The organism is Fimbriimonadaceae bacterium (assembly GCA_019638795.1).
GTDB lineage: Bacteria > Armatimonadota > Fimbriimonadia > Fimbriimonadales > Fimbriimonadaceae > JAHBTB01.
The window spans coordinates 56079-171421 of sequence record JAHBTB010000004.1; the positions used below are offsets into that span (position 1 = coordinate 56079).

Consider the following 115343-nt stretch of genomic DNA (forward strand, 5'->3'; position numbering starts at 1 on the left):
GAGCGTCAGCCTGCTCGGCCCGAAGCGGCTGAGGGCACGCCTCGGCATCACCGTCCCGCCGGGTGTCAAGAGCGTCGCCTATGACGCCCTCAGTTCAATCACGAACGCGGGTTCAAAGTCGTGGACCAAGGCGACCGGTGCCCCTAGTATCTGGGTGCTCTCCATGCTGAAGCCCGGCGACGAGACCAACGTGGTGGTCCCCTACAACACCAAAGCCACGGGCACGGTGCTCGTCGACAACTACTTTGGCAAGGTGCCCGCCGACCGGCTGAAGATCGGCAAGTCGGCCGCGTACTTCCGCTGTGACGGCACGATGCGGACCAAGATCGGCCTTCCGCCGGCCCGGGTCAAGCCTTATCGGGACGGCGCGGCGATCGGAAGCTTTGACGCCGCCCATAACGTCCTCACCATCCTTCATTTCAGCTTTGAGCCTGGAGTCAAGGACTACGTGAACTCCCTCTGGGAACTCCAAAAGGAGCCCTTCCGTGGCGACGTGGCGAACAGCTACAACGACGGTCCGCCCGCCCCTGGCGTCAAGCCGATGGGCCCGTTCTATGAGCTCGAGTCCTCGTCTCCGGCCCTGTTCTTGAAACCTGGGGCCAGCCGTTCGCACAGCCACATGATCGCCCACTTCGAAGGGCCGCGAGAAAAGCTCGATCCGATCGCCCGGAAGATCCTGGGCGTTGGCCTTGACGAGATCTCTGGGGCCTTTAAGGGCTAATCGACCGGGGGGCTGGTGGTCTCGCACGCTGACCGCCGGCCCCCACAAATCAGGGAACAGCCAAACATGTTCGTCGTCGTGTCAAAGTGGGAGTTCGACCCGATGGTCGAGGAAGCCACCCTCGCCACGGCCGGCCAGATGATGGCCGTGATCGGAAGCTGGGACGGTGTGGAAGAGGCCTACAACATCCGCACCGGGCCAGGTCATGTGCTTGCCGTCATCAAGTACCGTGACGAGGCGACGTACGACCGCTTGGTCCGCGCCGCCGACAACCCGTTCGACAAACTGGCCGCTGAGCACGGCTTCGACAACGGCGCCACCTGGCTCTGGTCGGAGCGCGGGCATGTCGTGCGCTGAATAGGACGCGCCGGGGTCATGTGACCCCGGCGTCTCGTTTGTCAGGCGGCCTTCCGTCGGCGGGACACCAGCCAGACGACCAGGGCGACCGGAGCCCACACCGGGCTGAGGATCGCGACGTACAGCGCTCCGCTGACGACGGTCTTTCCGACGTCGAGAAGCGTCTGGGTCGCGCCCGTGGTGGCCTCGCCGAACCAGTCGCCCGGCTTGAACGCAGGGTCAGACTTGGGTTGGGTGAGCTGGACATTAAGACTGGACATTGCGGCGACGTTGGCCAGGGCCTTCCGTTGGGCTTCAATACTTTCAATCTCTTCCCGCACGTTGGTCAGCCGGTCGCGCAAGTCAAGGGTGTCCTGGAGCCGACGGCTTTGCCGCAGCATCTGGACGTAGGATTCCTCTTCGCCGCGGAGCACCCTCAGGCGGGCACCCATGTCGGCGAGGGGGGCCGTGACGTCCTGGCCGCCCAACGACTCGCTCATCAACTCGCCCATGCGCCTGACGTTGCTCACCAAGGTCTCAAAGCTGGCGGCGGGGACTCGGAGCGCCATATGGCCAACGGTGTCGTGGTCGGTGACGTTGACGCTGCTGGACTCCACGTAGCCGCCCATCGCCTTGACCGTGTCGGTCATCTCTTGCATGGCCTGCTTGGCGTCCTTGACCTTCACCCCCAGCGAGCCGGTCTTGACCACGTCGCGCTGGGTCACATTGGGCATGGACAGGGGCGGTGGGCTGGCGTCCGGGGTCCGGGCCGGGGCGGCCGCCTTTTGTTCGACGGCGGAGTGCGCGGGCGCCCGTTCCTCCATCGGTGTGGCGTCCAGCGCCTCCTTTGACTTCTCCGGCATGGCCCGGCCCGTCGCCCGGTCGGCGGACACCTCTGCCGCGACGACATTTCCCCTAGACCCGAGCTTCGGGACGATCTTGGACCCGACGACCCCGATGACGAAGAAGGCGGCGACGCACTGGACGACCAGCGCAGGGGGTTTGAGGAACCACGGCTTGCACTTTACGGCCGCCCGGGCGCCGTCAACACCCTTGACCTCCGGTTCCTTGATGGTGCTTTGGATCTCTTTCGTGAGCAGTTTCATGAACGTGTACTCCTCGCGAAGGTCATGGTCGCGTTCCAGGGCCAGGCGGACTTCTTCCGCGCGTGACTCTGACAACTCTCCGTCCAGATACGCCTTCAGGTCTTCACGTTCGTTCACACTGCACCTCCTGACAAATCCTTGCGCAGGTTCAAGAAGGCATGGTGAAGGCGAGACTTCACCGTCCCTTCCGGCACGTCGAGGATCTCGGCGATCTCGGCGTACCGGAGCCCTTCGACCTCGTGCATCACCAGCACTTCACGATGTTCGGTGCTCAGGTTGCGGAGGGCTTTGCCCAAGGCCAAGCGGTCGATGACGGCGGACTCCGTGTCAGTCCCGCCGTCGTGCCAGGCCTCAAGGGGCATCGGCTCCAGCCGCCGTTTGCGGGCCAGGGCCATACAGGTGCGGTGGGCGACGCCGAGCAGCCACGTCGGGAACGCTGACCGTCCCGCGTAACTGCCGATCGACTTCACCATGGTCACGAACGTCTCCTGTGCGGCGTCCTGTCCGGCGGTCTCGCCGAGCCTTCGGGCGCAGAAGCGGTAGACCCGGGCGTAGTGTTCGCACACCAGCCGGTCCATCGCGCCGCGGTCGCCCCTTTGGGCCCGGATGACGAGGCCGTCCATTTCAGTTCGCTCGCCCATGGGTGTCCGCCTTCGGCCCGACCGTTCAAAGATATTGACGGCCTGGGACAAAAAAGTGGACGTGGTCAGGGGTAGAGCACGCTCTCGACCCGGCGGTCCTGGAGCAGCTTGGACCTGACGCGGAACGCGTCTTGGGCCTTCAGCCATTCCCAACCCGAGACGCAAAAGAGCCCCAAGTAGACGGTGGCGCCGATGGCACCCATCGTGTTGGAGAAGTCGGACGGTCGCGTGCCGAGCCGCATCATGGGGACCATGATCATGTTGAGCATGTAGAGGGCCCAAGTCGCCCAGCGCAGCTCCCGCCGCGTCCTGTCGCTCATTTCCAGCGATGGGTGTAAGTCTGAGGGCGGCAGAAGAGACTCGATATGTCCGTTGGGAGGCGACTTCAACCAGTCGTCCAGTCCGGCAAAGAACGCGGCGAACTTGCGACGGGTCGCGTAGTCCTCGAACGGGTCGATGGGGGTCAGGCGGATCTCGCCTCGGGAGCCTGCATGGGGCATGGGTAGCCAGAGCGGGGCTCGGCCTTCCGACAGGCGTGGGCGGCGCCTACGGGGCCACATCGGCAATGGAGGCATGTCGTCCCGGTTCAGGCGCCAGACTGACTGCAGGCCCTTGAAATACAGGGTCCCTTCGTGAAGCCAGAGGTAACCCTCGTCAGCGCCGGTGACGACGCCGTCGCGTCGGATAGTGTAGCGCACGGGCACGGCCTGCTCGTCGGGCACCCGGGCCCGGATGCGCTTCAGGCCGTGGCCCATCCAGATGTGGTCACGGACCCGACGGTACAGCACGATGAGGGCGGTTTCTGCCGCGACGACCACCATCAGCGTCTTGAGTTGGATGACGAAGACGGACATCTCGTCTTTGGCGTCCCGGACAAACGAGCCGATGAACATGGCGGCCAGGACGAGGGCCCAGAGGGCGATCCGAAAGCCCAGGGTCTCCCGCCGGTCGTTGACAATACGTTCGGACTCACTGGCAGGCAACCGCCAACCGGCGACAGGTTTGAGGTCACCCCTGCCGTCGACGTCCCGCGTGCCAAACATCCGCACGGTTCAAGTATAGACGGAGCGTCAACGGGGAAGGGTGAGGAGGTGGCTGGTCCAGAGGATGGCGTAAAGGGAGGCGGCCAACCACATGCCCACCTCTGCCGTCCAAAACCGCTTGGTCCTTACCCACTCCAAGACGCCCACGGGCCCGAGGAGGAATGCGGTCTTGGCGATGATGAACACCCCCGGGCCGACCGACCAGAGGGCCGCGAACAGGCGGTTACCTTCGGCGTGCCCCATTTGAAGCCAGGCGAGGGTCGCGACCAAGTCGGTGAGCCCCAGCGTCAGGAGCACGGCAGTGCTCAAGTAGACGCGGCTTCTGCCAAGGGAAGCTTTGGCCTGGCTCATACCCTAAGAAGCGAACGGTGGGTTTAGAGCGTTCCGAACAGACGGTCGCCATAGTCCCCAAGACCTGGGACGATGTACTTCCGTTCGTCCAAGTGGTGGTCCAGGGCGGCGGCCACGACCGGGACGTCGGGATGGTCGGCTTGGAGGACGGCGAGGCCTTCGGGCGCGGCGACGACACACACCATGACGAGGTCTTTGGCTCCGTTTCGCTTGAGCACACTGAGCGCCTGACTCGCCGAGCCCCCGGTCGCCAGCATCGGGTCACAGCACAGGGTCAGGCGACCGGCGAGGTCGGGAAGCTTGCAGTAATAGCTGCTGGCGATGGCGGACTCGTGGTCCCGCTCCAGGCCGATGTATCCCACAGCGACGTCGGGGAAGCAGTCGAGGGCCGCCTCCATAAGCCCCAGCCCGGCCCTGAGGACGGGGACCACGGCCAGACCCTGGGCGAGGACGGCCTGGTCCACCGTCGCTAACGGGGTCTGGACGGGCACAACCTTGGTCTTCAAAGTCCTGGTCGCCTCCAGGACCAGGAGCGTCGCGAGGGTGCGGCTGAGCCGGCGGAACACCGCCGGCTCGGTGTCGGCGTCGCGTAGGCCCGCCAAGAGGTGGGCGGCCAATGGGTGGTCTACGGTCCTCAAGCTCATCTGGGGCCATTGTGGCCGGTCCCCAAGGGGTATCGTTAATGCCCTGTCATGACCCCTTCCGGCTCCCCCGTGGGCGTCGTCTTGGCCGCGGGCCAAGGCACGCGGATGAAGAGCGCCAAGCCGAAGGTGCTCCATCCCGTGTGCGGCCTGTCCATGGTCGAATGGGTCGTGCGCGTCTTGCGCCAAGCCGGGATCGACCGGGTGGTCGTGGTCGTGGGCTTTGGCGGAGACCAGGTCCGGGAGGCCTTGGCGGGACAGAGGGTCGAGTTTGTCGAGCAGAAGGAGCGGCTCGGCACCGGTCATGCGGTCATGCAAGCCGCACCCTTGCTCGCCGGGCACGACGGCGTGACCGTCGTGAGCGCCGGCGACACACCGCTCCTGTTGCCGGAGACGGTCAAGTTTCTGATCGACTCGTGCAATTCAGGGGCGACCGCGGCCCTTTCGACCGCACATCTGCCCGAACCGGGTTCATACGGGAGGATCGTCCGCGACGACGCAGGGCGGTTTCAGGCCATCGTCGAGGCAAAAGACTGCACACCCGAGCAATTGCGTCTGACCGAGTGGAACCCGGCCCTCTACGCCTTTCACAACCCGGCGTTGCTGGCCGCCTTGCCTAGGCTCACCCAGGCGAACGCCCAGGGTGAGTACTACCTCACCGACGTGTTGGGTTTGGTCGCGACGGACGGACACCGGGTGGACGCGGTCCCTGCCGAAGACGCCGACCAATTTGACGGGGTCAACGACCGCTGGCAACTCGCCGAGGCGGGCACCAAGATGCGGAGGCGCATTCTGCGAAGGCACGCCGAGGCCGGCGTCACCGTCCTGGACCCGGAGAGCACGACGGTCGGGCCGGACGTCGTCATCGGGCCAGAGACGGTCGTCCATCCCAACACGATCATTGACGGGGCGACGACAATCGGGGCGAATTGCGAGCTCGGGCCAAACACCTGGATCAAGGACTGCGTCCTAGGTGACGGTGTCCGTGCCTACATGAGCCATCTGGAGCGCGCCGAGATGGGTGACGGATGCCGGTGCGGGCCGTTCGCCAACATGCGCCCGGGAGCCCGGCTGGCCCCCAATGTCAAGATCGGCAACTTCGTCGAGGTCAAGAACTCGACCCTTGGGGCGGACACAAGCGTCTCCCATCTGACCTACATCGGGGACGCGGAGGTGGGGGAACGGACCAACATCGGTGCCGGGACGATCACCTGCAACTACGACGGGTTTGCCAAGCACAAGACAACGATCGGGAGCGACGTCTTTGTGGGTTCAAACAGTACTCTTGTCGCTCCCGTCAATGTCGGTGACGACAGCATGGTCGCGGCGGGTAGCGTCGTGACCAAAGACGTTCCCGAGGGGGACATGGCGATCGGTAGGGGCAAGCAGGAGAACAAAGACGGATGGTACAGGCGATGGCGAACCACGAAACAGAGCAACGGCCAGTGAACGGGGACTTGAGCGGCATGAAGCTCTTTGCGGGCAACGCGAACCGAGACCTCGGGCACCGTGTCGCCGAGTATCTGGGTGTCGAACTGGGCAAGATCACGAGCACCAAGTTCAGCGACGGCGAAATCCGCCTCATGGTGGACGAGAGTGCCCGTGGCAACGACATCTTCATCATCCAACCGACGTGCCAGCCCGTCAACGACAGCCTGATGGAACTGCTCATCATGCTCGACGCCTTCCGCCGGGCGAGTGCGCGGCGTTTGACCGTCGTCATGCCCTATTACGGCTATGCCCGCCAGGACAAGAAGGTCAAGCCTCGCGAGCCCATCACCGCCCGGCTCGTCGCGGACTTGATCATCGAGAGTGGGGCCAACCGAGTCGTCGCCGTCGACCTCCACGCCGAGCAGATCCAGGGGTTCTTTGACGTCCCGGTCGACCACCTGTATGGTGGCCCGATCCTGGGCCGCTACCTTGTGGAAGAGGGTTTTGCGGGCCAAGACGACGTGATCGTCGTCAGCCCCGACGTCGCCGGGGTCTCTCGGGCCAGGTCCCTTGCCGAGATGCTCAAGTGCCCGATCGGCATCGTCGCCAAGCGCCGACCCGAGCCGAACAAGGTGGACATAGTCGAGATCATCGGTGACGTGGCGGGCAAGCGGTGCGTGATGATCGACGACATGATCGACACCGGCGGATCCATCATCCAGGGGGCCGAGGCCCTGCTGAAGCGAGGGGCCAAGGAAGTGATGGCTTGCTGCACGCACGCGGTGTTCAGCGGCAACGCCAGCCAGAGGCTCCAGGACAGCGTGGTCAGCCGGATCATCTCGATGGACACGATCCCCATCGAGAGTTCAAAGCTGTTCCCGAAGCTCACCGTCCTCCCCATCGCGCCGCTCCTGGGCGAGGCGATCAGGCGTATCCACGTGAACGAGTCGGTCAGCACGCTCTTCCATGACTGGCGCTGAGCCAGACCCGGCGGAGAGCCTCGAGTGGGCCGTCCAATTTGGAGACGGCCAGGACGGGAAGAGGGTCGTCGTGGTCGCGGTGGCCGTCTTGGCCGGCCTGTTCGCGTTTGCTTTCTTGAGAAATATCTTGGCGTCACTCCTCGGTGTCGGAGCGGTATTGGTCTCCACAGCCGAACTGTTTCTTCCGATCAGGTTCACCCTTGACGAGCAGGGGGCGCGACGGAAGTGCGGTTTGAGCGTCGTGGAGGTGAAGTGGGCGGACGTTCTCCAAGTTGTGGAGTCAGAGGACGGGGTGAGGCTGTCGACCGTCGCACCAGGGTCGAAGCTGGAACCCTTCCGAGGCGTGTTTTTGCGCTTTTCTGGCAACCGGGACGCCGTATTGGGCAAAATACGCGCACTTCAAACAAGCCATGCAGACTCTGTGGGACAGCGAACTGACGCCTGACGAACGGGACGCCTTGGTCGACAAACTGGTGTTTGAGATCAAGAAGCGCCGAATGGAAGCTCCAGCGATCTTCTTCCTGGAGTCGCACAAGCCAGTCGCCGCCTTGGCTGGCCACGCGATGGTCGCGTTCGCGCCTTTTCTGGTACCGTTTGTGGGCATGGAGGCGGTCAACGACTACAGCCGCCTTCTTCTGAAGCGTGAAAACGTCGAGCTGGTCATCCAGGCCCTGGAGCAAGACGACGCCCCCCGTGGACACGAGGCCACCCCGACATGCAATACCTAGACACCGGATGGTTCGGCGTCCTCATCACCCTGCTGATGGTGGCGTTCGTGCTTTTGAACATTGCCCGTGCGAAGGGAAAGAAGGAACTCTTTATCCGGCGGATCGCCGGCCTGAACGCCCTTGACGACGCCATTGGACGCGCCACCGAAATGGGCCGGCCGATCCTGATGGTTCCGGGCATCGGTGCGCTTAACGCCATCTCAGTCCAGGCGATCAATATCTTCAAGCAGGTCGCCAAAACGGCAGCGCAGTTCGGCACCCCGATCCGGATCTGCTGTGCCGACGCGGCGGTCTACACCGTCGCCCAGGAACTGATCCGCGACGTCTATCAGGAGCAGGGGATGATCGAGCGGTTTGACGCCCAGACCGTCCAGTTCATCAGCGACCGCCAATTTGCCTTCGCTGCCGGCGTCAGCGGTATGGTCCTCCGCGACCAAGCGGCGGCGTCGTTCCTGCTTGGCGAGTTCTACGCCGAGTCGTTGATCTTTGCCGAGACGGCCAACGCCATCGGTGCGATCCAAATCGCGGGTTCGACTAAGACGGCTCAGACGCCGTTCTTCATCGCGGCATGCGACTATGTCCTGATCGGCGACGAGTACTACGCCGCCAGCGCCTATCTCACCCGGGAGCCCGTGCTCGTCGGGAGCCTGATTGGTCAAGACTGGGGCAAGATTCTGATCGCCCTTCTCGTGACGGTCGGGTTCCTGTTCAACTCGATCGAGCGGGTCCAGCCGGCCACCCAGCACCGCGACGAGGACGACAAAGGCAACGCGGTCTGGAACCAAGTCGATCCGGCCACGGTGAAGGAGAATGACAAGCTCAAGAAAGCCTCCGACACCTTCATGTACCAAGTCTTCAACCCCTTCATCACCGAAGACATGAAGAAAGTCGAACGACAAAAGGACCCCAACGCGCCGGTGGAGGAAGGCAAGTGACCGAACTTCTTGCCCAAGCCCGCCTGACGTTCTTCGGCATGACGCCGAACAGCCCTGAGCTTTGGGTGAAGATCGCCGTCACCTTCTTTCTCGGCGTGGTCGTCATGGTCAGCCTGACCAAGGTGCCGCCCCGGTTTCGCCGCTATGTCACGTTGGCGTTCACCTTCGTCTCCGGGCTTTTCTATGTGCTGCTGTGGCTGTGGCCGGTGCCCATCGCCCGGGAGCCGGGGCAGTTACCCAACAACGGAGTCGAGGCGTTCGGCTTCTGGCTCGACGACGCGGTCCCTCGCGTCGCCGACGTCGCCCAGATCCTTACCGCGTTCTTGCTGGGGCTCGGCATCATGAGTCTTCTCACCGTCCACAGCCAGCGGATCCGGCGCAAGGCACCCGACTGGAAGTTCAGCGTGGTGCTGATGGTGTCGTTGCTGACGATGGTCTCGTTTGGCTACGTGGACTGGATCCAAAGGAAGTTCCAAGACCCCAAGGGCCAATTGCTGGAAATGGCGAACTGGGGGCCGGTCCAGTATGGGCAAGACCTCCTCTTCGACGGCGCGTACCAGCAGATGGAGGCGGCGATGTTTTCGACGATCGCGTTCTTCATCCTTTCCGCGGCCTACCGGGCGTTCCGGATCAGGTCGATCGAATCGACCGTGCTCATGGGGAGCGCGCTGATCTTGATGCTCAGTCTGATGGGAGCCCTCGACTTTGTCTGGACATCAGGGGTGGATCACATGATCGCCCAGACGCACATCGTGTTCTTGGAGAACCTGAAGATCAGCGAGATAGCCAGTTGGGTCAAGACGGCGCTACAGACTCCGAGTATCCGGGCCATCGAGTTCGGTGTCGGCTTGGGGTCGGTCGCCATGGGCCTGCGCATATGGCTCGGCCTTGAGCGTGGTGGGGTGAGCGCCTGATGAACGCGGCATTTTGGGAGCGGTTGCAAAAGATCGACCGCCGCATCCTCTATGTGATCCTTGTCGCCTTGACTTCGGTCGGGCTCTTTATCAAGGCGGAGATACCCGTCACCGTCGACGACTCGTCGGCCGACCTCTACGCCAAGTTGATGAAGATGGACCCCAACAAACCGGTGATCGTCCAGACCGACTGGACCATCTCGACGCGGGGTGAGAACATGGCCCATCTGGAGTGCCTCTTGCGCATCCTGATGGCGCGAAAAATCAAGTTCGTCTACTACTCGGCGACGCCGGACGCCCCTGCGTTCCAGGTTGCCACCGACGTCATCCGCAACATCAACGAAGAGCGGAAGAAGATGAACCTTCCGACGTACTCAAGGGGCACCGACTACATCGGGCTCGGCCTCTTCCCGAACGCGGAGGGCGCCAACGAGTCGATGCGGAACGACATCAAGAAAGCTTGGGGCGGTCGTCGCGTGCGGATGCCGGACGGCAAGGAGCAGGAGATCTTCGACACGCCGGTCTTGAAGGGCGTGAACACGATCGGCGACTTCAGCCTGATGGTCGTCATCACCGCGTCGGACACGATCGACTACGCCGTCCAGCGGCTCAACGACAAGGTGGACCTCGCGAGCATGGTCACCGGGGTCGTCGCGCCGGGGAACCTGCCGTACTACCAAGCCAAGCAGCTCAAGGGGTTCGCAGGTGGATTGAAGGGGTGCTACGACATGGAGTACATGATGAAGCACGGCATCAACCACCCCGAAGAGGGCGGCAAGATCTACGTGAAGGCAGGAAAGATCGTCGGGGAAGTCCCGCCGCTGGGCCAGGGTAAGGACATGGCCCGGGCCACCCAGTACTACGCCGACCTCCACATCGCCTTGACCTTGTTGATCTTGGCCGTGGTCGTCGGCAACGTCGCGATGTTCGCCCAGAAGGCGGGCAAGAAGGGAGGCGCCTAAGTTGGACCAGTACCTCTTGATCAAGCTCACCGTCGGCGTCGTCTTGACGGTCGGTCTGTACAGCGTCCTCTACAAAGAGAACAAGTTCTACCGGTTCTGCGAGCACGTCTTCCTTGGCCTCGCCGCGGGGTACTCGCTCGTTGCGATTTGGACGTCGATCCTCTACGACCAGTGGTGGTTGAAGATGACCGGCGTGCCAGCCGAGGGGGCGACCAAAATGGTGCCCGGCTACTTCATGTACGCCATCCTCGTCCCCATCGGGTTGTGTGGCTACACCGTCCTGAGTAAGAAACACAACTGGATGAGCCGTATCCCGATCGGTGTCATCCTCGGGCTATGGTCGGGCCAGCAGATCAAGAACTGGTGGACCACCTATGGAGCCCAGATCTATGGCTCGATGCAGCCGGTGATCCCGACGACGTGGACTTCGTTGACAAGGCCGGCGACATACACCTTTGACGCCACGGGGGCCAAGGTGCCCCTTTCGCCGGAGGCCGTCGCCGTCATCCGGTCGAACATCTATGCCAGCCAGGCCCTGTCCAACCTGATCTTCGTCATCACGATCGTCACCGCGCTGAGCTACTTCCTCTTTAATTTCGAGCTGAAGGGCAAGTTCTTGCGGAGCTTCAACACGGTCGGGCGCTGGCTGCTGATGATCGGTTTCGGCGCCTTGTTCGGCAGCACCGTCATGGCCCGGTTCGCCCTCGTCATCGACCGCATGTCGTTTATCTGGAACGAATGGTTGCGGTTGGGTAGGTGACCTTCTGTCCGGCGAGCGCACGGCCCAAGCCTTGGTCTTGCGCCGCCAAGACAGCGGCGAGTCTGACCGACGGCTGACCCTCCTCACCGAGGAGTTTGGCAAGTTGGACGTTGTCGCCAAGGGGGCACGGAAATCTGGCTCACGGCTCGCGGGAAGTAGCGAGCCGTTTGTCTTGGCCGAGTTCACGTGGCACGAGGGCCGGGCAAGACGGTTCGTCGTCCAGGCGCGGCCGCAGACATCGTTCCCCCGCGTCCGTTCTGACTATGCGCGGCTCACAGGGGCGTTGGCCTGGTGTGAACTCCTTGCCGTCGCTCTGCCGTGGGAGAGCCCTGCCGAGGGCTACTTGGCCGAGGCCTTGACGGTCGCCCACGCCCTTGAGTCCGCCTCAGACCCGGGGGCGGTCGTCGCCTGGGGATTGGTCCGACTCCTTGAGGTCGAAGGGATCGAGCCCTCTTGGACACGGTGCGTCCTGACCGGCGAGTCGTTGCAGTCGCAGGTCGTCGCGGTGTCTCCGATGGCCGGCGGCTATGTCTCCCTTGACCAGGCATCATATCCCGACGCGGTCTGGACCGACGCGGAGGTGGCGATCACGGCTGCTCGACTGGCCGAACTGACCGAGCCGCCAATTCGCATGAAGAAGTCAGCGGAAACGGTCCGTGCCTTGGTGCAGTACTGGCAGCAGGTCGTCGAACGGCCCTTGCCCGCGGGCGTGTCGTTCGCCTCCGGGCTCGACGACGGCCAGGGAGTACAATCAGAGGGATGAACAAGCTGGGCATCTTGTCGGCCGTCCTCGTGGCCGCCCTGTTGACGGTCGGTTGCGGTGGCCCGGGAAAGTTCTCGGAGCGGCGGAAGGAAGGCGAGGAGAATGTCCTGCGCTATCCGATCAAGAGCAACCCGACAAGCCTTGACCCCGCCATTGTCCAGGACGGCGACACGATCGACATCCTTCAGAACGTGTACGAGGGCCTCGTCGGTTGGGACGAGAACAACCAGCCGGTCGGCTACCTCGCCGAGAACTGGGAAGCCAAGGAAAACGGCAAGGTCTGGGTCTTCCACCTCAGAAAGGGCGTGAAGTTCTCCAACGGGAAGGAAGTCACCGCCGAAGACGTCAAGTGGAGCATTGAACGCGCCACCGACCCCCAACTCAAGTCGCAGACCGCCGACGCCTATATGAACGACATTGTCGGCGTCACCGAGCGGGTCAAGGCCTATGACAAAATTAAGGACGGCCAACCGAAGCCGCCCCTGCCCGAGTTGACCGGAGTCAAGGTCATCGATCCCTTGACCGTCGAGATCGACCTGAAGCAACCGACGCCCTACTTCCTCGGTCGGCTCACCTACATCGCCAGCGCGGTCTTGCCCAAGGGGGCGGTGCCTCCGACCGAGATCACTGACATCAAGGACTGCATCGGTACCGGCCCGTACAAGATCAAGGAGTTCTATCCGAACCAGCTCCTTGTCCTTGAGGCCAACCCCGAATACCACGGCGGCAAGGTCAAGCTAGCCAAGATCGAGCGTCCGGTCATCATCGACTCGCAGACTCGCCTCAACAAGTACCGCAACGGCGAGTTGGACATGTTGCTGCTCGACCGTCAGGACGTCAACGCCCTCAAGCAGGACGCTGTCCTCTCGAAAGAGATCGTCGCCTATCCTCGCCCGTCAATCTATTACGTCGCGTTGAACCAGCTTGTCTATAAGGAGTTCAAGGACCTCCGCGTCCGACAGGCGTTTGCCATGGCGATCGACCGCGACAAGATCGTCAACGAGCTGCTGGAAGGACTCAGCAAGAAAGCGGACAGCATTGTCCCGCCCGGTGTCAAAGGGCACCGCGACGTGGCGGCGGTCTACCCGTATGACGTGACCAAGGCCAAGGCCCTGCTCGCCCAAGCGGGTTTCCCCGACGGAAAGGGTCTGCCTGAGTTCGAACTCACCTTCCGTGACGGCCAGCCCGACGTCCAAGTCGTCGCCGAGGCGGTGGCCAGTCAGCTGATCGCGAACCTGGGCATCAAGGTCAAACTCCACAAGATGGAATGGAGGGCCTATCTGGAGCGGTTCAACAAGAAGGAACAGGGGTTCTATCACATGCGGTGGGCGGCCGATTACCTTGACCCACAGAACTTCTTGAGCCAGATGCTCGCGACTTGGGGCCCCGAGAACAAGCTCGGATATGCGAACGCCGAGTTCGACCGGCTCTGCAAGCTCGGGGACACGACGCTTGACTACGACGCCCGCGTGCCCTTCTATCAGAAGGCGGAAGACGTGGCGTTGCAAGACGTCGCTTGGATCCCCATCTACTTCCAGAAGGACTACGAACTGCACAAACCTGGTGTCACCGGGCTCAGAGAGTCGCTCTTTGGGCACTTGCAGCACACTACGACCAGTATTTCTCGGTGAATGGGGAGCGTCGTCCGCCGACTTGAGTTCCGTCGGCCATATCTCGGGCCGGTCTGGACGCCGCCTAGCGGGCTAGACCTGCCGGTGGTCGGTGGCACGGGCTGGCAGAGCAACGGCGGGGTGAGCAAGCGTCACCCCGCCCGGGCCCTGCCGCTTTCGATGGAAGTCCCCGTCCCGGTGCTTGAGGGGCCCGCGACCCAGATCCACCTTGTCGGCGTCTTCGCCTTGCATAGCGGCGAGAAGGCCGAGGTGCCGGGAACGTTGGGGGGCCTGTTCGAGGCGGTCGACGCCAATGGGAAGTCGGTGCGCGTGAACCTGGTCAACGGCAGGCACTACAACGACGCCACCGAAGTGGCGGCCATCGAACGGGTCGCCGGTGACGGCACCAGCCTGCTGACCATTTCGACTGCCCTCGTCGACGATGTCAAGGTGAGGGTCGACCGGCTGACGGTGGACATGCCCGGCGGCTTCACGCCGCGCAAGATCATCTTCCGTGACCTCGGCTCGCCCGCCAGCTTCATCATCTTTGACGTCTTCATCGAGTGCCAGGAGGCCAAGAGTTGCCCGATGCACGGCCGGGGCAGTGACATCGGTCTTGGTGAGATCGGGAGCATGCTGAGGCTCCGCGACCGGCCAAGGTTCGAGGCGTCCCTCAGCCAGGTCATCGAGGCCCTCAGGGCGGCGCCCGACCTTGACACGGCGAAGGGCTTGGCGGTCACATTCCTCGGAGTCGTCCTGTCGGCCCTCTTCGAACTGGGTTCCAGCCATGAGCGACACGGGTTCCTGCTCGATGCCGTGCGGACGGTCGACGCTCTGGCCGAGCAGGAGGCCGTCGTCCACCGTACTCTGGAACTGGTCGACAAACTGGTGGACGAGGTCTTCGAGGACGTCGGGGACGCCTTGGTCGACCGGGCGGTGGCCCTGGTCGAACGCAACTTCGCCCGAGAAATCTTGGACGACGAGATGGCAAGGCTTCTGGGGGTCAGCACGTCGCATTTCCGGTACCTGTTCCGACGGCGCACGGGACGCCCCTTCCACAAGTATCTCGTCGCCGTCCGCTTGGAGAAGGCCCACGAGTCGATCCTCCAGACCGACGCGACGATCTTATCGGTCGCCGAGTCGGTGGGGTTCAGTAGCCCCGCCCACTTCAGCCGCGCGTTTCTCAAGCGGTTCGGCTACCCACCGTCCGCCCTCCGGAACGGCGCTCGCCGCACATTCCGTTGAAGCTACCGGTGGAGAGGCTGGCCGGCTCCGCCGACAATCAAGGGCGTATGGTCGTCCTTGGTGTCGTCCTGTATCTGGCAGCCGCCGCCGCGTTCTACGTCTATGCGGTCAAGACTGCCCTTGTCGGAGAGTCCAACGCTCCGACACTGTTGCTGCTGGTGAACAACGAAGCCGAGCAGCAAGACCGCCGTGCGGCCTGAGGCCCAGCGAACCTGCGGATCAGGGCAAGACCTGGCTATAATCGCTGGAGAGCTGCCCGCTCGTCTAACGGCAGGACGACAGGTTCTGGCCCTGTTAATCGTGGTTCGAATCCATGGCGGGCAGCCATTTTTGTGTCCGGCTTTTTGAGTAGTGCCGCCGGGACATAATGTCTCGACATGACGAAGGGCAGGCTGGAAGCGTTCACCGACGGCGTCGTCGCGATCCTCATCACGATCATGGTGTTGGAACTGAAGGTTCCCCATGGGAGCGACCTTTCGGCCCTTCGGGAGATCTATCCCACGCTCCTCGCCTATTTGATGAGCTTTGTGCTTGTCGGAATCTACTGGAACAACCACCACCACATGATGCATGCGGCCAAGCACGTCGATGGAGGGGTCATGTGGTCAAACTTGAACCTGCTCTTTTGGCTTTCGCTTGTCCCTTTCACGACGAACTGGATGGACGAGACGATGTTCGCGCCGACGACGGTCGGCGTGTACGGCGTCAACCTGCTTCTGTGCGCCATTGCTTACGCCATCCTGGTCCGGGCCTTGGTGCGCCTGCATGGACGCCAGTCTGACCTGGCCCAAAGGATCGGCAGAGACTACAAGGGGAACCTCTCGGTCGTGTTCTATGTTGTCGGTGTCGCCGTGTCGTACTGGCTGCCGGCGGTGGCCCTTGCTTGTTACGTCGCCGTCACCCTCACGTGGCTCGTGCCCGACCGGCGGTTCGCCCATCACGGAAGTGGTGGGAATGAAAGTGGCTGATCTCCGGTATCTTGGGCCATGTTTGCCCGAACCGGATCCGTTGTAGCTGTGGTCGTGGCCATGTCGGCCCTGATTGGCTGGGCACCGGCCCAGAACGCGGCCAGAACCAAGCCGTCGGCCAAGGGTGAGGCGATCATGCAGGTGATCACCAAACTCCGGACGATGCCGGATGACGAGCGTGCGGCCAAGACGAAGGAACTCGCCCTCGATATTCGGACGTTGACGGATCCGAGCGAGCGGCTCTCCCTGGCTGCCGTCCTTTCGAACCTGGCCACCGAAGGCGACTTTGGCCGTGACACTCTGCAAACCGTCACGACGACGCTCGACCAGGCCCTGGAAAAGTCGACCGGCCCGGTCGACGACTTTGTCTGCGACCAACTTGCCGCCCTTGAACGCTACGAGGGAATGACCGTCCATTACGCGGGGAAACCGCTTGCCGCAGCCCGAAAGAGGCTCGCCGACCTCGACGCCAAGCGGGCGACCGTCGACTTCACCCTCAAGGACCTCGACGGGAAAGAATGGACCTTGTCCAAACTCAAGGGGAAAGTCGTGCTGGTCAATTTTTGGGCGACATGGTGTCCACCGTGCCGGAAGGAGATGCCCGACATCGAACAACTGAGCAAGGAGTTCAAGGACCAGGGACTCGTCGTGCTCGCCATCTCCGATGAGAAGCAGGACGTCGTCGAGAAGTTCATCAAAGAAAAGGGCTACACCTACCCGGTCTTGCTTGATCCAGGCAGGGAAGTGGCCGGCAAGCGGTATGAAGTCTCGGGCATTCCCAAGAACTTCATCTACGACCGCGAGGGGCGGCTGGTCGCCCAGTCCATTGACATGAGGACACGCCGACAGTTCCTCGCGTTGCTCGCCAAGGCAGGACTGAAGGAAAGGAAGGGGTGACGCGCCGCGCGTTTCTCGCGACGGCCGCCACGGCGGCCTTCACCGACCGGGCGCTCTCCGTCGTCGAGTCGGCGGCGGCCCGGGCTCCTGTCCACGCCCTAGAAGCGGCCGAGGACGAGGGGTTCTGGTCACAGGTCCAGCAAGCGTTCACCCTGGACCGAGCAGTTGTCAATTTCAACAACGGCGGCGTTTGTCCGTCGCCGAGGGTGGTGCACGAAGCCCTGAAACGGACGCTTGACTACAGCAACCAGGCGCCGAGTTACTACATGTGGCGGCACGCCGAACCCGAAGTGGAGAACGTCCGCCGACGCCTCGCCCGGATGTTCGGGGCTGACGCCGAAGAAGTCGCCATCACCCGCAACGCGAGCGAAGCCTTGGAGACCTGTCTCATGGGCTTAGACCTCGAGCCAGGCGACGAGATACTCACCAGCGACCAAGACTATCCTCGGATGATCACGACGATCAAGCAGCGGGAGCTCCGGGAGAAGGTGAAGCTGGTGCAGGTCGTCGCCCCGTCTCCACCACGGTCGGTCGAGCAGGTCGTCAAGGCGTTCGAGGCGGGCATCACGGACAAGACCAAACTGATCCTCGTCAGTCACGTGGTGTTCCTCAATGGGACGATCAACCCGGTCAGGCAGGTCTGCGACCTGGGCCGGTCGAGGGGCGTCCCGGTCATCGTCGACGGGGCCCACGCCTTCGCCCAGTTCCCCATGCGGCGTGACGACTTGGGTTGCGACTACTACGGTGTCTCTCTGCACAAGTGGCTCCTTGCCCCGGTGGGGACCGGCATGCTCTGCGTCAGGCGGGAGAAGGTCAAAGGCTTGTGGCCCTTGATGGCGGCGACCGAAGAGCAGGCCGACAACATCCGCAAATTTGAGGAGATCGGTACCCACCCGGCCGCCAACCATAACGCGATCGCCGAGGCGCTCACGTTCACGGAGATGATCGGACTTGAGAGAAAGGCGGCCAGACTACGCTATCTGCGTTCCCGATGGGCCGACGCCCTGAAAGGCGAGAAGAAGGTCGTCTTCCACACCAACCTCTCCCCTCAATTTTCCTGTGGGTTGACCACGGTGGAGATCAAGGGCACGACCCCGGCCGCGTTGAGTGCTTGGCTCATGGACAAGAAGGGCATATTCACGGTGGGGATCACGCACCCCCGCTTCCAGGGTATCCGGGTGACACCTAACGTCTACACGACCCTGGACGAGATCGACCGGTTCCGTGAGGCCATGCTCGAGGCGGCGACCAAGGGCATCGACTAAGGCCGGTCAGTCCAGGCCAGCGAGGGCCCGCAGGCGGCGGTACACCACGACCATTGCCCAGGTGTCCTTTTGGCAGTAGTCGAGCAGATCTTGCCGGGCGCGGTCTCGCTCTGGGCCGGGCGGCATCGCCAAGAGCCGCAGGTATGCCGCCACCGCCTCGTCACCGTTCTTTACCGCCAAGTCGTCGTATCCTTCCTCTGGGGCGAGGGCAGGGAGGACGTACTTGATCGAGAACGAGCCCTTGAACTCCCGGACGTAGACCATGCTCCTGATCACCTTGAGAAGGTCCCATTCCTTGGCCAAGAAGTCCTCAAGGAGCCCTGACGACCCTGGCACACCTCGATCGGCCAGTCGTTTGAGAGTCTGTTGCTCGTAATTCGAATACACCGCGACGGTCGACGCCTCGGCCACTAGCGGGGCGAGTGAGGCGACAAAGGCTTCCGAAGGGTCGCCGGCGGTGTCCCAGAGGAACTCGGCGTGGTCGACTTGTCCGCCTGGCTCCGTCAGCTGGTGGGCCGACCACTGGAACGGCAACCGTTGATAGGGTCTGTTACCCGGAATTCGTGGGACGGGCGGTTCAATACCTTCAAAGTCGATGAAGAGGACAGGATGCTGCACGGAATCCAGTTCAGGGCCCAGATCTGGGTCAAGGACGGGCCGTCCAGTGCGTGCCGCCTCGCGCACCTTGAAGACGACGGCCGGAACCTTTTCGCCATCCTCAATCTGGGTGACCAAGTCGATGCCTCTGGCCCTCAAGGCGACGCGGTCCTTTTCATGAAGGCTCGGCGCGAAATAGATGTCGTCGGGGTCAAGCCGGTCGAGGCAATGACTGAGGAACGGGCACTCGTAAGGCTCGGTGCAGTGCCGTCCGGGGGCTACCTCGGGCCTCAGGCCGCTGTCCAGCCTAAGGAGCAGGGTCGTGTCGACGGCGGCGAACTGGGCCTGCACGTCCTTGGTCACGTCGACCTCGGTCAAGAGTCCTTGGGGGTCGAGTTCGCCGTCGAACACGTACTTCGTGTCGATGTGGACCACACTGGCTTCCTGGACGGGAACACCTGCCAGAGCGGCCACCCGCCATTGAAACGCGAGGTCGAGACAGTGGGTGTCTTTGGGCTTGGTGGACGACTTGACTTCAGTGACGCGCCAGACGCCGTCGACCAGTCGAAGGACGTCCAGCCGGGCGACAAGTCCGTCGGCCGCCAGAGTCGGCTGAAGGAACCCGGTCGCACCGTCCTTGACGGCCTGCAGCACGGCGGCGGTGGCAGCCCGTGGGTCGTCGTGCCGGGGTGCCAACTGGGCACCAGGAAACAGGGCCTGGGCGATCTCGTCGACCTCGCGGCCGGTCTCGGCCCGCAGCTTGACCCCGACGCCGACAGGTTCCGCCTCCTCCGGCTCGTTGGCGGCAAGCCAGTGCCGCAGGCGGCATTGGTGCAGGGCCAGGAACTGGCTCTTGGAAAAGAGGTCAGCCAACGGGCACCGTCTCGGGAGTGCTGTCCTCGTCCCTGAACTGTTCTTCGTAAAGCCGCCGGTAGAGACCACCTTTGGCGAGCAGTTCTTGATGTTTGCCCGCTTCGACGATCTGGCCAGCCTCGACGACGAGGATCAGGTCGGCTCGCAAGATGGTGGACAGGCGGTGGGCGATCGCGAACGTGGTGCGGTTGTCCATCAGGTTGTTCAGGGAGTTCTGGACGATCCTCTCGCTCTGGGTGTCCAGGGCTGAGGTGGCTTCGTCCAGGATCAAGATGCGCGGGTTCTTGAGCACCGCCCGGGCAATGCCGATGCGTTGCTTCTCGCCGCCACTGAACTTGTAGCCCCGTTCACCGACGACGGTGTCCAGACCCTCCGGCAAGGAGTTGACGTGGTCCCAGATAGACGCCGCCTTGCATGCCGCCACGAGTTCCTCGTCAGTAGCGTTCGGCTTGGCGACCTTGAGGTTCTCACGCACGGTGGTGTGCATGAGGTACGTCTCCTGGGTGACCGCGCCAATGATCTGGCCGAGCGACTCAAGGGAGAGGTCCTTGATGTCGCGGCCGTCCAGGGTGACCTTGCCCTCGACCGCGTCATAGAGCCGGGGGATCAAGTAGGTGATCGTCGTCTTGCCCGCGCCGCTCGGCCCGACGAGTGCGACCAGTTGCCCCGGCTCGGCCTTGAAAGTGATGTCACTGAGCGTCCAGTTCTCTTGGTCGTCCTCGTACTTGAAGAAGACGTTTTCGAAGGCGACTTCGCCATAGAACGACTTGGCGTCAACCTTAAGCGCGTCGGGCTTCTCTTGAATGTCACGGGGCATGTCCATGTATTCAAAGATCCGCTGGAACAACGCGAAGGAACTCATGATTTGCACCTGGGCGCCGACCAGTCCGGTCATGGGGAAGAACATGCGGATCTGCAGGCCGTTCAGGGCAAAAATCTTGCCGAGCGTCATCGACGTGTCGCCCTGCTTGATCATGAAGTACCCGCCGACGACATAGAGGAGGGCAGGGGCCGCCTGGGTGATGAGACGGATGAGCCCGAAGAAAATGTATTGGACGGAGTAGAGCTTGATCTGCCAGTCGGCCAGTTTGCGGTTTTCGCCAGAAAACCGGCTGATGAGCACGTCTTGGTTGCCCGCCGTCTTGCTCAGCAAGACACCGCTCACGCTCAGCGTCTCTTGCATCATCGAGTTCAGTTCGCTGGTCTGCTCCTGCGCGCCGTTCCGCACCTTCCGGGCGAAGTCGCCGACGTACTTGCCGGCGACACCAAAGAAGGGCAGAAGGAGGATCGAGACGAGGGTCAGACGCCAGTCGAGCCAAAACATCGCGACGATGGCCCCGATGAAGATGGCGATGTTGCTGAGTTGGTCCGTCAGGGTGTTGCTCAGCACCTCTTGCACCCCGCCGACGTCGCTGATCAGGCGGGTTTGGATGTCTCCGGTCCTCGCATTGGTGAAGAACTTCAGCGACATGCCCTGGAGGTGCTGGTACAGCTTGTCGCGCAGCTCCATCATCACGGCCTGGCCCATGACGACGCCCAGGTAGCCGTAGGCGGCGGTCGTGGCGGACGCGGCGACGACGGTGACGAAGATCAGGACGAAATCAATGGTGATGCGGTTGAAGTCGCCCTTCTGGAAGCCGTTGTCGATGATGTCTTGGGTCAGGAAGGCGGGGATGATGCCCACCACGACCGAGACCAACACCGTCCCGACGACCGCCCACACCTTGCCCAGATGGGGCTTGAACAGTGCGACGACCCTTCGGACGATCTCCTTGTCAGGCTTGGGCATCGAGGGGGCTTTGTCGCCAGAAGGTCGCATAACTCCCTAGGATACGTTGACAAAGGGCAACCTGTTAGGCCCAGTCAGAACCTATGGCCGCGTTCCCTTGATATCTTCTTGACGGGCGGTCAGGGCCTGACCGTGCCCGTGACGACGATCGAACCCTTGTCGACCGTCACGCTGTCGAGGTCGACCCGCATGGGGAACTCACTGGCGTCCAAGATCGGGTTGATCTTGGCCAGTTGCGCCTCGATCAGCTTCTTCGCGGGGCCGCCCATCACGTCCACGCTCTCGACGTCGACATAGACCTGGCGACCGCCCTCGATGCGGAGGGTGCATGTCGCCTTGGCGCTGATTTCCACCACCATCTTGACCGACGCCTCGCAGACCACCTTTCCGCCGGTGCACTTCACCTTGAACGCCTGCAGGGAGGCGGGTGTCTTGGCGTCCAAAAACTTGGCCACCGACCCTTCGGACACCTCCACTCTGGCCCGGGCCGCGCCGTCGGCCGTGAGGGCGAACGGGGGCCAAGAGACCGTCGCGGCGTCCGAGGACAACGTGAAAGAGTCGACGCGGAGGCCGACATGCAGCAGGATGCCGTCGAACCGGGCCTCCATGCGTTCGAACTCAAGCTTTTCCATACGTGCGTCCGACAGTCTACGCGGAACAGAGGGCCGTGGGTTTCGGGTAGCTTTGGACGATGGTCACCGCCCTGGTGTCCGCCTTGCTCATGGCGACGACGACTACTCCCGAGCCCTTGCGTGAGTTCCGCGGCGTGTGGGTCGCATCAGTCGCCAATATCGACTGGCCCAGCCGGAAGGGTCTGTCCAACGCCGAGTTGAAGGCGGAACTCGACAACATCTTCACCACTTGTGACCGCGTCCATCTGAACGCCGTCATCCTCCAAGTCCGGCCCAGCGCCGACGCCCTGTACGCGAGCCGCTACGAGCCTTGGTCGGCGTATCTGTCCGGGACACAGGGCGTCGCCCCTGCCGACGGGTTCGACCCCTTGGCCTATGCGGTGAAAGGCGCCCACAAGCATGGCCTTGAGTTGCACGTATGGTTGAACCCCTACCGGGCCAAGCACCCCAACGACAAGGGGCCGGCCAGCAAGGACTTCATCGGGGTGACCCATCCCGAGGTCGTGAAGCAGTATGGCGACTACCTTTGGATGGACCCTGGCGAGAAGTATGTCCAAGACCACTCGTTCAACGTCTTTATGGACCTGGTCGAGCGCTACGACATCGACGGCGTCCACATCGACGACTACTTCTATCCCTATCCCGTCAAGGGGCCCGACGGCAAGCCCGTCGACTTTCCCGACGGCCCTTCGTACGCTAAGTACCTGGCGACCGGCGGCCGGCTCAACAAGGACGACTGGCGACGGAAGAACGTCGACGACTTCATCAAACGCGTCTACGAGGGGATCAAGAAGAAGAAGCGCAAAGTCAAGTTCGGCATCTCGCCGTTCGGCATCTACCGTCCTGGAGTGCCGGAAGGGATCAAGTCCGGAGTCGACCAGTATGCCGAACTCTACGCGGACTGCAAGAAGTGGTTCCGTGAGGGATGGTGCGACTACATGACGCCTCAGCTTTATTGGCCGATCAAGCAGACCGCCCAGAGCTTTCCCACGCTCCTGAACTGGTGGAAAGGACAAAACGTCAAGGGCCGTCACCTTTGGCCTGGGCAATACACGAGCCGGACGAACCCCAAGGAAGGCAATTGGGGCGCGGTCGAGGTCACCGACCAGATCGACATCACGCGCAAGACCCTTGGTAAGGACGCGGGGACGGTGCACTTCAGCATGAAGGCGCTGATGGAGAACTGGAACGGGATCACCGACGCCTTGCTGGCCGGCCCCTACAAAGAGCGGGCCGTCGTTCCCGACTCTCCCTGGCTGGACTAGGTTAAACGAGGGGGAGGTAGACGCGGAACGTCGAGCCGTGGCCCAAGCGGCTCGACACCGTCACCTTCCCACCGTGGCCCTCGACAATGTTCCGGACGATGGAGAGGCCAAGGCCGGTGCCACCCGTCTCCCGAGACCGGCCGCGGTCGACGCGGTAGAACCGTTCGAAGATTCGAGGTTGATGGTCCACCGCCACGCCGATACCGGTGTCCTTGACCTCGAGGACGGCATGGTCACCCTCGAGCGACAAGTCCACGTCGACCGACCCTTCCTGGGTGTAGTTGACGGCATTGTCAATCAGGTTCAGGGCGACCTGGTTCATCTGGTGCTCGTTAGCCCGGACCGGCAGACTTTGCGGCGCGTGGATGGTCAGGTTCAGGCCCTTCTTCGCCGCCTTGGCCTGAGTTTGGTTGACGACATTGCGCACGATTTCAGCCAGGTCGACGTCGGATTTGACGGCCTGTCCAGCTTCTAGGGCGCTCAAGGTCAGCAAGTCCTCGGCCACCCGCGTCAACCGGTCGACCTCGGCGACGATCCGCGCCTCATATTTGTGACGCAGTTCGGCGTCGTCGGGGTCGTCGATCAGCGTCTCCGCCATTGCGCGGATCGTGGTCAGCGGCGTCCGCAGCTCGTGGGAGACATTGGCGACAAAGTCGCGCCTCACGCGCTCCAAACGCCTCAGGTGGGTGATGTCGTAGAGCGACACAAAGATCCGCTTGACGGCAGTCGACTCCTGCCATGCGACCACCGCCATGATCCGCTCGGAGGGGTGCTCGAAGACGATCTCGTCCTTGGCCGCTTCACCAGAGGAAGCCACCCTTTCCACCAACTCGACGACGGTCGAGGAGAGGGTGACGGCCAGGAGGGTCTGACCCTCCGGCTCGTCGAACTCGAAGAGGGAGACCGCCTTGGGGTTGGCATATTCGATCTTTGTCTTGGGGTCGACGAGGAAAATGCCGACGTCAAGTCCCTCGGCCAAGTCGTCGAGGGCGTCCTTGTGACCCTGGAGTTCCACGGCCAAGGCGTCGGCCACCTCCACGGCCTTGTCACGCTGCGTCTCGGTCACCGCAGAACGCTGGGACATCATCACCATGGCCAGCGACATCCCGACGCCGACGAGTCCGAGGGCGGTGATGGCGACCGTTTGCATGCCGGCCGTGTGCGCGGTGGCCAGGGCGACCACGGAAACGACGACGCCCGCCCATGGGAGGGCGAGCACCCGGAACGGCGTTGGCGGGCGCGTCATCTCAATGCTATTGTGGCGCGGCACGCCGGTATTCTTACGGGCGCGTGAAGAAGATCGACGCCATCGTCCGGACGAACAAACTGGAAGACGTGAAGGAGGCGCTGGAGAACATCGGCGTCCCCGGCATGAGCGTCGAGCAGGTGCGCGGCTATGGTCGACAGCAAGGCCAGACCGAGCACTTCAGGGGCAGCACCTACGCCCTGAACCTTGTGCCGAAGGTCAGGATCGTCGTCGTCGTGAACGACGAAGACTTGGACGCGGCCCTCGAGGCCATCGTTGAGGCGGCACGGTCGGGCGAAGTCGGCGACGGCAAAGTCTTTGTCAGCGACATTCTTGACGTGGTCCGGGTGCGGACCGGCGAGCGCGGAAGCGACGCGGTTTGAGAATGAATAGAGGGACAAATGATGAGTCCTTGACAAAGCATGAAAAGGACATGCAATATTGAGATCGATGGAACTTTGCGGTGGATTGCCTGACCTCAGCGGTGAGCGGGTGGTCGATGATGCAATGGTCGAAGCCTTTCGTCGCGACGGACACATTTGCGTGAGGGGCCTGTGCGACCCTGCCGAAGTCGCCGCATACCGCGACGTCATTGTCGAAGTCGCGATGAAGAACAACCGCGAGACGCGGCCGATGGAAGAACGCGACACCTATGGCAAGGCGTTCTTGCAGGTCATGAACCTGTGGCAGGCGGACGATCGGCTCAAGTGCTTTGTGCTTGCCAAGCGGTTCGCCAATGTGGCGGCGCGGTTGCTTGGGGTGGAAAAGGTGCGGCTGTATCACGACCAAGCCCTTTTCAAAGAGCCGGGTGGCGGCCATACCCCTTGGCACCAGGATCAGTTTTACTGGCCGCTGGACGCTCCCCAAACGATCACGTTGTGGATGCCCCTGGTCGACGTCGACGCGGTCATGGGCACGATGAGTTTTGCCAGCGGCAGCCACGAGCTGGGTTACGTCCCCCTCTCCCAGCAGATCAGCGACGCCAGCGAGACATTTTTTGAACGGTTTGTCAATGCCAAGGGCTTCAAGGTCGAGTCTGCCGGCGCTATGAAGGCGGGAGACGCCACCTTCCATACGGGATGGACCCTCCACAAGGCTCCGGGCAACGTCACCGACCGGGTCAGGGAAGTGTTGACGATCATCTACTATCCCGACGGCACCAGAGTGACGGAACCGAAGAACCAGTTCCAGAGCGCTGACCGCGCCGCTTGGTTGGACAACATCGAGCCAGGACTTCTGGCCGACGGGCCGTTGAACCCGATTCTCAACTGACTCAGCAGGGCAAGACGCGACGAGACGGTCTCGCACGTCAGAATCAACGGTTATGAGGACCGGCAGATTTCCTTGGTTGGCCGTGGCGGTCGCGACGGCGGCCTTGGCCCATGGTCAGCTTGACCCCAACAAGACGATGGTCGTCGTCAACGGGGTCACCGTCACCGCCGACAACTACTACCGGCGGATGGAACGCCTCGCTGACGTTGGCAAGCTCGTCGGAGGGAAGTTCGCCCCGGCCACCCCTGGTTACCTGACCCTTGAGCAGATCATCAACGAGACCCTCATGGTCCAGCTGGCCGTGGAGAAGGGCGTGGCCCCGACCGAGGCTGAGATCGACGCCGAAGTCAAGAACCTCACCACCGACGAGCCGCAAAAGGTCGAGGGCCTGAGAAAAATGGGGATCACCGACGCGGAGATCCGCTATCAGGTCAGGGTCACGCTCAGCGAGTACAAGGTGCAGACCATGGGCATCAACATCGCCGAGCAACAGGTCGAGGACTACTACAAGTCCAACCCCAAGAAGTTCAACACGCCGCAGATGTACCGGCTCAGGGTCATCGTGGTGGACAGTTCGGCTTTGGCCGACGAAGTGGACAAGCAACTCTCTGCGGGAACGGCGTTCACCCAAGTCGCCCGCAAGAACAGTAAGGACGAGTCGGCCTTGCTCGACGGCTTCTTTGGCGAGTATTCGGCCGAAGACCTCGGTGACAAGCTCCGTCCGGCGGTAGAGGCCTTGAAGAAAGGACAGACCACGGGATGGATCGACTCCCAGAAGGTCAAACTCAAGTTCTTGCTGGAAGACGTGATCCCGGCCAAGACCGTCCCGTTCGACGCCAAGACCAAGGCGGCGATCCGACAGCAACTGATGGTCGACCGGGGCCGGGTGAAGAACGACATCCCCGCCCTCATGGCCGAGATGCGCAAGAAGGCCAAGATCACGTACCAGGGCACCCCGTTTGACAGTCAGTTGAAGTCGACGTTTGGTGGCTAGGGTGGAGGCGCCCGCGCGCCACGGCTTGGTCGGCCCGTCCCAACACCATGTAGCCCCCGTGGCGATGGCGGTCGACGCCCGGGCCCACCAGGTCTTCACCGGCTTCGTCGGTCATTGGCCTCTGGTCCAGAATGCCCTGTCGATCCTCCCGGGCACCGCACCGGTCTGGGCCGACGGGGTGGGCATGCCTTGGGCAGACTGCCCACCCTGTGACGATCTTCTTGTTCCGGCCTGGAACAACGAAAGGCCGACTGGCCTGGCGGGCTTGGTCTGGGTCGTGGACCGGCTGCTTGGTCCGGGCGGCTGCCCATGGGACATGGAGCAGACCCACGAGTCCCTGAAGAAGTACTTGGTCGAAGAGTGTTACGAGTTGGTCGACGCCATCGACCATCGGGACGACGAGGGGCTTGTCGAAGAGTTGGGCGACGTTCTCCTTCAACCCCTCATGCATTCCCAAATGGAAGCGCGGGACGGACGCTGGGACGTCCACCACGTTGCCGAGACAGAGGCCCAGAAGCTGGTCCGCCGGCACCCCCACGTATTTGGGGACAAGGCGGTGCATGACTCAGCCGACGTCCTCAAGCAATGGGACGAGATCAAGAAGACGGAGAAGGGCGAGTCGCGGGCCTCGGTCCTTGCCGGCGTCCCCCAAGCGGCTCCGGCCCTGCTGAGGGCCCTTGAGGTCAGTAAGCGTGCCGCCCGGGCTGGGTTCGAGTGGCCGGACATGAACGCGGTCTGGGACAAGTTCGACGAAGAGACTGTCGAAGTCCGTGAGGCCCTCGTTTCGGGCGACCAGGCCCAGGTCTCCGCTGAGATTGGGGACCTGCTCTTCACCGTCGTGAACCTGGCCCGGTGGGCCAAGGTCGATCCCGAAGACGCCTTGCGCACCATGGTCGACCGCTTCGTCGGGCGGTTCCGTCACATGGAGGCCATGGCGGGCCGAGGCCTGGAGGAACTTTCACCCGACGAGTGGGAACGTCTCTGGTCCAGGGCCAAGAGCCTCTGATTCTGAAAAACCGGCGCAAGACAAACTGAATCATCAAAAACGTCAAGTGCGTCCCATCTCCCGGGCAAATGGACGGCCATCTGGACACTTTCGTCAAAAAGATCAAGTAGGACCATCGCAGAGGCTCGTCAGACTGAGGTCATGAGGACTCGCGCCTTCACATTGATCGAACTCCTGGTCGTCATTGCGATCATCGCTATTCTCGCCGCAATCCTGTTCCCGGTCTTTGCCCAAGCGAAGACAGCGGCGAAGAAAACCAGCAGTTTGAGCAACGTCCGCCAGATCGGCACGGCCAGCATGCTCTACATGGGCGACTATGACGACACCGTCATGCCGCTGTACTTCTTCGACCCGAACAACCTGAGCTATCCCAGCACGTTCGGCTTCTACTACTATCCGATGACCATGCTGCCGTACACGAAGAGTGAGAAGATCTTCCTGTGCCCGGCGGACACCGCGGACGACGCGCTCTTGAGCGACGGGCAGGGTCACGGCCGGTTTGACCCCGACAACCTCTACCACTATTACATCGTTGGCGCGAACCCCAGCTACGGCTACAACTACCGCTACCTCAACACCGTCAAGCTCAACTTTGACTACGGTTCACAGCCGGTCTCGATGTTCACCGGTGTCTCGGTGTCGAGCCTGAACGCCCCCGCGCAGACCCTCATGTTCGCTGAGGCGACGATGAAGGACAAGTCGGCCCCTGGGTTCGACGGTGCGGGCTATGGCCAGGTGACCAACACGATCGGATACGCCCGGGTCGAGCCTCCGTTCGCCGTCACCGTCCCCGCTGGCCTGCCTCCCTACAACGGGTGGTCAGGCTCGTTCCCCGACGCCCGGTCGCAAGGCCAACTGTGGGGACGCTTCGACCCCAAGAAGGTGATCGTCACCTGGGCCGACGGCCACGCCAAGTACACGTCGATCCAAGCCCTGAAAGGACAAGGCACCACCGAGCTCGAAGTGAACCGCTACTGGAACGGTCAGGGCGACTGACCAAGCGGGCCCCATGCAGGACCACGCCGGCCCGTCTGGGCCGGCGATTTCCTCTCAAACCGCTTGCTTAAGCGAATCGAGGAAGCCTTCAAGGAGGTCGTCGATCTCAGCCATCGTCTCGGCGACCGTCAACCGTCCGCGCAGGGCGGCCGCGCCCGGTTCGCCCTTGACATAGAGCGGTAGTTGTGAGCGCAGGGCCCGGAGCGCGGCCAGTTCGTCGACAGGGTCTATCCGGTCCGGAGTCTGGGTCACGTCGTCGAGTCCAAGTTGGTAGCCGACCATCATCCGCATGTGCCGGCGGGCCATGGCCACCCGGTCGTCGATCGTCGGGGGCGGAGGCGCTTCGCGGCCGGCGACCGCAGCGACGATCCGGGCCATGCGCCACGGGTCGCTGATCGCGGCCCGGCCCACCATCACCCCGTCCACTCCCGTTTCTTGGACCATCCGGAGGGCGTCTTCGGGTTCCTTCACGTCGCCGTTGCCGATGAAAGGCACGGTCACCGCGTCTCTCATGCGCTTGAGCAGGTCCCAGTCGGCCTGGCCTTCGAACCCCTGCTTGGCGAACCGGGCGTGCAGGGTGATCATTTGGGCCCCCGCTCCGACAAACCGCTTGGCAAGCTCGGGGGCGGCGAACACGGAGTAGTCCCAGCCGGCCCGGACTTTGACGGTGACCGGCACCTTGACTGCCGACACCACGGCGGCGACGATCCGTTCGGCAAGGTCAGGGTCTTTGAGCAGCGAAGCGCCTGACCCTGTGCGGCACACTTTGGGCACCCAGCAACCCATGTTGATGTCGACGATGTCGGCCCCCGCCTCTTCCGCGACGCGGGCTGTCTCGGCCATGACTTCGGGGTCTGCCCCAAAGATTTGGATTCCCAGCGGGCGTTCCCTCTCGTCCACCCTAAGCTTTCGAAACGTCTTGGCCGCCTTGTAGTGGACCGCCATCGCGGAGACGAACTCGGTGAACATGAGTCCGGGCCGCGCGACTTCCTTGGTGATCAGTCGGAAGGGCAGGTTGCTGACGTCCTCCATCGGGGCGAGGAGGACGGGCGGGTCGACCCGGACGGGCCCGACTGAGAAGGGCGGGGCGGGCATGGGGATGCGAGAATTGTGGCGTGCGGCACGTTGGGGCCACGGGAAACCGCCGACTTGACCATGAATTTGACTTGAAATCTGCTTGGGACCCGCTAAACTAGGTCATGTGCGCATGGCGCAACTGCTTTTGAAATGAGGAGACTTAGTGTGATGAAGTTGAAATCGACCCTTGTCATCAGTGCCTTGGCCACGGCGGCGCTGTCCCACGCCGTCATCGCGACCACATCGACAACCGCGACGGGCCCCGAGGATTTCACTTGGGTTTACGTGGGTAGGGTCGGCAGTGCCAGCGGTGTCGCGGTCGGACCCCATTCGGTACTGACCGTCCAACACATCAGCGCGACCGATTTCGTTTTGGGTGGCGTCACCTATCACAAGACCGGCGCGGTGGACGCGCCCAACCTGAACGGCACCCACACCGACCTGCGCATGATCACGGTTGCCGAGACCTTGCCCGGCTGGTATGAACTGGGCCAGTCACCGGTGGCGGGCTCCGGGGTGACGATGGTGGGCTACGGCGCCACCGGCAAAGTGGCCGCGTCGGGCGACTACTACACCGACATCACCGGGATGGGCACCCGTCGGGCGGGCGACAACAAGATCGACGGGACGGTCAAGATCGACGGCTGGGGCGTGGCGAACTATGCCTACCTGCACTCGGTCGGCGAGGCGTCCCTGGCGGCCGGTGATTCGGGCGGAGGTTGGTTTGACAGCACGGGCCGGCTGATCGGGATCAACTCGTTCATCTTCAACGACACGGATTGGACGGGCGGGACTCCGACGCCGCCGGACAAGTTGAACGACTTTGGCTTTGCCTCGTTCAACAAGAACGGTTGGACTTGGAGCGGCGAGTACGGGGGCCAGCACTACGACATCGACATCGCTCCGGGCACGGCCTACTTCGGCAGCGGGGCGATCGACGTCACCAACGACGAAGTGCGACGGTGGGCGTTCCAAAACGGCGCGGTGCCCGAACCGGCGTCGTTGTCTGTCCTTGGACTCGGTGCCTTGGCGCTGATGCGTCGCCGAAAGAGCTGAGTCGGACCCCGTGCGCGGGCAGTCGTCGTCTCGCTAAACTGGGACACGATGTCTAAACCCACGCTGACCGTCGGACTGATCGGCTATCAGTTCATGGGCAAAGCCCATAGCAACGCCTACCGCCAGGCGGGCCGGTTCTTTGACTTGCCCATGGACCTGCGCATGAAAACCGTGTGCGGGCGCAACGAGGCGGCGGTGGCAAAGGCGGCCGGTCAGCTGGGCTGGGAGGGCTACGAGACGGACTATCGGAAAGTGCTGGACGACCCGGAGATCGACGTCGTCGATGTGAGCACACCGGGTGACAGCCACCGAGAGATCGCGGTCGCAGCGGCCAAGGCGGGGAAGATCGTCTTCTGCGAGAAGCCGATCGGCAACACACTGGCCGACGCCCAAGAGATTTATGACGCGGTGAAGGCCAGCGGCAAACCCAGTGCGGTCTTCCACAACTACCGCAAAGCTCCGGCCGTCGCGCTGGCGAAGCAAATGGTCGCGAGCGGTCAGCTCGGCCGCATCTATCACATCCGGGCCGTTTACCTGCAGGACTGGATCGCCGACCCCAAGTTCCCGCTGGTGTGGCGTTTGCAGAAGGAGAAGGCCGGTTCGGGGGCGCACGGCGACATCGCCAGCCACATCATCGACCTTGGCCGACACTTGCTGGGCGAGTTCGAGTCTGTCACCGGGCTACTTCACACCTTTATCAAGGAGCGTCCCCTGGCCGGGGCGGTCGACGACCGCCTCGGTGCGGCGGCCAGCACCGAGACCGGCGAGGTGACGGTCGATGACGCCAGCCTCTTCCTCGCCAAGTTCAAGAGCGGGGCAGTAGGCACGTTCGAGGCCACTCGGTTCGCGGTCGGGCGGAAGAACCACAACCGGTTTGAGATCAACGGAGAGAAGGGGTCGGTTGTCTTCAACCTGGAGCGCATGAACGAACTGGAGTATTACGACAACACCGACGCGGCGGCGAACCACGGGTTTAGGCTCATCCAGGCAACCGACGGGGTGCACCCCTACGCGGGTCACTATTGGCCGGTCGGGCACATCATCGGCTACGAGCACACCTTCATCAACCTCGTCGCCGACGCCGTGAACGCGATCGCCGAAGGAAAGAACCCGAGCCCGGACATTGAGGACGGGCTCCGGAACCAGGTCGTCCTTGACGCGGTGGAACGCAGTCACGCGTCGGGGAACTGGGTCACGGTTTAGGCGGCCCGCAGTACCTCGAGCCGGACGGGATGCTCGGCGGCTTTGGCGATGCGGCGGATCGCCGAGAGGAAGACGGGGTTGTCTTCTTCCTGGCTTTGCAGGCATCGGCTCAGGATCTCGTACGCTTCCTCCTGCGTCATCTTGACTGAAACATACGTGTCGCGAGTTTCCATCCCACCACGGATCATCGGCGACTCTCCAGACTCAAAAAGGGCACAAAGGATGAAACTGGAATGACTGTCAGCCGTCAGCAATACAGGGACTAGGTTCAAAAGGATTGAAAACCTAGTGGGTTTTGAGGGCCATGGGACTCTGTAAGGATGCGAAATGGGCGATAATAGAGCCTGGGCAGGTCACGACCATGAGGGTCACGAGGCAGACACGGCGGTTAGGGCTAGCGGTACTCGCGTTAGCCTCGGTCGTGGCGCATGGCCAAGCGGCCGACCAAAACCCCGCTGAGACGTCCCCACCGCCGGTCGGCGGCAAGGCCTCGATGGACTTGGTCCGGTTGAGCCCGGGCACCATGGTGGTCCCGCTTCGGCAAGGCCATCTGGTCCTGCACTCCGAGTCTGTCGACTTGGACGGGCGGAACCTCGTCCGTGACCGTGACTACAGCATCGACTACGAGGCGGGCAGCATCGTCTTGCGCGTGCCGTTCACCCCGGGGCAGGGCCTGCGGGTCAACTACCGGTACGACGACAAGCAGGACAGCAAAGGGGTTTACGCCCACGGTGCCGGCTCCAGTAAGTTTTCTGGATTCAGTTTCGACTTCGCCGGGGGTGCCAAGGCCGTCTTCGGTCTAGGTCTCGCGGAAAGGACGGCAGGCGGGACCCTGTTGTCATCAAACGTCTACGGCTTGGCGAACAGTTTCAGCCTGTCTGGAGGCGGCTCACTCAAAGGCCTCTTCATGGTCGGGGACCGGCACAAGGCCGACGTCACCAACCTCTTCGACGGCTCCAAGAACACGGAGAAGGTCGAGGAGGGCCAGGGCACCGCGATCGTGCAGAGCCTCGCGACGAAGGTGCTGGGCGGCAATTTCACCGCCAACTACCAGGACATTGACGACCGGTTTGGCGGATTCCAATCGTTTGCTTCGGCAGGTATGTCAGCGGCCGACATCGACACCTTGGCCAAAGAGAAGGGCCTGAAGCGAAGTTCATTCCGGCTGACCGATCTGAAAGCCGGCGGGCTTAAGCTCAGCGGCGGTGTCCAATCGGTCGGCGACGACACGGGCGGCGTCTCGTGGCGTGACTACGGCATGTCGTTGGGCGGCTTCAGCTTCACTTGGGACTCCCGCTCTGTCGACCCGACGTTCAACCGGTTTGCCAACTTGCGGGAGCAAGACCGCAACCAACTCGCACAGGAACGCGGCCTCACGTTTGACAACATCGGGGCCAAACAGCAGTTCAAGAACGGTGCGATCGAGTTCAAGGACGCCCAAACCCGCGACCAGAACGGGACGGGATTGTTCCGCCGCGCCCTTTCCTTCAACATGGGCCCCAGCAAGGGCTACTTCACCGACCAGAAGGTGACCGCCGGTTTTTCGCGGATCGGCAGTCTGCGCGACCCGGACAAGGGTCAGTTGGCCAAGGAAATCGGCCTGTCCCGTCAGTCTTTCGGCTTCGAGAGTCCGCTGGCCAAGGGCTGGAACCTCAAGTACGACAACAACCGCCTGATGAGCGACACGGGCGATGTCAAGGCCATTGAGTTCGCCCTGACCAGCCCGAAATGGAGCTTTGAGCATGGTCGCTTTGAGGCCGACTCCGGTTTCACCTCGTTCAACGCCTTTGCCGGCGGCGAGGTGCAAAACCACGTCAAGTCAGTGCTCGGTGCCGCGGGCGGACACGCTCAAGGGAACGACTATGGTGCCTTGGGCAATTCGGCCGGACTGGACCGGTCGTGGTGGAAGTTTGGCCTTGACCTTGGCAAGTCGACGAAGCTGAACTACAGCAACTACAGCGTCGCCGCCGAGGCTGGTGGCGCCCGGCTCGATTCGATCGGGATTGATTCGGCCAAGTACAAGGTCAACTTCGCCCAACAAGACGTCGGTGCGCAGTTCGGGGCCACCTCACGGCTATTGCCCACCGAACAACGCTCACTCGGTATCGCCGACGGCCTGAAGAGGACGATGCTGAATGTCTTTGCCGACCTCGGCAAGAACCGGTCGCTCAGCCTGGACACGATGCACGCCGACGACTTGACCGGTGAAGCGGCCCGCACGAATTTCAAGTATGCCGACAAGGGCTTCGCCGCCACCTACGCCCGGCGCAACGTCTCGTCGGCGTTCAGTGGCCTGGCGACCTTGGTCGACACCGAGCGGGACGTGATGCGCCAACTGATGGGCTATGACCAATCGGCATGGTCGGTCACCTGGCAACTGATGCCTTCGCTGAAGCTTGACCTCCGGCACAACGACGACCAGAACACTGAACTCGGCCTCTTTCGGGAGAACGACAGCAAGCTCATCGAGTACCGCCTCGACAAGCTGACATCCTTCTCCTACCAGACCTTGGCCAGCCGGGTCAACGACATTGACCATGTCAACCTGGAGCAGTCCGCCCAGCGCTTCTTTGTCGCCCGAGACTTTGGCAAACTGGGCAAGCTGACATTGACCAATGAGCGGGCGACCTTCGGTGGGGTCGACGACAACCAGCCGGATTCCAACCGTCAAGCCGTCAACTACCAGGCAGACCTGAGCAAGACGACCTCGCTCTCGACGACCCAGAGCCAGACCAGGTACAGCAACGGCGAACGCGAGACGACGACCTCAAACACCATCGCCCAGCAACTGAACCCGCGGGTCAAGGTGAGCCTGACCGACGAACGGACCCTGCGGGACGGCGAGAAACCCGACGAGGCGAAGAAGAACCTCGGCGTGTCCATCGACTTTGGCAAGGGGATCAAACTCGACGTCAACCAGGCCCGACAGTTTGCCGACGGTGCCACCGGCACGACGAAGGAGTCCGTTTCACTGACCCCGGGTCAGATCCAGGGGGTCGCGGTCGAAGGTGCTTCCTACACCCACAACGGCTGGGACGACCTCCGCGACCAGAGCGTCGGTGTCTTCAGCTTCAAGAATGTCAAGCCGTTTGAACTCGGGTCTATCAAGGACATCCGGTTCAGCTATTCGGCCGACACCGCGCGTGACAACTACGCCTGGCAGAAGGAGAACCGCCGGATCGGTTTTGGCGCCTCCTACGGCAACATCGGCTTTGGATTTGACTACTTCAGCCAGGTTGCAGGTGACGGCTTCCGCGCGATCGACCGCGTCTTCAATCTGACCACGGACAAGACTGGGAAGGCCGCCGTCCGTGGCGAACTGAAGTACGGCGTCCGCACCTTGCCGACCGACGACCAGGTGATGATCCGCGACTACGCGGTGTCCATCCAGTTCAACGACCATGCCCAATTAGTGCACCAACTGGTCACCAACCCGCTCCAACAGCGGAACGACGTGATCTTGGGCTCGGTGCCCGTCGACGAGCGCAAGAACATCTGGTCGTTCAAGTACTTTAAGGACAAGAACTTCAAGTTCGACATGAGCTTCAACGAGGTCCAGAGGGACGCCGTCGCGCAGTCTCTGTACCGGGAGGCAAAGGTGGACACGACGTTCTTCGCCAGCAACCCGTCGCCTCTCAACCTCAGCTACAGCCTCTTGCAATGGGACCGGAACGGCGAGCGCCAGACCGCCCATAAGTTCGGCCTTCGGTTCGACCAGCGGCCAGGAAAGAACCAGTCCCTGTCGTTCTGGCTGGAGAACCTCAACTGGGGCAACAGCCGCCCCGTGGGGTCCAACCTGCAGAACTGGGGTATGCGGCTGGACTACTCTGTCCGGTTCTGAATCTGGGCAGGTGTCGTCGGCCCTCCGTACCGGCTAGACTGGTCGGGTCATGTTCGCCAGGCTACGACTGCTTCTTGCCGTGCCGGTCCTCGCATGGGCCGGGACTGCGCTCGCCCAACAACCGCCCGAAGACCAAGTCATCGACAGTCTCATTAAGGAGACCCGTGACAACTCGCACACAGTCGAGATCCTCCGTGAACTGTGCGGTAAGTTCGGTCCCCGGGTCACGGCCTCGGACGCCCTTCTCGCTGCCCAGCATTGGGCCGTGCGCAAGTTCACCGACTTTGGCGTCGACAAGGTGTGGCTGGAGCAGTACCAGGAGGCACCAGTCCGGTTCCAGAGGAACGCGGCAGCTTCCTGGGGCGGCTTGACCGCTCCCTACCGCTATAAGATGGCGTTCAGCACGCCGGCATACACGGTCGGCACCAAGGGCCCGGTGGCCGGACCACCGGTCAAGATGCCGGCGACGATGGACGAGGCCAAGAATGCCGCGGCCCAACTCAAGGGCGCATGGGTGCTCATGCCTCGGATGGTCGGTATGGGCAGCGCAAACTTGTCTCGTCCGACTGACCTGGACAAGTTTGTGGACTCGTGCGGCATCGCCGGCCGGGTGTACAGCACCAACGCCGACTCCTACGTGTGGACGCACGGCAGCTGGGTCGCCTACAACAAGCAGACCCGGCCGAAGACACCGTTGGTCACGATCAGCAAGAACGATTACGGTCTGGTCGAATACAACATGGCCAAGGGGCGGGCCCCCATTCTAGAGTTCAACATTGACCAGAAGCTGGAAGACCGGCCGACACCGCTCTACAACGTCGTGGCCGAGATCAAGGGTTCGGTCCGTCCGTCCGAGTACGTCATCATCAGCGGCCACTTTGACAGTTGGGACGGCCCGGGGTCGCAGGGGGCGATGGACAACGGGACAGGCAGCTCGATGGTCCTCGAACTGGCGCGGACGTTTGCCAAGCTGAAGCTCCGTCCGATGCGCACGGTCCGGTTTGTCCTCTGGAGCGGGGAAGAGCAGGGCCTTCTCGGGTCGCGAGGCTACACCGAGAAGCACAAGGACGAGCTGGCCAATATCCAGGCCGTCTTCGTCGAGGACCACGGTCAAAACCCGTACCAAGCCATCGTCGTCCAGGAGGACATGAAGCCGTTCTTCGAGTCGGTCGTCGCTAAGCTGGCCGGGGCGTATCCTGAGTTCCCCTTCACTCTGCAAACGACACAGCGGCTTCCGGCCGGTGGCAGTGACCACGGTAGCTTCATCGCCCGGGGAGTGCCAGGGTTCCAGTTGCAAAAGGCGCCTGGCCCCGTCTCTTACACGGAGATTTGGCACACTCAAAACGACCAGGTCAGGTACGTCCAGTCGCGATGCGTCGCCCAAAACGCGACGTATGTCGGCGTCTTGGCCTATCACTTAGCCAATATTCCGGAGAGGCTCCCCAAAGCGCAAGCGGGTAACAACCGGCGGGCCGGTGGCGGGTAGTGGGGACACCGGTGCTTTTGGATAGCCAAAGCACGAGGACGGCCTGACCCCAGCAGATAACCCACCTAGTCACCTCGCGGTCAGCAACGGTGCCTGAGTTCAAACGAACTCAGGTAACCACGCTGGTTTCAGCATGGTAGACCGCATGGTGAGTGCGGCATACAGAGGGTGTTGGAGGCTGTAACTCATGTATGAAGTCGTGGTCATGGCGATTGCCCTCGCCTCTCTGGTCGGCGGGTGGGGTCTCGTCAAAGAGGCTCTGAACCAGTCGCAACGCAAAGCTTAGTCAACTGCTCCGTACCCTCTCCTATCCCTCAAGCCCCTAAAATGGCCCTCGGCGAAAGCCGGGGGTCTTTGATCGTTTTTGGGACAAACTTGAGCGGCTTATGCGCTCCTTCCGGCGCACACTCGAGTTCCTCCGGCCCTACCGCCGGCACTTGGCGTTGGCGATCTTGCTTACCGTCGTCGTGACGACGCTCAACATCGTCCCACCCCGGCTCTTTGAGTTCGCGATTGACAACGGCATCAAGCCGGCGCTGGCCGCGTTCCAGAGTTGGCAGTCCGCGGAAGGAGCGGCCAAGGCAGCCGCCGAAGCGAACTGGGTGAACCTGCGCGACCACACGGGCCCGCAGCTCTTACTCATGTTCAGCCTGCTCTTGGTCGGGGCCATCGCCCTCCGGGCCTATCTGAACTACCTTCTCGCCCTGTTGGTCAACTTTGTCGGCCATCGCTTTTGTTTTGACCTACGGTTCGCCACGTGGCGGCACCTCCAACGCCTGAGCCTGGCCTTCCACAAGCAGATCCAAACCGGCAAGATCATGGCCCGGGCGACCGCCGACGTCGAGCTCATCCAGGGGGTGGTCTCGGGGCAACTCGTCGCCTTTCTCAGCGACCTCATCACCTTGGTCGTCGTCACGTCCATCCTTTTCACGATGGAGTGGCGGATCGCCGCCGTGATCCTTGCTTTGGTGCCGCTCTACGTCGTCAGCTACTTGTTCTTCCTGAAGCACATCCGCAGCATCCGGGAAGAACAGCGCCGTCTCTACGACGAGCAGGTCGGCCAGCTGACCGAAAAGATCGCCAACATCGCCGTGGTCAAGGCGTTTGTGCGGGAGAACGACGAGACCAAGCAGTTTGTCAAGCTGGCCAACGAGCGGTTTGCCGTCGACGTCCGTCAAATGCACCTGAACCGTCGGCTGGGCCTGATCTCGGGGGTCATATCCGCCGTCGGCCGGGGCATTGTCTACGCCTATGGGGGCTTCCTCGTCCAGCAGGGCCAACTCACGGTCGGGTCCCTCGTAGCCGTCGCCTTCTACGTGGGGTATGTCTTCGACCCCGCCGTTCGCGTCGTCGATTTCAACAACCAACTCCAGTGGGCGGTGGCGGCGATGGACCGCGTCTTCGAGACCCTAGACACCCGACCCGACATAGAGGACAGGGAAGGCGCGCTGGCCCTCCCTCGCTTGAGCAGGGAGATCAGGTTCGACCATGTCAGCTTCAAGTATGAGCAGGGGGAGGAGATTGTCCATGACATCGACCTCACCGTGGCCTGTGGCGAGGTTGTCGGCATCGTGGGCCACAGCGGAAGCGGCAAAACGACGCTGATGAACCTCTTGATGCGGTTCTATGACCCGACGAAGGGTCGGGTCAGTATTGACGGTGTCGACTTGCGTGAAGTCCGGCTCGACTCCGTCCGTGCCCAAATCAGCATGGTCGCCCAAGAGAACATGGCGTTCAGCGTCAGCATCAAGGAGAACATCAAGTACGGGTGCCACGACGCGACGGACGAGCAGATGGTCGCCGCGGCCAAGGCCGCCGACCTCCATGAGTTTGTCGAGACTCTCGACGACGGATACGAGACCATGATCGGCGAGCACGGCGTGCGCTTCAGTGGTGGACAGCGCCAGCGCCTGGCCCTTGCCCGGGCACTTGTCACCGACCCCGCCGTCCTCATCCTTGACGACGTGACCAGCGCCCTTGACGGCGAGACCGAGGCCCGCGTCCAGGAGGCCCTCCGTCGTGTCATGAAGGGGCGCACGACCTTCATCATCGCGCACCGGCTCGCCAGTGTCGTCGATGCAGACCGCATCCTTGTCGTGGAAGACGGAAGGATCGTCGACCAAGGCCCCCACGCCGAGTTGGTCGCCCGCCCCGGCATCTATCAAGACATGTTCCGGGAGCAGTTCAAAGGGGCCCTGGAGATCGCCTGAGCACAGGTACCTTGGGGGTGTGGCCGATAACATCAACCCTTACGCCGCGCTCTTCGTGGACTTTGAAAACCTCTACTACTTCATTAAAAACCGTACAGACCAGAAGACTGACCCAGGCGACACATCACTGAAAGTCATTCGCAGCCTTAAGACAACCCTACACGAAGGCCAGCAAAAGAACTGCATCATCCAACACGCCTACGCTGACTTCGAACGGGTCGGTGGAGGCACCCAAGGAGACTTCTATCTCATGGGGATCGAAACCCACAATGTCTTGGGTACCGAGCACAAGAACGCCGCCGACATGCGCCTCTGCATTGACGCGTTGGACACGCTTTATACAAGGCCGGAAATCGACACATTCGTCTTCGTCGCCGGCGACCGAGACTACATTCCTGTCATCCAGCACCTTCGGGCCCGGGCCCGCAGCGTCATCGTCGTGGCGTTCAAGGACAACTTGTCGGGCGACCTCCTTCAAGTCGCCGAAGAACGCAATTTCATCGACGCGACGACAATGCTGCCGACTGATGTCAAGCTGACCAGCCCTCGAGTCGCCCCAGCCCCTCCGGCCCCTGCCGCCCCGGTCGCCCAGCCTCAGCGACCTGCCCCCAAGCCCAGCACATTTGCGACTCCCAAGAGGATCCACGACCCGCGGGCCCTTGAAACGCTCCGCATCATGCTGCATCACTTTAGCGACAAGCCAGAGATTTGGATGATTCCCTTTCTGCACCGCCAGCGGTCCGAGATGTCCCAACTCGAGGAGTTTGAGCGCAAGGCGCTCCTTTCCGACTTGGTCCAACTGGGGGCTATCGCGATCGAGCAACGGCTAGGTGACGTACGGGACTACTCCGTCATCGTCGTCAACTGGAACCACCCCGATGTAGTGGCGGAGAACCCGGGCTGACTCAAGGTCGAGGGTGGCCTCCGGTATCCTCAGGGCCCGTGCCGACCCTCGCACACACCTTCGACGCGCTCCGGACCAAGGGAGAAAAGGCCCTCGTCCTCTACGTCACTGCGGGAGACCCGTCACTCGACGACCTCCCGGCGATCTGTGACGCCTTGGTCGAAGGCGGTGCGGACGTCATCGAAATCGGCGTCCCGTTTAGCGACCCGATCGCCGACGGTCCGACGATCCAAGCCAGCAGTCAGCGGGCTCTCGACCGGGGCACGCGCCCGGGCGCCGTCCTTGACTCCTTGTCAAGGGGAGGGTGTGGCGTGCCCGTCGTCCTCATGGGCTACTACAACACGATGTTGAGGCCGGGGCTTGCGAACTTCGCGGGCCGGGCCAAGTCCTCTGGTGTCTCCGGCGCCATCGTCTGCGACATCATCCCAGAAGAGGCGGGCGACTGGGTCGCCGAAGCCAGGCGGGCAGGCTTGGACACCGTGTTCCTCGCGTCTCCGACTTCGACGGCAGAAAGGTTGCAGGCGGTTGCGGCGCATTCAACCGGCTTCGTTTACGCGGTGAGCCGCACCGGTGTCACGGGAGCCACCCAGCAGGCAGGGGCCGAGGTCGCTCGGCTGGTCGGTGACCTCAAGGGGATGACCAGCGTGCCCGTCTGTGTGGGGTTCGGCATCAGCACTCCTCAGCATGTCGCCGATGTGTGCAGGGTCGCCGACGGGGCTGTGATCGGCTCGTGGTTGGTTGACTACTTGGCCACGAATTGGGATGGCGGAAGGGGCCGTGCCGCTCTCGTGGACGCGGTGAAGTCGCTCAAGTCGGCCACGAGATAGGGCGCGGGCCCGACCCCCGCCATGCATGGGGGGCCGGGCCTCGCAAGACGGTCACGGACGGCCCGCGTCGTCCCTCTTGGGCGGGGTCAGGTCGATGACCTTGCCCGTCATCGCCTTCCATTTCGTCTTCTGGCTGTCCGTCAAGACGTCGAGAGCCCGCTTGACCAACTCGGCCCGCTTGGTCGGGTCGACCATCATCGGGGGGCCGCCCGGTCGCCGTTGTCGGCCAGGGCCGCCAAACCCACCCTCAGGCGGTGGGCCTCCCGGGCCACCCTGCCCGCCGCCAAACCCGCCCGGTTGACGCGGCTTCGGCATGCCGTCCCGGACGATCTCGTCCAGCTTGGTCCTTTGGTCGTCGCTGAGGCCGAGCTTCTCGGCGACTTCGGGGCGCAACATCGACATGGGGGCTGTGGCCTGCAACTGGATCTCCTTGTACCGGGCCAGTTGCTTGCTCGTCAGGATCTCCGCGATCTTCTTTTCCATGTCTTGGCGCGGCATCGGTCCACGTCCGCCGTCCTGCGGGGGCGGTCCACCTTGGCCACCGCCAAATCCGCCCTGAGGCGGCGGTCCGCCAGGGCCGCCGTCGAAGCCTCCCTGCGGTGGGGGGCCGCCAGGGCCGCCGTCAAAGCCACCCTGAGGAGGAGGACCGCCAAATCCACCCCGCGGTCCCCGCGGCACTAGCTCGTCGATCTGCTTCTTCTGCTCATCAGTCAGGGCCAGTTCCTTCTGCACGTTCGGGTGCTTCAGGAGCATCGGGCCGTTGAGCCCCATGCCCATCATCGGTCGGCGCGGGCCGCCAGGTCCGAATTGGCCCGGTTGGCCAGGCCCGCCAGGCCCGGCCGCTTGGGCGCAAACGGTGCCAGACACTGCCAGCATGGCCAAAGCCGCGACCGAAACGATCAGTGTGTGTTTCATTTCATGTCCTCCAGAAACGCGGCCCACACCAACGGGGCCCGCTTCCTTGTTATCACTTTACGAGGCTCCTATGAGGGATTTATGAGGGTCGGACACCAGGGGCAAAAGGACCCGGACCACTGTCCCCTGGCCCTCTTGACTGGCGATGTCGACGCGTCCCTTGTGAGCCTCGACAAGGCCCTTGGTGATCGCCAGACCGAGCCCGGTACCCCCGTCTCGCCTTGACCTCGCCTCACCAGCCCGATAGAAGCGGTCAAAGACGTGGGGAATGTCTTCTTCCGGGATGCCGTCGCCCGTGTCTTGCACCGTGACCCTCGCCCAGCCTCCTTCGGAGTCGACCGTGACATGCACCGTCCCGTCTTGCGGCGTATGCCGACGGGCGTTACCGACAAGGTTGACGACCACCCGACTGAGGAGCGCCTCGTCCCCTTGCACAGGGACCGGTTCGTCGGGGAAGCAGGCAGTGGGGACGGGGCCCGGTCCGGCCACGGCCTCGATCCCTTCGGAAACGGGCACGCGGAGGTCGACCGTGCGGGCGTCGATCGTCAGGACACCGGCGTCCGTGCGGGCCAGCGTCAGCAGGTCTTCGACCAACCGGGCCATTTCTGCGGCGGTCGCGTCGGCCCGTTCTGCCGCTCTCTGGAGTTCACTGAGGTTGCCGGGGGCGTTCAGGGCGTTACCCAGGGTCAGCCTGATGCGGGTCAACGGAGTCCGGAGCTCATGGCTGGCGTCGGCGGTAAAGCGTTGCTGGGCGTCGTATGCCTCCTGTAGCCGGGAATACGCCGACTTTTCCTCCGCAAACGCGGTGTCGAGCCGCCCGAGGAGGTCGTTGAATGTCCCGGCTATGCGAGCCAGTTCATCGTCACCAGTGACAGGAAGCCGTTGGGAGAGGTCTTCGGCGCTAATCGCCGCGGCGGCCCGCGTCAAGCGGTCGACAGGCCGGAGCGCCCGGTCGATCAAGACCCTGGCCCCGAGGACGACAAACACCAGGGCGACCGGCAGGAGGACGGCGAACGTCGCCGTCTGGGCCTGGCTCAGGGAGAGCAAGAGGTCGGTTTCCTGGGCGACCTGGACAGTGCCAATCTGGACGCCGTTCCGAAACGCGGGCATGGAGAGGACCCGCAACCGGCCTAGATCGGTGAACGTGGGGGCCGTCACGAGGGCCGTCGCGCCCTCGAAGCTCTTGTCTGACCATGCCGGGTCCGAACCGGAGCCGGCCGCCACGAACCGAGGCCGGCGGATGTCGGCCAGGCGCGAAGCGTCTTGGTAGACCTGGGGTATCGGCCCCAGCCCGGGTGTCCGGGGGCGGGGGCGTTGCCCCGGCGGTGGGCCGGGTGCTCCGGGCTCAGGGCCCGGCCCTGGCACACCGCCGTCGAGACGGAACATCCGCTGTTGCTCCGGCGGAGGGGGGCCAAGCTGGACCGCCTCGTCGCCTCGGTGGCGCAGGTCGCGGTCGATCATAGAGGTCAGCCGGGCACGGGTGACCCCGGTCATTGCTGCGGCGAAGCCGACGAGAAGGAGCACGATGACCGCGGTGTTCCACAGGAGGAGGCGGGTGCGCAGAGAATGGGCGACCAAGGTTCAGTCCTCCGCCCGGAGCGTGTAGCCAAAGCCGTGCACCGTGTGGATCAGCTTCACCGGATGCCAACTGTCCACCTTCCGCCGGAGCGACGTCACGTGGAAATTGACCGCGTTCTCCGTGTTTTCGTCGGCACCCCATACGTTGTTGAGGATGACTTCGCGTGTCAGCGTCCGACCCCGGTTGCGGACGAGTGCCTCCAAGAGTTCGAATTCCCGGGGTGTCAGGTTGATCTCCCTGCCGGCACGCACGACCCGTTTCGTCTGAGAGTCCAGCTCGAGGTCGGCAAATTGGACGACCCCGGACTTGACGGCCTTGTCGCGCCGCACCAGGGCCCGCACACGGGCGGTGAGTTCCCGGACGTCGAAGGGTTTGACCAAGTAGTCGTCTGCCCCAGCTTCAAGCCCTTCGACCCGGTCAGAGACTTGGTCCCGTGCGGTCAACATGAGCACAGGCACCGACACTTGGGCACGTCGGGCGGCCTGGCACACGGCGAGGCCGTCCATCCCCGGCAGCATCCAATCCAAGACGACCACCGCGTAAGGGTTGATGAGGATGGAGTCTAGGCCGGCGGGGCCGTCATGGACGACATCGACCGCCAAGCCTTCGCGCCGAAGCGCAAGGGCCACTTCGTCGGCGATGGCGACGTCGTCCTCAACGACCAAGATCCTCATACCCGTCTTACGTACCCAGAGAGTATGAGGAATCCGTGAGGGTCAGAGGCCAATCAAGACCGCGATGATCGCTTTACTGTCCATTCGGTCGAAGCTCTTCAAGCCACCAGGCTTGACGCTGCCGTCGCAGAAAACCTGGATGCTGGAACCGATCGGGCCGCGCGAGACTCCGTCACCGTCCACGCCCTCGACGAACACAAAGTTGAGTTGGCCCGACTGGGGTGCGCGTCCCTTGTAGATCGGGTTCCTCACGCCCCGTTCATAGATGCGGAGCTCCATGCCTGAGTTGACCCGGACCAGTCCGGCCCGGAAGTAGTGCGGAGACGGCTTGACGCTTCCGTCTCCCATGGCTACCGTCCGGGCGACGAGCACCGAACCGTCTCCGTCCATGACGATGAGCTTGGCTTCGGTCCGCACCTTTTGGACGGCAGGCAAGAGCAAGCCGATCAGGACAGAGTCGGTGCCTCCGTCTATGGCGATCGGGCCCGAGGAATGGCCGACCGGCCCCGGGTTGTCTTGAGCCCGAGCGGTGGTCGGAGCTACTAAGCCAAGGGCCAATGTTGACGATACGGCTAGATTAACGAGCAATCTGTTCATAACTGTCCCCTGCCCGCAAAGTTCCGGGCACACCTCATTCTATATCTCTTGATCTCGGCGCAGGCATCAAGACTCGCTGCTTCGGTAGCATCGCCGCATGACCTTTTCGCTTGTGCTGGCGACGATTGTCACCGGTGCCGTCGTGGCCGTGCCCCTCGTCCCCGCAAAGCTCCGTTGTGATTGGAAGGTCAACCCCTTGGCGGTCGACGACGTGTCACCGCGTCTCACTTGGGTCGCCGAGGGAAAGGGCAGTGACCGCTTGGTGACCGCCCACCAGGTGCTGGTCTCCAGCACCCGTGCTGCTCTAGACCAGGACAGGGGCGACTTGTGGGACACCGGCAAGCAGTCAGGTGACTCGTTCAGCGCGAGCTACCAGGGCCGGGATCTGGCCCCGGGGCAGGAAGTGTTCTGGAAGGTCCGGGTGTGGGACGAAAATGACAAACCCGGTAGTTGGAGTGCGGTGTCCACCTGGCGCAACGGCATCGCCCGGGACTGGCGGGCCGGATGGGTGCAAGACCCGAAGGCCGCGCTACCGCCTGAGCCCCCGTCGATGGACGGCGCCAGCTGGTATGGCCATCCGGACGACTCGGCAGAATCGACGGCAAAAGGCTACGTCCGCCACTACCGCGTCCCGTTCTCCGACCGGGCCGTCACCCTTCTCATCGCCGCCGACGACCACTTCAAGGCGACGGTTGATGGCAACGCCGTGGTCTCGGGCGGATTCACCCGTTTCGAGGTCATCCGGCTGCCGGAGCGCCCCACGAGTCGAGTCCTCGATGTGACGGTCACGAACGACCAGGGCATGAGCGGTCTCCTGGTGAAGTTCCTTGACAAGGATGGAGATTCGGTTGAGCCTGGGCAGATCCAAGTCGCCCAAGACCAGGCCGGGCCTTGGACGCCGGCAAAGAAGCTCGTGGACTATGGCGGGGCCCCTTGGGGCCGGGTGAAAGCCCACGTCGAATACCCGATGGGCCCCGCGGCGATGTTCCGTCGTGCGTTCCAAATTGAAAAACCCGTCCGCAGCGCCCTGCTCTACGCCACCGCGCTCGGTGCCTACCAGGTATCGGTCAACGGCCGGGCCGTGGCCGGGACGGGACTGGCCCCGGGCTGGACCGAGTTCACGAAGCGTGCCTACTACCACACCCACGACGTGACCAAGTCCCTGAAGCAAGGGGAGAACGTCCTCGGTTCCTGGCTGGGCGACGGTTGGTACGCTGGCTATCTGGCCTTCACGGGCCGGAGATTCTATTACGGCGGCGCTCCCGCCCTGAGCCTCGAACTCCGGATCACCTATGCCGACGGCGCCACCGACAGGATCGTGACGGGGCCCGACTGGCAGGTCGCCCACGGTGAAAACCTGCACAACGACCTCCTGATGGGTTGTGCCACCGATTATCGGCTCGCCCGACCGGGCTGGGACAGGCCGGGCTTCCGAGCCGACGGCTGGTCGTCGGTCAAAGTCGTCGACCCGCCGAAAATCAGCCTGTCCGCCCACCCGAACAGTGAAGTCGACCCTCAGATGTCGATCACAGCCAAGACGCGGACGGAGAGCGCGCCCGGGGTCTGGGTGTACGACTTTGGCCAGAACTTTAGCGGGGTCGTGCGGTTCAAGGTGAAGGGGAAGGCAGGTGACGTGGTCACCGTCCGCCATGGTGAGCGGCTTGACAAGGGAAAGCTCTACACCGCCAACCTCCGGGCGGCCAAGGCGACTGACACATACGTTTTGGCCAAGGACGGGGTCACGGTCTGCGAGCCGAAGTTCACATTCCACGGGTTCCAGTACTGCGAGATCAGTGGTGTCGCCACGCCGCCGGGGCCGGGCGACGTCGAAGGGATCGTCCTGCATAGCGACCTGCCCCTCGCGGGGACGTTCAAGTCCAGCGAGCCTTTGCTCGACCGACTCGTCCTGAACTCAGACTGGAGCCAATTGGGCAACTACCTGGACGTGCCGACGGACTGCCCCCAGCGTGACGAACGGGCGGGTTGGACGGGAGACGCCCAGGTGTACATCAAGAGCGCCTACTTCAACCGGGACATCGCCGCCTTCGCGGACAAGTGGCTCGTCGACCTCTGTGAGGACTCCCCCTCGCCCGTCGACGGCGCGTTTCCCGACGTCGCCCCCTATCTGAACATGGTCGGCCGCGGCAACGCCGGGTGGGACGACGCCGGTGTGGTCTGTGTCTACCAGACATGGCGCATGACCGGTGACACCAGGCCGGTCGTCGCCCATTGGGCGGCCCTGGACAAGTGCTGCGACTATTGGGCGGCCAAGGCGAAGGACTACATCCGCCCGCCAGGGGCATATGGGGACTGGCTCCTGCTTGACGGACTTCAGCACAGCGAGAGTATCGCCACCGCCCTTTGGGTGCGCGACCTGCGATACATGGAGGAGATGGCCGAAGCGGTCGGCAAGGACTCTGCCAAGTACGCAGAGCAGCGCGCCAAGGTCCGTGCCGCGTGGCGGGCCGCCTTCTGGAAGGACGGCAAGATCAACGACAAGGGCCCTGGGGACCAGTCCATGTACGCTGTCGCGGTCATGACGGGGGTCTTGGACGACAAGGAGGCCCAAGAAGCCGCCGACGTCCTTGCGGACATGGTCCGGGCCCGCGGAGGCCATCTGTCCACCGGGTTCCTCGGCACTCCAGAGGTTCTCAAGGCCTTGGCCGACCACGGTCATGCCGACGTCGCCTATGGTGCGGTGCTCAAGAAGGACTATCCCTCCTGGCTCTACCAAATCAAGCTTGGCGCGACCTCGATGTGGGAACGTTGGGACGGGTGGACGCCGGAGAAGGGATTCCAGGACGCGGGGATGAACAGCTTCAACCACTACTGGCTCGGGTGTGTCAACGAGTGGCTCTACACCTACGCGGCTGGGATCGACCTCCTGCAACCTGGTTGGGCCGCCGTCTCGTACAAGCCGTACTTCACGGACCAGCTCGGCCACGTCGACGCCTCGTACGAATCAGTGCGCGGCACGGTCAAGTCGTCGTGGAGGCGAATGCCCGACGGCTCCTATGAGGCCCGTTTGCACCTGCCCGTCGGGGTACGTGCGGTGGTCGAACTCCCCGCGGGAACCCGACCGGCTTCGTCGAGAACGGTCCTGTCGCACGGCGTGGGGACGGTCGGATCGGGTGACCACTTGTTCTTGGTGCCAAAGCCCTGACCTGACTAGACGAAGCCCGCGGCATCGGATCGTGCCGCCGCCCGGCGCACTGCCGTCATGACTTCCGCGTCACCCCGGCCGATCTGGACCACCAGGTTACCGAGGGCGGTAGCCTCGACCGGCCCGGCCACGACGGGGACGCCGAGGCACTCGGCGGTCAGCTGGTTGAGGAAACGGTTCTGAGAACCGCCTCCCATCACTCGGAGTCGCCGGCACGGGATCCCGCTTGCCTTCTCCAGAGCACCGACGACCCATCGGTACCGATGGGCCAGGGATTCGAGCACCGCCCGGACCAGGGTGTCGTCGTCGACGCCAGGCAGGAGCGACCGTAAGGCGGCAGGCATGTCGTCGGGGGCGAGTAGCGAGGGGTGGTCGACGTCGATCTGGGTGCCGGGTGACGCGGCCGCCTCGGCCCGGGCGAGCAGGTCTGACAGGGGTTCCGGTCGATGCCGCAACCATTCCTGGACGATCCAGAGTCCCATCACGTTCTTCCCGAGGCGAAAGGTGCCGTCCACGCCGCCTTCGTTGGTAAGGTTCAGGAGCCGGGCCTCTTCCGTCAGCACCGGGGCGGCGACATTGACTCCGACGATGGACCAAGTGCCCGAACTCAGCCAGTAGTCTCCGGGCTCGAGGTCGAGAGACGCGACCGCAGAACCGGTGTCGTGGCAGGCGGGAAGCACGACGCCTGGAGCGACTTCTGTCCCCGGGGGGACGACGGGTGGGAAGAGGGACGGGGCGACGCCGATCTTCTCCAGGAGTCCGGTCGCCCAAGTCATCGTGGAGGGGCAGAAGCACTGCGTCGTCATCGCGTTGGTGAACTCACACGCCTTGACTCCGGTCCTCCGCCAGTGCAGATAGTCAGGGACGGTCAAGAAGGTCTTTGCCAGAGCGAGCACCTCGGGTTCCTGCCGTGCGAGGGCGTAGAGTTGGACCAACGTGTTGATCGGCATCGCCTGGATTCCGGTCGCCTGGTAGACGGCCTCGGCCCCGAGAAGGGCCAAGACCTCCGGAAGGAGCCCGTCGGTCCGGTGGTCGCGGTAGTGGACGGGCTGTCCGACCAGCTTGTCTTCCGCGTCAAGCAGGCAGAAGTCCACTCCCCAAGTGTCGATGCCATAGGAGTCGACCGGGCCGGCCATGGCGAGACATCTCCCCACCTCCCGGTCAAGGGCGCCAATGTCCCAGCGGAGGTGGCCGTCGACCTTCCTAGGGTGATTGTCGAAGCGACGGACTACCTGGACCTGGAGGTTGCTTCCGTCCCATATCCCGAGAAGCGACTTTCCCCCGCTCGCCCCGATGTCGACGGCCAAGTGCCTAGTCGACAATGAGGTCCTCCAGGAGCACCACCCAGAGTTCGCCCGGCCCATGCACCCCGTTGACAAGGACGCCCTCGATATCGGCTGTCCGGCTGGGGCCTGTCACGAGGACGCTGGTGGACCGGGGCGCCAGGTCGACCGCGTCAGCGAGAGTCGCCACGACCTTTCTTACCAAGGCGATGTGGACCGGAGGGGCAAGGCTGACCAACCGTCGGCGACCCGGTCCGGCGGCGAGAAGGACCGAGCCAGTCTGGGCGACGGCGCAGATCGTCGAGGTCACCCCAGCCGAGGCTTCCCAAATATCCCGTGGCGTCGGTGGGCTCCCCCAGGTGCCGGCGACATCGCCATCGACCCAGGCGGGCGCCGGGCAAAGTCTCCTGGCCTCGTCAAGGTCCATGACCCGGCCCCCGACCGCGGCGACACGATCCTTGAACAGGGAAACGAGGTCACCGTTGAAGGGGACATAGTCGGGGACGGCCTCCCGGTGGACCTCCCCCTCTCCGTCGGGCAATAGTGAAAGCACCTGCTCACGGGCGTCCATGCCACCACCTCCGGAAGTCACCGTGCTTGGCCGGCGCTGACCTAAACTGTGCCCATCCCGACATCCAGGCTCCCGCTCCCGACACCCACGGGGCCAGGGCCAAGGCGGTGCGCCACTGGGCGGGGTGGGTCGCTCCGTGGGCGAAGACTCCCCAAGAGCCTTGGACGGTGGCCTGACGACGCAATCCAACAAGCTGGTCTGGAATGGGAATCATGACCGGGCACACCTCCTCGCAGGCTCCGCAGAGCGAACTGGCGAAGGGGACGTCCCGATTGGTGTCAAAGGAAAGGGAGGGGGCCAGAACGGCTCCCACCGGCCCGCAGTACACGTTCTGGTAACCGTGACCGCTGGCGGCGCGGTACACCGGACAGACGTTGAGGCACGCCCCGCAACGGATGCATCGGAGGATGTCCCGTCGTTCGCTGGCAAGGACGGAACTCCGTCCATTGTCGAGCAGGACGACATGCACCTCCCGGGGTCCGTCAGACTCCGCGCCGCGACGGGGGCCCGTGATCATGTGCACGTAAGTCGTGATCTGCTGTCCGGTCGCCGATCCGGCAAGTAAGGGGAGGAACACCGCCAGGTCCCTCTCGTCGGGCAAGAGCTTTTCAATCCCCATGACCGCGACGTGGACGTCCGGCGCGGTCGTCGAGAGACGGTTGTTGCCCTCGTTCTCGACGATCACGAGACGGCCGGTCGATGCGATACCAAAGTTGACCCCGCTGACGCCGACCCTGGCCGTCCGAAACGCCGCCCGCAACCGTAACCGGGCCTGACGGGTCAGTTCCGACGGGTCGCTCGTGTAGGGACCAAGCCCCTCCGCGTGGAAAGACTCGGCGACCTGGTACCGGTCCTTGTGGATGATCGGCGTGACGATGTGGCTCGGTGTGTCCCCGTCCAATTGGACCACATACTCGCCGAGGTCGGTCTCAAGCGTAGGGAAGCCAGCCCGCTCAAGGGCGTCGTTGAGGTGGATTTCCTCAGTCACCATTGACTTTCCCTTGACGACGGTGCATCCCTCGGGGGCCGTCCGGCGACAGACGCCGACGATGACGTCGCGGGCTTCTTGGGCGTCCCTCGCCCAATGGACCGACACGCCATTGGCCACCAAGTTGGCCTCGAACTGGAGCAGGAGGGGTTTCAGGTTGTCGAGGACGGCGGCCTTGACCCTGGCGGCGTAGGTCCGCGCCGCCTCCGGGTCGAGGAATGTCTGAGGCAGGGCATGGAGACGTTGGCGGACCTTTGCCGACGATGCGGCCCGGACACTGGCGGCGGTCCGGGGCGCTAGTCCCGCGGCAAAGGCGTCGACGCGGGAACTCATGCCGACACCTCCGCCAGAATCTCCGCATAGTGGCGCGTCCTCACGGGACGCCCCTGACGACCGGCCAAGCCGGTCAGGTGCATCAGGCACCCCATGTCTCCACTGACCACCTCGTCGGCGCCAGTGGACCGCAGACATTCGAGCTTGGCGGTCCCGATGTGCTGGGACAGGTGGGGTTCCTTGACGGCAAAGGCACCGCCAAACCCACAGCACTGTTCGGGCTCGGGCACGGGGGCCAAGGCGATCCCGGGCACGGTGGAAAGAAGCCGCTCTGCCTTGTCTCCGAGTCCGATCAGCCGTCCGTGACAGGCACGGTGGAACGCGACCGTCTTCGCATACTCCCGGCCGGACCAAGTGGTGATGTGGAGCACGTCGACGAGGAACTCAGCCAACTCGTAGACGGGCCCTGGTGGGGTGAGGTCGAGCCGAGGGTATCCGTGCCGGACCATGGCGGCACAGGAGCCGCTCGGCGTGACCACCGGGGTGTCGCCCGCGAAGACACCGCACGTGTGGGCCGCGACACGGCGGGCAGACTCCCAGTCGCCAGAATTAAACGGCGGTTGGCCGCAGCACGTCTGCCCTTCGGGGAACTCGACGGTGCAGCCCGCATGTTCCAGGACGCGGACGGTCGCCTGCCCGACGTCGCCGTAGAAGGCGTCGCACAGGCACGTCAGCATCAGCCGGACGCGCATCCTCAGCCTCAGAAGTCGAAATTGGCGATGTTCGCTTTGTCGAACGTCACCAGCGGGCCGGCGTAGACGACCCCCTTGGCGCTAAAGGTCTTCGACCCCAGGCCGGGGACATCGAACGACTTGCCTTCCTCGGGAAGGAACTTCTTGGCATGAAGCGCAGCGCCCAGGTGGGCGGCGATTTCACCCATGTCAGCCGGCGACCACAGTTGGAACTTCTTCACGACGCCCTTTTCCACGGCGGCCCGCAATTGGTTAGGCGTCGCCAAGCCCGTGAGCTCAATGCCGGGGCCCTTGGCTTTGGGGCCGCCCGGATACTGGCCACTGGTCTCCAAGACCTGCGCGGCGGCACCGAGCCCGACCGACGTCGGCGAGACGACGGCACGAAGGTCGGGGTACTTGGTCAAGAGGGCTTGCATTTCAGTCGCGCTCTTCTCGGGTTCGTCGTTGCCGTACACCGTGTCGACCAGCTTCAGTCCCGCGTATTTGGGGTCTTTCAACGCTTCTTTCATGCCCGCGATCCAAGCGTTTTGGTTGGGGGCGTCGGTCGCCGCACTGAGAATAGCGAAATCACCTTGGCCACCGGTCAGCGAGGCGAGGTTCTCGACCAACGCGGGCCCGACCTTGGCGAAGTCGGTGGGCAAGACCGATGCGTCGCGGTGCTCCTCGTTCCCGGTGATGTCGGAATCAACGGTCAGGACAATGACGCCCTTCTTTCTCGCGTCGTCAAAGACGTCGTTCAGGGTGTCGGGGGCGTTGGCCGAGACGACGAGCACGTCGACGCCACGCTGGAGCGCGTCCTTGATCGTGCCTACTTGGCTTGTCGCATCGGCCGAGGTGGGGGCTTGGGTCTCGATCGTCGCCCCGAGTTCCTTGGCACCCTTCTGCAGACCCTTCTCGACTTCGGCAAAGTAGGGGTTGCCCGCGCTCTTGGGCACGAAGACAAAGTGAAGGGCCCCGGATTTGGCCTGCGTGCCCCCCGTAGTGGCCGCGTCATTGGAACTGGTCCCACAGCCGGCGACGAAGATACCGGCGACCAGAACGGTGGCAAGGAGCGTGCGTATCATGGTTGTCTCCATTGGTCAGGCCCGGGCCGGGCGTCGGCGGACCAGCGCGGACATGTTACCGGCCAAAACCGCACCGACAAGCAAGACACCGACGACGGTGACCTGCACTTCGGGTTTGACGCCCGCCACACCCATCGCCGTCTTGGCCGCGGCGACAAGGAGCAGGGCGGTCACGGTGCCCAGCATCGTGCCTTGGCCCCCGAGGATGCTCGTCCCCCCGACGACGACCGCGGTGATCGCCTCCAGTTCGAGCCCCCGCACCAGGTCATGCCTGACCACGCCGAGACGGGATCCAAGGAACAAGGCGGCGAGTCCGGCGAGGGCACCGGTCATGGTGAAGGCGATGAGCTTGGTCCTCTCGACGGGGAGCCCGCTGAACCGGGCCGCCACGGGGCTTGTGCCGACCGCTGCCACCCAGCGGCCATAGACGGTGCGGTGGAGTAGAAGTCCGGCCAGCGCGGCGACGACAAGCCACACCACCGGGGGCCATGGCACCGCCGACCCGACGACGTGGGCCCGGTCGAGGCCCTTGAGCACCGGCCACTTGGCCGAATAGGGCCCCATCCATGCCTGCGCCACGCCTCGGAACGCGGCCATGGTGGCCAAGGTCGCCAAGAACGACGGCACCCGGGCCCAGGCGACGAGCGCGCCGTTGACCAAGCCCAGCAGCGCGCCTGCGCCGACGCAGACGAGTACCAGCAGACTGGGCGGGCAGCCCGGCGGGCACCACTTTGCCGCGACGCAGGCACACAAGACGGTCGTCGAAGCGACGGAAAGGTCGATCTCCCCGCACATGATGACGAACGTCATGCCGACGGCCAGCAGGCCGGTCTCGACATAGAGGTTCATCGAGTCAAGAAGGTACGGGGCGTCAAGGAACCGGGGGGAGACCCGCGAGCCCCAGAACAGGACGAGGAGCAGGAGCCCCAGGGGGACCATCTCACGCCAGCGCATGGCCACCGTCCCGGGCGCGACCGCCCAGCGCGTCGACGACAAGGGCGACCAGCACCACCACGCCATAGGCAAGCAGTTGCCAGTCGGCGGCCACCCCCAAGACGCTCAGCCCGACGTTGACGATAGCAAGGAGCACGCATCCCGCGACGACCCCCGTCATCGAGCCTGCTCCACCGGAGACGGGTACTCCACCGACGACGACCGCCGCGATGGCGTTCAGCTCCAGGTTGACCCCCGCACTGGCCGCGTTGACAAACCCAAACCGGCTGAGATAGACGACGCCGCCCAGACCGGCGCAGACCCCCGACCAAACGTAAACGGTCGCGAGAGTCCGGTTGACGTTCAGACCACGTAATCTGGCCGCGACCGGGTTGCTCCCGACGGCGAAGACGGTCCGCCCTAGCCTGGTCTGGGCGAGAGCCCAGGCCAAGAGGACGCAGGGTACAGCCGCCAGAACCAGGTGCCAGGTTGCGGTCACGCCACTAAGATGGACGCCTTCGCGGCCGAGGGCGGTGAGGGCACTGGGGACGTCGTCGGTGTTGATTTGTTTGCCCTGGGCGAGGAGGAACGCCAGGCCGCGGAACGCGGTCATCGTCCCGATCGTGGTGACCACCGGCGGGACCCGGCCCCAGACGACCAGCCCAGCGTTGACACATCCCAACAATGCTCCGGCGAGGAGCCCGATGGCAAAAAGGGCAGCCACGGGCAAGCCAGGGTTGTCCCTGGCGACCATACCGACCGCAAAGGCGGTCAGGCCGACGGTCGAGCCAACCGACACGTCGATCCCCTTGGTGACGATGACGGGCATTTGTCCTGCCGCGACCACCAACAAGACGGGCAGCCACAAGAGCACGCTGTCCAAAGACGCGGCAGAAAAGAACCTTGGTTCTTTGACCGCCGCCGCGGCGCAGACCAAGGCCACCATCGCCAGGGCGGTGCCTTCACGAGGCCAGCGCACCGGCACCTCCGGAAGCCAGGGCGATGATCCGCTCGGGACTGGCGTCGGCATGGTCGAATTGACCTGCGACCCGTCCCTGGCGCATGACGATCACACGGTGGGCCAGGGCCATCACCTCCGGGAGGTCTGACGAAACGACAAGCACAGCGACCCCTGAACCTGCCAATTGCCGGATCAGGCGGTGGATGTCGTACTTTGCCCCGATGTCCACCCCGCGTGTCGGTTCGTCCAAGACGAGCAACTTCGGTCTGGCCAGGAGGGCCTTGGCCAAGACGACCTTCTGCTGGTTTCCCCCGCTCAGAAGGCAGACTTCTTGGTCTGGGCCACGGAAAACGAGGCCAAGGCCGCGCCCGACTTCCTTCGTGGCGTCGTCCATCCGGCGGTCCATCAGCCACCCCGCCACTGACGTCCTGCCCAGGCTCGCCAGGGTCGCGTTCGTGGCGACCGAAAGGGGCAGGAGCAAGCCCTGGTGTTGGCGGTCTTCGGGTACCGATCCTATCCCGGCCCGCCATCGCCGGGCCGCCGACGTCTTCCGTAGGTCGCGACCGAGGAATGACACTTTGCCGGTGTGGCGGCGAAGTCCGCAGATCGCCTGGGCGACGTCTGTCCGACCCGCCCCGACTAGGCCGGCCAGGGCGACGACTTCGCCCGCATTCACCTCGAAACTGACGTCATGGACGACGCCACGGACTCCGAGTGATTCGACTTGCAGGACTACTTCGCCAGAACCCTGTGGCCCCGGGGCGTCGAGTTCGACGGAGCGCCCGACCATCAGCTTGACGAGGTCACCGGTGGTGTACGTGCCCTTGTCCATATGCCCCACCACCTTGCCGTCGCGGAGGACGGTGACGACGTCGGCGTGGGAGACGACCTCCTGGAGGTGATGGGTGACAAAGGCGACCGCGCAGCCGTCGTCGGCTAGTCGCCGCATGACGGCAAAGAGACGCTCGCTTTCCGCCGGGGTCAGGGCGGCCGATGTCTCGTCGAAGAACCAGACGCGGGCCCCACGGGCGAGACCGTGGGCGAGTTCGACCGCTTGCCGTTCGGCGGCGGACAATGAACCTAGGCGGCGGCGGGGTTCGACGGTGAATCCGACACTCGCCAAGCACCCGCGGGCGGTCGCCGCCATCGCCTGCCAGTCCAATCGGCCCGGTTTCCGTGGCCAGGCTCCGACGGCGATGTTCTCGGCCACGGTCAGGTCGGGGAAGCCTTGCGGCTCTTGGTGGACCAGGCAGACACCAGCTTCCAAGGCTTGTCGTGGGTTATGGAATTCGACCGGGACATCGTCCACGGCGACCGCCCCGGCTGACGGCCGCACCACACCAGCGCAGGCCTTCGCCAAGCTAGACTTGCCGGCTCCGTTCTCGCCGACCAAGGCGTGCAGTTGGCCGGGGGCGAGTTGCAAATCAACCTTGGACAGGACCTCGACGCCCCCGTAGGTGACGGAGAGCCCCTGGGCGGCCAGTTGCGCCATGTCGCCGTCAGATTATGCGCTCGCCGGTACTAAAATCAACCTTACTGAACCGGTTCTGCGGTAGCATTTTGTCTCGGTGGCGGAATCTCCGCCCTTGATGTTTTGCCATGGTCACACCCAACGCTGTCGCGTCGTCGTGGTCCAACCTGGGAGCGAGCCGGTATGGCGCCTTCGACGCTGCCGGGGACTTCGTCATTTCTGACGTCGAGACCCCCCGTCCATGGGTCAACGTCCTTGCCAACGAAGAATACGGGCTGGTCGTTTCCCAAATGGGCGGCGGGTTCTCGTGGGTCGGGAACTGCCAACTTTTCCGCCTCACCCGTTGGGAGCAGGACATGGCGGTGGAGAACTACGGCCGGTTCGTCTACTTGGCCGAGCCTAGCGAGTCGAGGGTTTGGGGCACGACCTTTGCCCCCGAAAAGGTGTCCGGCCACGACCGGGTCACCCATGGGCTGGGCAAAAGCGTCTTTGAACGGGTGCGCCACGGTGTCCGGACGGTCCAAACCGTCTTTGTGCCCAATACAGGCGCCCGCGAGTATTGGCTCCTCGACATCTGGAACGAGACTGAACAAGCTCGCGAACTGACCGTCGGTAGCTTCATTGACTGGCATCTGGGCGGTCAAGGCGACTGGCACCGCGAGTTCCACCGACTCTTCGTCACCACTGAGGCCGACGGCGACACCTTCCTGGCCCACAAGAGGACAGGCCTCTTGGAAGGCACCCGCGAGCGACCTGAAGCGACGCGCTTCGGGTACTTCGCCGTTAAGGGTCTTGATGCAGTGGAATGGTTCGGTGACAAGTCGGCCTACCTGGGTCCGGCGGGCCGCCTGGACCGCCCGCGAGCCCTGCTCGAGGACCGCCCCGCGGTCGTCACGGGTCGGTGGGACGACCCGGTCGCGGGATTGCGGGGAAGACTGACCCTTGCACCGGGAGAACGGGCCCGTCTCGCCTTCGTGCTTGGCGCGGAGGAATCGCGGGAGGCGGCCCTGACCGTCGCCGAGACGACCACGATCGAAGCGGTGGACGAACTTCTGGAGCAACGCCTGGCCGAGTTGGTCGAGCGGTGCGGCAGGCTCGAAGTCCGGTGCGACTCCCCCTTGGTCTCCTTGATGACCGACCGATGGCTGCCGAACCAGGCTCTGGTCGGCCGCCTGCTGGCCCGGTGCGCCTACTACCAGCAGGGAGGAGCGTACGGATATCGTGACCAATTGCAGGACAGCTTGTCGGAACTCGACACCGACCCTGAGGTCACCAAAGTTCAGATCGGTCGCCACGCCGAGGCGATGTTCCCGGACGGGGGAGTCCTTCATTGGTGGCATCCGGGCACAGCGGTGGCCGTCGAGAGCCACCACTCGGACACCTGCCTCTGGCTGGCCCATGCGACACTGGACTACCTCGACGAAACCGGCGACTTTGAGATCCTCGACCAGGAGTATTCCTACGTCGACCGCGTCTCCAAGCGCCCCGACGAGTGGGGCACCTTGCTAGACCACTGCCTCCGAGGAATCGAGCGCTCCTTGTCCAGCCGGTCTGACCGGGGCCTGCCCCTCATCGGAAGCGGAGATTGGAACGACGGCCTCTCCCATGCCGGCATCGACGGAAAAGGGGAGTCCGTGTGGGACGCGATGTTCCTCTACTCGGTCTTGTGTCGTATGGCCCCCGTCCTCGACGCCGTGGGGGCGGAGTCTAGCGCCGCGGAGTACGTCGCCCAAGCCGATGCCCTGCGTCAAGCGGTGGAGACCCACGCGTGGGACGGCTCGTGGTACATCGCCGGAACGGACGACTTGGGACGGCCCTTTGGCAGTTCCAGCCGGCCACGAGGGCAAATCTTCCTGAATCCTCAGACTTGGGCGGTGCTCACCGGCATCGCCTCGCCAGAACGGCAGGAGGCCGCCCTGAGGTCGGCCAAAGAGCGGCTCGTGAGACCATTTGGCGCGCTGCTCCTCGACCCCGCCTACGACGAGGTCGACCCCTACATCGGCTACATCACCCGGTATGCGCCAGGTCTGCGGGAGAACGGCGGGGTCTACAGCCATGCCTCCACGTGGGCGGTCCAGGCCTTTGCCAAGGCGGGGGACGCCGAGACTGCTTGGCAGATTTGGCAGGGCATGTGCCCACCCGCGCGGTCGGCGCAAAACGCCGACCTCTACGCCGCCGAGCCCTACGTGATGCCGGGCAATGTGGACGGCCCCGACTCGCCGTTCACCGGCCGTGCAGGGTGGACTTGGTACACGGGGAGCGCCGCGTGGATGCGCCGGGCGCTGGTGCACTGGATCTTCGGCGTCAGGGCGACGCCCGCGGGCTTGGTCGTCTCGCCGAACCTACCGAAGTGCCTGCCGGGATATGAAATGACCCGTCGTTACCGTGGTGACACCATCCGGATCAAGGTTGAAGGGCACGGCCCGTATGCAGCGAGTCTTGACGGCGTCCGCGTGGACGGCCCAGTTTTGGTCGTGGCGTCCGGTGAAGGATCGGCGAGGACGCTCCACCTGACGTCCTGAGAGGTGGAACTGGTACGCTAAGGGCCTGATTCCATGGGGCTGTAGCTCAGCGGTTAGAGCGGGTGGCTCATAACCACCGGGTCGCGGGTTCGAATCCCGCCGGTCCCACCAGGCAAAGATCGGGCACCCCTCCCCAACAAATTGGCAAATCCGGCCAGATTCTTTTCCGACCACTGCCAATGCCCTCAGGTTATCGTCAATTTTCGAGCCTGGACAGCGTCCTTGTGAGTACAGTACCCATAGGCCGCGTCGAAGCGGTCAGGAAGGTTCGTGGTGGATCCTCGTAGGGAATTTGAACTGGTGATGACCCGGCGGCACTTTTTTGGCCGGGCCGCGACGGGAATCGGCGTTTTCGCCCTCGGTGACCTCCTGAACGCCGACAAGGCGTTCGCGCACCCGGTGATGCAAGAACAAGTGAAGAAAGCGGTGGGCAACACATTCCATGGTGCCTTGGCCGCCCCGCACTTCCCGCCAAAAGTCAAACGGGTCATCTACTTGTTCCAGAGCGGGGCGCCCAGCCACATCGACCTCTTCGACTATAAGCCTGAGCTGAAGCAACACCACGGCCAGGAACTGCCCGCGAGCGTCCGGAACGGCCAACGGATCACCGGCATGACCAGCGGGCAGTCGTCGTTCCCGTGCGTCTATCCGATCCACCCGTTCAAGGCGTACGGCAAGAACAACACGCACATCACGAGCCTGATGCCCCACATCGGCGGGATCATCGACGACATCACCTTGATCCGGTCGATGCACACCGAAGCGATCAACCACGACCCTGCGATCACCTTCATCCAGACTGGATCGCAGCAGCCGGGCCGTCCGAGCATCGGGGCCTGGATGAGTTACGGCCTCGGTAGCGAGAACTCCGATCTGCCGGCCTATATCGTTCTGATCAGCCAGGGCTTCAACAAGTCTGACCAGCCCCTCTTTGGGCGGCTGTGGGGGCCTGGGTTCTTGCCCAGCGTCCACCAGGGAGTCAAGATGCGGGCCGCTGGAGACCCTGTCCTGTATCTGGGCAACCCTCCCGGCGTCGACCGGGCCGCCCGGCGGGAAATGCTCGACTCACTGGCCGAGCTCAACCGACAGAAGGCTGCCGAGGCGATGGACCCCGAGATCAACACTCGGATCGCCCAATACGAGATGGCTTACCGGATGCAGGCGTCCGTCCCCGACCTCACCGACCTGAGCAAGGAACCAGACTCCACGTTCGAACTCTACGGGCCGGAGAGCCGTAAGCCGGGAACCTTTGCCGCCAACTGCCTCTTGGCGCGTCGATTGAGTGAGCGCGGGGTCCGCTTCGTCCAACTCTTCCACAAGGGCTGGGACCACCACGGCAACCTGCCGGTCAACATCAAAGGGCAGTCCAATGACGTCGACCAGCCGGCTGCGGCACTGGTGAAGGACCTCGAGCAGCGTGGCCTGCTCGACGAGACGCTGATCATCTTCGGTGGCGAGTTTGGGCGGACGGTCTACTCGCAAGGCACACTGACCGCCGACAACTACGGTCGTGACCACCACGGCCGATGCTTCAGCATTTGGCTCGCAGGTGGCGGGATCAAGAAGGGCTTGGTCTACGGCAAGACCGACGACTTCTGTTACAACATCGTCGAAAACCCAGTCCACATCCACGACCTGAACGCGACGATCATGTACCTGCTCGGGATCGACCACGAGAAGCTGACGTACCGCTACCAAGGCCGAGACTTCCGGCTGACCGACGTCGACGGCAACGTCGTCCACGACATCCTTTCCTGAACCTCCAATCCCATGAGACTTTCCCAGCTTGGACTTGGTGTGGCGGCTTCGTTTGTCGGTGCCGTCGCCCTGTGGCCCGTCCCATCGCGTGCGAAGGACAAGGCCCCCACGGTCAGCTTCGACCGTGATATCCGCGGCATTCTGAGCGACACGTGCTTCAAGTGCCACGGGCCTGACGAGGCGACCCGCATCAGCGGCATCCGCTTTGACACTTTCGAGGGTGCGACGGCCAAGCTGGCCGACGGGAAACAACCGTTTGTCCCCGGGAACCCGGACATGAGCGAGGCCATCCGACGCATGTCGCTGCCTGACAGCGACCCGGAAAAGATGCCGCCGCTCAGCAGCAACAAAAAGATCACTGCCGAGCAGATCAAGACGATCAGGGCGTGGGTGGAGCAGGGGGCCAAGTACGAGGCGCACTGGTCGTACTTGCCTCTGGAACGGCCGACGGTGCCGTCCGCGCCGGCCGGTTACGACAACCCGATCGACGCCTTTGTGCTAGAGCGTTTAGTCGAGAACGGTATGCGCCTCTCGCCAGAAGCGGACCGTCGCACTTTGGTCCGCCGCGTCGCCCTTGACTTGACCGGCCTGCCCCCGACCCCGTCGGAAGTCGACCGGTTTTTGGGCGACGACTCCAAGGACGCCTACGAAAAAATGGTGGGCCGATACTTGGACAGTCCTCACTATGGCGAAAAGATGGGTCTGGCCTGGCTTGATGTGGCCCGATATGCCGACACCCACGGCTATCACATCGACAGCGCCCGCTCGATGTATCGTTGGCGGGACTGGGTCATCGAGGCGTTCAACACGAACATGCCCTATGACCAGTTCCTCACCTGGCAGCTCGCGGGAGACCTCCTGCCGAACCCGACCCACGAACAGATTGTCGCCACCGGCTTCAACCGCAACCACCCGATCGACTACGAGGGCGGCGCGATTCCTGAGGAGTACCAGACTGCTTATGTGGCCGACCGCGTCGACACGACGTCGACCGCCTTCTTGGGCCTGACGATGAAGTGCGCCCAGTGCCACGACCACAAGTACGAGCCCATCACCCAGAAGGACTACTACAAGTTCTTCGCCTACTTCAACAACATCGACGAACTTGGGCTAGACGGCCAGTTCGGCAATGCCCGACCCTTCATTGACGACCCGTACCCGTGGCAAAGCCGTCGTCTGAAGGAGTTGGAAGACAAGGAGCAAGACCTCCAGGCCAAAATGGCGCCGGTCGTCCAAGAAAACCTTTGGCGGGCCCAAAGCTGGCGGCCTGACGGCTCACTCGATGACGTGCCGGCGTCCCGACTCCTGGGCCGGTACCAGTTCGGCACCGTCACCAAGGTGACGGCGGGGTCCGTGCCCGTTCCCAAGGTGGTGGGGAACGTGAAGCCCACTGCCGGGCGCTCGACTGGCGGCCTGGACATCGCCGCCGACGGCTATCTCGACGGTGGTCCGGTCTTTGACTTTGACAGCAAGGACGCCTTCAGCTATGCGCTGTGGGTGAATTGGAGGGGCGGTGCGGGCTCGCCGATCGCCAAGATGGACGCGAGCAAGGACTTCCGAGGCTGGGACTGCTACATCGACGCCTCGGGCCGCGTCATGGTGCACCTGATCGACAAATGGCCGGTCAACACGGTCAAGGTGATCGCGAGTGACCCGGTCAAGATGAACACATGGACGCATGTCGCGGTGAGCTATGACGGAAGTGGCAAAGCGGCTGGCGTCAAGGTCTACATCAACGGCAAGGCCGTCGGGGTCTCGGCCGAACATGACAGCCTCACCGGGACGTTGAGAACGGAAAAACCTTTCACGATCGGGCGGAGGTCACCTGACATCGACCGGTTCAACGGCCAAGTTGACGACGTGGTGGTCGCCAAAGGTGTCTGGAAACCCGAAGAAGCGACCCGCCTCGCGGCGGCAAACCCCGCCCGCGTCATCGTCCGTGTCCCCGAACCCCAGCGGACCCGGGCGCAAAGGCAACAGTTGGCCCGCCTCTACTGCCTCGAACGCGTGCCTGCCTACGCCGCGATGGACGCCGAACTCCGCACGACCCAAAAGGAACGGGACGACTTGAAGGCCTCCATTCCCAACACGATGGTCATGCGGGAAAGGAAGGAGAAGCGCAAGACCTTCCTGCTGGACCGGGGAGCCTACGACAAGCCCACCGGGCCTGAACTCGTGCCCACGCTTCCCGAGGCGTTCAAGATCCCGGGCAAGAAATTCGCCCCCGACCGCCTTGGCCTTGCCAAATGGATGACCGACCCGGCGAACCCCTTGGTCGCCCGTGTCGCCGTCAACCGGATGTGGCAAGGCTTCTTCGGCACCGGCATCGTCAAAACCGTCGAAAACCTGGGTGTCCAGGGCGAGTGGCCGACCCACCGCCGTCTCCTCGACTGGTTGGCCACCGAATACATCCGGATCGGTTGGGACACCAAGGCCTTGGTGAAGCTCATCGTGACCTCAAAGACCTACCGCCAAGTGAGCGAGGCCAGTCCGGCGATGATGCGGGTCGACCCTGAAAACGACCTGCTGGGCCATGCCCCCAGGCTAAGGCTCAAAGCCGAGATTCTGCGCGACCAGGCCTTGGCCGTTTCTGGACTCTTGGTGCCCAAGATCGGGGGGCCGAGCGTCAAGCCCTATCAACCAAAGGGCCTCTGGGAGGAAATGGCGATCAACCCTGGCGCGAACGACTTCAGTGCCCAAACGTATGTCCAAGACCACGGCGACAAGCTGTACCGGCGGGGGATGTACACGTTCTGGAAACGGACAGTGCCTCCACCATCGATGCAGACGTTGGACGCCCCCGAACGGGAGTTCTGCGTCGTGCGCCGGTCGTCGACGAACACCCCGTTGCAGGCCTTGGTCCTGATGAACGACCCCGTCTTTGTCGAGGCGGCTCGAAAACTGGCCGAGCGGGTCGTCCGCGAGGGAGGCAAGACTTCGGCAGACCGCATCTCGTGGCTCTACGAGGTCGTGCTCTGCCGACCGGCCGACGCTGGCGAGGTCAAGGTGCTGTCCGCCTTGTACGAGAAGCGAGACGCCTACTACCGTGCCAACCCGGACGAGGCGGCCAAGCTGCTCAAGGTCGGCGAAATGCCGGCCGACGCGAGGCTGGACCCCAGGGAAGTCGCCGCTTGGACGATGGTCTGCAACACCGTGCTCAACACGGACGAAGCGCTGAACCGGAACTGAAGGACCCCGGCACCCGCGCAGGGTGCCGGGGCCATGGCTGGCCTATGTCAGTCGCCAAGCCCGCCGTTCTTCACTTTGACCGGGTCGGCGGGCTGCTTGGGAAAGACCACCGGGTGCGCCTTGAGTTCGGCGAGCAGCTCTTGGACCGCCCTCTCCAGTTGCGGGTCGCGGCCTTCCGCGTAGAGGTTGGGGTCACTGGGGACGTCGATGTCGGGCGAGACGCCGGGGCCCTCGATGACCCACCCGTCTTTGGGCGTCCACATCCCGTAGTTCGGGACATAGACACGACCACCGTCGACCAGCGGCCAACCCGGGTCGCTCCCGACTTCGCCGCCTTTGGTCCGGCGGCCGATCAACTTACCGAGTTTGAGGTCTCTCCAGTGGTGGGCGAACTCCTCGCCGCAACTGATGTTGAACTCGTTGGCGAGGGCGACAAGCGGGCCTAGGAAGTAGTCCGTCTGCCTGCTCCAAGACCCGGTCGAGGCGCGCTGGTTGAAGTATCCGCTGAGTTTGTCGGCGAGGATACGCGTGATGATGCTCTGCGTGTAGCCACCATTGTTGAACCGGACGTCGATGACCATCGCCTCCTTGTGCCGCTGGGGATAGAACTGCTTGACGAAGTCTTCGACGTCCTGGTTGCCCATGGCCGCCATGTGGAGATAACCGATCCGGCCACCGGAAAGGCGGTCGACCATGCGCCGGTTGGCTTCGACCCAACTGACATAGACCATTCGGTTCTCGCTGGAAACCGGGCGGACGCGCACCACACGCGAACCCTCCGCCTTCGGGACTGAGTTGACTCTTAATGAGACGACCTGGCCCGCCCGTCCTTCAAGAAGGGAACGGTAGTCCGTGCCTTCGCGCAACGGCTGCCCACCGATTTCCAGAATGAAGTCGCCCACATGGACGTCCACTCCAGGTTCAAGGAGCGGGGAAGCCTCGTCGGAGCGTACTCCGTCGCCGGAAAGGATCTCAGAGACGCGGTAGTAGCCGCTAGGGTCGAGTTCCAGGGACGCCCCGAGGAAACCGCCCTGCAACATCCTTCGCCCATAGGGCGAGGCGCTCACCAGGTATTCGTGGGACGAGCCAAGTTCACTCTGCATCCACCGGATGAGGATGTCCAACTCGTCACGGCTACGGACGCTGTCGACCAGAGGGAGGTACTTCTGCTTGATCCCCTCCCAGTCAAGGCCGTTCATGTTCTTCACAAAGAAGTAGTCACGCAGGAAGCGCCATGCCTCAAGGAACATCTGCCTCCATTCCGCCTTACGGTCGACCGAGAGCCGCAACCCACCAAAGCTGAGGGTGCCCGCCGTCGGCGACAAGTCCCTGGCCGCCGCGTCGACGACCCGGTTACCGACAAGGATCTTCTTGCCGTCGGCGCTGAACGTGAACCCGTTGCCCGCCGTGAGGGTGGTGAAGGTTTTGTCCTTGAGGCTGAACACACGGATCGAGCCGCCCCCGGCGACATAGGCCAAATCACCACGCACCTCGACCTGTCCCCAGTTTCCCGCCGGGATCGGTAGGTCGACACGTCGGGCCTCAAGGCCCTCAAGGTCGATCTTGAACTCTGGCTTCTTCTCGTCCTTCTTGTCGTCCTTCTTCTCTGGCGCGGCCCCCTCTTCTGGGTCTTTGGGCAGGAGCGGGGAGGGCGTACCCGCCTGCAAGGTGAGCAGGCAGACCACGTTCGGATTGGACGTGTTGAGTTGGCTACCAAAGAACGGGTCGCCCGACGTTTGGAAGTTCCGGTTGGACGTGAAGGCCAGGTACTTGCCGTCGCTGCTGAACGAAGGATGGTTGTCGCTGGCCACCTGGCGGCCGACCGTGGTCGACTTGCCGGTGACGGTGCTGTAGAGCACGATGGAGTTGTAGCCTGTGACTGTGTCAGGGTCGGTGTAGACAAGCCACCGGCTGTCCGGCGACCAGTCGTAATCGACCCCTTCCCAGTTGAAGGAGGTGTGCGTCACCTTGTGGGCCGAGCCTTGCTCGACCTCGATGTACCGGAAGTCCATCTCGCTGTCGTTCCAGGCGATGGACCGGCTGTCTGGTGACCACTTGAAGTTGACGACCCGACAGTGGTCGTCAGTCAGCGCTTTGCGGTCGGTGCCGTCGAGATTCTCGACATAAAGCCGCTCGTCGCCCGTCTCGTCACTGACATAGGCGAGCTTCTTGTTGTCGGGAGAAACGGTGGCCAGCCGGTAGCGGACGCCGTCCTTTGCCTTGTAGACCCGTGCTTCGCCTTCGCCTACGGGCAAGGTGACAATCCTTCCACGAGACTCGGCAAGGACCCGCTTACCCGTCGGCGTGATCGTGTAACCCCAGACGGAGTCGTCGGCGGGCACGGTGGTGGGTCGCGCGTGGATCAGGTCGCTCGCCATGTCGAACTCTAGTTCCTTGGCGTGGCCCGTCCCCAAATCGACAAGTTCGAGGCCACGGCCCTTCTCATAGACCAAGGAGTGCCCGTCCGTACCCAAGTTGCGCACTTCGAACTTGTACGGCCCGGCGATCTTCTTGGTCTTTCCACTGGCGGGCTGGACCGCCATGACCGTGAACCGGGCGTCCTGCTCGTTGACGTAGTAGACGTTTTCTCCGCCCCATGTCGGGTACTCGTCGGTCCCCTTGTCGTTGGTGACTTGCTTGAACCGCTTTGTCTTGGCGTCGCCGATCCAGATCTGGTTCTGCATCCCACCCTGGTAGCGGAACCAGGCGTCGTTTTGCCTCATGAAGCGGACGAAGGCAAACTTGCCTTCCTCCGGGCCAAACCGCGTGATACCAGCAAACTCAACGGGCAACCGCTTGGCTTCGCCGCCCCGGGCCGGGACGACAAACGGGGCATACCGGGGGTAGCGCGGCGAAAGGAAGAGGACGCCCTGGCCGTCCGGTGTCCACCCCATGTTGATCGCCGTCGTGTGGAAGTTCGTGAGCCTCTTCGCCTCGCCTCCGTCCACCGGCATGACATAGACCTCGGTGGCACCGTCGTACTGGGCGGTGAAACTCACCATCTTGCCGTCGGGGCTGAGCCGGGCCATCTGCTCAAGCCCGGGGTCGCTCGTCAGCCGGTGGGCCTTGCCGGAGGCGATGCTCCCCACCCACAGGTCGCCTTCGCTCGTGAAGACCACCGTGTCACCCCGGACGTCGGGCATACGCAAGAAAGCCGGGCCGCTCGTCGTGGCCAGCAACAAGGCGAGGGAAGCGATCATCGAAGGGAATGTACCCTTACGAATCTGGAATCGTCAGCGTGAGTTTAAGCTCAGGAGGTCACGACGGCGTCAAGGTTGCCCCTGGCCCTCTTTGCCCGCGGCTTGATGGACCGCACGATTTCGGCGAACTGGGCGGGGTCGTCAAATTCGCGGTACACGCTGGCAAACCGTACAAAGGCGACCTTGTCGAGGTCGAGCAACTCTTCGAGCACATTCTCACCGAGCTGGGCGGAACCGATCTCGGCGTCTCCCCGGTCATACGCTTCGCGTTCCACCCGGGCGACGACGGCGCGGACCGCGTCGACTCCGACGGGCCGTTTGCGGCAGGCCAGCGAGATGCTCCTGACGAGTTTCTCGCGGTCAAACTCTTCCCGAGCCCCCGAACGCTTGACGACGACCAACCGTGGTCGCTCGACTTCCTCAAACGTGGTGAAGCGACGCCCGCACGCCTCACATTCGCGGCGACGGCGGATGGCCGTCCCGTCTCGGGCGGGTCGACTGTCCAGTACCTTGTGTTCCTCGTGGCCGCAAAACGGGCAGGTCATCTCATGGTTTCGGGGCCGGTGTGATTTGCAGGCCCATGTCCTTCCACTGGGCTTCGTCCACGGTGCTGGGGGCGTCCATCATGGGGTCGTAACCATTGCCGATCTTCGGAAAGGCCATGACCTCACGGATGTTCTCTTCGTCCATCAGGGCCATGACGAGACGGTCGATGCCCGGGGCCATGCCGCCGTGCGGAGGGGCTCCGTACGAAAACGCCTCAAGGATGTGGCCAAACCGTTCTTGCTGGGCCTGCTTGTCGACGCCGATCAGGTCGAACACCCGCGCTTGCATCTCGGGCTGGTGGATCCGGATCGAGCCTGACGCCATCTCGACGCCGTTGCAGACAAGGTCATAACAGTCCGCCCTCATCCGCCCTGGGTCGGTGTCGATGTACTGCATGTCGGCCGATTTCGGGCTCGTGAACGGGTGATGGCTGGGGTCCCACCGCTGCTCGTCCTCGTTCCATTCGACGAGGGGGAAGTCCAGCACGTAGGCGAAGGCCAGCTTGCGCGGGTCGCGGAGACCTCGGGCCGTGCCAATGTGAAGGCGGAGCTTGTTGAGGGCCTCGTTGGTGACCGCCCACGTGTCGGCGACGACGCAGACCAGGTCCCCGGGCTCGGCTTGGGCCGCTTCGATCAGGCGGTCGGCCTCGTCCGGAACGAGGAACTTCGCCGCCGCACCCCGGACACGGCGTCCCTTGCCGGTACGGAGCGAACCCTCAATCTCGTTAGCGGGGTCCTCGACGTAGAGGCTGGCCATGCCTTTGGCCCCGGCCGACTTGCACAGCTCTTCTAGCTCGCCGACCTCCTTACGGCTGAGCTTGGCACCCCCTTCATACCGGAGACCCCGGACGAAGTTCCCCGCCTCGACGGTGTTGGCGAAGACGCCAAATGCGGAGCCTTTGGACGCGGCGGTGTGGTCAAAGATCTCGACGCCGAACCGGAGGTCAGGCTTGTCACTGCCGTACTTGGCCAGGGCCTCGTCGTAGGTCATCCGGGCGAACGGCTGGACACGCTCCTTGTCGAGGTCGAACTCTTCGATGAGCCCGTTGACCACGTCCAGGGTCATCTCCTCGATCACGTTGAGGACGTCCTCCTGGTTCACATACGACATTTCAAGGTCAAGCTGGGTGAACTCCGGCTGACGGTCGGATCGCTGTGACTCGTCGCGGAAGCACTTGGCGATCTGGTAGTACCGCTCGATGCCCGCGACCATAAGGAGCTGCTTGTACTGCTGGGGGCTCTGGGGAAGGGCGTAAAACTTGCCTGGCTCCAAGCGATAGGGCACGAGGTAGTCGCGCGCCCCTTCGGGGGTGGACTTCGTGATGATGGGCGTCTCGACTTCCAGAAACCCCTTGCTGTCTAGGTGGCGGCGGATGCGCGAGATCAGGCTCGACCGGACCGCGAGCTTGCGGTACATGCTGGGCCGGCGCAGGTCGAGGTAGCGGTGCTTGATCCGCAGTTCCTCGTTGACCTTGCCCATCTGGGATTCATCGCTGACGGGAAAAGGGAGGACGGCGGCCTGGTTCAGGACTTCCCAAGTCTCCGCGACGATCTCCACGTCGCCGGTGCCGATGTTGGCGTTCTTGTTGGCCCCGTCCCGCTCACGCACGGTGCCAGTGACGCTAAGGCAGGTCTCGGAACGGACTTCAGGCGTGCCCTTCTCCGGGTCGAAGATGATCTGGACCAAGCCAGACCGGTCACGGAGGTCGACAAACAGCAAACCGCCTAGGTCGCGCACCTTGTGCGCCCAACCGTTGACCGTGACCTGGCGACCCGCGTCGGAGACGCGCGGCTCGCCGCAAAACATCGTCCGTTGCGTGAAGCCCATGCAGGTCGGAGAATACCTTTTTGAACCTGCGAGCCCGGGGTCTAGAGGTTGACGTACACACCGGCAGACGGGTCCACCGAGACATGCCGGGCGGTGTCGTAGTCGGTGGGCGTCTTGGGATAACTGTGCACCGCCGGACGGCCGCCGTGGTTCTCGTAGGTGAGGTTGTAAACGTGGCCGTCCACCTCGACAGAAAGCGACCTTGCCGGAATGGTGTCGGGGTAGGTGTGGGCTCGCTGACGGTACTGGACGGCGACAGCCAAGGCTTCGAGGCAGGCCACCATCTCATTGGCCCGAGTGATCGTCTGCCCCAGTTGGAAGGTGACCGGGGTGATCGTCCGGAGCATGTAGTGGTCGGTGCGGTCCTCCCGCTGAAGAGGCAGGATCATCCGGTCTATCTCCAGGCCACGCTGCAGAGGGGTCGCCGTACGGTTCTTGGCCACTTCGATGCCTTTGGTGAAGTACCCCAGAAGGCCCGACTCCATCGCCAGTTTAGACTTGGCGTCGGTGTGGGGCGGATGGGTGTTCAGGCCGTTCATGTTCAGGCTGCCAAGTTCTTCATGAGTCAGCTTGTCCGCTTCGCGGGTCGTGGCGACGAGCTCGTTCATCATCCGCACGCAGATCTTGTCGAGGCCCGGGCACGCCTCGGCATGCTGGACACAGCTCAAGGCGGATGTCAGTTGGCGCTCGGTGAGTCGAGGCGAGGCGAGGACGGCGGTCATGGCCGTGGCGAACGACCGGACACCCGCGTACCAGGTCACGACGGCATTGTCGTCGGTGTGGTCGGAAAGAAACCTCAGGAACGTCGCCAACCGCCGGAGTTGGTTGATCGCCGTGTCAAGGTCTCCCGTCTGGACGGTGTGGTGGACATCGATCATGACGACCCTGAACAGGGCCCTTTCCGCGGTCCGGTCGGTGGCCCGCAGAATCTTCCGATAATCGAGTTCGCCGGTGGGGAGGTAGCTGTGGCAGGACAGCACTTCTTCGACCAAGCCCCGCAGCTTGCCCGCGTTCGGTTGCCTGTCTAGCGTCGTGCTGTCGGCGAGCCCGTTCGCCACCGAGGCGAGGCGCCGGTCCCCGGCCAAGAGGCGTCGAATCTTGTCAAGGGCGGGCCGGGCGTCGCCTGCCGGAGTCGGCGCGGCGGGGACCGGGGCTGCCAACAAGCCAAGCTCCGTGGCCCGTTCTCGCAGGGCCGGTAACCGGGCGACGGGGTCGTGCACCTCGCGCTTGTCCTTGGCGAAGGCGACCAAGGACTCGCTCCCCCGCACACCAGCGTAGGTGAGTGCGACCAGCCCGACTCCGACCAGGACGATCCGCTTGGTCGACGACTCCATCGACACCTACTCTACACGGCAACTGGCGTGGGGCGGCGTCTTTTTCGGTTTACTAGTCCACCGCTTGGGTAAGGACGGCCTTCATCACCTCTTCCGGGGTGGTGATCCCGGCAAGAACCTTGGCCTTGCCGTCCTCGAGCATCGTGCGAAAGCCTTGCTTTCTGGCCACGCCCAATAATTCGGTGTATCCCGCGTTCTGCCAAATTGCTTGCTTGAGCTCGCGGTTACCCATGATGAGTTCGTAGACGCCGATCCTGCCCTTGTATCCGGTACCACGGCACTCTGGGCACCCCTTGCCTTTCAGAAGCTTGGCGTTGGGCATGTCTGCCGCGGTGATGCCGAGCTGCTCCAAGTCCTCCCGCGGGTAGGGGAACGGCTCGGCGCACTTCGTGCAGTTCCGGCGCACCAGGCGCTGGGCCATGACGGCGACAAGGACGCCGCTGATCAGATAGGGCTCTCCGCCCATGTCCACCATTCGTCCGATGGACTCGATCGCGTTGTTGGTGTGAAGGGTGCTCAGGACCAAGTGGCCGGTCAGACCGGCTTGGATGGCGATGGCGAGCGATTCCGGGTCGCGGATTTCGCCGACCATCATCACGTCGGGGTCTTGCCGGAGGAAGGCGCGCATGACGCGCGGGAACCCGACCTTTTCGGAGACCTGCACCTGCGCCACGTTGTTATCGAACTCGTATTCGACCGGGTCCTCGACGGTGACGATGTTCCGCCGCTTGGCGTCCAGTTGGTGAAGGCTGGCGTAGAGGGTGGACGTCTTACCGGAACCGGTCGGGCCGGTGACAAGGATCAGGCCATAGGGGACCTGGACGGCCTTGATCCATTGGTCCCTCACGTCGGCGGGCATGCCGAGCGAGTCCAAGTCGACCTTCATCGCCGACGGGTCGAGAAGGCGCATGACGAACTTCTCGCCGTTGAGAGTGGGCACACAGGAGGCGCGGGCTGCCAGTCGGCGCCCGTCGTATTCCATGTCGATGCGACCGTCTTGAGGCTCCCGCTGTTCGTCGATCCTCATGCCGGCCGAGAGTTTGAGCCTCGCAAGGACGTTGGCCGCTTGCTCAGGCGGAAGTTGGCCGTTGTCATGGAGGACGCCGTCCTGGCGGAACCGGATACGGAGTTGGTCGCGCTCGGGTTGGAGGTGGATGTCGCTGGCCTTCGTGTCGAGGGCCTGCATCATGATGTTGTCGACGATGCCCACTGCCAGCGACATCTCGTTGCCGCCCATTTCGCGCGCTTGGCCTTGTTCACGGATGATGAGCCGGAACCGCTTTGCCGCGCCCCAGTTGTAGTTGTCCCCTCCGACGGTGCCCATGGTCTTGTCTTGTCGCTCCCCTGGCGAAGCTCTGGCTATGTTACAGGAAAGCGTCCCCGAGCGTCGAGTGGCCCCCCAGACACCCGGTCCAGGGGGCCGGCCCGGACTCAGGACTTCAGCTTCAGGTAGTCGATGCCCAGCATGTGGCGCTTGGGCTCCGCCTTGGGGTTGTCGCGGACAAACACGGCTCTGAACCGGTGGTTGCCGGCGGAGAGGCGGTGGCTCCCCAGGGAGACGACGCGCCACCCGAACGCACCATAGAAATCGTGCTCACCCAGGTCGGTGTCGTCCAGATACAGATGGTGAACCCCGTAGTCGTTGGCATGACAGAAGCTGCCCACCAGTTCGTAGACGCCGTCTTTCGCGACCGGAAGCTCCAACGTGATGTGGTCTCCCGGCTTCGGGTCTTGCCACCAGAGTTGGCTACCGTTGGAAATGGAAGGGAACCCGCCTTGGATCGTCAGGTCACCGCCAACGTGCTCCAAGACCTTCATCTTCTCTCCTTCGATGGCACCAGGCACCGGCTTGGGGGCAACGTACTCGACCGGTTGGAGCATGGCGGTGTCCACCGGTCGGGCGGGAGACGAACCGGCCGACCCATACCAGAAACTGGTCCCTGCCCAGCTGCATGCTGAGTCGGCGCGCCAGTGCCAGGCCTCGATGACGAACTTCAGGCTCTTTGTGAAGGGGATCGAGTCGATGATGTGCCAGCGCAGGTTGCTGATCTGTCCGCCACATCCGGGGCCGTCGGCCCGCGGCTGGGCGTGGTACGGCTTTTGGAACACCTTGGGAGTGCTCCAGGCGTAGCCGAAGTAGTCCTCGGTCCCCGTCCCAAACGTGCTGGGGAACGACTCGCCGTCCACCCAGACTTTCTCGTCTCCCTCACCCCACCAGTCTGGGTTGGAATTGCCCACTTGGAGGCCGGTGCCGACATAACGGCCTTGGCCCTTCGCGTCAAGAAACAGGAGGTCACGGAAGGGTCGCGTCCCCGCGTCGTCGGCGAACCACTGGGCATGGAACCGGTAAAAAGGCTCGCGGACCCTTTCGGGTGAGATCCGTGCGGTCAGATCGACGGTCACGGCAGACTTGGCATGGTTCACCAAGCGGAAGACGGCCCTCTTCGCATACGGCATCTTCCAGCGCGAGGTCAGCCGGCCGGCATTCTCGACGTGGGTCACCATCGTGTCGTACTTGGAGAGCCCGGGGGCGCAACCAAAGAAATCGGACACCGGCACACGGACACATGCCTCGCCGTCGAAGTCGATCTGCAGTTCAAGGTCGCGGAGTTGGGCGTTAGCCGGGCCCGCCTCGGCGGTAGCCCACTTGGGTGGCACCATCAAGGTGAGGTCTTCGACGACGCCATGGCCGATGGCCGTCAAGGTTGACGACCCTCCCGGGGCAAGCCGCATCTGCTTGCCCATTTCCTTCGTGCCACCACGCACCGGGTCCAACTTGGTGAACACCGCCGCGGCGGCACCGTGCTGGGCCTTGGCCATGGCATCAGTCGTGAACGTCGTGACGTTCACCGGCGACGTGTAGCTGCGGTAGTTGACGTGGTAGTAGAGACTCTTCGACCGTTCGTCGGAGTTGTCGACGGTGATCTTCAGGCTCTTGGCGTACGGAACGGGGAAGTAGAGGTCCCAACCGTTTGCCGCGCCATAGCCAAAGGGCGCGTGTTTCTCGCTGAGTAAGTCCGCCAACTTCTCGGTCAGGCGAGGCGTGGATTCGCCGTCGAAGTAGAACCGGACGACGCCGGCGGGGTTTGCCGACCAGACCCGCACTACGGCGCCGGGCCCCTTGAGGTCGGCCATGACGTGCTCGACCCGACCGTCGACATGTTCATCGCGGAGGAAATGGCCGGCGTCCCCGTTGGCGAACCAGTCGGCATTTCCCGGGGTCTTGCTGCGCCGGTCGTAGCTGCTCGCTTGGCTGCAGGTGTAGGCCGGGCTTGGCGGCAGATACAACCGATGAAGGTCGGTCATCTCTGGCAACAGAGACTCGACGGAGACTTGGGGAGCAATCGCGGCGATCAGCAACGGCAACAACGTCATGGACCGATTATGCGCGCATCGGGCCGGACAATGGTTGAGCGAAATGGCCGTCGTAAATGAACAGTGGCTAGCCTGTCAAAGGCATGTAGAGGCTGGGTTGGCGCGTCGCAAAGGGGTCGATCTCGTATTCTCCGGCGACAATGACGTTCCGTTTGTCGCGTGCCACCGTGAGGTCAATGTCAGCGACCAAGAACTCCTCAGCTTCGCCCGCCTGGGCGACCGCGTTGCCGTAGGGGTCAAAAATGCCGCTTTGGCCAATGAATGTGAAGCCTCCCTCGCTGCCGACGCGGTCACATGCGGCCAGCCAAACTTTGTTTTCCCCGGCTCGGGTCGGGGCGATATGGCAGGGGGTGATGGAGGCACCGTTCGGCCAGTTGGTGGGCAGGACGATCAGTTCGGCCCCCAGCAAGGCGAGAGTCCGGGCGGCTTCAGGGACGCGTAGATCAAAGCATATGAGGGGCCCGATCTTGCCAATCTCGGTGTCCCACACGACGAGCCGGTCACCCGGACGCACAAACCGGTCGACTCCCAGGTGGGGGAGGTGCGTTTTGCGATAGACCCGGGACGGCGAGCCTGGCGTCAGCAGGAGGGCACCATTATAGAGTCCCAAGATGTCCCGTCCGACAAAGCCGACGACGACATGGACCGCGCCCGCGTCGACCGCTGACTGGAGCCTGTCCAGCACCGGATCCCACGAAGTCACCACCAAGTCCTCATTGGCATTGACCTCGACGGCGATCTTGGCCGCCTTATCTGCGTCGGCCACGGCATATCCCGTCAAGAACGCCTCGGGCAAGAGAAGGAGGTCGACTCCCTCCGCCTGGGCACGTTCGAGCCATTCGACGGACCGGCGGACGTTCGCGGCCGCGTCGCCATACACCACGTCGGACTGGGCGACCGCGACCCTGGTCACTCTTCCACCCGGATCCAGTTCTCAATGCGTCGGACGCAGGGAAGGCCTTCGACCAAGCGGAGGGCGGCGACGAAATCTCCTTCGCGGCCGGTGTGAGTGAAGAAGACGATCTCCCCGAGGCCCGGTTGGTCTTTGGTGCGCATCTCCATCGCCGCCAAGCCGACCCCGCCTTCTCCGAAGGCGGTGGCGATCTCTCCCAACGTCCCGGGCCGGTCGACGACCTCCATCCTCAGGTAGTAGCGGGTCTGGAGGTCGGCGATCGGCGAGAGGGCCTGTCCGGTGCCGTACGGGATGGCGCTCCCCGAACCGCCGACACAGATGTTGCGGACGACGTCGACGAGGTCGCCGACCACGGCGCTGGCGGTCGGGTCGGCCCCGGCCCCACGCCCGCTGAACATCAGGTCACCGGCAAAGTCGGCCCTGATCCAGACTGCGTTGTAGACGTCTTCGACGTGGGCGAGTTGATGGCTCTTGGGCAACAGCGCGGGGTGGACACGGACCTGCACCGTGCCGGGCCCGGACTCCTCGCAGACGCCAAGGAGCTTGATCCGGTAGCCCAACATATCGGCGTACTTGATGTCCGCCGCGGTGATCTTCCTGATCCCCTCGCGGTACACCCCGTCAAGGGGCACCTGCTTACCGAAGGAGATCGCCGCCAAGATGGAGACCTTGTACATCGTGTCGAAGCCGTCGACGTCGTTTGTCGGGTCGGCCTCGGCATATCCCTTTGCCTGGGCTTCGGCCAAGGCGACTTCAAAGTCCTTGCCCGTTTGGGTCATCTGGCTGAGGATGTAGTTCGTCGTCCCATTGAGGATGCCCATCAACTTGAGCACGTCGTTGCCGGCCAGCTGGTGTTTCAGCGGCTGGACGACGGGGATGCCCCCGCCGACGGCCGCCTCAAAGTGGAGGTCGAGTCCTAAGTCACGGGCCAGGGTGATCAAGCGGGAGCCGTGTTTGGCGATGAGCTCCTTGTTGGCGGTGACGACGTGCTTTCCGGCACGCAGGGCTGTCTCGATCAGGTCCGCGGCAGGCTGTTCGCCCCCCATCACCTCGATCACGACGTCGACGTCGGCCCTCGTCACGAGGTGCTTGAGGTCGGTCGTGAACTGGTCGCCGGGAAGGCTCCGGGGCTTCGACTCGTCGCGGATACCGATCCCGACGACTTTGATGCGGGCGCCCGTCTTGTTCCGCACGGCCCCCACGTTGTCGTGGATCATCCGGTAGGTGCCTTCGCCGACTGTTCCAAAGCCGAGCAACGCGACGCGCACGGTGCGCGGTTCAGTTGATGTGGACGAGGGGGTCTCCAGGTTGGACAAGTTGGCCATTGCTTGCGTTGATCTCCGTGACGACCCCGGCGACAGTGGCGGTGATCTCGTTAAAGACTTTCATTGCCTCGATCAATCCGACGACCTGGCCGGGCTCCACGCGGTCGCCGACTTTGACAAAGGCAGGGCTGCCCGGATTGGGCGAGATGTAGAAAACCCCCGTCATCGGACTGTAGACCGGGGTCCCTTTCGCTGCCGCCGGGGCGACGGGCGCAGGGCGCGGGGCACGTTTGACGGGTGCGGCTGCGGGGGCAGGCCCGCCGGAGACCACGGTCGCGGCGGGTGCGCCGACATACGACAGGTGCAACACCGTGTCACCGTCTTTGTACTTCACCGTGTCGAGCCCAAACTCGTCCATGAGGTCGACGAGCTCCTCGATTTTTCCCGGGATGTCGGACACGTGACTATTATGGTGTGGACCGGGGCCCGGAGTCGGCCAATCGTGGGACATTCCCAGTGGCCCTTCCGATCAACGCATGTTGACGAAATCGACCGAATAGGGAAGGTCTAGGCCCTTGACGAACTGGATCGTCTTCTGCAGATCGTCCTTCGACTTGCCGCTGACGCGGACGTCGGCGCCTTGGACTTGGGCATTGACCTTCAGACCCTTTTCCTTGATCTGCTTCACGAGGGCCTTGGCCTGGTCTTGGGGGATACCGTTTTTGAACGTCAGCTTCTGCTTGACACTGATCCCCGAGCCGGGTTCGATCTTGCCCATCTCGATCATCTTGAACTCGACACCGCGCTTCATCAGCTTGGAGACGACGATCTCGCGCAGTTGCTCCATGCGGAACTCGTCGTCGGCGACCAGGTGGACTTCGTCCTTTTCCAGTTCGATCGAGGCCATGCTGCCGCGGAAGTCATAGCGGTTGTCAAGCTCCTTGCCCGCCTGGCTGACCGCGTTCTTGACCTCCATCATGTCTGCCTTGGAGACAATGTCGAACGAGAACTCTTGAGTTGCCATACCGCCGAGGTTACCGGCGTCGCCGGGTCGGCTTGGTCAGGGCATGGGCCTGGGCGACCAGATCGGCGGCTTCCTTCCAATCAACCGGTACGCCAGGCTCCAAGACGATCCCGACCCATCCCCTGGGGCCGAAGTACGGAGGCCGAAAGAAGCGGACGGGGTCTTGGGCGACGAGGGCCTCCTGGAGGCCAGGAGGTGCGGCACAAAGAAAGGCCAAAGGGCCGTCGTGGTGCCGGTCCCAGAACATCACGAACTGCTTGCCCTTGATGTGGAACCAAGCAGCCTCACCGTGCGAGAGCCGTTCCTCGACATCGGGGAGGACCATGCAGACGGCACGGACCCTTTCCCGGGCTGCTTCAGATCCAGACATAGCCTGTTTGGTCGGGCCTGCGGATTCTAGACGGTGACCCGAGTGCGGGCGATGACACTCTCGATGAAGAGGGCGTTCGTCGGTGTCCGCTTGAGCAGCTTGATAAGTTGGTCAGTCGCCTCGACGGCGTCCTTGGTGTTGGCCAAGATGCGGTGAAGGTTGTAAACCCCTTCCAAGGAATCTTTGGTGAAGAGGGCCTCCTCGTGTCGCGTCGAGGAGCGACGGACGTCGATGGCGGGCCAGATGCGGCGTTCGGCCAGTTCGCGGTCAAGGACAAGCTCCATGTTGCCCGTACCCTTGAACTCCTCAAAGATCGCGTCGTCCATCTTCGACCCGGTGTCGATCAGGGCGGTGGCGATGATCGTCAGGGAGCCACCTTCCTCAATGTTCCGCGCGGCACCAAAGAAGCGGCGCGGTCGGTAAAGCGCGGCCGGGTCGAGACCGCCGGAAAGGGTCCGGCCCGACGGGTTGATCGTGAGGTTGGACGCTCGGGAAAGTCGGGTGATCGAGTCCAGGAGAATGACCACGTCGCGACCGGCCTCGACCAGCCGCTTGGCCTGTTCCAAGCAAAGTTCGGCGACACGCATGTGGTTCTCCGCCGGCTCGTCGAAGGTCGAGCTGATCACTTGGCCCTTGACAAAGCGCCGCATGTCGGTGACCTCTTCTGGACGCTCGTCCACAAGGAGGACCATGAGGTAAGCGTCGGGGTGGTTGGTGGCGATGGACTCGGCGATCGACTTGACGATGGTCGTCTTACCGGCCTTGGGCGGGGCGACGATCAGGCCGCGTTGGCCCTTGCCGATCGGGGCGATCAAGTCGATGATCCGGCCGACGATCTTGTCGGGGACGGTCTCTTGGTTAAACCGTTCGGTGGGGAAGAGAGGGGTCAGTTCGTCGAACGAGCGCCGCATCGCCATCTCGGGCGAACCTGTCGCGAAACCGTTGACCGTCTCGACCCGGAGCATGCCGTGGTACTTCTCGCCCTCCTTGGGTGCGCGGACCAAGCCGAACACGGTGTCGCCGGGACGCAGGCTGAACCGCTTGATCTGGGATTGGCTGACGTAAACGTCGTCGTTGGAGGGGCTGTAGTTGGGCTTGCGCAGGAACCCCCATCCGTCAGGAAGGATCTCCAATATGCCGCGCTTATAGATGGCCCCATGCTCCTCGTTGACCTTGTGGAGGAGGCCCTCGATGACCGAGTTTCGGTCGAGGTCTGGTGAAATCTTTGCCTTCTTGGCTTCCTTCAGCAACTCGGCCGCCGTCATGCGGTCGTAGTGGTTGTAATCGGTCTGCGGAAGGTTTTCGAGGTCCGACGGGTTGTCGTCGCGTTGCGGCTGGTGGTTGGGCCGGCGGCCTCTGCGCTTGCCGGAGTTGTTCTCAGATTTGCGGGGACGGAATACGTGCGTCATGGGTTGCCTGGACGGCTGTCGGATTTGAAAGGAAAGGGGTTGCGAGATTTCGACTAGCCGTCGCTCTCGCGCAGAACGCCCACGTACGGAAGGTTCCGGTGGCTTTCTGCGTGGTCTAGCCCATATCCTACCACAAAGACGTTCGGAATCTCAAAGCCGACGTGCTCGACCTGTGATTCATGGGACCTTGCGTCCGGTTTGCTGAGCATAGCGACAGCCTCAAGGGTCGCGGGGCGGCGCGTCAGGAGGAGCTCCCGCAACCGGGCCAAAGTCAGTCCCGAGTCGACGATGTCCTCGACGACCAAGACATGGCGGCCTTCGATATTGATGTCGTGGTCCTTCTTGAGCTTGAAGACGCCCGTGGACTCGGTGCCGTCGCCATAGCTGCTTACCTGGACGTAATCAATGGACAACTGGCCGCCAAGTTCCCGGGCCAAGTCACCGATGAAGGGCACACACCCCTTGAGGACGCCGATGAGGACCAGGTGGGCGTCGGGACGCGCGGCACGGATCTCGCGGGCCAACTCCCGGACGCGTTCGCGGACCTGGTCTTCGGTAAGAAGGACGTCGATCGGCATCAGCGTCCCCGTTGGGCCTCGAACCATTCGTGGGTGAATGCCTTCTCGATCTTGCCGTAGAAGTCCATCACCGCGACGGCCTTAGCCTTCATCAGGGGCTCACACCCCATCGCCTCCCAGAGGTCTTTGTTGCCGGTCATCAAGGCCTCGGCAGTGACATTGAAGTCTTCCTCTTGGCTGCTGGTCGCGTATTGGTTCAAAAAACCCTTCTTCATCAATTCTCGGTCATATTCCAACGACGCCGTGTTCGTCTTTACCGAAGTGAGGCCGTCGCCCCGATAGGTGAATTCGGGGGGAAGGGCTTTCTTCCAGGCTGCTTCGTCCAACGACGATTTATGGTTGCGCAGGAGCACACTGGAGAACTCGTGGTGGACGGCGCCTTCGATAAAGAGGTCCGTGTAGCCCAGTCCAACCCCGTCGTCGCATACGTAGACGGTGTCCCGAGAGTTGGTTCCGCCGTATGGATAGCCGAAGAACGACATTGACTTCAAGATCACGACCCGTTTCAGGTTGCGCCTGAGGAAGTCGTTGGGATATTTGGCCAAGGCCTTCCGCACGTTCTTGACCGCACGCTCCACCTCGCGGCCGTCCAACGCCTTACCGCTGGCGAGGATCGGGCTCGCCTTCCACGACTCAGGAAACGTCGTGTCGTCGAGGTCGGTGTCGATCCTGACCTGCGAGTCAGGTTCCTGGTAGGAGCGGCGGGTCTCCAACTGGGCGGCGAGGAGAGACGCCGCCGCGACCACGGCCAAAAGCGAGGTTACGCGTCTCATTCCCATTCAATAGTGGCGGGAGGTTTGCTTGTCAGGTCGTAAAGCACCCGGTTCACGCCCTTCACCTCGTTGACAATCAGGTGGGCGACATGCTCGAGGAACTCAAACTCAAGGGGTGCGGCACGTGCCGTCATCGCGTCTTCACTCTGGACGGCCCGAAGCACGATAGGTTGTTCGTAGGTCCGTTCGTCGCCCATCACGCCGACGCTCCGCACGTCGAGCAGTGCGGCGTAGCTCTGCCAAATGCCCTTGTCCAGGCCCTTGGCCTTCAGCTCGTGGCGGAAGATCCAGTCGGCCTCCTGGACAATGGCCACGCGTTCGGGCGTCACCTCGCCCAATATGCGGACACCGAGCCCGGGGCCGGGGAACGGCTGTCGGTCGATGACGTCGTCGGGCAAGCCCAATTGGCGACCGACTTCGCGGACCTCGTCCTTGAAAAGCCATTTGAGCGGTTCGATGACGTTGAGCCGCATCCAGTCAGGCAGACCACCGACGTTATGGTGGGTCTTGATCTTGGCGGCGTTGGGCGTCCCGCTCTCGATGACGTCAGGGTAGAGCGTCCCTTGGGCCAGGAACTTGCAGTCGCTCAGGTCGTCGCGGTGCCGCTCAAAGCACACGACGAACTGCTCACCGATCGCCTTGCGCTTGGCCTCTGGTTCGGTGACCCCCTTGAGAGCGCCAAAAAACTGTTCGTGGGCCTCGATCACGATGAGGTTTGGGTGGAAGACCCGGGTGAACATGTCGATGACCTGTTCGGCCTCACCTTTCCGGAGCAAACCGTGGTCGACAAACACGCACTTGACCTGCTGGCCCAGGGCCTTGGTCATCAGGGCGGCGACGACCGAACTGTCCACGCCTCCACTCACGGCGCAGAGCACCTGGTCGTCCCCGACTTCCTGCTTGATGCGGCTGACCGACTCCTCGATGAAGTTCGCCGTCGTCCAATCACCGGTAAGTCCGGCGATCTCGTAGAGAAACGTCTGGAGGACGACCCGGCCTGACGGGGTGTGGCTGACTTCAGGGTGGAACTGGACGCCGTAATGGCGCGCGGAAGGGTTCTCGAACGCGGCCACGGGGCATGTCGGCGTGGAGGCGGTGACCCGAGAGCCGTCGGGCACCTTGGTGACCCGGTCTCCGTGGCTCATCCACACCGCGTGGTCGGCCATCCGGCTGACCAGGCTCCCTGGGGCGACCGTGGTCAAGTGCCGGTGCCCGTACTCGCGCTCGTCGGAAGACTCGACGCAACCACCGCCACGGTGCGCCAAGACTTGGAGGCCGTAGCAAATGCCCAGGGTGGGCACCCCGTCGAGCACAGAGACGTCGATCGTCGGTGCGCCGGGTTCAAGCACTGACTTGGGCCCGCCGCTCAGGATGACCGCGGCCGGCCTCCGCGACTTGACCACCTCCTCAGCTTTCTGCCACGGGACCATTTCACTGTACACCCCGAGCTCGCGGACGCGGCGCACGATGAGCTGGGTGTATTGCCCGCCGAAATCGACGACGAGGACAAGTTGATGGTCCATCGTGAAGAGTGCAGTTTGGCCACATCGGGGCGTGCCAGGTAGGGACCCTAGTTTCAGCGGAAGGGAAGCTATCGGCACAGGTCATGCGACTGGTGTCAGGCAATGCTGTCCGGAACAAAGGTCGCCTTTGCGGTCGTCGGTCTCTCCCTTCTCGCTGTCGCAGCCCAAGCCTCCCAGGCCGCCGTGCAGGCCCCGGCCCCAGGGCAGGTCTTGCCCCTCGTCGCCGCGTTAGGCTTCGCGGCTTTCCGCCGACGCGGGACGTAACCCGCACCTATCCCCAATGTGGGGATTGTCCTGGGGGCAACGGTACGACGGGGCACCGTCACGGCGTCCATACTTTGATCCCCGATGGCCCAACGCCGAATAGACATCGTCTCCGAGCACGTGCCGCCCCAGAACAACGAGGCCGAGATGTGCACCCTTGGGTGCATGGTCATGAGCGAGCGGGCCGCTGAAGAAATCAGGTCAATGCTCACCGAGGACGATTTCTACGTCCCCGCCCACCGGGAGATATTCATGGGCCTGCGGTCGCTCATGTTGAGTTCGAAGGCGATCGACCTGGTCACGCTGAGGGACGAACTCCAGGCCCGGGGCAAGCTCGCTGAGGTCGGCGGCACGGACTACCTCGTCCAAGTGGTCGAAAGCGTGCCCAGTGCCCAGAACGCCCTGCACTATGCCGGCATCGTGCTCGACAAGGCGACTCTCCGGCGGCTAGAGAACGCGGGCAGGGAGATCATCAGTACGGTCCATGAACCGGAAGGAACGGCCGACGAAAAGGTGAACGACGCCGAAGCGATCGTCTTTGAGGTCGGTCGGAAACGTCTCGGCAAGTACTTCCGCCCCGTCTCTGCCATTGCCAAGGACTTCTTCAAAGACGTCGACCAACTCATGGAGACGGGCGAGCCCGTCCTGGGCGTTCCTAGTGGGTTTAGCGACCTCGACGCCGTGACGACGGGCTTCTACGGCGGTGACTTCGTCATCATCGCCGCGCGGCCCGCGATGGGCAAGACGTCGCTGGCGATGAACTTCGCCTTGCACGTGGCCCGGCAAGGAGTCGGCAACGTCGCCGTGTTCAACTTGGAAATGACCGGGCAACAGTTGGTCCGACGCCTTATCTCCACCATCGCGCAAGTGCCCATGGGCGTCCTGAAACGCTCAAACCTGCACATGAGCGACTACCAAAAGCTCACCGATGCCTGCGAGGAACTGTACAGCCTGCCGGTGTACATCGACGACTCTTCCGACGTTTCTCCGCTGGAAATGAGAGGGAAGTGTCGTCGTCTCAAGGCCTCCGGCGGGCTCGCGCTCGTCGTGGTCGATTACCTGCAGTTGATGCGCGGCAACCGAAAGACGGAGAACCGGGTCCAAGAGATCTCCGAGATCGCCCGTGGGCTGAAGTCACTGGCCAAGGAACTGGACGTGCCGGTCATCGCCCTCTCCCAGCTCAACCGCGGAGTCGAAGGGCGCGACAACAAGCGTCCGATGCTCAGTGACATCCGTGAATCCGGTTCGATCGAGGCTGAGGCCGACATGGTCATGTTCATCTACCGGGACGAGTACTACAAGCGGAAGGAGCACGGCGTGATGGAGCGCTTCAACCCAGACGCGGCGGAAGTTGCCGAACTCTTGATCGCCAAACACCGAAACGGCCCGACCGGGACAGTCCTCCTGGGCTTCCAGCCCGCCTACACGAAGTTCACGTTGTTGGACGAAGGCAGCAAGGAAGAATATTCCCGCCGGTCGAAGAGCGTGGACGACTAGGCTAGCGGAACGTCTGCGCCAGCTTGAGGACGGTCTGCTCAAGAGTGTCGGTCGCCGAGACCGACGCACGCCGCCCCTTGATCCTTGCGTCGCAGTCCACAACAAGTTCCATCGCCCGCGTCAGTTGCTCGTAATTGGTCCGCCGGGCCGCCTGGACGATCTTGCGGCGGAGCCAGTCCCGCTCATCGGCAAGGTTGGGTTTCTTCGGAAGCAGGGCGAGGACGTCCACCGGCGGGTTGTCGGGGTGCACGTTGCGCTCGACAAAGAGCCGCGCCTGCCACATGAGCCTGAACTGGCGGGAAAGGGTGGGAAAGACCCGGCCGAACGTCTCCCCCTCGATCTTGTCCCCCTTGCCCGTCAACGTGCGCAGCTGGACCAAGGCGGCTCCGGGGTGTCCGGCAACGACGGCGTCGAGGAGCTTGTAGACGTTGTAGTCCTGGTCTGGCACGACGCACGCCTCGACGTCGCGGTCGGTGATCTTCGCTTCGTCACCGACGTAGAGCACGAGCTTGTCCAGTTCGCCGTAAGCGATGTTGACTTTGCCGCCCAGCATCTCCAGGAGGAGGGACGCCGTGTCTCGGCCCAGGGCCTTTCCGGCCAGCTTGGCCCGCTCTCGAAGTGCGTCCACAGCCTTGTCGCCGGTAAGCGGCTCAAAGGTGTGGACGCCACCCTTGACTTCCTTCACCACCTTAGCCCAACGGGCCACGATACGCCCCAACCGGTCGGTGTCACCGGTCTCGTCGTCGGCGACTAAGACTAGGCGGCCTGATTCCGGGACTTCCTTCAAGACTTGGGCCAGGTTTGGATGGTCGTCCGGGTCGACCCGGGCGACATTGCGCACGACCACCACCCTGAGTTCGGCCAAGAAGGGCACGGAACAGGCGGCGGCGACCCAATCGCCCGGCGGTCGGGCGTCAGCGGCGAGCGACTCGTTGTCGAAACCCTCGTCCGTGGCCCCCATCGCCGCCTCAAGGGCGTCAAGGGCCTTGCGACGGGCGTCGCTGTCGGTGCCCGACAACAGAACGACCCGGTCCTTCGCCGCCTTCACGGGGTCGAATTCAGCCATTCGACCTGCCCTTGCGCGGGAGAGAAGCACGGAACCCTCTGACCTGGCTTTGCATGTCTTTGACGGCCGCAGCGTCCACGCTGACACCACTGAACATCAGGCGCTCGAAGCGGTCGGCCAAGTCGGCTGCTGCCGTCGAGGACTGGCCAAGTTCTGTCATATGCGAGGCGACGTACGCTCGGATGGTCTGGGAAAACCGCCTGGGCCGGCCGACGACGCGTTCCATGGATTTCTGAAACTCATTTTGGGCCCAAACCAGCCGGACCATGTTGGGGTCGCCACGGAGCGACGCTTGCCGGGCGGCGGCAAGGAACCAGGCCCACATGAAGACGGGCACCGCCAAGCACGCCGTCGCCAGCGCGATCAAGACAGCCTTGCCGACCGGCTTCTCGTACCAGGGGGTCTGGTCGCTTTCGTTCTGACCTGCCTCACCGACGGTGGGGGCCCCCTCGGTCGGGTCGAACACCACCCATCCGTGACCTTCGAAGTAGATCTCGCACCACGCGTGGGCGTCCTTGGCCCTCACGTCGTAATAGCCCTCGGCGTCCGTCTTGGCGTCGGGCGCATAACCAATCGTGTACCGGGAGGGAAGTCCGACGGCCCTGGCGCAGAGAGCCATCGCGCTGGCAAAACTGTCGCAATAGCCTTCCTTCTTTTCAAAGAGGAACCACTCGACGGGGTCTCGGTCGGCCGGACAGGGAGGGACCTGCGTGTTGTACTTTGTGGTGCTCTCGATGGCCCGCTTGATCGCCATGGCCTTCTGGTAGGGGTCGGACAGGCCTTCGGTGGCCTGGGCGGCGAAGGCACGGACTTTGGCCGGCGCGCTGTTCGCCGAAGCGAGCACGCTGCCTAGGCTTCGGATCACCTCTGGAAGTTGGTTGGACTTGCCCGGGCCGGGTGCACCGTCAACCTGCACGACATAGGAGACCGAGTCCCCGCTGCCCATCGGCACCTTGTACGCGGCACCGTCGTAGCGGACCCTGACGAAGGCGTTGCCGTCTCCCGCGACGCCGACGATCGGCCCGGGAGCAGGCAGGTATGAGTCGAGGGGACCGGCAGGCCGCAAGGTCACCAAGACCTCCTTTGGCGCGGCGAACTTTTCAAACGGTGACACCCGCCCTGGGATCAGGGTGTACGTCCCGTCGTCAGCACGGTCGACCGGCCCAGAGTTGATGGACAGGTCAAAGTCGGGGTTGAGCGTGTCAAACGGCTCGACCCAGCCGGGCGACCGATAGGTGGCGTACGAACGCGTGCGCAAGTACCTCGCCTCGTCCATCTTGATCTTGAACTCCAAGGCGTCGCTCAAGTTGACCGGGCCGTTACTGATGCGGACGTCCACTGGGGCCACCGTCGGGGCGGCGGGCACGAAGCTGGCCCGATGCTGGGGCAGGTTCACCCTCACCTGGCCAGACACGCTTTGCAGCGAGACCTGGAGCAATGGGCCCGCGACCAGCGAGAACATGACGATCACACCGGCCGAGGCAAAGGCCCATTCCGGCCCGGCGACCCACTTCCAGGCGTCGCGTCTCAGGAGGTCGGTGTCCGCTCCCAGCTTCTCGGCCCGTTCGGACATGGAGCGCAGGAAGATCCGCGAGTAGAGGACCGCCGTGCAGACCAGGAACGCAAAGAAGAGGGCGGTGGCCGGCTTATAGACGTCGAACGTCCCCACCAGGCCAAACATGGCGATGCACGGCAGGCTGAGAAAGAGGAGCGTCCCATCGCGCCACGCGGCGAACCCCGAAAAGATGACAAGCAACGACAGGCCACAACCGGCGATCAACTCGATGGGGAAGCCGTCCTCGGGCAACATCCGGTTGATGGGAAGGACAAAGAAGACCGCCGTCAAGCCGAACAACGCGGCGAACCACCCGTCGTACTCAATGATCTTGCTCTTGGCAAAGGCCCGGCTGAGCAGACTGCCGACCATGACGCTGAAGACCGACATGCCCGCCAAGGTCATCCCCAAGACCGGCTTGGCGACGCTGATGCCCAAGGAATAGGTGGCGAAGACGCAACCCACGAGGGCGAGGACATGGTCCAGAAGCCCGCGTTGCAATCCGGCCTTCGTCATCCGATCCTCTCCACACGAGGCACGGTGACGACGACGGCTCCAGCCGTCTCAAGTGCGTCCACATAACGTGGGTCGGTCGCCGGTTTCTGGCCAGGAGGGAGCCGGCCATACTCAGACGGGTCGTAAACCAGGACGCTGACCTGGATGTCGGACCAACCGGAGACGACTTCCGGAAGAAGCGGGTCTTGGACACCGACAAAGGCGACGACCGTCTCGCCCGGACGGGCCACCCGGTGCGCCGCCGCGACGTCCTCGGCCAGTGACTCGCGAGCGGTCGGCTGGATGTCGGTCAACACCTCGCGAATAGCCCGCTCCCGTGCCTCGGCATGTCCGGACGCGGCGTCAGGCGTCTCTTGGAGCGGGAAGAGGACGGTGGCACCCTTCTTGGCGTAGTCGACGGCCAAGAACAGGGCGTGCCCGCACATCGCCTCAAAGGTCGAGGTCTGTTCGTCGCCGATGTCGGTGCCTTCTTGCCGCTGCAGTACGAAGTGGATCGTCAAGCCCGACCCAGTCTCGAACTCCTTGACCATGAGCCGCCCGCGCTTGGCACTGCTGCGCCAGTGGATATAGCGCAAGGGGTCTCCCGACGCAAACTCACGAACCCCCCGAGGGTCAAGGCCCGCGCCTCGCGTCCGGCCGCTCTCGATGTCGCTGGCCCCCCATCCAAGGCGTGGCTTGATGTCTTCATTGAAGGGGAGTGGGGTCGGATACACCGTCAACTCGACAGCTTCGGTCTGGTACATCTTCTCGGTCGCGACCAAGCCCAACGCGTCGGTACCGGCGACGACCAACTTGTCCCAGCGATACCGGCCACGGCGCATCGGGCGGAACTGGTAGCGGGTCTTGATCGGCTGGTCAAAGCTGGGGGCCACGGGCAGGCTCGGCGTCATGTCGGCCGTCACCAGACGCTTAGGCAGCTGGTCGATGACATGGACCAGGGGCCGTTTGAGTTGGCGCTCGCTCCACACCACGATTTCGACCGTCACCATCTCGCCGACCTTGACGGCCGGGGCGGTATACCGCTCAAAGCGCAGATACCGGACGGCGAGCATCGCCTGGATCCGCGACGCGGCAAGGGTGGCGATGACCGCCGCCGCCATGTAGAAGAGGGCCGTGGAATTGACCAAGACGGCCATGACGATCAGGAAGATCGACGACCACGAGAGAGCGATGGCCGCGTAGCGGTTGATCATCTCGGTCAGCCAACGGGCACAGGAGCGGGAACTGTCTCGAGAAGTTGGTTGATGATGTCGTCGCCGTTCAAACCCTTGGCGCGGATCTCGCCTCGGACGATGATCCGGTGCCCCAAGACAAGGCTGGCGACCGCCTTCACGTCGTCGGGTCGCACGTACTTCTCACCCTTAGTCGCCGCGCGGGCCTGGGCCGCGTGCATCAGGTAAAGGGAACCCCGTGGTGAGGCGCCGAGAAGTAGTTGGCTGGTCTCGCGCGTCGCCCGGACGATGTCGACGATGTAGTCTCGGACGGAGTCGTGGACGAACACCTCGCGGCAAGCTTCCTGGGCTTCCTTGAGGGTCTCCAGGCTCGCGATCTGTCCCAGGCTGTCGACCGGGTGGGCCGTCTGCTGTTGGCGGAGGATGTCCGACTCGTTTTCCCTGCTCGGATAGCCAATGGCGACGCGGGCGAAGAACCGGTCGAGTTGAGCCTCGGGCAAGGGGTATGTCCCGGTCATCTCGACGTTGTTCTGGGTCGCGAGGACAAAGAACGGGTCAGGCAACTTGTGGGTCACGCCGTCACTGGAGACCTGGTGCTCCTCCATCGCCTCCAGCAACGCCGCCTGGGTCTTGGGGGTGGCCCGGTTGACCTCGTCCACGAGGACGACGTTCGCGAACAGAGGGCCGTTGCGGAACTCAAACTCCTGGGTGCTTTGGTTAAAGATTGAGGAGCCCGTGATGTCACTGGGTAGGAGGTCAGGCGTGAATTGAATGCGCCGGAAATCGCCACCGATCGTCCTGGCGACCGCCTTGGCCAATGTCGTCTTCCCGACACCGGGGACGTCCTCGATCAGGACGTGGCCACCGCAGAGCAAAGCGAGGACGGTGTCCTCGACGGTCTCTCGCTTTCCAACGATCGCCCTGCCGATCTCCTCGGTCATGCGTCCAGACAATTGGGCAACATCAGCTTGGTTCAAAACATCCCTCACAGACGAAATTACCAGTCGTTACCGCAAGTTCCCCCTTTGGCGCGGCACAAAAGAAAGACGACGGGTACATTCCCCTACGTCACAGCATGCGATGCGTCGTCGGAGTCGATTTGGGCGGGACCAACGTCCGGGCCCAAGCCCTATATGAGGACGGGAGCCCGGCGGGAGCCCGCTTTGAGAACGAGTCCTTGGCGCAACAGGGGACAGAACGGATCCTCGACCAGGTTTCGTTGACGATCAAGCAGGCCGTGGCGGCCTCGGCCACCGCCCCGTTGGGAGTCGGCATGGCGATTCCCGGCCACATCGACGACGCCGCCGGCGTCGTCCGCTGGGCCCCCAACTTCGGCGAGACGGTGGACGGCGTCTTCCACTATTGGCAAAACGTGCCGATGAAAGCCGATCTCCAGGCCCGCACCGGTTCGCGGATCACCATGGCTAACGACGCCAACTCGGCGGCCATGGGCGAGTACATGTTCGGCACCGGGGAAGGGAAGGCCAATTGCTTGGTCATGCTCACCCTGGGGACGGGCATCGGCGGTGGGGTCGTCCTCGGGCCGAGAAGCGTGCAGGGGCCCGCCTCCGGGCCGCTCTTGCTCGTCGGCGGCAACATGGGCGGCGCAGAATTGGGGCACACGATCGTCATGCGGGGCGGGCTCGACTGCAATGCCGGGTCTTACGGGGCCGTCGAGGCCTATTGTCAGCGTGACGGCATCATCCGGAGGGCGACGCACAAGCTCCGACGCGGCCGCAAGTCATTGCTCACTGACCTTGTCGAAGGAGACCTGGCCAGGGTGACGCCAAAGCTGCTCAGTCAAGCCGCCGCCGAAGGGGACGCCCTGGCCCTCGAGGTCTGGCGGGAATATGGCGAATGGTTGGGTGTCGCCGTCGCCAACTTCATCAACATCTTCGCCCCGGACGTCCTGGCCGTCGGCGGTCAGGTGGCCAAGGCACATCCCTATTTCCTTGACGCCCTCAAAGGCGAGGCCCGCAACAGCGCGATCCCGTCACTCTTCGACGACTGCTCCGTCGTCGTCGCCCGGCACATGGAAGACGCCGGGCTTCTCGGCGGGGCGGCCCTGGCCCTCCAGTCCCTGCGCTAGCACTCCAGGTATCCTCTCCCCCGCGAGCAGGCTGGCAAATGACCGAAGTGATCATGCCCAAGATGGGCGACGGAATGGAGGAGGGCACCCTCCTGGAATGGCTGAAGAAGGACGGCGACACCGTCAAGTCCGGTGAGGTCATCGGCACGATCCAGACGGACAAGGCCACATTAGAACTGGAGAGCCCGGGCGCAGGCACGTTGACCGGCATCCTGATCGCACCGGGGGAGACCGTCCCGGTAGGCCGCCCGATCGCGGCGATCGTCAAGGCGGGAGAGTCCGTTCCGGCCGGATGGGGAAGCGGCTCCGCCGCGACACCTGCGCCGCAGGCCGCTGCCGCGGCCGCGACACCGGCGCCGTCCGTCGCGAGCGCGCCTGCTGCCCCGAGCGGTGTGACCGACCGGGTCAAGGCAAGCCCCTTGGCCAAGCGGATCGCTTCTGAGGCCGGTGTGCCTCTGGCAGGCATCACGGGCACCGGTCCGGGAGGTCGGATCGTGGAAAAGGACGTCCGTGCGGCGATCGCCGGCGGGGTCAAGTTGCCGTCCGCACCGGCTGCGGTCGCCGCCACGGCCGAGGACCAGGTCGTCAAGCTCAACCGTCTGCGTCAGATCACCGCCCAGCGCACCCAGGCGTCAAAGCAGCAAGTCCCTCACTTTTATGTCCGAGTGGAGGTCGACCTTGAAAAGATCAACGCTGTCCGAGAAGCCTTCAAGGAAGAAGAGGCGGGCAAGATCAGCGTCAACGACTTTGTCATCCGGGCGTGTGCCCTGGCCCTCCGTGACATGCCGGTCGTCAACAGCACTTACCAGGGCGACCACCTCTTGCAGTACGGGGCGGTGAACATTGGTATGGCGGTGGCTCTGGACGACGGGTTGACCGTCCCGGTCATGAAAAACGCCGACCAAATGACCCTGCGGCAAATTTCTGCGGCCAGCCGCACGCTGGCAGGCAAAGCCAGGGAGAACAAGCTCGGCCCGGACGAACTGAGCGGATCGACGTTCAGCGTCAGCAACATGGGCATGCTGGACGTCGACGACTTTCTCGCGATCATCAACACGCCGAACGCGGCCATCGTCGCCATCGGGACGGCCAAGCGCGTCGTCGTGGTGACCGAGGACGACGAGTTTGAGGCTCGCTGGAAGATGAACATCAGCGGCTCATTCGACCACCGCGTCGTGGACGGGGCAGTCGGGGCCAAGTTTATGAACGTCGTCCGCGAGTACCTTGAGAACCCGACGCGCTTGCTGAGCTGATCAGGGGGCGCTCCTCGGGGCGCCCGTCAGTCCTTATCAAGCAACGCGGCCCGGAGTTCGTCTGCCCGGGCGACGGGGACCAGCGCGACCAGCATGTCACCGGCCGTCAAGACGGTGTCACCGCTGACGTTCATACCGTTACCGTCTCGGACCAGGTAGACCAAAAACGTCCCCGAGGGCAGGGAGATGTCACGGACCGCCTTGTTCGCCCACGGCGACCGATGGCTGAGGATGCTCTCCACGACCTCGACGTGGCCACGGTGGAGATGGCCGACGGCGATCAGTTCGTCAGACGAAATCTGCTGGTCGATGAGGCTAAAAATGATGCCTGTGGCGCTGACGGTGTCGTCAATGCCGATGTCGCGGAAGATCTGCTCGTGATTGGGGTCGTTGACCCGGGCGACGACACGTTTGACCTTCCAGACCTCTTTGGCTAACTGGCAGACGACGAGGTTGTCTTCGTCTTCGCCGGTGACGGCCACGACCACGTCCGCACGGCTAAACCCCGCCGCCTTTTGCGAAAGGAGTTCGCAACCGTCACCGTGCATGACTGATTCTTCGCCCAAGTGGTTGCCCAGCTTTTGGGCCATCCGGGCGTCTTTCTCCATGAGCAGGACTTCGTGGCCCCGCGCTGTCAACCGCTTCGCCAACTGAAGCCCGACGTTGCCGCCTCCGACAAGGATGAGATACATCTGCTTAGATCCCCATCTCCTCGACGAGGACGTTGTAGGAGTCGATCGGCTTGTACTCGTCGCCCATCAACCAGTCGCGGCACATGCCGGCGAGAAGCGCCGCCGCGTTGATACAAAAGAGGCCAAGCTTGCGGTACGCCTCCGCCCTCTGGGGGTCGGCGACCTTGACGGCGACGCGCTGCACTCCGAAATTGCGTTGGACGATCTGGGCCGCCATGATGTTGGTGTTGTCACCCCGGGTGACGGCAAAGAAAGCGTCGCAGGAACGGACGTTGGCCTTTTCGAGAATGTCAATGTCCAGGCCACTGCCCAGAACGATACGGCACGGGTAAGTCTTGCCAAGCCGCCGCAGGGCTTCGGGGTTGCGCTCGATCAGGGTGACCGAGTGGCCGCGAGTACTGAGCTGGAGGGCCAAAGTGGCCCCGGTGCGGCCGCAACCAAGGATCACGACGTTCATTGCGCAACCGGCTTTATACCCCTTGGGGCGTGAAGGCCCGGGCAACCGCTTCGGCGTCCGCGCCTTCCACGTAAAACGCGGCGGTGCCGCTTCCGGCCCATTGGCCGACCCGGGCGGCGAGGACGTTCCAGCCCTGCCGGGAGATCGTGCGGCAGACGCGGTAGGGCATACCGCGGCCGCGAGGAGCGCGCACCTCGATGATGCCCGGTGAGGAGTCCACGTAAGAGACAGTCAAGAATTCTTGGCGACGCTCGGGGTCCTTTCCCCGGCCGCGCAAGACTTCTTCCGGAGACTTGGCCCCCGACAACACTGCGTTCAAGGCGGCCTGCACAGAGGCGGCGACATGGCGCCCGACCGCCCGGCCGCCCGAACTGACGGTGAACATATCGACCGCCGTCGGTGGGACGACGGAAGTTGTGGAAGCTCGCAATCCCACCAGGCTCAGGTCGAAGGCATAAAGGACGGCAAGGATGGCCTGGAGGAGCCCGGGCCGGTCGGCACAGACCACCGAGACGTCGGTGACGCCAAGGTCGACCAGATCGTCCCACAAGACCTGAGGTTCGCCGCCCGCACTGGCCTCGGCGGCCCAGAAGTGTTGGTTCACCATCGCGGGGGCCGTGCTCAAGACATAGTGCGGCGGCAGGCTGTCGAGAAACGCGGCCAATCGTTCACGGGGGACTTCTTCTGCTTGGAGGTGCCGAAGGATCCGGCGCCGGGCGGCGGTCTCGTCGGGCCGGACTCCCGACTCGGCGGCCAGGGCTTGGGCCGTCCGGGCATGGAGTTCGAGCAGGAACGTTTCCTGCACCGGCGACCAAAGGCTCTCGTTGACCGACGCCATATCGACGAAGGTCAAGAGGGTCAGGCAGTCGAGCCGTTCGCGGTCGCCTACGACCTTGGCGAACTCCAATGCGGTGTCCGGATGCATGACGTCGCGCAAGCGGATGAACCGGCTCATCGTCAGGTGCTCTTGGACAAGCCAGGCGACCAAGTCAGTGATGCGCGGCTCCAACGACCACCGCGCGCCGACGGCCCGGGCCACTTCGGCCCCGACCAGGCTGTGCGGACGGCTGGGGTCGGCCTTGCCCACGTCATGAAGGAGGATGGCGAGGTGAAGCGGCCCGTCCTCGTCGATCCCCGCCTTGATGATGCCAAGAGGGGAGTCGGGCGGAGTGGCTTCCAGGCGGCGGAGAGCACGCAAAGTGTGCTCGAAGACGGTGTACTGGTGGCTCGGGTCGTCCGGCGCCATGGTCCGGCATGCCGTCAACTCGGGCAACAGTATCTGGAGGAGGCCGGCCCGGTCCAAGTTCCGGACCGTCGCCTCACCACCGGAGACGGCGGCGAGCGCCTCGGGCCCGGCGCCGGGCTCGGCCGCCGTCGTGAGTTCAGAGACCGTCAAGCCGAGTTTGGTCGCCAAGTGCAGTCCAAACGCCGCTTTGCCCGCCGAGGAACCGGGGACGACTTTGGCCTCGCCCCTCACCGCGACGACCGCGTCGTTAAGGCGGTACCGCTCCTCAAGCAACCGGTCGAGGGTGGTCAAGTAGGTCTGGTGGTTGGCCACCATCGCCTCGGCCAATGACGAAGCGAACTCGCGGGGAGGCACACCCGTCCTTTCCGCGACGTCGCCCGCCCGGACGCGGGTGAACGCGTCGAAGAGTCGGCCCGTGGCCAAGTGGAGGAGGATGCGGGCACGGAGGACGGCGGCGTAGCTTTCGGTCGGCGGAGCCTGACGTTCGCCGAGCGCGACGGCGATCCAGTTGGCGGTCAAGAAGCTCCGTAGCCCGCCGGCCCCGAACTTGAGGTCTGGCTCGACGACCAAGGGGGTCTCGTGGGTCTTGGCCATGTCGCGGCGCCGCTCACGGATCTTGCTCAAGATGAAGTCGGCCGTGGGTAGACCTCGGTAGACGGCGGCAAGCAGGGATTCCAGGGCCTCCGGGCTCCCCGCGACGAGCCGCCCGTCGAAAATGCCGCTCAGGATCGTCGCGTCATATCCGGGCACGTCGGAGACAAGCCGGTACGAGTAGCCGACTTTGAGGCCAAGACCCTGGTGGATGGCGTCCGAAGTCGTCCGGAAGAGCCACCGGACCGCCTCGGACAACTCCGGGCTGCCTTCTTCCAGAGGTACCAAAGCGAGGTCGATGTCGCTGAAGGGACACAACTCGGTCCGGCCGTACCCTCCCGTCGCGACCAAGGCGAGGGGTGGCAGGTCGGGGTGGGACTCTTGCATGAAGCCGAAGAGCTTCGCCAGGAGGTTGTCGGCCACCGACGTGTGGCGACGGCACCAAGCGAGGGAATCAGGGACGTCCCCCGCCGATTCAAAGAGCCGTGTCCGCGCTTCGCGGGCGATGGCGACGGCTTCTTCGATGCGGCGCTCCATGGGTACCAGGCCCAAGGGTGGACCAACCGGCCCACGTTTGTCCAGTCGGCCAACCTAGTCGAGGACCGTCCCTGACTGGATGACATGCCGTAACCGGGTGTCCCACGCCAATCCGACGGGAGTCAGGACCACGGCGAAGACCAACCCGGCGACAAGGGAAGTGAGCCCAAACCGGCCAAGCGCCCGGGCCCCGACCAGGGCCGGAGCCCGTCGCCGGACAAACGCGAAGACCTGGGCTGCCACGAGGACGAGTGAGAGCCAGAAGAGGGCGGTCCCCCGGGCGACACCCATGATGACCTCTGCGTCGTTGACAAGTGCTGTCTGGTCGTGCAGAGACGGGAGGCCGGGGTCGGCAAGCCCGACGAGGAGGCTGACCGAGGCGACGAAGAGGACGGCCAAGACCGTCACGACGCCGGGGAACAGGCGTCCCAGTTCGGCAGGTTCGCCACGCCATATCCGGTCTCGGACGACTCCGAAGCCACCCCAAACGACCGCTGCCCACAGGGAAGGGAACACCAACCTGGTCGCCGCGAAGACTGCCACCGCCAGGCATCCCCCGATCACCGCACACCAAGGCAGGGCAAAGACGGCCCGGGCACGTCCCGAGGCAGCCAGGAGACTTCCCACGCCGAAGAGTAGGGCTCCGGCCACGCCCGCGACCAACGCTCCGCCCGCCAGCCGTCCGGCCAAGAGCGCCTCCAGAGCAAACCTCTCCTGCCTGCGGCTGCTCAAGTCGGAGTCGGCCAAAGCTTCGGACAGCACCCGGTACTGACCTGCGGAGAGTTGCGTCCGGGCCGTGTCGAGAACCTGCGGCGCTTTGCCGTGCCGCAGGGCCGCCTCCATACCCTCTCTGAAGGCCGCTTTGGCGGCGTAACGCTCACTGGCCCGCCAGCCGGTCACCCCGATCTGGACGGTCTCCCATCTCGCCCCGTCCTCGCCCGGTTTGTCCAGTGACAGCCGGTTGACGTAGCCCAAGAATGCCTGGGCGAACCCAGGACCAAGGGCAGCGTCACGGCGGTAGAGGTCCCAGGCCGAGTCGTCTCCGGAGGCGGGGGGCGGGGCCACGTCGTCCCATTTGGACCGTGTGGAGGCTTCGTGCCATGCCCTTTCGGCGGCCTCCTGGTTGTCTAGCCGGTCTTGCGACCAGGCCTCCAGCACCGGCCAAACCGCGTTTTGGCGTTCGACATCTCCCATCCTTTGAGCGGCCTCGGCGATCGTCAGCAGGTCGTCGGTGGACCGCTGACCCGGTGCAAACGCCTTCTCGTAGATGAAGAGGCGCTGTTGTGCCTCACCACTCGGCAGAGCTCCTGCCAGGACACTTGAGGGCCGGGGCATCAAGGGCCGCAAGAGAAAGGGCCTTGTCGCCGGATGCAGGTTCAGCACGGCCAGCGCACCCGCCAAGGCGCCGACCAACGCCTGCTGGGGACGGTTCATCGACCGGCGGCGAAGGTCTGGGATTCCGAAGGCGAGGCGGTGGACGGAACGGCGACGAGTTGCAGGAACGTCATCAGGGCCAAGGCAGCCAAGGTCGCCGCCAAGATGCCTGGGACCCAGTGGGAAAACTTTCGGTGGCTTGCCGCCAAGCGGTGCCGCCGGAGGACGGCGGCGTCAAAATCGGCCGACACCTCGACCTCATCGACGGCGGCCATGCGTAAGGCCCCCATCGCCTGGTCCATCGTCACCTCCGGGCTGTCCGCCGAGTCGGCCCTTGCCGACGCAAAGGTCTGTTCGAAGTTCAACGCCCCCCCCTGGTCGCCTGGCACCACAAGACCCGGAACCGTTCTCGGGCGGTGTGGAGGCGAGACCGCACTGTGCCGACCGGAACCCCCATGGCCTCGGCGACCTCGTCGTAACTCAGCTGCTCCATCTCGCGCAAGACAAGGGTCGTGCGGAGGTCGGCCGGGAGCCGGTCGAGGAGACGCTCGACAAGGACCCGGGTCTCGATGTTCTCGGCGGGTCCCTCAGCGGCACATTCAAACTCGACCGTGTCCGCCCTCCGGCTGCGGAGCTTGTCCATGCACATCCGTACGCAAATCCGGTACAGATAGCCACTGAAGGCGCTGTCGTCGCGCAGCCGGTGGAGTTCGCGAAAGGCCTTGAGGAAGGCTTCTTGGGCGACGTCCTCGGCCTCGTGCGAGTCGCGCAACACGTTGGCAGCGACACGGATGATGCGCTTCCGATGGCGGGCGACGATCGAGTCCATGGCCCGCTCATCGCCCTGACGGCACCGGGCCAACCACGCGGCCTCGTCGGACCGAAGGTCTGCTCGGCTTTCCAGCGTCTGCGTCTCGGGCATGGTCACGCTCGACAGCATGATACACCCGTAAGACTGTTTTGGGACGCGAGAAAGTTCGGGCCGGTAGACTCGTCTCTTCGATACGGATGCTCTTTCCAACAACTCTGCCGGCTGAGGTGTGGACCGCCGTCGCCGCGCGGGCGTCCGTGGCCAGACAGGATCCCGTGCGCCAGAGCGTGGCCCTGCCTGGAGAAATGACCGTCGAGTTCGACAGTTCCAGTCGGGACGAAAAGGACGGGACGGTCCGGATGAAGGGAAACGTCGTCGCCCGCTACGACCTGACGACAGTCCGGTGCGATGAAATGGTCCTTACGCCAGGCGAGCACAAGGGCAGGGTCGTCGGCGAAGCAAAGCTCGACGACCCCGAGGGCAACGTCGCTTGCCGTGACCTAGAGTTCAACTGGAAGGACAAGACCGGTTCAGCGCAAGCGGTCACCTTAATAGCCGGGGGAGTCCGGATCGCCGCAGACTCGTTGACGATCACTCCCAAGAAGTGGGTCATCAGGAAAGCAGTCGGCACGGTCAGCCGGCTCAAGCACCCGCCCTATCGGTTTTGGGCCGAAACCGTGGATCTGGTGCCAGGCGACCAGGGGACGGCCCACCGGGTCTTCCTTGAGTTCTTCGGCAAGAAGTTCGGGCCCCTCGCCAACGTCGACTTCAACCTCGACCGTCGTGTCACCGGGTTCAAAATGCCCAACCTCACCAACAAACGGGGAGCAGGGTTTGGTGTCGCTTGGGACAGTTCGGTGCTCCTGACCGACAAGTCATCGCTGGGCGCGACGATCAACATGTTCCCCCGGTTGAGCCCGGAGTATCTCTTTCAGTACAGCTACAGCCCCCTTGACCCCAACTCCTCACCGTTCAGCATTGCGCCCCGAAGCGAGCTGACCGAGTACTTCGGTGACGGCTGGTTCGACTCGATCGTCATCAAGACGCCCGAAGAAGAGACCGAGACCATCGGCCAGCAAAGGAAGGCGGTGGGCGTGTCAGTCCGGGTCAACCAAGACACCTTCGCCCGCAATCCCGACGCGCTGAACGTCACGCAACCGCTGGACCTCGCGGTGGAGGCAGGAGGCACGCACCGAGGTTGGGGCTATCTGGGAACGGGCCACCTGCAAAGGGTCAGGGAAGACCGGGAAGACCCGTGGGTGGACCGGCTTGTCTTCCAGGGGACACTGAAACCACCGAGCCTGCAACTGGGCCGCCTCAGCTTCAGCTCGCGGCTCGATGCCGTCACGACGACGAGCAACCGAGGTCTGTTCGCCTTTGGTCGCGTCGAAACCGGCCTCGTCTACTCGCCCCTAGAGGGCGTCAACATCGGCGCAGGCGTCGGCTTTGGGGCGTCGGCGGGCGAGCCCGACTTTGCCTTTGACCGCGTGCCCTACGATAAATCATTGTTGGGCCGCGTCGATTACCGACGCGGCCCGTTCACCGTCCGCTTCCTGTGGAAGTGGGACCTGGAGACCAGGCGGCTTTATGACCGAGAGTACGAGTTGGCCCTAGTGGCCGACGGGTTCGAGCCGTTCATCACGTCCCGGAGTTTCCCGTCGGACTTCCGGGTCGGTGTCCGGTTCCGCCTCGACGCCTTGACCGACCACCTGAGCAAGCGGCAAGTGAAGCGTCGGGACTCGGACACGCCCGAGACACAAGTCCGCTAAGCAGCCCGTTCGTCGAGTTCGTCTCGGAAGCTGAAGCCAAAGACCCGGTCGAGCCGCACCTCACCGACATCGGTGATCATGCATGGCCCGTACAGCGGCACAAAGCCGACGTCGAATACCTCGGCGGTCTTGGTGTATTCCTTGCCGCTGCGGTCGGTGAACGTGATGTCGACGATGTGGCCGATGAGGGTCTTGGCTTCCGAAATCAACATGGATTTGTCTTCCTATCCGAAGTACAGCCCGGGCCCCGTCGCCCCAGCCGCAAGGGGGTTGTTCCGCGCCCATTGGCCCGCCGCCACAGTAAGGATGACGGAACGTCCTGATCCTCGTCGGAACACGAGTGGTGGGTGTATGATCCGGGGGTATGGCGTACCGTGTCTCGTTCGAGGTGTGCCGCGATTTTCCGCGGTCCTCGAGCCTTGAGTGGATGCTCGCCAACGGCCGCGGCGGCTTCTCCATGGGGACGGTCTCCGGGGCGAACACGCGCCGCTACCACGGCCACCTTGTCGCCGCGGTCAGCCCCCCGGCCCAGCGGATGGTCTTGCTGGACAACATCGAGGCCTATGTCACCCACCGGGGCGAGTCCGTGGGCATCTCGACCAACCAATATGTGGGGGCGGTCCACCCCTTGGGCTACCAAAAGCTCGCGTCATTCGAAGCCGGCGCGTCTGTACGCTGGGAATGGGACTTGGACGGCCAACGCTTCCGCAAGACATTGGTCAGCCACCCCGGCGTGGACGCCTGCACCGTCGTCTACGAGAACCTCGGCCCCGAGACCGTCCAGCTGACCCTTCGCCCGCTTGTCTGCCACAAGTTCTATCACGACAACTTCCGTGTCGCAGACTTCTACCCCGAGTTCATGGTCTTTCCTGACGAGCGGACGGTCCTCTCCCACCAGGGAGTCGTCCTCAGCCTGGAACACCCGGGCGCAGAACGCACCCCGACCACGGGCTGGTACTACCGCTTTGAGCACATCCGGGAGCACGAGCGGGGACTCGACGGTATCGACGACTTGTTCTGCCCCTGCGAGCTCCGCTATGTCCTGCCCGTCGGAGAAAAGGCGGTCCTTGTCGCCGCGACCGAAGAAGGAGTCGCGCCACTTGAGCCCCTATGCGTCCCAGATAGCCCACGTACCGTCAGGGAGCAGTTGGAAGACTCAGCACACCTCTTCACGGTCCGGACGGCAGACCGGTCGAGCGTGATCGCGGGTTACCCATGGTTCACCGACTGGGGCCGTGACACGATGATCGCCCTCCCCGGACTCTGCTTGACCACAGGCCGATTTGAAGAGGCGCGCAACATCCTTGCCAGCTATGCCAGCCAGATGCGCCAAGGGCTCGTCCCGAACCGGTTCGTCGAGATGGGTGAGACGCCGGAATACAACACCGTCGACGCGACTTTGTGGTTCGCAAACGCGATCTATTTGACTTTGTCGGCGGAGTGGGACGACGGGTTCGCCGCCCAGGCTTCGGCATGGCTCCGAGAGATCCTTGCCTGGCACCAGAAGGGCACGAGGTACGGAATCGCCGTCGACCCCGCCGACGGGTTGGTCACCCAGGGTGAACCGGGAGTGCAACTGACCTGGATGGACGCGAAGGTCAAAGACTGGGTGGTGACGCCACGCCACGGTAAGCCCGTCGAGATCAACGGCCTGTGGATCAACTTTCTCCGCGGGTCTGCTTGGGTCATGTCACGCTTGGGCCAAGACGCGGCTCCCTTCGAGGACGCGGCAAGCCTTGCCGAAGCTAACTTCGAAGCCAAGTTTTGGCACGAGGGCCGCGGTCACTACCTCGACACCGTCGACCCGGCCGACGCTAGCTTGAGGCCCAACCAGGTGATAGCGATGGCGTTGCCGTTCTCACCGTGCTCGCGCGAGAAAGCGGCGGCCGCGCTCAAAATCTGCCGGGAGCAACTCCTGGTGCCCATGGGTCTGCGCACCCTTGGACCCGGTGAACCGGGATACGTGGCCCGCTATGAAGGGCCAATGGCCCAGCGTGACGCCGCTTACCACCAGGGCACGGCTTGGCCGTGGTTGCTGGGAAGCTACGCCACCGCGACGATCAAGTGGACCGGCGACCGGGAGCACGCTCAAGCCGCATTGGCCCAGGTCGCGGGCATGCTGGAGGAATACGGCCTAGGCGGCGTCGCCGAGGTCTACGACGGGGACGCCCCGCACCGCCCTGGTGGATGCCCTTGGCAGGCCTGGAGCACGGCGGAAATCCTGCGGGCGGCGGCCCAAGACGACCTTTGGCCATGAGATTGGTTTTCTTGGAACTCTCGGCGGGGGTGTCCGCGTAGTGGTAGGTGGCTGTACCGTGAAGCGGCTCCGATTGACGAGGGCTGATGGCGGTAACGACAAGCACAGTTCAACACTCCACACCGGCGGGGTCTCTCGCCGGGTTTTTTCTTTTCTGACCGCCCTTTTTGCGGCACGGCCGGGCCGCCCAGTCCGTCTGGAAAGGAGCCCCTCGCGACTCTGAGCCCATGTCCCGACCGTTCGTCCACCTGCACAACCACACCGAGTACAGCTTGCTCGACGGTGCCAACCGGATCCCCGACATGGTCGCCCGGGCCAAAGAGCTGGACATGCCGGCCCTGGCCATCTCCGACCACGGCGTCATGTTCGGGTGCATGGAGTTCTTCTTCGAGTGCCAGAAGAAGGGGGTCAAGCCGATCATCGGCATGGAGGCGTACGTCGCCCCCAACGGGCTCCACAACAAGCAGGGACGGGAGGAAAACCAGACGTACCACCTGCTCCTCCTCGCCAAAAACATGGAGGGCTACAAGAACCTCTGCAAGTTGCACTCCATCGCGGCCCTGCAGGGCTTCTACTACAAGCCACGGATCGACCACGAGGTCCTCGCCGCCCATGCCAAAGGTCTAGTCAGCTCGACCACCTGCCTGGGCAGCGAAGTGAACCGCTACCTGATGGCGGGCGACTACGACAAGGCTCTTCGCACCGCGGCGATGTACAAGGAGATGTTCGACCCGGACTCCTACTTTGTCGAACTGCAGAACCACGGCATCCCCGAACAACTCTTGTGCAACGAGCATCTTGTGAAGATCGCGAAAGAGCTACACCTGCCGCTCATCGCGACCAATGACGCCCACTACCTGTGCAAAGGCGACGCGGAGCCTCACGACGTGCTCTTGTGCATCGGCACGGGAGACCTGAAAGACGACCCCAAAAGGTTGCGCTTCAGCGGCCCGGACTACTACCTGAAGGCCGTCGATGAAATGGCGGCCCTCTTTCCCGATCACCCGGAAGCGATCGAGAACACCTTGATGGTCGCCGAAATGTGCGACGTGCAACTCGGTTCGGCCCGCGCCCTGATGCCCGAGCCGGAGATGGAGCCGGGACACGACCCGTCGAGCTATCTGACCAAGCTGGCCGAGAAGGGGCTGCTCGAGCGGTGTCCCGGTGCTACCGACGAAAGCTGGCAAAGGCTGAACTACGAACTCGGCGTCATTCAAAAAACAGGCTACGAGTCGTACTTCCTGCTTGTCCGCGAGTTTGCCCAGTTCACCCGGGGCCAGGGCATCATGTTCGGCGTCCGAGGGTCGGCGGCCGGGTCGTTGGTGAGCTACGCCCTCGGCATCACCGACGTCAACCCGGTCGAATACGACCTGACTTTCGAGCGGTTCCTCAACCCTGAGCGCGTGTCGATGCCCGATATCGACATGGATTTTGAGGACGCCCGGCGAGACGAGGTGATCCGATGGGTCAGCGACCGGTACGGGCAGGACAGGGTCGCCCAGATCGTCACCTTTGGGACACTTGGCGCCAAGGCCAGCCTGCGCGACGCCGCGCGGGTCATGGGGTTTACCCCCGCCGAGGCGGACAAGGTGGCCAAGACAATCCCCACGGGCCCGGGCTGGAGCATCGCCAAGGCTGAGAAAGAGGTGCCGGAGTTCCGGACCGTCGTCGAGTCGGACGCCCGGTTCCAGCCCTTGGTCGAGACGGCCAAACGCATCGAAGGCCTCGCCCGCCACGCGGGGGTGCACGCGGCCGGGGTCGTCATCAGTCAGGAGCCGCTGGACAACTACATCCCGCTGTACAGGTCGAACGACGGACAGGCAGTCACAGCCTACGAAATGGGGATCCTGGAAAAGATCGGGCTCCTCAAGATGGACTTCTTGGGGCTGTCCAACCTGACCGTCCTTGCCAAGACGGTCGAGAACATCCGGGCGACCCATCCCGACGCTGACGAATCTGCGCACCCGGTCGTCGGGGGCCATCAGGCCATCCCGCTCGACGACGCCGAGACGTTTGAAATGCTGAGCCGGGGCGAGACCGTCGGTGTCTTCCAGCTTGAGTCGGGGGGTATGCGCCGGAACATCATCGAACTGCGGCCCCAAAGCGTCCGGGAACTCGCCGCCATGGTCGCGCTCTACCGGCCCGGCCCGATGGCCCTGATCCCCGAGTTCGTCAACAACAAGCACGGCCGGGCGACGCCCGAATACCTCGACGAGCGGATGAAGCCGATCCTGGAGGAGACCTACGGGATCATCGTCTACCAAGACCAGGTCCTCAAACTTGTCCAGGCCCTCGCCGGTTTCAGCCTCGGCAAAGCGGACATATTGCGCCGCGCCATGGGCAAGAAAGACCTGAAGACGATGGAGTCGATGCAGGGCGAGTTCCGCGATGGCTGCCGGGCGAACGGCGTGGCCGACGAGGTCGCCGACAAGGTCTGGGAACTGCTGCTCCCCTTCGCCGGCTACGCGTTCAACAAGGCCCACGCCGTCTGCTACGCGATCTTGGCTTACCAGACCGCCTACCTCAAGGCGAAATATCCGGTGGAGTACATGGCCGCGCTCCTTGCCGCCTACCGGACGAAGGAAGACCGGGTGACGACATTCGTCGAAGAGTGCCGGCGCCAAAGCATCGGGGTGCTCCCGCCCGACGTCAACAAGTCGCACAAGGACTTTGTGATCGAGCAGGTGGGCAAGCGGCCCGCCATCCGGTTCGGGCTCGGCGCGATCAAGGGCGTCGGCGACGGCTTGGTCGAGATGATCATCGCGGAGCGGAACGAAGAGCCGTTCAGCCACCTGTACGAGTTCTGCGAGCGGATGAGGCCTCATGGCTTGAACAAGGCCGGGCTAGAAGCGTTGATCCGTTCAGGGGCCCTCGACAGCCTCCACAAGAACCGCAACGCCACCCTCCACGTTTTGGAAGGTGCCCTGATGTTCGCCGACGAGGCCGTCAAACGGAAGAACTCGCCGACGGCCAGCCTGTTCGAGGGGTCCGAGGACATGGCCCCGGTCACGTACCCCAATCTGCCGTCTGAGGTGAACGCCCCCAGTCGGAGCGAGCTCCTCAAAATGGAGAAGGAGACGATGGGCATCTACGTCTCCGACCACCCGCTGCGTGGCTATGAGCGGACCCTGGCGACCGAAGCGACCCACACCACAGCCCAGGTCCAAGAGACAGAAGAGCCGATAGCCGTGACGCTAGCCGGCGTGCTGGCCCAGTGCACCAAGACGACAAGTCAAAGGACAGGGACAAGGATCTGCCGGATCACCCTAGAAGACTTCACCGGACAAATGGCCTGCTTTGCCATCGGTGAGACGGTCACCAAGTTCGACAGCCTTCTCACCAAGGACAACGTCGTCGCGATCCGGGGCCGACTGAAGTTCGACGAGCGCCCGGGGATGAGTGAAAAGCGGGCCGAAGTCCAGGTCTTTGAAGTCAAAGAAATCACTGCGCCGGTAAACCTCGACAATATCGACGAGTCGGTCGCGGGCACCGTCTTACTCCGGATTTTCCGTGCGACCAACCGCCAGTTGGCCGAGGTCCGCAAAATTGTCGAGGATAATCCGGGGGACTATGAGGTCGTCGTCCAGGTCGTGGACGTCAAAGGCGGTGAGCCCATCGTCATGCTGCACCGCGTCGCGATGACCGACAATGTCTATAAGGCCCTGCGCCACGCCGTGGATCGTTGCGAGATCGACGTGATCCACCGAAGGCCAAGCGTCCTAGACGAGGCGGGCCAGGCGGAGCAGGGTGTGACTGCTCCGCGTTAAGATGTCGGAAGAACAGGAAAAACTATGTTCAGCGCTGTCACAGTCGCCCTTTGCATGACTCAGATCGCCGCGGGGGTGAAACTCGCCGGCGTGGCCCCGCCGGCACCGACTCCGGCGACGGCGCCCGTGGCCACGGCCACCACCGCAACGTCCACGACCCCGGCGGCCAAGCCCGCCGAGGGGAGTTTCGACTACGACATCGCGAACTTCACCATCCTTCAAGACAAACAAGTCCAGAAGGACCTCGGGATCACCGAGGAGGTGCGGGCCAAGCTGAACAAGCATGCCGAATGGTTCAACGGTGAACTCAAGGTACTCGACGCCGCGTTCAAGAAGGTGCGCGAAAGCAACCCCAAGGCGCAACCGCCGAACGACAAGGTCGTCCCCCTCCAGAAGGAACTCAAGAAGCGGGTCTTCGCCGACCTTACCGCCGCCCAGATTGTCCGCCTGCGAGAGATCACCGTCCAAAGCGCTGGTGACGCCGCCGTGCTCGACCCACGTGTCGGCAAGGCGATCGGACTGTCCGACGCGACGACCAAGGCGTTGCGGGACCGGTTCCAAGCCAACGCCAAGAAGGCCCAGACCTACCAACAGGAGATCAACAAGGAAGGCGGGGAACTGCAGCAGAAGTATTTGAAGCCGTTGATCGAAAAATACGGCAACACGCAACCCAAAGACCAGGCCGAGTCAACGAAGCGTCAAAACGAGGCCAAGGCCGCGCTCGAACCGCACAAGGCAGAGTTCGAGGCCCTGCAACGCAAGCTCCAATCCCGGATGGGCGACCTCGAAAAGGACTTCCATACCTTCGTCGAAGGGAAGTTGGACGCCAAACAGAAGGCCAGCCTAGCCAAACTCAAGGGCAAAGAGTTCAAAGCGGGCTGACCGTCACGCCTTGACTTGGCGGACTTCGCAGTCCTTGAGGAACGCAGGGTCGACCGTCGCTCCCAGCCCCGGACTGTCGGGTAGGACGGCGTCACCTTGGTCGTGGACCATGCCTCCCAGCACTGGGTCCGCACACTGGCTGTGGAACGAGTCGAGGTCGAACCAGCGGAAAACTGTCGAACTGCTGGCCAAGTGGGCCGCCGCCGTCGCACCAAGGCGCGTCTCGACCATGCCCCCGTGCATGCAGCGGCCACCGCTGTTGGCGGCGACCGTGGCGATGCGCCGACCCTCGGCCAACCCACCTGCCTTGCTCAGCTTGATGTTGATGAGCTCACAACGGTCGGCCTTGAGCAGTTCAGCTGCATCCAGCGAGGTAAAGACGGACTCGTCCGCCATGACCGGCACGGGCGAGGTCGCGTGCAACCGACCCAAACCAAGGTGGTCGTGCCGTCGTACCGGCTGCTCGCAGAACTCGACGTCATACCGGCTGACCACTTGCAGAAGCGGGAGCGCGGTCGCAGCGTCATAGGCTTGGTTGGCGTCCACTCGGATGGCAGCGTCCGGCACCGCGTCCCTCACGGCGGCGACGCGCGCGGCGTCGTTCTCCGGCCCGTCCCCGAGCTTCACCTTGACGGCACGATATCCACTCGAGACGATCTCCCGTGCCTGCTCGGCGGCTTCCTCCGGCGGCACGATGGCAATGGTCAAGTCGGTCGGCATGCGCCTCGGCTGCCCGCCCAAGTGGACGACCAGCGGCAGGCCCAGGGCCTGTGCCTCGATGTCAAAGAGCGCCATGTCCAGGGCGCTACGGGCCGTGGCCTGCCCGGCCAGTACCGACTCCATCAGGGCCACGGCCTCGGTCGCGGAATCGAACTGTCGGCCCACCAAGAATCCGGCAAGGTCGTGACATGCCGCCAAGCAGGTCGCCTGCGTCTCGCCATTGATCGACCGGAGTGGCGCCGCTTCACCCCATCCGACCAGTCCGTCGGTCGTCGTCACCCTGACGAACACGATCTCGGCGTCCTTGGTCACCATCGTGGCGATGCGGAACGGCTTGCGGAGAGGGATGTCGGCCTTGAAGACATCGACCGAAGTGACCTGGAGCATCGCTATGGATTCTTGCGCGTCGGCAAGACTTTGTCCACGGCTCCCAGGACCGACCCGCGCAAGTCGGCGGGGACTCCCTCGGCAACGTTCTTACCGAGGGGTGCCCCCAGCAAACATCTCGCGATCACCGTCGCGGCCAATGCCGACCCCGCCACTGTCGCATGGTTGCCGACGGCGGAGAACAACGCTGCCTTCGGGTCCGTCTGGAGCACCCGGTCCCAAACACGTCCGACGGGGACCACACTCGACTTGGTCTTCGTGGCGATCGCGCGGTAGATGTCTTCGATATAGGCCGTCTCGTCGACGCCCCGGCGGGGCCATTCGGCAAAGAAGAACACACGCGAACCCTTCGACCGGGACATGGTGGCGAGCGTCTCGGCGGCCTCGTGGGAGTAGTCCACCCGGTGGGACATGCTGATCTTCTGGGCCTGGAGAACGACGGCGTAGGCTCCCCCGCCCACCGCGGCTGTCGTCTGCTTGTCCTTGGCCGCGTCGTCCAGGTGCCCGCAGGCGAAGTACTTGGCCTCCCAGCGTACACCGTCCGTGCATTTGGACAGGAGCCGGGCCGTCCGCCCGGCGACGTCGTTTTGGCCGGTCAGGCTATTGCCGACGAAGACGACCGTCCTGACGGGGACGAGCAGGCTCACGGCGACAATGGTGGGCGTCATGGCTCGAACGGCCAAGTCGGCAGAGTCCGGGCCAGAGGTTTGTCCGTCCGGTAGCCCAACTCATATTCCGCCTGGACGAGGGTGTGGATCTCGTGGGTCCCTTCGTAGATCATCGCCCCTCGGGCGTTGCGGAAGTACCGTTCCACAGGAAACTCGTCGCAGTAGCCGTATGCCCCGTGGACCTCGACCGCCTTGTGCGCCGCGTCGAAGGCCGCCGCGCAGTTCACCCACTTGGCCATCGACACCTCGCGGGTATGGCGCTGGCCCGTGTTCTTCATCCAGCCGACCTTCTGGTACAGAAGCCGGCCGACCTCCCGCCCTTGGACCATGCTGGCGATCATTTGCTGGACGAGTTGCTTCTTGCTGATCGCCTCACCTTGGACCGTCCTCTCCTGGCTGTATTTGACACACGCGTCCAGACACGCCTGGATGAGGCCGACCGCGCCGCTCGCCACGGTGTACCGGCCATGGTCAAGGGCAGACATCGCGATCTTGAACCCGTCGCCGTCTTCACCCACCCGGTCCGCGACGGGGACCTTGAGGTTGTCAAAGAAGATCTCACCGGTGTTGCCAGCGCGCACGCCCAGCTTGCCCTTGATCGGACGGCTGCTGAACCCCGGTGTGTCGCGGCTGACGACGAAGGCGGCATGTCGGGGTTTCGGGGCGTCACCCGCCAACTTGGCGACGACCAAAAACCGGTCGGCATAGTCGGCCAGGCTGATCCACGTCTTCTGGCCGTTAAGGATGTAGTTGTCACCGACACGTTCGGCGGTGGTCACCATGCCCATCACGTCACTGCCGGCGTTTGGCTCCGTCAGACCGAAGCCGCCGACGGCCGCACCTGTCGCCAGCGACGGGAGCCAGCGTCCCAATTGCTCGGGGCTGGCCCACTGCATCAGGGTCATGCTGTGCAGTCCGGTGTGGACGCTCATGACGACCCGCGCGGTGCTGTCGGCCCGCTCCAATTCTTCGCAGACGATCCCCAAGGAAATGTAATCGGCGCCCATGCCCCCGTATTTCTGCGGGAGACACACGCCGAGGAGTCCTGCCTCCCCGAGCTTCTTGAGCGTCTCGGGGTCGGACGTGTGGGCACGGTCGAGTTCCTTGACGGTGGGGACGACGACGTTTTGGCCAAACTTGTGGGCGGCCTCTCGAATCAATTCGTGCTCGGCGCTGAGGGCGAAATCCATGGACGATCCAGATTCTACGCGGGCCCGGGGGTTGTTCGCTCGCCAAGGCAGGTCGGCAATCTTCACTTTACTATAAGGGAAACTAACCTCCCTCATTGTGATAAGCTTGGCGAGATGGTTGAGGATCGGTTGGACGTCGTGTTCCTCGCCTTGAGCGACCCGACACGCCGGGCCATGCTCACCCGCCTCTCGACGGGCGAGTCGTCAGTCGGCGACTTGGCCAGGCCGCTCAACCTGTCCCTTCCTGGCACCCTCAAGCACCTTAGGACCCTGGAACGGGCCGGGTTGGTCACGACCCAAAAGCGGGGAAGGACCCGTTACGTCCGGGGGAGGGAAGAGGCCATGGCCGACGCCCGGGCCTGGATGGAAGCGACCGCCGCTCACTGGAAGGGTGCCCTCGACCGCCTTGAATTGGCCCTCCTCGAAGAAGGGAACCATGCCTCACCTCGCGACTGAAGTCCTGAACGACTCGACCCTGCGCCTGACATACCGGTTGGCCGCACCCGTGTCCCGAGTCTTCGGCATGTGGAGCGACCCTGCCGTCTTCCCCACGTGGTTTTGCCCGGCCCCGCCTTGGGAATGCACCGTCGTAGCGTACGACTTCCGGCCTGGTGGCGCCTATCGCGTCCGCATGGTCGCCCCCGACAAGGACGTCTACGAACTCTTCGGTGAGTTTGAGACGATCGAACCCGAAACAACCATCTCCCTGAGTTGGAACTGGGAGGACAGCCCGTCACATCCCGCTCCGTCACACGTCCAGATCGCCTTCGGAGCCGATGCGGACGGCACCAAGCTGGTCATCACGCACAGCAGGTTCCTCAGCCCGGACTCACGCGGGCGGCACGAGGAGGGTTGGGGTGCGGTCATCGGCCGGCTGGAAACCGCCTTGGCCACACCCTGACCTTGCCGCGATCAGCCGAGGAACCGCCAATCCGTCGAGACCGACTTCGGCATCTCGTCGGGGCGCATGTAAGCCCGCAGAAACGCGACGGGCATGTTCCCGGTCTGCAGCACCGTGTCGTGGAACTGCTTCTCCGTCATCCGACCCGGCACCAGTTCGTTGTGAAGCGCCCTGATCTGGAGGCCGCCGACCAGGTACGCCAGTTGATACAGCGGCGGGTAATCGCCGGCAAACGACCGGCGCACCTCCGCCTCTGCGTTCCGACGCTCGTGCCCGACTTGGTCGACCAACATGTCGACGCACTGTTCAGGGGTCATCTGGCCAAGGTGGTACTTCAGGGAGAACACGATGCGTGCGCACCGGTGGGCCCGCCAAAAGAGCATGCCCATCTTCTCCATGGGAGTCTTGGCAAAACCCAAGTCCCAGAGGCGGAGCTCCCAGTACAGCGCCCAACCCTCGGTCCAGAACGGCGTGGCGAACCTTTGCCGATACGGGTGGTACCGGTCGTTCATGAACCCCTGGAGGTGGTGCCCCGGGATCAACTCATGGTGGACCGTCGCCCGGGCGAAGTAGCGGTTGTTTCCTCGCAGGCTCATCAGCTTCGCTTCGTGGGACATCGTGTCGGTGGGGAAGGCGACAATGATCGACTCTCCGCCTAAGAAGAAGGGGTTCTTCAGTTGCGCGTCAGGGGACATCATCTCCATCCGCCACGACTCTTTGGCCAGTTCCGGGACGGTCACCAAGTTCCGCGACTCGACGAACTCGATCGCCTCTTGGGCCAGTTCGCGCACCATCGCCGGCTGTTGCCCCGGGTCGACGTGCTGGTGTTTCACCTGCTCCAGCGCGTCACGCCAGCCCTTGGCGCCCATCTCCTTGGCCGCCTTTTCCATCTCGGCATGGCACCAAGCGAGTTCCCGTTCACCGACGGCGATGAGCTCTTCCGGCGTATAGGGGATCTTTTCGGCCTGAAGGTCGCTCACAAGGGAGTCGCGCCCGGCCGGGTCGCCGACCAAAGACTCCTTTTCATTGGCAGGCAGGTGGAGGATTTTTTCACGTATAGCCTGCTGGTGACGGCCCAGGGCCTCCCGGGCCGCCCTGTACGGGGCCGAGCACCACCACGAGAAATTGGGGTCATAACCCTCGTAGAAACGAAACCAATGGTCTATGGCGCGCTCGGCCCGGTCGACGGCGCGGACCACCCTGCTGGCCAGGCCGTTGCTCGGCTTGGCCTTCTCCATCTTGGCGAACCAAGCCGCACACTGGTCGGGCACGCTGGCCAGCAGGTCCGCCGCCGCACTCGGGTCGACCTTGACCGCCCGGCGCAAGTCGTCGTCCAGCTGGACCAACTTATGGAGCACCGGCAACAGCGCCACCGCTTCGTCCCATCGCTTACGGTCGGCGTCAATGTCGCGCAGACTCTTCTCCAACTCGTTGCTCATGAGCAGATAGTCGAGTTGGCCGTCACGGTCGAGCTTGGAGCGGTCCATCTTGGCCAGGGCCTTCTGCCGGTCGAGATAGAACGCCCTGAGGCGGTCGGTGTTGGAGGCGAGCAGGTCGTTAGGCCAGCTCCGTTGCAGGCTGCCGAGGTCGGCACCGTACCGTTCGATGAAGTCCACCATGGTCGTGTGTTGGGCAAGGGCTTGACAGTTGGCGAAGACTGCCAGGGCGGCAACAGCGAGCACGCGTCCCATGGCGCGGGAGACTACCAGTTAGACTTGGGGTCATGCCCGAACTCCCCGAGGTCGAAACCGTCCGCCGCCTGGCCGAGCGTGTCTTGGTGGGACGGCGTCTCGTCCACGTGGAGACGGTCGATGACGACATTGTTTACGAAACGCCTCCGGACGCCGTGCGAGACGCTCTCTCGGGCGCGACGGTCACCGGCACAGGCCGGAAAGGCAAGGTTTTCTGGTGGCACCTTGACCACGGGGCGACGCTTTTCGGCCACCTTGGCATGGCCGGTTGGCTCCGCGAAGTCGGAGACGACGGCAAGCGCCTTGTCTCCCACGGGTCCGCCCCGCTCCAGGACGGGCAGGGAAGACCCCGGTTTCTCAAGCTCTTGGTCGCCCCCGAAAGCGGAAGCGCCCTGGCGCTGACCGATGGTCGGCGTCTGGCCCGGGTCTGGCTAGGCGGAGACCCGTCCGACGACCGTCGTGTCCAGAGCCTCGGGCCGGACGCATGGCTTGAAGAGGTGGACGTCAAGGCGCTCCAATCCAGCAAGGCCGCGGTCAAGACGCTCCTCCTCGACCAGAGTCGGTTCGCCGGGATCGGCAACTGGGTGGCGGACGAAGTCCTCCTTGCCGCCGGAGTCAGCCCCCACCGGACCGGGGACACCTTGACCGACGACGAGTGCCAGCGCATCGCCCATGCGATCAAGGCGGTACTCGACGTCGCCGTCCGGGCTGAGGCAGACCATGACCGATACCCGGCTGACTGGCTGTTCCACGTCCGTTGGGGCGGAGGGCGAGGCCCCACTCATCTCCACGGAGAGGAAGTGCGCCGGGACTCGATCAACGGGAGGACGGCGGCGTGGTTGCCCGCGCGGCAGCACTGACCTTGGTCGTCCTGCTGACCGGCTGCACCGCCCCCGACGCCGGCCAGACCCGACCGGCCCGCCCGACGCTGACCAAGGCCGAGCCCACCAAGGCGGTCAAGCGGGAGTTTGTCCGACCCCGGGTGCGAAAGACGGTCATCCTCGTCTACCACGACATGGTCGCCAAGCGGGACAAGGACTCCCTGTGGTTCGACTGCAGCGTCGCGGAGTTCGAACACCAGTTGGACACGATGGCGAAGAAGGGGGTCACCTTCGTGAGCCTTCAAGAAGTCGAAGACGAGCTCTTCGGTGGCAAGCAGCCCGACGGCCCGCAAGTCGCGATCACCTTTGCCGACAACTACGCCGGGTTCGGCCGGTACGCCTGGATCCCGGTGCGCAAGAGGGGTGTACCGGTGACCTTGTTCGTCCACACGGACTACGTCGGCAACCAAGACGGTCGGCCCAAAATGACTTGGAAGCAGTTGGCCGCCTTTACCCGCGTCCCCACGGTCAAAATCGAGAGCCAGACGTGCAGCCACCCGGAGGACGTCACGAAACTCGACGACACGCGGCTGAAGCACGAGATGACGGACTCGGCCAAGGCGGTCTTCGACCACCTTGGCGTCAAGCCGGCCTACATCGCCTATCCCAACGGCAAATACGACAAGCGGGTCATGGACGCGGCCCGGTCAGCGGGATACCGGCTCGGATTCACCGAGGCCCAAAGGCCGGCCGAGGCGGCCACGGACCCGATGGGCGTCCCCCGCTACGTCCACACGAAATGGCGTGAGGCGCTACGCGACATCGGCGTGGAATGAACGTAGGCAAAAGCCCGGCCCATAGTGTAATGTCCGCAATGCTATGAGGGCCCTTTTCGCCGCCGTGCTTGTCGGTGTCGCCCACGTCGCCATGGCGCAGGACACCGCTCCCGCCACGGACGCCAAGGTCGATGTCGGACAGATCCTGAAGACGCTCACCCCCCGTGAGCTTGGACCGACGACCATGGGAGGTCGGATCAGCGACATTGGCGTGTACGAAAGGGAACCGAGGATCTTCTACGTCGCCACGGCCAGCGGAGGCCTGTGGAAGACGACGAACAGCGGACTCACCTTCGATCCTCTCTTCACCAACGAGGCGGTGGCCGCGATGGGTTGCGTCACCGTGAACCAAGACGACCCGGACGACGTCTGGGTCGGGACGGGGGAGCAAAACAGCCGCAACAGTTCGAGTTGGGGCGGCGGCGTCTACCGTTCTCGGGACGGAGGGAAGACCTGGACTTACCTGGGGCTGAAGGAATCCAAGCACATCAGCCGCATCATCATCGACCCCAAACACCCCGACACCGCCTACGTCGGGGCACTCGGCCATTTGTGGGGCGAGAACGAGGAACGCGGGCTTTACAAGACGACTGACGGGGGCAAGACGTGGACGAAGCTGTTGAACGTCGACAAGCGCACCGGCGTGGTCGACTTGCAGATGGACCCCAAGAACCCCAACAATCTTGTGTGCGCGATGTACGAGCGCATGCGATGGGCATACCGGTTCGCCAGCGGCGGGCCGGGGTCGGCCGTCTACCGTTCGACTGACGCAGGGAAGTCGTGGCACAAAGTCACCAAGGGCTTGCCGACCACGACCATGGGCCGGGTCGGTCTGAGCTATTACCGTAAGAACCCACGCGTCGTCATGGCGGTCGTCGAGGCGGCGGAGAAGGGCGGCGTCTACCGCAGCGAGGACGGCGGCGAGTCTTGGGCGTATATGTCCAACACAAACCCGAGGCCGTTCTACTTCAGCCAGATCCGCATCGACCCCAACAACGACAAGCGGGTCTACATCTGCGGGACGAACTTCCATGTGAGCGACGACATGGGCAAGACGTTCCGCACCGTGCCGATCAGCATCCATGTCGATTTCCACGCTTGCTGGATCGACCCCACTGACAGTAACCACTTCATGGTCGGCGAAGACGGCGGCCTTGGCATCACCCGCGACAAGGGCAAGACCTGGCAACATGCGAACACCATGCGCATCGGCCAGTACTACGGCGTCGCCGTCGACATGCGCAAGCCGTACTACGTGTACGGTGGCCTGCAGGACAATGGTAGTTGGGGCGGGCCGACCCAGACCAGGCGGGGCGTCGTCGGCTTCTACGACTACTTCAACATCGGCGGAGGGGACGGCTTCCACGTGCAGGCCGACCCCGAGGACTGGCGTTGGGTCTATTCCGAAAGCCAAGGTGGCGCAGTCGTGCGCACCAACCTGGAGACAGGCGAGACGCGGTTCATCCGGGCCCGCGTTCCCGGCCTCACCGCCCGGTTCAACTGGAGCACTCCCATCGTCCTTTCTCCCCACAACTCCGCGACGCTATTCGTGGGCGGAAACTATCTGTTCCGGAGCGTCGACCGGGGCGACCACTGGGAGGCGATCAGCCCGGACCTGACCACCAAGGACCCGGAGAAGTTGAAGTCCCGCGCCGGGGTGACGCCGGAGGACACCGGTGCCGAGCGGCACTGCACGATCATCACCGTCAGCGAATCACCCATCAAGCGGGGGTTGATCTGGGTCGGCACCGACGACGGCCTCGTGCAGCTGACCGAAGACGACGGCAAGACGTGGACGGAGGTCAGCAAGTTCATCACCGACTTGCCCAAGTTCACGTGGTGCAGCCGGGTCGTCGCCTCGAAGTACGTGCTCGGCCGAGCCTATGCGACCTTTGACGGGCACCGCAACGACGACTACGCGACGTATGTCTAT

The 115343-nt window shown here is 63.6% G+C and carries 100 protein-coding genes and 2 tRNA genes (2 of these 102 cut by a window edge); 49 read left to right on the plus strand and 53 right to left on the minus strand.

Annotated elements, in window-relative coordinates; genetic code table 11:
- A protein-coding gene (locus KF857_06450; protein MBX3111633.1) for a hypothetical protein crosses the window boundary here: on the plus strand, nt 1-721 show its 3' portion. 434 nt of this gene lie to the left of the window's left edge; the window shows 721 of its 1155 coding nt (coding positions 435-1155); its start codon lies beyond the left edge, outside the window; it ends in the stop codon at nt 719-721.
- Between the two features lie 66 nt (nt 722-787).
- Nucleotides 788-1078 (plus strand): hypothetical protein, encoded by a 291-nt coding sequence (locus tag KF857_06455; GenBank protein MBX3111634.1) that lies wholly within the window; start codon nt 788-790, stop codon nt 1076-1078.
- A 41-nt stretch (nt 1079-1119) separates the two neighbouring features.
- Here the strand turns inward: KF857_06455 and KF857_06460 are convergent, their stop codons facing one another.
- From KF857_06460 to upp, 5 genes are all read right to left on the minus strand, one after another.
- Nucleotides 1120-2280, minus strand: coding sequence for a DUF4349 domain-containing protein (locus KF857_06460; GenBank protein ID MBX3111635.1), 1161 nt, complete (start codon nt 2278-2280; stop codon nt 1120-1122).
- Nucleotides 2277-2804 carry an RNA polymerase sigma factor gene (locus KF857_06465; GenBank protein ID MBX3111636.1) on the minus strand — a complete coding sequence of 176 codons (528 nt, stop codon included), beginning with the start codon at nt 2802-2804 and terminating at the stop codon, nt 2277-2279. Before KF857_06465 ends, KF857_06460 begins: the two co-directional genes overlap by 4 nt.
- A gap of 65 nt (nt 2805-2869) precedes the next feature.
- Entirely contained in the window at nt 2870-3847 is a 978-nt protein-coding gene (locus tag KF857_06470) for a hypothetical protein (protein ID MBX3111637.1), read from the minus strand.
- A gap of 27 nt (nt 3848-3874) precedes the next feature.
- Entirely contained in the window at nt 3875-4198 is a 324-nt protein-coding gene (locus tag KF857_06475) for a hypothetical protein (protein ID MBX3111638.1), read from the minus strand.
- Nucleotides 4199-4221: 23 nt separating this feature from the next.
- Nucleotides 4222-4842 carry a uracil phosphoribosyltransferase gene (gene upp / locus KF857_06480; protein MBX3111639.1) on the minus strand — a complete coding sequence of 207 codons (621 nt, stop codon included), beginning with the start codon at nt 4840-4842 and terminating at the stop codon, nt 4222-4224.
- A 48-nt stretch (nt 4843-4890) separates the two neighbouring features.
- On the opposite strand from upp, the gene glmU reads away from it, so the two are divergent.
- From glmU to KF857_06560, 16 genes are all read left to right on the plus strand, one after another.
- Nucleotides 4891-6288: a bifunctional UDP-N-acetylglucosamine diphosphorylase/glucosamine-1-phosphate N-acetyltransferase GlmU gene (glmU, locus tag KF857_06485; protein MBX3111640.1), complete on the plus strand. Its 1398-nt coding sequence runs from the start codon at nt 4891-4893 to the stop codon at nt 6286-6288.
- A gap of 8 nt (nt 6289-6296) precedes the next feature.
- Complete coding sequence (locus tag KF857_06490; protein MBX3111641.1) at nt 6297-7250, plus strand: ribose-phosphate pyrophosphokinase; 954 nt, start codon at nt 6297-6299, stop codon at nt 7248-7250.
- Nucleotides 7237-7695, plus strand: coding sequence for a hypothetical protein (locus tag KF857_06495; GenBank protein ID MBX3111642.1), 459 nt, complete (start codon nt 7237-7239; stop codon nt 7693-7695). Before KF857_06490 ends, KF857_06495 begins: the two co-directional genes overlap by 14 nt.
- Complete coding sequence (locus KF857_06500) at nt 7661-7978, plus strand: hypothetical protein (GenBank protein MBX3111643.1); 318 nt, start codon at nt 7661-7663, stop codon at nt 7976-7978. The genes KF857_06495 and KF857_06500 overlap by 35 nt, the downstream gene beginning before the upstream one ends.
- Nucleotides 7966-8913: a hypothetical protein gene (locus KF857_06505; GenBank protein ID MBX3111644.1), complete on the plus strand. Its 948-nt coding sequence runs from the start codon at nt 7966-7968 to the stop codon at nt 8911-8913. Before KF857_06500 ends, KF857_06505 begins: the two co-directional genes overlap by 13 nt.
- Nucleotides 8910-9827, plus strand: coding sequence for a hypothetical protein (locus KF857_06510; protein MBX3111645.1), 918 nt, complete (start codon nt 8910-8912; stop codon nt 9825-9827). The genes KF857_06505 and KF857_06510 overlap by 4 nt, the downstream gene beginning before the upstream one ends.
- Nucleotides 9827-10789, plus strand: a complete 963-nt coding sequence (locus KF857_06515) for a hypothetical protein (GenBank protein MBX3111646.1) — start codon at nt 9827-9829, stop codon at nt 10787-10789. Before KF857_06510 ends, KF857_06515 begins: the two co-directional genes overlap by 1 nt.
- A gap of 1 nt (nt 10790) precedes the next feature.
- Nucleotides 10791-11549: a hypothetical protein gene (locus KF857_06520; protein MBX3111647.1), complete on the plus strand. Its 759-nt coding sequence runs from the start codon at nt 10791-10793 to the stop codon at nt 11547-11549.
- A gap of 37 nt (nt 11550-11586) precedes the next feature.
- Nucleotides 11587-12312, plus strand: coding sequence for a DNA repair protein RecO (gene recO / locus KF857_06525; GenBank protein ID MBX3111648.1), 726 nt, complete (start codon nt 11587-11589; stop codon nt 12310-12312).
- Nucleotides 12309-13943: a peptide ABC transporter substrate-binding protein gene (locus KF857_06530; GenBank protein ID MBX3111649.1), complete on the plus strand. Its 1635-nt coding sequence runs from the start codon at nt 12309-12311 to the stop codon at nt 13941-13943. The genes recO and KF857_06530 overlap by 4 nt, the downstream gene beginning before the upstream one ends.
- Nucleotides 13944-15167 carry a helix-turn-helix transcriptional regulator gene (locus KF857_06535; protein ID MBX3111650.1) on the plus strand — a complete coding sequence of 408 codons (1224 nt, stop codon included), beginning with the start codon at nt 13944-13946 and terminating at the stop codon, nt 15165-15167.
- Nucleotides 15168-15214: 47 nt separating this feature from the next.
- Nucleotides 15215-15367 (plus strand): hypothetical protein, encoded by a 153-nt coding sequence (locus KF857_06540; protein ID MBX3111651.1) that lies wholly within the window; start codon nt 15215-15217, stop codon nt 15365-15367.
- Between the two features lie 53 nt (nt 15368-15420).
- Nucleotides 15421-15494 (plus strand) — tRNA-Gln (locus KF857_06545).
- Between the two features lie 50 nt (nt 15495-15544).
- On the plus strand, nt 15545-16135 hold the full coding sequence (locus KF857_06550; protein ID MBX3111652.1) for a DUF1211 domain-containing protein: 591 nt from the start codon (nt 15545-15547) through the stop codon (nt 16133-16135).
- A 405-nt stretch (nt 16136-16540) separates the two neighbouring features.
- Nucleotides 16541-17032, plus strand: a complete 492-nt coding sequence (locus KF857_06555; GenBank protein ID MBX3111653.1) for a TlpA family protein disulfide reductase — start codon at nt 16541-16543, stop codon at nt 17030-17032.
- Nucleotides 17029-18297, plus strand: coding sequence for an aminotransferase class V-fold PLP-dependent enzyme (locus tag KF857_06560; protein ID MBX3111654.1), 1269 nt, complete (start codon nt 17029-17031; stop codon nt 18295-18297). The genes KF857_06555 and KF857_06560 overlap by 4 nt, the downstream gene beginning before the upstream one ends.
- Nucleotides 18298-18303: 6 nt before the next feature.
- Here the strand turns inward: KF857_06560 and KF857_06565 are convergent, their stop codons facing one another.
- The 3 genes from KF857_06565 to KF857_06575 all read right to left on the minus strand — a co-directional run bounded on the left by KF857_06565 (nt 18304) and on the right by KF857_06575 (nt 22188).
- Entirely contained in the window at nt 18304-19767 is a 1464-nt protein-coding gene (locus tag KF857_06565) for a DUF2779 domain-containing protein (protein ID MBX3111655.1), read from the minus strand.
- On the minus strand, nt 19760-21586 hold the full coding sequence (locus tag KF857_06570; GenBank protein ID MBX3111656.1) for an ABC transporter ATP-binding protein: 1827 nt from the start codon (nt 21584-21586) through the stop codon (nt 19760-19762). Before KF857_06570 ends, KF857_06565 begins: the two co-directional genes overlap by 8 nt.
- An 89-nt stretch (nt 21587-21675) precedes the next feature.
- On the minus strand, nt 21676-22188 hold the full coding sequence (locus KF857_06575) for an LmeA family phospholipid-binding protein (protein MBX3111657.1): 513 nt from the start codon (nt 22186-22188) through the stop codon (nt 21676-21678).
- Between the two features lie 59 nt (nt 22189-22247).
- Here KF857_06575 and KF857_06580 point away from each other — a divergent pair, with 59 nt between their 5' ends.
- The gene (locus tag KF857_06580) at nt 22248-23453 is read left to right on the plus strand and encodes a family 10 glycosylhydrolase (GenBank protein MBX3111658.1); all 1206 of its coding nucleotides are present in this window, start codon (nt 22248-22250) and stop codon (nt 23451-23453) included.
- Nucleotide 23454: 1 nt separating this feature from the next.
- On the opposite strand, the gene KF857_06585 is transcribed toward KF857_06580, so the two are convergent.
- Complete coding sequence (locus tag KF857_06585) at nt 23455-24699, minus strand: PAS domain-containing protein (protein ID MBX3111659.1); 1245 nt, start codon at nt 24697-24699, stop codon at nt 23455-23457.
- Between the two features lie 44 nt (nt 24700-24743).
- On the opposite strand from KF857_06585, the gene KF857_06590 reads away from it, so the two are divergent.
- From KF857_06590 to KF857_06610, 5 genes are all read left to right on the plus strand, one after another.
- Entirely contained in the window at nt 24744-25082 is a 339-nt protein-coding gene (locus KF857_06590; protein ID MBX3111660.1) for a P-II family nitrogen regulator, read from the plus strand.
- Between the two features lie 67 nt (nt 25083-25149).
- On the plus strand, nt 25150-25971 hold the full coding sequence (locus KF857_06595) for a phytanoyl-CoA dioxygenase family protein (GenBank protein ID MBX3111661.1): 822 nt from the start codon (nt 25150-25152) through the stop codon (nt 25969-25971).
- Between the two features lie 52 nt (nt 25972-26023).
- Nucleotides 26024-26965 carry a peptidyl-prolyl cis-trans isomerase gene (locus KF857_06600; protein ID MBX3111662.1) on the plus strand — a complete coding sequence of 314 codons (942 nt, stop codon included), beginning with the start codon at nt 26024-26026 and terminating at the stop codon, nt 26963-26965.
- Nucleotides 26958-27971 (plus strand): nucleoside triphosphate pyrophosphohydrolase, encoded by a 1014-nt coding sequence (mazG, locus tag KF857_06605; GenBank protein MBX3111663.1) that lies wholly within the window; start codon nt 26958-26960, stop codon nt 27969-27971. Before KF857_06600 ends, mazG begins: the two co-directional genes overlap by 8 nt.
- Nucleotides 27972-28112: 141 nt before the next feature.
- Entirely contained in the window at nt 28113-28967 is an 855-nt protein-coding gene (locus tag KF857_06610) for a prepilin-type N-terminal cleavage/methylation domain-containing protein (GenBank protein MBX3111664.1), read from the plus strand.
- A 54-nt stretch (nt 28968-29021) separates the two neighbouring features.
- Here KF857_06610 and dusB read toward each other — a convergent pair whose 3' ends face one another.
- Nucleotides 29022-30062 carry a tRNA dihydrouridine synthase DusB gene (gene dusB / locus KF857_06615; GenBank protein ID MBX3111665.1) on the minus strand — a complete coding sequence of 347 codons (1041 nt, stop codon included), beginning with the start codon at nt 30060-30062 and terminating at the stop codon, nt 29022-29024.
- A 150-nt stretch (nt 30063-30212) separates the two neighbouring features.
- On the opposite strand from dusB, the gene KF857_06620 reads away from it, so the two are divergent.
- Complete coding sequence (locus tag KF857_06620) at nt 30213-31100, plus strand: PEP-CTERM sorting domain-containing protein (protein ID MBX3111666.1); 888 nt, start codon at nt 30213-30215, stop codon at nt 31098-31100.
- Nucleotides 31101-31148: 48 nt separating this feature from the next.
- Nucleotides 31149-32303, plus strand: a complete 1155-nt coding sequence (locus tag KF857_06625; GenBank protein ID MBX3111667.1) for a Gfo/Idh/MocA family oxidoreductase — start codon at nt 31149-31151, stop codon at nt 32301-32303.
- On the opposite strand, the gene KF857_06630 is transcribed toward KF857_06625, so the two are convergent.
- Nucleotides 32300-32476, minus strand: a complete 177-nt coding sequence (locus KF857_06630; protein ID MBX3111668.1) for a hypothetical protein — start codon at nt 32474-32476, stop codon at nt 32300-32302. The genes KF857_06625 and KF857_06630 overlap by 4 nt on opposite strands.
- A 248-nt stretch (nt 32477-32724) precedes the next feature.
- Here KF857_06630 and KF857_06635 point away from each other — a divergent pair, with 248 nt between their 5' ends.
- The 5 genes from KF857_06635 (at nt 32725) to trpA (ending at nt 41571) form a co-directional block, all read left to right on the plus strand.
- Nucleotides 32725-36144, plus strand: a complete 3420-nt coding sequence (locus tag KF857_06635) for a hypothetical protein (protein MBX3111669.1) — start codon at nt 32725-32727, stop codon at nt 36142-36144.
- Nucleotides 36145-36193: 49 nt separating this feature from the next.
- Nucleotides 36194-37630 (plus strand): M20/M25/M40 family metallo-hydrolase, encoded by a 1437-nt coding sequence (locus KF857_06640; GenBank protein ID MBX3111670.1) that lies wholly within the window; start codon nt 36194-36196, stop codon nt 37628-37630.
- 386 nt (nt 37631-38016) lie between these two features.
- Nucleotides 38017-39840, plus strand: coding sequence for an ABC transporter ATP-binding protein (locus KF857_06645; protein ID MBX3111671.1), 1824 nt, complete (start codon nt 38017-38019; stop codon nt 39838-39840).
- A 19-nt stretch (nt 39841-39859) separates the two neighbouring features.
- Nucleotides 39860-40744 carry an NYN domain-containing protein gene (locus KF857_06650; protein ID MBX3111672.1) on the plus strand — a complete coding sequence of 295 codons (885 nt, stop codon included), beginning with the start codon at nt 39860-39862 and terminating at the stop codon, nt 40742-40744.
- Nucleotides 40745-40782: 38 nt separating this feature from the next.
- Entirely contained in the window at nt 40783-41571 is a 789-nt protein-coding gene (gene trpA / locus KF857_06655) for a tryptophan synthase subunit alpha (protein MBX3111673.1), read from the plus strand.
- Between the two features lie 51 nt (nt 41572-41622).
- On the opposite strand, the gene KF857_06660 is transcribed toward trpA, so the two are convergent.
- From KF857_06660 to KF857_06675, 4 genes are read right to left on the minus strand one after another with little or no spacing between them, the layout of a single operon-like run.
- On the minus strand, nt 41623-42486 hold the full coding sequence (locus tag KF857_06660) for a hypothetical protein (GenBank protein MBX3111674.1): 864 nt from the start codon (nt 42484-42486) through the stop codon (nt 41623-41625).
- A gap of 57 nt (nt 42487-42543) precedes the next feature.
- Nucleotides 42544-44064 (minus strand): HAMP domain-containing histidine kinase, encoded by a 1521-nt coding sequence (locus KF857_06665; protein MBX3111675.1) that lies wholly within the window; start codon nt 44062-44064, stop codon nt 42544-42546.
- A gap of 3 nt (nt 44065-44067) precedes the next feature.
- Nucleotides 44068-44739, minus strand: coding sequence for a response regulator transcription factor (locus tag KF857_06670; GenBank protein MBX3111676.1), 672 nt, complete (start codon nt 44737-44739; stop codon nt 44068-44070).
- A gap of 42 nt (nt 44740-44781) precedes the next feature.
- Nucleotides 44782-45180, minus strand: coding sequence for a hypothetical protein (locus KF857_06675; GenBank protein MBX3111677.1), 399 nt, complete (start codon nt 45178-45180; stop codon nt 44782-44784).
- Nucleotides 45181-45433: 253 nt separating this feature from the next.
- Between KF857_06675 and KF857_06680 the strand changes: the two genes are divergently transcribed.
- Entirely contained in the window at nt 45434-48499 is a 3066-nt protein-coding gene (locus KF857_06680; GenBank protein MBX3111678.1) for a family 78 glycoside hydrolase catalytic domain, read from the plus strand.
- A gap of 5 nt (nt 48500-48504) precedes the next feature.
- Here KF857_06680 and KF857_06685 read toward each other — a convergent pair whose 3' ends face one another.
- The 8 genes from KF857_06685 to KF857_06720 are packed head-to-tail and all read right to left on the minus strand — an operon-like array spanning nt 48505 to nt 56816.
- Nucleotides 48505-49821 (minus strand): rhamnulokinase, encoded by a 1317-nt coding sequence (locus KF857_06685; protein ID MBX3111679.1) that lies wholly within the window; start codon nt 49819-49821, stop codon nt 48505-48507.
- Nucleotides 49811-50353 carry a lactate utilization protein gene (locus tag KF857_06690; protein ID MBX3111680.1) on the minus strand — a complete coding sequence of 181 codons (543 nt, stop codon included), beginning with the start codon at nt 50351-50353 and terminating at the stop codon, nt 49811-49813. Before KF857_06690 ends, KF857_06685 begins: the two co-directional genes overlap by 11 nt.
- Nucleotides 50340-51674, minus strand: coding sequence for a lactate utilization protein (locus KF857_06695; protein ID MBX3111681.1), 1335 nt, complete (start codon nt 51672-51674; stop codon nt 50340-50342). Before KF857_06695 ends, KF857_06690 begins: the two co-directional genes overlap by 14 nt.
- Nucleotides 51671-52366 (minus strand): (Fe-S)-binding protein, encoded by a 696-nt coding sequence (locus tag KF857_06700; protein MBX3111682.1) that lies wholly within the window; start codon nt 52364-52366, stop codon nt 51671-51673. The genes KF857_06695 and KF857_06700 overlap by 4 nt, the downstream gene beginning before the upstream one ends.
- An 8-nt stretch (nt 52367-52374) precedes the next feature.
- Nucleotides 52375-53430 carry a substrate-binding domain-containing protein gene (locus KF857_06705; GenBank protein ID MBX3111683.1) on the minus strand — a complete coding sequence of 352 codons (1056 nt, stop codon included), beginning with the start codon at nt 53428-53430 and terminating at the stop codon, nt 52375-52377.
- A 15-nt stretch (nt 53431-53445) separates the two neighbouring features.
- Nucleotides 53446-54384, minus strand: coding sequence for an ABC transporter permease (locus tag KF857_06710; protein MBX3111684.1), 939 nt, complete (start codon nt 54382-54384; stop codon nt 53446-53448).
- Nucleotides 54371-55342: an ABC transporter permease gene (locus KF857_06715; protein ID MBX3111685.1), complete on the minus strand. Its 972-nt coding sequence runs from the start codon at nt 55340-55342 to the stop codon at nt 54371-54373. The genes KF857_06710 and KF857_06715 overlap by 14 nt, the downstream gene beginning before the upstream one ends.
- Entirely contained in the window at nt 55326-56816 is a 1491-nt protein-coding gene (locus KF857_06720) for a sugar ABC transporter ATP-binding protein (protein ID MBX3111686.1), read from the minus strand. Before KF857_06720 ends, KF857_06715 begins: the two co-directional genes overlap by 17 nt.
- Before the next feature lie 107 nt (nt 56817-56923).
- Here KF857_06720 and KF857_06725 point away from each other — a divergent pair, with 107 nt between their 5' ends.
- The 4 genes from KF857_06725 (at nt 56924) to KF857_06740 (ending at nt 64264) form a co-directional block, all read left to right on the plus strand.
- Entirely contained in the window at nt 56924-59317 is a 2394-nt protein-coding gene (locus tag KF857_06725) for a hypothetical protein (protein MBX3111687.1), read from the plus strand.
- Between the two features lie 35 nt (nt 59318-59352).
- Nucleotides 59353-59428: transfer RNA gene (locus KF857_06730), tRNA-Ile, on the plus strand.
- Nucleotides 59429-59620: 192 nt separating this feature from the next.
- Nucleotides 59621-61075 (plus strand): DUF1501 domain-containing protein, encoded by a 1455-nt coding sequence (locus KF857_06735; GenBank protein ID MBX3111688.1) that lies wholly within the window; start codon nt 59621-59623, stop codon nt 61073-61075.
- A gap of 12 nt (nt 61076-61087) precedes the next feature.
- The gene (locus tag KF857_06740) at nt 61088-64264 is read left to right on the plus strand and encodes a DUF1553 domain-containing protein (protein MBX3111689.1); all 3177 of its coding nucleotides are present in this window, start codon (nt 61088-61090) and stop codon (nt 64262-64264) included.
- A gap of 47 nt (nt 64265-64311) precedes the next feature.
- Here the strand turns inward: KF857_06740 and KF857_06745 are convergent, their stop codons facing one another.
- From KF857_06745 to guaA, 15 genes are all read right to left on the minus strand, one after another.
- Nucleotides 64312-67464: a PDZ domain-containing protein gene (locus tag KF857_06745; protein ID MBX3111690.1), complete on the minus strand. Its 3153-nt coding sequence runs from the start codon at nt 67462-67464 to the stop codon at nt 64312-64314.
- A 50-nt stretch (nt 67465-67514) separates the two neighbouring features.
- Nucleotides 67515-68009 carry a transcriptional regulator NrdR gene (gene nrdR / locus KF857_06750; protein ID MBX3111691.1) on the minus strand — a complete coding sequence of 165 codons (495 nt, stop codon included), beginning with the start codon at nt 68007-68009 and terminating at the stop codon, nt 67515-67517.
- A gap of 1 nt (nt 68010) precedes the next feature.
- A complete protein-coding gene (aspS, locus tag KF857_06755) occupies nt 68011-69837 on the minus strand; it encodes an aspartate--tRNA ligase (GenBank protein ID MBX3111692.1) in 1827 nt (608 codons plus the stop codon).
- 41 nt (nt 69838-69878) lie between these two features.
- Nucleotides 69879-71171 carry a hypothetical protein gene (locus KF857_06760; protein MBX3111693.1) on the minus strand — a complete coding sequence of 431 codons (1293 nt, stop codon included), beginning with the start codon at nt 71169-71171 and terminating at the stop codon, nt 69879-69881.
- A 52-nt stretch (nt 71172-71223) separates the two neighbouring features.
- Nucleotides 71224-72495 (minus strand): type II/IV secretion system protein, encoded by a 1272-nt coding sequence (locus KF857_06765; protein MBX3111694.1) that lies wholly within the window; start codon nt 72493-72495, stop codon nt 71224-71226.
- Nucleotides 72496-72602: 107 nt separating this feature from the next.
- A complete protein-coding gene (locus KF857_06770) occupies nt 72603-74546 on the minus strand; it encodes a DUF2961 domain-containing protein (protein ID MBX3111695.1) in 1944 nt (647 codons plus the stop codon).
- Between the two features lie 67 nt (nt 74547-74613).
- Nucleotides 74614-75459, minus strand: coding sequence for a carbon-nitrogen hydrolase family protein (locus KF857_06775; protein ID MBX3111696.1), 846 nt, complete (start codon nt 75457-75459; stop codon nt 74614-74616).
- A complete protein-coding gene (locus KF857_06780; GenBank protein ID MBX3111697.1) occupies nt 75456-76784 on the minus strand; it encodes a homoserine dehydrogenase in 1329 nt (442 codons plus the stop codon). Before KF857_06780 ends, KF857_06775 begins: the two co-directional genes overlap by 4 nt.
- The gene (locus tag KF857_06785) at nt 76738-77142 is read right to left on the minus strand and encodes a hypothetical protein (protein ID MBX3111698.1); all 405 of its coding nucleotides are present in this window, start codon (nt 77140-77142) and stop codon (nt 76738-76740) included. Before KF857_06785 ends, KF857_06780 begins: the two co-directional genes overlap by 47 nt.
- Nucleotides 77143-77253: 111 nt before the next feature.
- Nucleotides 77254-77748 (minus strand): YajQ family cyclic di-GMP-binding protein, encoded by a 495-nt coding sequence (locus KF857_06790; protein ID MBX3111699.1) that lies wholly within the window; start codon nt 77746-77748, stop codon nt 77254-77256.
- Nucleotides 77749-77758: 10 nt separating this feature from the next.
- On the minus strand, nt 77759-78118 hold the full coding sequence (locus KF857_06795; GenBank protein MBX3111700.1) for an MmcQ/YjbR family DNA-binding protein: 360 nt from the start codon (nt 78116-78118) through the stop codon (nt 77759-77761).
- 26 nt (nt 78119-78144) lie between these two features.
- Nucleotides 78145-79527, minus strand: a complete 1383-nt coding sequence (gene rho, locus KF857_06800) for a transcription termination factor Rho (GenBank protein MBX3111701.1) — start codon at nt 79525-79527, stop codon at nt 78145-78147.
- Nucleotides 79528-79580: 53 nt separating this feature from the next.
- Complete coding sequence (gene hpt / locus KF857_06805; GenBank protein MBX3111702.1) at nt 79581-80132, minus strand: hypoxanthine phosphoribosyltransferase; 552 nt, start codon at nt 80130-80132, stop codon at nt 79581-79583.
- Nucleotides 80105-80878 (minus strand): hypothetical protein, encoded by a 774-nt coding sequence (locus KF857_06810; protein MBX3111703.1) that lies wholly within the window; start codon nt 80876-80878, stop codon nt 80105-80107. The genes hpt and KF857_06810 overlap by 28 nt, the downstream gene beginning before the upstream one ends.
- Complete coding sequence (guaA, locus tag KF857_06815) at nt 80875-82401, minus strand: glutamine-hydrolyzing GMP synthase (GenBank protein MBX3111704.1); 1527 nt, start codon at nt 82399-82401, stop codon at nt 80875-80877. Before guaA ends, KF857_06810 begins: the two co-directional genes overlap by 4 nt.
- Before the next feature lie 102 nt (nt 82402-82503).
- On the opposite strand from guaA, the gene KF857_06820 reads away from it, so the two are divergent.
- Both KF857_06820 and dnaB read left to right on the plus strand, forming a co-directional pair.
- Nucleotides 82504-82665: a hypothetical protein gene (locus KF857_06820; protein MBX3111705.1), complete on the plus strand. Its 162-nt coding sequence runs from the start codon at nt 82504-82506 to the stop codon at nt 82663-82665.
- A gap of 84 nt (nt 82666-82749) precedes the next feature.
- Nucleotides 82750-84162, plus strand: coding sequence for a replicative DNA helicase (dnaB, locus tag KF857_06825; protein ID MBX3111706.1), 1413 nt, complete (start codon nt 82750-82752; stop codon nt 84160-84162).
- 1 nt (nt 84163) lies between these two features.
- On the opposite strand, the gene holA is transcribed toward dnaB, so the two are convergent.
- The 4 genes from holA to KF857_06845 are packed head-to-tail and all read right to left on the minus strand — an operon-like array spanning nt 84164 to nt 89412.
- Entirely contained in the window at nt 84164-85228 is a 1065-nt protein-coding gene (gene holA / locus KF857_06830) for a DNA polymerase III subunit delta (protein MBX3111707.1), read from the minus strand.
- On the minus strand, nt 85221-87299 hold the full coding sequence (locus tag KF857_06835; protein ID MBX3111708.1) for a transglutaminase domain-containing protein: 2079 nt from the start codon (nt 87297-87299) through the stop codon (nt 85221-85223). Before KF857_06835 ends, holA begins: the two co-directional genes overlap by 8 nt.
- A complete protein-coding gene (locus tag KF857_06840; GenBank protein MBX3111709.1) occupies nt 87296-88492 on the minus strand; it encodes a DUF58 domain-containing protein in 1197 nt (398 codons plus the stop codon). The genes KF857_06835 and KF857_06840 overlap by 4 nt, the downstream gene beginning before the upstream one ends.
- A 5-nt stretch (nt 88493-88497) precedes the next feature.
- On the minus strand, nt 88498-89412 hold the full coding sequence (locus KF857_06845) for a MoxR family ATPase (GenBank protein ID MBX3111710.1): 915 nt from the start codon (nt 89410-89412) through the stop codon (nt 88498-88500).
- Nucleotides 89413-89546: 134 nt separating this feature from the next.
- On the opposite strand from KF857_06845, the gene KF857_06850 reads away from it, so the two are divergent.
- Nucleotides 89547-90560, plus strand: coding sequence for an ROK family protein (locus KF857_06850; protein ID MBX3111711.1), 1014 nt, complete (start codon nt 89547-89549; stop codon nt 90558-90560).
- A gap of 38 nt (nt 90561-90598) precedes the next feature.
- Nucleotides 90599-91813, plus strand: a complete 1215-nt coding sequence (locus KF857_06855; protein MBX3111712.1) for a 2-oxo acid dehydrogenase subunit E2 — start codon at nt 90599-90601, stop codon at nt 91811-91813.
- Between the two features lie 26 nt (nt 91814-91839).
- On the opposite strand, the gene KF857_06860 is transcribed toward KF857_06855, so the two are convergent.
- From KF857_06860 to KF857_06885, 6 genes are read right to left on the minus strand one after another with little or no spacing between them, the layout of a single operon-like run.
- A complete protein-coding gene (locus KF857_06860) occupies nt 91840-92505 on the minus strand; it encodes an NAD-binding protein (GenBank protein MBX3111713.1) in 666 nt (221 codons plus the stop codon).
- A gap of 4 nt (nt 92506-92509) precedes the next feature.
- Nucleotides 92510-92962 (minus strand): TrkA family potassium uptake protein, encoded by a 453-nt coding sequence (locus KF857_06865; GenBank protein ID MBX3111714.1) that lies wholly within the window; start codon nt 92960-92962, stop codon nt 92510-92512.
- Between the two features lie 13 nt (nt 92963-92975).
- Nucleotides 92976-95336 (minus strand): HD domain-containing protein, encoded by a 2361-nt coding sequence (locus tag KF857_06870; protein MBX3111715.1) that lies wholly within the window; start codon nt 95334-95336, stop codon nt 92976-92978.
- 54 nt (nt 95337-95390) lie between these two features.
- Nucleotides 95391-96770: a hypothetical protein gene (locus KF857_06875; protein MBX3111716.1), complete on the minus strand. Its 1380-nt coding sequence runs from the start codon at nt 96768-96770 to the stop codon at nt 95391-95393.
- Nucleotides 96767-97075, minus strand: coding sequence for a hypothetical protein (locus KF857_06880; GenBank protein ID MBX3111717.1), 309 nt, complete (start codon nt 97073-97075; stop codon nt 96767-96769). The genes KF857_06875 and KF857_06880 overlap by 4 nt, the downstream gene beginning before the upstream one ends.
- The gene (locus tag KF857_06885) at nt 97072-97650 is read right to left on the minus strand and encodes a sigma-70 family RNA polymerase sigma factor (GenBank protein MBX3111718.1); all 579 of its coding nucleotides are present in this window, start codon (nt 97648-97650) and stop codon (nt 97072-97074) included. The genes KF857_06880 and KF857_06885 overlap by 4 nt, the downstream gene beginning before the upstream one ends.
- Before the next feature lie 146 nt (nt 97651-97796).
- On the opposite strand from KF857_06885, the gene KF857_06890 reads away from it, so the two are divergent.
- Nucleotides 97797-99290 (plus strand): hypothetical protein, encoded by a 1494-nt coding sequence (locus KF857_06890; GenBank protein MBX3111719.1) that lies wholly within the window; start codon nt 97797-97799, stop codon nt 99288-99290.
- Here KF857_06890 and KF857_06895 read toward each other — a convergent pair.
- Nucleotides 99287-99502 (minus strand): hypothetical protein, encoded by a 216-nt coding sequence (locus tag KF857_06895; GenBank protein ID MBX3111720.1) that lies wholly within the window; start codon nt 99500-99502, stop codon nt 99287-99289. The two genes, KF857_06890 and KF857_06895, sit on opposite strands and share 4 nt — an antisense overlap.
- A 152-nt stretch (nt 99503-99654) precedes the next feature.
- On the opposite strand from KF857_06895, the gene KF857_06900 reads away from it, so the two are divergent.
- From KF857_06900 to KF857_06910, 3 genes are all read left to right on the plus strand, one after another.
- Nucleotides 99655-101547 (plus strand): glycogen debranching enzyme family protein, encoded by a 1893-nt coding sequence (locus KF857_06900; protein MBX3111721.1) that lies wholly within the window; start codon nt 99655-99657, stop codon nt 101545-101547.
- Between the two features lie 227 nt (nt 101548-101774).
- Complete coding sequence (locus tag KF857_06905) at nt 101775-105314, plus strand: DNA polymerase III subunit alpha (GenBank protein MBX3111722.1); 3540 nt, start codon at nt 101775-101777, stop codon at nt 105312-105314.
- 24 nt (nt 105315-105338) lie between these two features.
- Nucleotides 105339-106196, plus strand: a complete 858-nt coding sequence (locus tag KF857_06910; protein MBX3111723.1) for a hypothetical protein — start codon at nt 105339-105341, stop codon at nt 106194-106196.
- A gap of 3 nt (nt 106197-106199) precedes the next feature.
- Here the strand turns inward: KF857_06910 and KF857_06915 are convergent, their stop codons facing one another.
- Genes KF857_06915 through KF857_06925 form a run of 3 tightly spaced genes read right to left on the minus strand, consistent with a single transcriptional unit; the run spans nt 106200 to nt 109161 of the window.
- The gene (locus KF857_06915; protein ID MBX3111724.1) at nt 106200-107303 is read right to left on the minus strand and encodes a dipeptide epimerase; all 1104 of its coding nucleotides are present in this window, start codon (nt 107301-107303) and stop codon (nt 106200-106202) included.
- Nucleotides 107304-107305: 2 nt separating this feature from the next.
- Nucleotides 107306-107950 (minus strand): hypothetical protein, encoded by a 645-nt coding sequence (locus KF857_06920; GenBank protein ID MBX3111725.1) that lies wholly within the window; start codon nt 107948-107950, stop codon nt 107306-107308.
- Nucleotides 107951-107967: 17 nt separating this feature from the next.
- Nucleotides 107968-109161 carry an acyl-CoA dehydrogenase family protein gene (locus tag KF857_06925; protein ID MBX3111726.1) on the minus strand — a complete coding sequence of 398 codons (1194 nt, stop codon included), beginning with the start codon at nt 109159-109161 and terminating at the stop codon, nt 107968-107970.
- 114 nt (nt 109162-109275) lie between these two features.
- Between KF857_06925 and KF857_06930 the strand changes: the two genes are divergently transcribed.
- Together KF857_06930 and KF857_06935 are read left to right on the plus strand one after the other, a co-directional pair.
- Nucleotides 109276-109617 (plus strand): winged helix-turn-helix transcriptional regulator, encoded by a 342-nt coding sequence (locus KF857_06930; GenBank protein MBX3111727.1) that lies wholly within the window; start codon nt 109276-109278, stop codon nt 109615-109617.
- Nucleotides 109598-110062 (plus strand): SRPBCC domain-containing protein, encoded by a 465-nt coding sequence (locus tag KF857_06935; protein ID MBX3111728.1) that lies wholly within the window; start codon nt 109598-109600, stop codon nt 110060-110062. Before KF857_06930 ends, KF857_06935 begins: the two co-directional genes overlap by 20 nt.
- A gap of 11 nt (nt 110063-110073) precedes the next feature.
- Here the strand turns inward: KF857_06935 and KF857_06940 are convergent, their stop codons facing one another.
- Nucleotides 110074-111753, minus strand: a complete 1680-nt coding sequence (locus tag KF857_06940) for a DUF885 family protein (protein ID MBX3111729.1) — start codon at nt 111751-111753, stop codon at nt 110074-110076.
- Nucleotides 111754-111785: 32 nt separating this feature from the next.
- Between KF857_06940 and KF857_06945 the strand changes: the two genes are divergently transcribed.
- The 3 genes in view from KF857_06945 to KF857_06955 are tightly spaced (at most 43 nt apart) and all read left to right on the plus strand, a layout consistent with a single transcriptional unit that may run on beyond the window.
- On the plus strand, nt 111786-112613 hold the full coding sequence (locus tag KF857_06945; GenBank protein ID MBX3111730.1) for a hypothetical protein: 828 nt from the start codon (nt 111786-111788) through the stop codon (nt 112611-112613).
- Nucleotides 112589-113410, plus strand: coding sequence for a polysaccharide deacetylase family protein (locus KF857_06950; GenBank protein ID MBX3111731.1), 822 nt, complete (start codon nt 112589-112591; stop codon nt 113408-113410). The genes KF857_06945 and KF857_06950 overlap by 25 nt, the downstream gene beginning before the upstream one ends.
- 43 nt (nt 113411-113453) lie before the next feature.
- A protein-coding gene (locus KF857_06955; GenBank protein MBX3111732.1) for a hypothetical protein crosses the window boundary here: on the plus strand, nt 113454-115343 show its 5' portion. Its footprint extends 675 nt past the window's final position; only the first 1890 of its 2565 coding nucleotides appear in the window; it begins with the start codon at nt 113454-113456; the stop codon falls past the right edge of the window.

What these genes read in the sequence shown, in the direction of transcription:
- KF857_06570 (MBX3111656.1), bottom strand. Translation starts at nt 21,586, where the DNA reads ATGCGACCTTCTGGCGACAAAGCCCCCTCGATGCCCAAGCCTGACAAG.
- KF857_06850 (MBX3111711.1), top strand. Translation starts at nt 89,547, where the DNA reads ATGCGATGCGTCGTCGGAGTCGATTTGGGCGGGACCAACGTCCGGGCC.
- KF857_06465 (MBX3111636.1), bottom strand. Translation starts at nt 2,804, where the DNA reads ATGGGCGAGCGAACTGAAATGGACGGCCTCGTCATCCGGGCCCAAAGG.
- KF857_06795 (MBX3111700.1), bottom strand. Translation starts at nt 78,118, where the DNA reads ATGTCTGGATCTGAAGCAGCCCGGGAAAGGGTCCGTGCCGTCTGCATG.
- KF857_06575 (MBX3111657.1), bottom strand. Translation starts at nt 22,188, where the DNA reads ATGGAAAAGCTTGAGTTCGAACGCATGGAGGCCCGGTTCGACGGCATC.
- KF857_06705 (MBX3111683.1), bottom strand. Translation starts at nt 53,430, where the DNA reads ATGATACGCACGCTCCTTGCCACCGTTCTGGTCGCCGGTATCTTCGTC.
- KF857_06515 (MBX3111646.1), top strand. Translation starts at nt 9,827, where the DNA reads ATGAACGCGGCATTTTGGGAGCGGTTGCAAAAGATCGACCGCCGCATC.
- glmU (MBX3111640.1), top strand. Translation starts at nt 4,891, where the DNA reads ATGACCCCTTCCGGCTCCCCCGTGGGCGTCGTCTTGGCCGCGGGCCAA.
- KF857_06670 (MBX3111676.1), bottom strand. Translation starts at nt 44,739, where the DNA reads ATGAGGATCTTGGTCGTTGAGGACGACGTCGCCATCGCCGACGAAGTG.
- KF857_06495 (MBX3111642.1), top strand. Translation starts at nt 7,237, where the DNA reads ATGACTGGCGCTGAGCCAGACCCGGCGGAGAGCCTCGAGTGGGCCGTC.
- KF857_06860 (MBX3111713.1), bottom strand. Translation starts at nt 92,505, where the DNA reads ATGTATCTCATCCTTGTCGGAGGCGGCAACGTCGGGCTTCAGTTGGCG.
- KF857_06600 (MBX3111662.1), top strand. Translation starts at nt 26,024, where the DNA reads ATGAGGACCGGCAGATTTCCTTGGTTGGCCGTGGCGGTCGCGACGGCG.
- KF857_06865 (MBX3111714.1), bottom strand. Translation starts at nt 92,962, where the DNA reads ATGAACGTCGTGATCCTTGGTTGCGGCCGCACCGGGGCCACTTTGGCC.
- KF857_06690 (MBX3111680.1), bottom strand. Translation starts at nt 50,353, where the DNA reads ATGGACGCCCGTGAGCAGGTGCTTTCACTATTGCCCGACGGAGAGGGG.
- KF857_06660 (MBX3111674.1), bottom strand. Translation starts at nt 42,486, where the DNA reads ATGAAACACACACTGATCGTTTCGGTCGCGGCTTTGGCCATGCTGGCA.
- KF857_06505 (MBX3111644.1), top strand. Translation starts at nt 7,966, where the DNA reads ATGCAATACCTAGACACCGGATGGTTCGGCGTCCTCATCACCCTGCTG.
- KF857_06640 (MBX3111670.1), top strand. Translation starts at nt 36,194, where the DNA reads ATGTTCGCCAGGCTACGACTGCTTCTTGCCGTGCCGGTCCTCGCATGG.
- nrdR (MBX3111691.1), bottom strand. Translation starts at nt 68,009, where the DNA reads ATGACCTGCCCGTTTTGCGGCCACGAGGAACACAAGGTACTGGACAGT.
- KF857_06530 (MBX3111649.1), top strand. Translation starts at nt 12,309, where the DNA reads ATGAACAAGCTGGGCATCTTGTCGGCCGTCCTCGTGGCCGCCCTGTTG.
- guaA (MBX3111704.1), bottom strand. Translation starts at nt 82,401, where the DNA reads ATGGACCATCAACTTGTCCTCGTCGTCGATTTCGGCGGGCAATACACC.
- KF857_06840 (MBX3111709.1), bottom strand. Translation starts at nt 88,492, where the DNA reads ATGATCAACCGCTACGCGGCCATCGCTCTCTCGTGGTCGTCGATCTTC.
- upp (MBX3111639.1), bottom strand. Translation starts at nt 4,842, where the DNA reads ATGAGCTTGAGGACCGTAGACCACCCATTGGCCGCCCACCTCTTGGCG.
- dnaB (MBX3111706.1), top strand. Translation starts at nt 82,750, where the DNA reads ATGGCCCAACGCCGAATAGACATCGTCTCCGAGCACGTGCCGCCCCAG.
- KF857_06740 (MBX3111689.1), top strand. Translation starts at nt 61,088, where the DNA reads ATGAGACTTTCCCAGCTTGGACTTGGTGTGGCGGCTTCGTTTGTCGGT.
- KF857_06905 (MBX3111722.1), top strand. Translation starts at nt 101,775, where the DNA reads ATGTCCCGACCGTTCGTCCACCTGCACAACCACACCGAGTACAGCTTG.
- KF857_06580 (MBX3111658.1), top strand. Translation starts at nt 22,248, where the DNA reads ATGGTCACCGCCCTGGTGTCCGCCTTGCTCATGGCGACGACGACTACT.
- KF857_06595 (MBX3111661.1), top strand. Translation starts at nt 25,150, where the DNA reads ATGGAACTTTGCGGTGGATTGCCTGACCTCAGCGGTGAGCGGGTGGTC.
- KF857_06895 (MBX3111720.1), bottom strand. Translation starts at nt 99,502, where the DNA reads ATGTTGATTTCGGAAGCCAAGACCCTCATCGGCCACATCGTCGACATC.
- dusB (MBX3111665.1), bottom strand. Translation starts at nt 30,062, where the DNA reads ATGCCCGCCCCGCCCTTCTCAGTCGGGCCCGTCCGGGTCGACCCGCCC.
- KF857_06680 (MBX3111678.1), top strand. Translation starts at nt 45,434, where the DNA reads ATGACCTTTTCGCTTGTGCTGGCGACGATTGTCACCGGTGCCGTCGTG.
- KF857_06555 (MBX3111653.1), top strand. Translation starts at nt 16,541, where the DNA reads ATGACCGTCCATTACGCGGGGAAACCGCTTGCCGCAGCCCGAAAGAGG.
- KF857_06900 (MBX3111721.1), top strand. Translation starts at nt 99,655, where the DNA reads ATGGCGTACCGTGTCTCGTTCGAGGTGTGCCGCGATTTTCCGCGGTCC.
- KF857_06885 (MBX3111718.1), bottom strand. Translation starts at nt 97,650, where the DNA reads ATGCTGTCGAGCGTGACCATGCCCGAGACGCAGACGCTGGAAAGCCGA.
- KF857_06935 (MBX3111728.1), top strand. Translation starts at nt 109,598, where the DNA reads ATGCCTCACCTCGCGACTGAAGTCCTGAACGACTCGACCCTGCGCCTG.
- KF857_06745 (MBX3111690.1), bottom strand. Translation starts at nt 67,464, where the DNA reads ATGATCGCTTCCCTCGCCTTGTTGCTGGCCACGACGAGCGGCCCGGCT.
- KF857_06585 (MBX3111659.1), bottom strand. Translation starts at nt 24,699, where the DNA reads ATGACGCGCCCGCCAACGCCGTTCCGGGTGCTCGCCCTCCCATGGGCG.
- KF857_06735 (MBX3111688.1), top strand. Translation starts at nt 59,621, where the DNA reads ATGACCCGGCGGCACTTTTTTGGCCGGGCCGCGACGGGAATCGGCGTT.
- KF857_06500 (MBX3111643.1), top strand. Translation starts at nt 7,661, where the DNA reads ATGCAGACTCTGTGGGACAGCGAACTGACGCCTGACGAACGGGACGCC.
- aspS (MBX3111692.1), bottom strand. Translation starts at nt 69,837, where the DNA reads ATGGGCTTCACGCAACGGACGATGTTTTGCGGCGAGCCGCGCGTCTCC.
- KF857_06645 (MBX3111671.1), top strand. Translation starts at nt 38,017, where the DNA reads ATGCGCTCCTTCCGGCGCACACTCGAGTTCCTCCGGCCCTACCGCCGG.
- KF857_06780 (MBX3111697.1), bottom strand. Translation starts at nt 76,784, where the DNA reads ATGGCCAACTTGTCCAACCTGGAGACCCCCTCGTCCACATCAACTGAA.
- KF857_06835 (MBX3111708.1), bottom strand. Translation starts at nt 87,299, where the DNA reads ATGACGAAGGCCGGATTGCAACGCGGGCTTCTGGACCATGTCCTCGCC.
- KF857_06470 (MBX3111637.1), bottom strand. Translation starts at nt 3,847, where the DNA reads ATGTTTGGCACGCGGGACGTCGACGGCAGGGGTGACCTCAAACCTGTC.
- KF857_06540 (MBX3111651.1), top strand. Translation starts at nt 15,215, where the DNA reads ATGGTCGTCCTTGGTGTCGTCCTGTATCTGGCAGCCGCCGCCGCGTTC.
- KF857_06870 (MBX3111715.1), bottom strand. Translation starts at nt 95,336, where the DNA reads ATGGAGCGCCGCATCGAAGAAGCCGTCGCCATCGCCCGCGAAGCGCGG.
- KF857_06700 (MBX3111682.1), bottom strand. Translation starts at nt 52,366, where the DNA reads ATGCGCGTCCGGCTGATGCTGACGTGCCTGTGCGACGCCTTCTACGGC.
- KF857_06720 (MBX3111686.1), bottom strand. Translation starts at nt 56,816, where the DNA reads ATGGCGCAACTGGCCGCCCAGGGGCTCTCCGTCACCTACGGGGGCGTC.
- KF857_06945 (MBX3111730.1), top strand. Translation starts at nt 111,786, where the DNA reads ATGCCCGAACTCCCCGAGGTCGAAACCGTCCGCCGCCTGGCCGAGCGT.
- KF857_06925 (MBX3111726.1), bottom strand. Translation starts at nt 109,161, where the DNA reads ATGGATTTCGCCCTCAGCGCCGAGCACGAATTGATTCGAGAGGCCGCC.
- KF857_06915 (MBX3111724.1), bottom strand. Translation starts at nt 107,303, where the DNA reads ATGCTCCAGGTCACTTCGGTCGATGTCTTCAAGGCCGACATCCCTCTC.
- KF857_06760 (MBX3111693.1), bottom strand. Translation starts at nt 71,171, where the DNA reads ATGGAGTCGTCGACCAAGCGGATCGTCCTGGTCGGAGTCGGGCTGGTC.
- rho (MBX3111701.1), bottom strand. Translation starts at nt 79,527, where the DNA reads ATGACGCACGTATTCCGTCCCCGCAAATCTGAGAACAACTCCGGCAAG.
- KF857_06910 (MBX3111723.1), top strand. Translation starts at nt 105,339, where the DNA reads ATGTTCAGCGCTGTCACAGTCGCCCTTTGCATGACTCAGATCGCCGCG.
- KF857_06620 (MBX3111666.1), top strand. Translation starts at nt 30,213, where the DNA reads ATGAAGTTGAAATCGACCCTTGTCATCAGTGCCTTGGCCACGGCGGCG.
- KF857_06940 (MBX3111729.1), bottom strand. Translation starts at nt 111,753, where the DNA reads ATGGGACGCGTGCTCGCTGTTGCCGCCCTGGCAGTCTTCGCCAACTGT.
- KF857_06625 (MBX3111667.1), top strand. Translation starts at nt 31,149, where the DNA reads ATGTCTAAACCCACGCTGACCGTCGGACTGATCGGCTATCAGTTCATG.
- KF857_06710 (MBX3111684.1), bottom strand. Translation starts at nt 54,384, where the DNA reads ATGCGCTGGCGTGAGATGGTCCCCCTGGGGCTCCTGCTCCTCGTCCTG.
- KF857_06455 (MBX3111634.1), top strand. Translation starts at nt 788, where the DNA reads ATGTTCGTCGTCGTGTCAAAGTGGGAGTTCGACCCGATGGTCGAGGAA.
- KF857_06475 (MBX3111638.1), bottom strand. Translation starts at nt 4,198, where the DNA reads ATGAGCCAGGCCAAAGCTTCCCTTGGCAGAAGCCGCGTCTACTTGAGC.
- KF857_06875 (MBX3111716.1), bottom strand. Translation starts at nt 96,770, where the DNA reads ATGAACCGTCCCCAGCAGGCGTTGGTCGGCGCCTTGGCGGGTGCGCTG.
- KF857_06820 (MBX3111705.1), top strand. Translation starts at nt 82,504, where the DNA reads ATGCTGTCCGGAACAAAGGTCGCCTTTGCGGTCGTCGGTCTCTCCCTT.
- KF857_06610 (MBX3111664.1), top strand. Translation starts at nt 28,113, where the DNA reads ATGAGGACTCGCGCCTTCACATTGATCGAACTCCTGGTCGTCATTGCG.
- KF857_06630 (MBX3111668.1), bottom strand. Translation starts at nt 32,476, where the DNA reads ATGGAAACTCGCGACACGTATGTTTCAGTCAAGATGACGCAGGAGGAA.
- KF857_06725 (MBX3111687.1), top strand. Translation starts at nt 56,924, where the DNA reads ATGGTCACACCCAACGCTGTCGCGTCGTCGTGGTCCAACCTGGGAGCG.
- KF857_06765 (MBX3111694.1), bottom strand. Translation starts at nt 72,495, where the DNA reads ATGGGCACCGTCGGAGGGGACAACTACAACTGGGGCGCGGCAAAGCGG.
- KF857_06930 (MBX3111727.1), top strand. Translation starts at nt 109,276, where the DNA reads ATGGTTGAGGATCGGTTGGACGTCGTGTTCCTCGCCTTGAGCGACCCG.
- holA (MBX3111707.1), bottom strand. Translation starts at nt 85,228, where the DNA reads ATGGCTGAATTCGACCCCGTGAAGGCGGCGAAGGACCGGGTCGTTCTG.
- KF857_06550 (MBX3111652.1), top strand. Translation starts at nt 15,545, where the DNA reads ATGACGAAGGGCAGGCTGGAAGCGTTCACCGACGGCGTCGTCGCGATC.
- KF857_06790 (MBX3111699.1), bottom strand. Translation starts at nt 77,748, where the DNA reads ATGGCAACTCAAGAGTTCTCGTTCGACATTGTCTCCAAGGCAGACATG.
- KF857_06785 (MBX3111698.1), bottom strand. Translation starts at nt 77,142, where the DNA reads ATGGACGAGTTTGGGCTCGACACGGTGAAGTACAAAGACGGTGACACG.
- hpt (MBX3111702.1), bottom strand. Translation starts at nt 80,132, where the DNA reads ATGGTTCGAGGCCCAACGGGGACGCTGATGCCGATCGACGTCCTTCTT.
- KF857_06855 (MBX3111712.1), top strand. Translation starts at nt 90,599, where the DNA reads ATGACCGAAGTGATCATGCCCAAGATGGGCGACGGAATGGAGGAGGGC.
- KF857_06695 (MBX3111681.1), bottom strand. Translation starts at nt 51,674, where the DNA reads ATGAGTTCCCGCGTCGACGCCTTTGCCGCGGGACTAGCGCCCCGGACC.
- KF857_06845 (MBX3111710.1), bottom strand. Translation starts at nt 89,412, where the DNA reads ATGACCGAGGAGATCGGCAGGGCGATCGTTGGAAAGCGAGAGACCGTC.
- KF857_06770 (MBX3111695.1), bottom strand. Translation starts at nt 74,546, where the DNA reads ATGACGTTGTTGCCGTTGCTGATCGCCGCGATTGCTCCCCAAGTCTCC.
- KF857_06535 (MBX3111650.1), top strand. Translation starts at nt 13,944, where the DNA reads ATGGGGAGCGTCGTCCGCCGACTTGAGTTCCGTCGGCCATATCTCGGG.
- KF857_06810 (MBX3111703.1), bottom strand. Translation starts at nt 80,878, where the DNA reads ATGAGACGCGTAACCTCGCTTTTGGCCGTGGTCGCGGCGGCGTCTCTC.